Genomic DNA, 81,872 nt, shown 5'->3' with positions numbered 1-81,872 from the left:
TGGTATCAACAAACTTGGCACACTATTGAGTTCTCAAACAACAGACACACCCGGCACCACCACAACCATTTTATCGGCCGTGGATCGCTCCGGAGCAACTTTTCAAACTTACCCGCTGGTCTCACTCTTGTCAAACCGGCGTCCGCGACCTTCATCAGCCTGAGGCTTTCGTGTCGGTTTTTTCGGTCTGACTCCGTGGAGCAGCGCGGAAATAAACTCTACCACCACTTTGCCGGGATGGCCAACCAAGCCCCAAGCAGTCCCGTGCGCCCCCACGCCGACGGCAGCAAAAAGCCCGGAACCTCAAGGGATTCCGGGCTTTTTGCCGTGCTCTTACGAGAGCCGGTTCACACCATGCGGTCAGCCGGCCGCCGGCGGAACGGGCTTGAAGTACGCCGCACCCAGAGGCGGCAACGTTATGGTCAACGATGCCGGCTGGCCATCAAGCCCTTCGTCCAGGGCAATCAGCTCACCGCCATTCAGGACACCTGAACCGCCATAGGCTGCAGCATCGGTGTTGAGCACTTCGGTCCAGGCCCCTGCAGCGGGAACGCCGAGAACATAACCCACATGCGGACCGCCAGAGAAGTTGATGGCGCACACCAAGGGATTGCCGTCCTTGTCCCAGCGGACAAACGTCAGGACATTGCGGTCAGCATCCCCACCGTTGATCCACTGGAAACCACCGGGCTCGTTATCCCGCGCGTAGAGGGCCGGCGTCGAGCTGTAGATCTCGTTGAGGTCCTTGGTGAGGAGCTGCATTCCGCGGTGCGCCGGAATCTCGGCCAAGTACCAGTCCAGTCCGTGCTGCTCGGACCATTCAGCCTCTTGGCCGAATTCGGTGCCCATGAAAATGAGCTGCTTGCCCGGGTGCGCCCACTGGTAGGCAAAGAAGGCGCGCAGGTTGGCCAGCTGCTGCCAGCGGTCCCCCGGCATCTTCCGGAGCATGGAGCCCTTGCCGTGCACTACTTCGTCGTGGCTGATGGGAAGCAGAAAGTTCTCGGTGAACGCGTAGACCATGGAGAACGTCACCGTACCGTGGTGCCACTTCCGGTTGACCGGTTCCTCGGAGGCGTACTTGAGGGAGTCGTGCATCCACCCCATGTTCCACTTGAGCCCGAAGCCGAGGCCGCCGTGGCTTGTGGGGGCGGTGACGCCGGGGAAAGCTGTGGACTCTTCGGCGATCATCACCGCGCCGGGGTGGGTCTTGTAGACGGTGGCGTTGACTTCCTGAAGGAAGGAAATGGCTTCCAGGTTCTCGCGTCCGCCAAAGCGGTTGGGCGACCACTGCCCCTCTTCGCGTGAGTAGTCCAGGTACAGCATCGAGGCCACCGCATCAACCCGGAGTCCGTCGATGTGGAACTCATCAAGCCAGTACAGCGCGTTGGACACCAGGAAGTTCCGGACCTCGGTGCGGCCAAAGTCGAAGATCAGCGTTCCCCAATCGGGGTGCTCGCCCAGGTTCGGGTCGGCGTGCTCGTACAGGGGTTCGCCGTCGAACTGGGCCAGCGCCCAGGCATCCTTGGGGAAGTGCGCCGGGACCCAGTCCAGCAGCACACCGATTCCGGCCTGGTGCAGGGAATCAACCAGGAACCGGAATTCGTCCGGATGGCCAAAGCGCGACGTCGGCGCAAAGTAGGACGTCACCTGGTAGCCCCAGGAGCCGCCGAAGGGATGTTCGGCCACGGGCATGAACTCAACGTGCGTGAAGCCCAGCCATTTGACGTAGTCCACCAGCTCCTTGGCGAGCTCGCGGTAGCCCAGGCCAAGGCGCCAGGATCCGAGGTGGACTTCGTAGGCGCTCATCGGCGAATTGTGCGGGTCACGCTGCGCGCGTGCCTCCATCCATTCGGCGTCCTTGAACGCGTACGACGGCTCCACCACCCTGGACGCCGTCAGCGGCGGGACTTCGGTGCCGAACGCCAGGGGGTCGGCCTTTTCGACCCAGTAGCCGCCCTTGGTCTTGATCTCGAATTTATAGCACGCCCCTGCTAAAACACCGGGCAGGAAGACTTCCCACACGCCTGAGGATCCCAGCGAGCGGAGCGAGTTTTCGCGGCCGTCCCAGGCGTTGAAGTCGCCCTTGACCCGGACCGCCTGCGCGTTCGGCGCCCAGACGGCAAAGGAGACGCCGTCAACATCGCCGAGGGAGGACTTGTAGTGCTGGACGTGCGCGCCCAGGACTTCCCACAGCTTCTCGTGCCGGCCCTCGCCGATCAGGTGCAGGTCCACTTCACCCACGGTGGGCAGGTAGCGGTAGGGCTCATCCACGGTCAGCGGCGCGGCACCAGGATAGGTGACCTCCAGTCGGTAATCGGGCACGTGGCCGGCCTGCAGCGGCTCCAGGACTGCCACCCAGACACCGCTGGCCTCGTGGGTCATGGGCACTGCACCAACGGCAGTCACCACGCTCACGGACTCCGCGAGGTGCTTGACGGTCCGGACAGTCACATGGCCGTGGTCGTCCAGGTGGGCACCGAGCACCGAGTGGGGCGCGTGGTGTTCGCCGTTCGCCACGCGGGCCAAGGTTTCCGGGTCCACGTGTAGAGGCACACGGAGCCGGTCTGTACGTGCTGAACCTGTCATTTTGATACCTTCCGATGCTGCCCTGGCCTGATCGCCGGAGCCTTTAACGCTGAGGAGCCGCCTGGAGGCATTCGTTGGAATGACCAGCCAGTCAGGTCTGTTCCGCAATTCATAAACGACTTCGTAAAGGGCCTTGTCCAGCCACAATGCCACAAAGAGCGGTGAACTCCGGTCGATTGTGCCGGGTGTGACTGCGGCATAGCCGGCAAGGAACGCGTCCGCGCAATCATCGACCCAGGACGCCGGAACGCGGGCACCCTGATATTCGCGTTCTGCCGCGCCTGCCGCGTAGTCGAAGGAACGCAGCATCCCCACCACGTCCCGGAGCGGAACATCGGGGCAGTTGCGTTCGGCGATGGGCCGCAGTGGCTCACCTTCAAAATCAAGGATGGCCCACCGGCCGGGCTGCCCGCCGTGGCCGGGGACCTGAAGGATCTGGCCGAGGTGGAGATCGCCGTGGATCCGCTGCAGCGGCCCTGCCGGCACGCCGTCGAGCTCGCCAAGAAGCGCCTGTAGCGCGTCGTCGTAAGGCCCGACGGCGGCACCGGCTTCCGCCCATGCCTGCCGGACCCGCTGGGCTACTCCGGGCGCAATAAGCTGACCCGGGGCCGGTTCAACCGCTATGCCGAGGGCTTCCGCCAGCCGGCGGTGGACCGTGGCCGTGGCAGCACCCAGGGCATGCGCCTCGCCGGTGAAATCGGCGCCGGTGCGCGCGGCATCCACGGCAAGGCGCCAGGCATCACGGCCGCCGGCGAGGAATTCGTGGGCTACGGCAAGCTCGCCCTGCGATGGCGCCTGTGCCGGGAGCCCGGAGGACGCCGGCGCTTGCCATTCCCCGCGGACCCACCCCAGCGTGGCCGGAACCTCGAAGGTGCCTTGGGCCGTCAGCGCCGCCCCCACCTCGACCTCAGGGTTGATCCCTTCAGAGAGGACCCGGAAGAATTTCACGATGGCCGCGGACTCGCCGTCGTCAACAATGACCGAACTGTTGGACTGCTCGCCGGACAGGACTTTGACGACTCCATGGGCGGTGGGCAGGCGGTGCTCCGACCGAGTGCGGTGGCCCGTCGCCGAACCCGTACTCGAGCCTGCTTCGGACCGGACCAGTTCCAGCCAGGAGGACACAAAGGAAGGATCGTGCACGGCGTCGTAGATCCAGGCCATGCCGGCCTCGGGAGCCTGGCCGACCAGTGCCCGCTCCGCTCCGGCGAGCGGACTGTCCCGGTAACTCAGCGGGACCTGGACCACGTCAGTCCGGAGTCCGCCGTCGGCCGTCCGGGAGGAAACAGCCAGCACGAATATCTCCAGCCGCGCCTGCCCGGCGGCATCCTCGAGGCTAAGGCTGCCTGCCTGCTCCAGCGAAAAGTCGGCTGTCTTCACGGGGAACCATCGCTGGCGTGGAAGCCATTCCCGAAGGACGGCGCTCAGTGTGGCTGTGAGGGTGGGCTGGGCCATGTCAGTTCTCGATGGACAGGATGGGCAGTGCCTGCGTGTACGGGGAGGCCGGGTTGGACGTCGCCGAGCGGACCCGCAGCCAGAAGAAATCATGGCTTCCCAGGGTCAGCGTCAGTGATCCGTCGTCGTCGATCCCGGGGAACGGCTGCCCCCCGAACACATCGCGCAGCCCGCGGCCGGCAAACTGGGGAATCCGCAGTTTTGCCGCGACGGGGTGCTGCGAAAGGTTGAAGGCGCACAGAATGGACTGGCCGGGCAGCCCCGCAGTGTTGTCATCCGAAAGTTCCCGGAGATAAGCCACCACGGCGTCGTGGTCGGCTTCGACATGTTTGAACGCGCCCAGCCCGAAGGCAGGGTGGTTCTTGCGGACGCTGAGGATCTGCCGGGTCCAGCGGAGCAGGGAACCGGAGTGGGCGGCCTCGGCTTCCACATTGGCCATGCCGTAGTTGTACACCAGCGACTGGATGACCGGCAGGTAGAGCTTGCCGGGATCAGCGTTGGAGAATCCTGCGTTCCGGTCCGGGTTCCACTGCATGGGGGTGCGCACGGCATCGCGGTCATCGAGCCAGATATTGTCCCCCATTCCGATCTCGTCCCCGTAGTACAGGAACGGGCTGCCAGGCAGCGAAAGCAGCAGGGCATTGATCAGTTCGATCTCGGCCCGGGAGTTATCCAGCAACGGTGCAAGGCGGCGCCGGATCCCGATATTGGCGCGCATCCGGGGGTCCGGCGCATACCAGCCCAGCATCGCCGCACGTTCGTCGGCCGTGACCATCTCCAGCGTCAGTTCATCGTGGTTGCGCAGGAAGGTCCCCCACTGCGCCCCTTCGGGGATCTCCGGCGTGTCATGCATGGTCTCGATGATCGGAGCGGCCTTCTGGTCGCGCAGGGCGTAGTAGAGGCGCGGCATGATGGGGAAGTGGAAGGCCATGTGGCATTCGGGCTCTTCCGCTGTTCCGAAGTACTCCACCACCTCGTTGGGCGGCTGGTTGGCCTCGGCGATGATGACGCGGCCCGGGTAGCCTTCATCCACCATGGCCCGCAGCTTGCGCAGGAAGTCATGGGTGGCCGGCAGGTTTTCGCAGTTGGTCCCCTCCTCCTCGAAGAGGTACGGGATGGCGTCCGCCCGGAAACCATCGATGCCCTGGTCCAGCCAGAAACGGACCACATCAAAGAGCGCTTCGATGACCTTGGGGTTTTCAAAGTTCAAGTCAGGCTGGTGGCTGAAGAAGCGGTGCCAGAAGAACTGCCGGCGGATGGGGTCGAAGGTCCAGTTGGACTCCTCCGTGTCCACGAAGATGATGCGGGCGTCCTGGTATTTCTCGTCCGTGTCGCTCCACACGTAAAAGTCGCCGAAGGGACCGTCCGGGTCCTTGCGCGATTCCTGGAACCAGGGGTGCTGGTCCGAGGTGTGGTTCAGCGGCAGGTCAATGATGACCCGGACGCCGCGGGCATGGGACTCGGCCACCAGCCGCTTGAAGTCGCTGATGGTGCCGAACTCATCCAGGACGGAGTTGTAGTCCGAAATGTCGTAGCCGCCGTCGCGCAGCGGCGACTGGAAGAACGGCGGCAGCCACAGGCAGTCCACGCCAAGCCACTGCAGGTAGTCCAGCCGGTCGATCAGGCCGGAGAAGTCGCCCGAACCGTCGCCGTTCGCGTCTGCGAAGGCCCGCACCAGCACCTCATAGAAGACGGCCTTCCGATACCAGAGCGGATCGTGGGACAGGCCAGGGGCGTTTAGCTCAAATGTGCTCTTGGGGGTGAAATGCTGGCTGGAACTCTGCGGATTAAAGCTCACTGATGCAATCTCCTCACGCTCAGGATGTGTGCGGGTTCGACGTGCGCGTCCAGGCGGACGTAGTTGGATTCGCCCCATTCCCAGGATTCGCCGGAAATGAGGTCATCCACCCGGAACCCGCCGTTGGGCGACAGGTCCTCGGGGTCAAGTTCCAGGGCAGCCAGGTCCAGTGAAATGGTGCTCTCCCTGATGCCGTGCGGATCAACGTTGACCACCACAATGATGGTGTCCTTGGTGCCGTCCGGCAGGGTCTTGTGCTTGGAGTACACCACGGTGGCGTCGTCGGTACTGAGGTGGACCGTGAGGTTCTGCAGGTCCAGCAGCGCCGGATGGTTGTGCCTGATCGCGTTGAGCCTGGTCAGGTACGGCGCCAGGGTCCTGCCCGAGGCCGCGGCAGCGTCCCAGTCACGGGCTTTGTATTCGAATTTCTCGTTGTCGATGTACTCTTCCGCGCCGGGGCGGGCAACATGCTCATAGAGTTCGTAGCCGGCATAAACGCCCCACAAGGGGCTGGCGGTGGCGGCCAATGCGGCGCGGATCTTGAACGCCGCCGGACCGCCGAACTGCAGGTATTCCGTGAGGATGTCCGGCGTGTTGACAAAAAAGTTGGGCCGGAAGTAGGCCGGCGACTCGTGGCTGACTTCCGTGAAGTAGGTTTCCAGTTCCTTCTTGGTGTTCCGCCACGTGAAGTAGGTGTAGGACTGCTGGAAGCCCGCCCGGCCCAAGGCGTGCATCATGGCAGGGCGCGTGAACGCTTCCGCGAGAAACACCACGCCAGGGGTCTTTCTGTTGACCTGGCCAATGAGCCACTCCCAGAACCACACCGGCTTGGTGTGCGGATTATCCACCCGGAAGATCTTCACGCCATGGCTGACCCACAGCAGCACGACCCGCAGGATTTCCTTCGCAAGACCTTCTGGATCATTGTCAAAATTGAGCGGAAAAATATCCTGGTATTTCTTGGGCGGGTTTTCTGCGTACGCGATACTGCCGTCCACCCGGGTTGTGAACCATTCCGGGTTGGACTGTACCCAGGGGTGGTCCGGCGCGGCCTGCAGCGCCAGGTCCAGGGCGACTTCCAGGCCCAGTTCGTTGGCGCGGGCCACAAAAGCATCGAAGTCCTCGAACGTGCCCAGCTCAGGGTGTATGGCGTCGTGGCCGCCCTCCTTGGCGCCGATGGCCCAGGGCGAGCCGGGATCGTGCGGGCCGGCAATCAGCGTGTTGTTGGGGCCCTTGCGGTGCTGGACGCCAATGGGATGGATCGGCGGCATGTAGAGCACGTCGAAGCCCATTTCCGCCACCGCGTCCAGCCGCTTCGCTGCGGTCCGGAAATTCCCGGACGTCCACGCCCCGGTGATGGCGTCCCTGACGGCGCCTTCGGACCGAGGGAAGAACTCATACCAGGCTCCGCGGCCCGCGAGATCGCGCTCCACCAGCAGCGGGAACGTCTCGGAAACGGTGACCAGTTCGCGGATCGGCTGGCGGTCCACCACGGCGGCCACGTCCGCGCCGAAGCCGGCTGCCAGACGTTCCTCATCGGTGAGGGACCCGTTTGCCAGAATGGAAGACGCCATGCGCAGGGTGCGCCGGTCCGACGCATTGCGGGAGGCGTCGGCGGCCGCTTCTGACAGCAGCGCTGAGCCTTCGGCGAGCATCAGCTCCACGTCGATGCCTGCCGCCACCTTGACCTCGGCGTTGTGGTGCCAGGTTCCGTAGCGGTCGTGCCAGGCCTCAATGAGAAAGGTCCAGTTTCCAACGTCCGACGGCGTGAGGATGCCCTCCCAGCGGTCCGTGCCGAGGCCGCGTTCCCCCTTGGGCGGCGCCAGCCTGACGCGCTGGCGTTCCTTCCCCCGGGGATCCAAGAGGACCGCGCTGACACCCAGCTGGTCATGCCCCTCCCGGAAAGCGGTGGCGCCCACCACAATTCCTTCCCCCGGCAATGCCTTGGCAGGATACTTTCCACCTTCCACCACAGGCTGCACGGCAGTGATCGGAAACCGGCCAAATATTAGCCCGTCGGTGATTTTGCCTTTCGGCTTTTTCTTTGAGGCGGCAAGGGTTGCTGAGTTAGTCGTCACAGGCTCGACGTTAGCGAGAAATGGTCCAGATTGCTAAGCCTGCGGTGCTTTTTGTCGCCGCGATTCGACTTATCCGCCACGCCAACTGTCATTTACCTAAAAGAAAGCCAAAGCGGTTCCGGACGTTGATGTTGTCGGTTAGTGTGGCGCAGGTGAAGGCAATCCGCAGATTTACCGTCAGAACAGTCCTCCCGGAACCCATCAGGCCGCTGGCCCGATTGGCCACCAACCTGCGCTGGTCCTGGCACCGGCCCACCCGTGAACTTTTCGCAGCCCTGAACCCCCGCATCTGGGAGGAATCCGGCCAGGATCCCATCAGTTTCCTAGGCCGGGTCAGCCGCGAAGAGTTCCAGCGCCTCGCCGCCGACCAGTCGGTGGTGAACCAGGTCCGGGCCGCCGCCGAGGACCTTGACCGGTATCTTGAGCAGCCCCGCTGGTACCAGGGCCTGGGCGAGGATTCCCCCGCCGCCATCGCGTACTTCTCCCCCGAATTTGGCATCACCGAAGTCCTGCCGCAGTACTCCGGCGGCCTGGGCATCCTGGCCGGCGACCACCTCAAGGCCGCCTCGGACCTCGGCGTGCCCCTGATCGGCGTGGGCCTGCTGTACCAGGCCGGCTACTTCCAGCAGTCCCTCTCCCGCGACGCATGGCAGCAGGAAACCTATCCGGTACTAGACCCGGACGGTCTCCCCCTCACACTCCTCCGTGAGCCGTCCGCCGACGGCAACGGCCGGCCCCTGCAGATCTCGCTCCCGCTCCCCAACGGGCGCCGGCTGCTGGCACACATCTGGCGTGCCGACGTCGGACGCGTTCCCCTCCTGTTGCTGGACTCCAACGTTCCCGGCAACGACGACGCCGCCCGCGGCATCACAGACCGTCTCTACGGCGGCGGCGGCGACCACCGGCTCCAGCAGGAGCTCCTGCTGGGCATGGGCGGAGTCAAGGCGCTGCGCGCCTACCAGCAGCTGACCGGAACCGCGGCGCCCGAGGTGTTCCACACCAATGAGGGCCACGCCGGCTTCCTCGGTATTGAGCGCATCCAGGAACTGATGGCCGGCGACGCGGCCCTCAGCTTCGACGAAGCCCTCGCCGCTGGCCGGGCGTCAACGGTCTTCACCACCCACACTCCCGTTCCGGCTGGCATCGACCGTTTCGAGATCTCCCAGATCCACCACTTCTTCCAGGCGGGGCTTGCGCCCGCGGTACCAGTGGACCGGATCCTGGAACTGGGCCGGGAAAACTACGCCGCCGGCAATCCGTCAGTCTTTAACATGGCCGTGATGGGGCTGCGGCTGGCACAGCGGGCCAACGGCGTCGCCAAGCTGCACGGCGAGGTATCCCGCGGGATGTTCTCGGCCCTATGGCCCGGGTTCGACCACTCCGAGGTGCCCATCACGTCCGTTACCAACGGCGTGCATGTACCCACCTGGGTGGACGGACGCATCTCCCGGCTCGCGCGGGAACAGTTCGGCACCGAGGCCGAAGCCATGGGCCGCTGGGACCTTGCCTACAACGTCAGCGATGCGGACGTCTGGGCGCTGCGCCGTGAAATGCGCACAGCACTGGTGGAGGACGTACGCCGCCGGCTCCGGGCCGCGTGGAAGAAGCGCGGCGCCGCCGACGCCGCGCTTGGCTGGACCGACAGCGTCCTGGACCCCGATGTGCTGACCATCGGCTTCGCCCGGCGCGTCCCCACGTACAAGCGCCTGACGCTGATGCTTCGCGAGCCGGACCGGCTCAAGGCGTTGCTGCTGCATCCGAAGCACCCGATCCAACTGGTGATCGCCGGAAAGTCCCACCCGGCAGATGATGCCGGGAAGAAGATGATCCAGGATCTGGTCCGCTTCACCGACGACCCCGAGGTCCGCCACCGCATCGCCTTCCTGCCGAACTACGACATCGCAATGGCCAGAACGCTCTTCCCGGGCTGCGACGTGTGGCTCAACAACCCGCTCCGCCCCCTGGAGGCGTGCGGCACGTCGGGCATGAAGGCCGCCATCAACGGTTCGCTGAACCTTTCGGTGATGGACGGCTGGTGGGATGAAATGTACGACGGCGAGAACGGCTGGGCGATCCCCACCGCCAACAATGACGCGTCCCCCGAAGAGCGGGACGACATCGAGGCGGCGGCGCTGTACGAACTCCTGGAGACGCAGGTGGCGCCGCGCTTCTACGGGAACACGGTGTCGGACAGTGCAGGTGCTGCCGGACCATCCACCACTGGCACGGAGAAAGTCCCCACGCACTGGGTGTCAATGATCAAGCACACGCTGTCCCATCTGGGCCCGGCCGTTTCCGCCGAGCGCATGCTGCACGACTACGTCAACCTGCTGTACCGCCCCGCAGCCGAGGCCGGACGCAGGGCCGTTGCCGACTCCTTCGCCCAGGCCCGTATCCTGGCTGCATGGACGGCCAAGGTGCGTTCCGCGTGGCCGCTGCTGCACGTCGAACATGTGGACTCCGTGGGAGTTTCCGAGGATCCGCAGATCGGGGACACCCTGCAGGTGAACGCCTACATCGCGCTGAACACCCTGTCGCCGGAGGATGTTTCAGTGGAGGTGGCCTATGGGCGCGCCGAGGAAAGCGACACCCTGGCAGACGTCACGTTGATGGAGTTGAGCTCGAAAGAGGACCTGGGCGACGGGCGCCACCTGTTCAGCGGCTCCCTGCTTATTGACCGATCAGGTCCGTTCGGCTACACCGTCCGCGTCCTGCCCCGGCACGAGGCACTGGCTTCCAAAGCCGAGCTGGGGCTGATCGTCAACGCCTGATCCCGGCCGTTATATCTAGAGGAGCACTGCCGTGACCGCCAGGTCACGTCCGGCGTAGCTCTCGGCGTCCTGGAGGATCTCGCAGATGATCCCGAAGGTCCGGTCCCCGCGGAACGCTGCGGCCACTTGCCAGAGGATGGTGACCGGGGCACTCCCGTCTTCGCCGATGCTGTCCGCGAAATCGTGCAGGGAATCGTTCAGGGCATCCATGTTCACGCCGTAGTGCTCAGGGAAGGCGAGCACTACGCCGAAGGTTTCCAGGACCGCCCTATTGCTGTCGGCAGCGGGGACCACCAGGCTGCGGCGGCCGGCGTCGGCTATCTGTTCCTGCAGTTCTTCGATGGTCCACGTATCGGCGGAGTAGATTTTCATGACGGTGTTCAGCTGCCTTCTGTGATGTATTTGAACGAGTCGTAATGGTCCGGGGTGTAGTACTTCTCGCCCTCGGAGCCAGTGACGATGCGGCGGGCTCCCCTGTCCGATTCACCCGGGGTAGGCACGGTGTACTCGCGGTAGTAGCCTGAATCCTGCCGCGGGAGAATGCGCTCAAAGTTGCCGAACGTCTTGTTGTCCTGGCTGTAGCGGTAGGGGCCGCCGGCGCGGATCGCCGCGAGCGTGGTGCGAGCTTCGGCCGGCAGCTGGGATTCCTTGATTGCGGGCAGGCCGGACGGGTTGGCGGGTACTACCGCCGGGGCTGGAAGCTCCGCAGGACCGGGAACGGGAGCCCCTGGGACGGGGGCCGCGCTGGAACTTGCTGCCGGCGTCGTACTTCCCGTCAGCGTCTCAAGGAGCCCGGTGCCGCCGAAAGCGAACACCGCAATGGCCAGCAGTCCGGTCAGCAGCAGGGCAACAACGGAGCGGTTGCGCAATTTTCGTCCCCTCCGCAGTTACGTGCGGTAAATGTTGATCGAGTTTGCTTCGATGATGTCAATCTCGCCCGAGGCCACCCGGCTGCCCTGGCGAAGCTCGTGCAGCGGCGAGGTGGTCAGCCGCAGCTCAAACATCCTGCGCGGCGTTCCGTCGTCGTTCGTGAGTTCCGGGAGTGTGATGTTCACGTCGGAGCCGCTGCCGTTGACCACTACGAGGCCCGCCAGCGTGCCGTCGTCCGAGCCGAGCAGCAGCTGCATCACCCGGTGCCGGGGATCATTCCACTGGTCCATAGACATGGGCTGTCCGGAGTGATCAAACCAGTAGAGATAGGACTGCTCGTCCCGCGCCGGAAAATCATGGGGCTGGCTTGCCAGGAACTCCTTGCGCAGCCGGACGTAGCGCTTGGTGCTGCGGAGCATCTCTGCGGATTCCGGGGTGCGCGTCCAGTCGAGCCAGGCCAAGGGGTTGTCCTGGCAGTAGGCGTTGTTGTTTCCCTGCTGCGTGCGTGCCAGCTCGTCACCGGCAGTGATCATGGGCACGCCGAGCGAAATCATCAGGGAGGCCATCAGGTTCCGGCGGGACTGCGCCCGCTGCGCCAGGATATTCTCGTCCTCGCTCCGGCCTTCAAAGCCGTGATTGTAGCTGCGGTTGTCACCGTGCCCGTCCCGGTTCTGCTCGCCGTTGGCTTCGTTGTGTTTGCGGTCATAGGACACAAGGTCGTTCAGAGTGAAGCCGTCGTGTGCCGTGATGAGGTTGACCGAGGCCAGCCTGGACCGGCCTGACGCCTCAAAAAGCCCCGCAGATCCGGACAGTGCATCCGCCAGCCGAGCCACGGACCCGCCCTGCCCGCCGGCTTCGATGGCCGCCCGGCCGGCAAGCCAGAAGGAGCGGACGCCGTCCCGGAAGTGGTCGTTCCAGTCAACCCAGCCGCCCGGGAACCGGCCTGTCTGCCAGCCGCCGTAGCCGACGTCCCAGGGCTCGGCGATCAGTTTCACCTCGGACAGCACGGGATCGGCAGCCACCGCCACCAGGAAGGGGTGCCGGCGATCAAATTCGTTGTCCGCGTTCCGGCAGAGCGTCACTGCCAGGTCGAAGCGGAAGCCGTCGATGTGGAACTCGTTCACCCAGTACCGGAGGGAGTCCAGCACCAGCTGGACCACCCGGGGCTGGCCGAAATTCATGCTGTTGCCGCACCCGGTGGTGTCGATGTACTTCCCGTGGACATCCGTTCGGTAATACGTGTCCTCGCCGAGTCCGCGGAAGCTGATGGCCTGGCCGTCCGGGCCGCCCTCGGCGGTGTGGTTGTAGACCACGTCGAGAATCACTTCAAGACCCGCCGTGTGGAGGAGCTTGACCATACCCTTGAACTCGTCCTGAACGGCGTGCGGACCGGCGTCCTGCGCAGCCTGCGTGGCGTAGGCCGCGTGCGGTGCGAAAAACGCGGCCGTGTTGTAGCCCCAGTAGTTGGTCAGGCCGAGGTTCTGCAGGTGCAGCTCATCGATGTGGAAGTGCACCGGGAGCAGTTGGACAGAGGTGATGCCCAGGCTCTTGAAATGCTCAATGACGGCCGGATGGGCCATTCCGGCGTAGGTTCCGCGCAGTTCCTCGGGGACATCGGGGTGGAGCATGCTCTGGCCGCGGACGTGGGCCTCGTAGATGATGGTGTTCCGCCACTGCGTCCGGGGCCGTTCGTCATCGCCCCAGTCAAAATCGCCGGCCATCCGGACGCTCGTCAGGAACCCTTCCCGCTGGTCCACCGCCCGGCCGTAAGGATCGAGCAGAAGAGGCTGCCCGCCGTCGTCGTCCAGATCCATAACGGGGACCGCCAGTGGCAGCGTCTCTGCCTTGGGCGTGGCGCGAAACCCGTACAGCGACCCGTACGGGAAATCTTCAACAATTCCGTGGTGCACGCCATGGGTGACGTTGGGCAAGGTCTGCAGATGCCAATCACCACCGGCGGCCTTATAGGCAATCTCAAGGTTCTCGACGGCCGGAGCGTACACGGCCACGTTTGCACTGGACTGCACGCCGTAATCCGCTCCCGAACCCGGGCGCGGGACGCTGACACCGAGCGGATATGACGAAGAGGCATCCTGGGTGGAAGCGGTGTCGAAAAGCGGCATGACCATCACGTCAATGGTAGCGGCCAGCGGCTGTTGAACTGCACTAGTGCTTTTTATGACGCCGTGCGGACCCACCTACTCCAACGCTCTCTCACCTTTCGCAACTTAAGCAGAAACGCTCTCTCACCAGGTGAGAGAGCGTTTCTGTTTTAAGTTGCAGGAACTGCGAGAGCGTTTCTGTTGAATCCACCAAAGGTGAGAGAGCAGCACGAAAACGCCCACGCCGCCAGGGAGACGGTGGGGAGGACTACTTGACGCCGCGCTGCCTGGAGATTTCGTACAGCGAGATGCCAACGGCCATGGACGCGTTCAGCGATTCCATGGCGGAGTTGATCGGGATGGAGACGATCTGGTCGCAGTTTTCGCGGACCAGGCGGCTCAGGCCCTTGCCCTCGGAACCGACCACAATGCACACGGGCTCCGTGGCCAGGGTGAGGTCAGGCAGCGAAACGTCGCCGTCGCCGTCGAGCCCCAGGACGAAGATGCCCATGTTCTTGAACTGCTTCAGGGCACTGTTCAGGTTGGCGGCACGTGCCACCGGAACCCTAACGGCCGCGCCGGCGCTAGTCTTCCAGGCGGATGCCGTGACGCCCACGGAGCGGCGTTCCGGGACGATGACGCCGTGGCCGCTGAAGGCCGAGACGGAGCGGATGATGGCACCGAGGTTGCGCGGATCCGTGATGCCGTCCAGGGCAACAAACAGCGGCGCGTTGGCTACGTGGCCCTTCTTCCAGCGGTCCACGGTTTCCTCGGCCAGATCATACGCATCCTGGTACTCGTAGGGCGGGATCTGCAGGACCAGGCCCTGGTGCACGGCGTCTTCCGTCATGCGGTCCAGTTCGGTCTTGCCGGTCTCGAGCAGCGGGATGCCGCGTTCGGCGGCGATCTTCAGCGACTCCTTGACGCGGTCATCCATTTCAATCCGGATGGCGATGTGCAGGGCCTTCGCGGGGATCCCGGCGCGGAGGGCTTCAACTACGGAGTTACGGCCGGTGACGACTTCCTCGGTGGCGCGGCCCTTGGGGCCCGATCGGGAGGCACCGGCGCTGCGCGCGCCCGTGCCACGCTTGGCGGCCGAACGTTCGGCAAGCTGCTTGCTCTTGTGCGCCTTGTGGTACGGGCGGTCCTCCGCCTTGGGCGTGGGACCCTTGCCTTCCAGGGCCTTGCGGCCATGGCCACCGGTTCCGATGGTTGGCCCCTTCTTTGCTTTGACCGACCGGCGACCGTTGTTGGCCATGATTTTCCACCCTTGATTGTTTGACTGAATCTGCTTACCAGTCTACTGAATCAAGTAAAATCGCCGGTTCAGTCCCGTTGCAGGCTCCACGTAGCACCATCTGGGCCATCTTCGACGACGACGCCGGCCGCCTTCAGTGTGTCCCGGATGGCGTCGGAGGCAGCCCAGTCCTTGGCCGCCCGGGCCTGGGCGCGGGCAGCGAGTTGGGCTTCCACCAGGACGTCGAGGGCAGCCGATTCCCGGGCGTCCGCCGCCGGGCCAGAAGCCACTGCGTTCAGGCCCAGGACGCGCAACATGTCATGAACGCTGTGCAGCGCCTGCTGTGCGTCCTCCAGCCGCCCCTCCGTCAGGGCCGAATTTCCGGACCGAACCGTTTCGTGGACAACGGCGAGGGCCTGCGGCACGTTGAGATCGTCATCCATGGCCCGCTCGAACGCCTCGGGAACCTTGCCGTACGTGAAGAAGCCATAGTTCCCGCCGGCGGAGAGTGCACCAACGGCGCGGCTGATAAAACCGTCGATGCGTTCGACGGCGGCGGCGGCCTCTTCCAGCGACGTGGGGCGGTAGTCCAGCACTGAGCGGTAGTGGGCCTGTCCGAGGTAGTAGCGGACCACCCGCGGCGACGCGAGGTCCAGCATCTCCGAAGGGCTGATGGTGTTGCCGATGGACTTGGACATTTTTTCGCCCTGGTAGGTCACCATGCCGTTGTGCATCCAGAAGTTGGCGAAGCCGTGCCCAGCGGCCTGGGACTGGGCCATCTCGTTTTCGTGGTGCGGGAAGCGCAAGTCCAGTCCGCCGCCGTGGATATCAAATTCGGTGCCGAGGTACTTGGTGACCATGGCGGAGCATTCCAGGTGCCAGCCCGGGCGGCCGGCGCCCCAGGGCGAGGCCCAGCTCGCCGTCGTCGGCTCTCCTTCTTTGGAGCCCTTCCACAGCGCAAAGTCGCGAGGGTCTTTCTTGCCTCGGGGATCCGCGTCCGGGGCACCCTGCATGTCGTCAATGTTCTGGCGCGTCAGTGACCCGTACTTGTCCCAGGACCGTACGTCGAAGTAAACATCCCCGGAGTCGTCCAGCGCGGGGTAGGAGTGGCCCCGGTCGATCAGCTGCTGGATCAGCGCATGCATTTCGGGGATATGGCCGGTTGCCCGGGGCTCATAGGTGGGCCGGGAAACGCCGAGCGTGTCGTAGGCCTGCAGGAACGCCTGCTCGTAGCGGTAAGCCAGCGCCCACCATTCTTCCTCGCGGACGGTGTCCGGTCCGGCTTCGAAGTCCGGGCTGAACGACTCGGCAGACTTGGCGAGGATCTTGTCATCGATGTCCGTGACGTTGCGGACCACGGTGACCCGCAGCCCCTTGTACTCGAGCCAGCGGGTGAGCTGGTCAAAGGCGATCGCCGAGCGGATGTGGCCCACGTGCGGCATGCCCTGCACGGTGGCTCCGCAGTAGTACAGGCTCGCTTTTCCCGGGACGAGGGGAACGAAGTCACGGACTTCGGCGGAAGCGGTGTCATAGAAGCGGAGAGTCACCGCTCCAGATTAGCGGAAAAGGCCTGCGTGGCGGCCCCCGCGCGATATCCGGCCTGAACAGCTCGCAGTTGAATCAACGCGGATAGACCAAAGCGGTGGCGACGGCGGAAATGCCCTCGCCCCTGCCGGTGAAACCCAGTCCGTCGCTGGTGGTGGCGGTAACACTGATCGGAGCCCCGGCCGCTTCGCTCAGCACACGTTGGGATTCTTCCCGCCTCGGGCCGAATTTGGGCCGGGTAGCCACGAACTGCACCGCCACGTTGCCGATCTCAAAGCCGGCAGCACGGACAATCCTCGCCGCCTCGGCCAGCAGCGTGATGCCGGAGGCGCCGGCGAACTCCGGGCGGTCGGTGCCGAAGTGCGTGCCGAGGTCCCCGATGCCGGCGGCCGAGAACAGGGCGTCGGCGGCGGCATGGGCCACGGGGTCACCGTCCGAATGCCCGGCCAGTCCGCGCTCGCCTTCCCAGAACAGCCCGCCCAGCCAGAGCGGACGGGGGAGGTCATCGGAGGCGTAGGCGTGGACATCCAGGCCGATACCCGTGCGCGGCAGGATCATCTTGGCTTCACTCACGATTAACCTTCCACCCAGCGGATGCCCAACGGGCCCTCCAGCAGCCCTTCGGCAATGATCAGGTCCAGCGGCGTGGTGATTTTCAATGACTGGGTGGAGCCATGCACTGCATGTACCGGAACTCCCAGCAGTTCAACCAGCATGGCGTCGTCCGTGACCGCGGCAGCCTGCTTCTCGTCAAAGCCCGCCGCCGCCTGATGGGCCTGGATCAGTGTGGACAGCCGGAACCCTTGGGGCGTCTGGACCGAACGGAGCTCATCCCGCGGTGCTGTCCCCGTCACGAGTTCCGGGGCGATCCTGCTGTCGTCACCGCTCGTCGGGGTAACCATCTTCACCGTATCCACCACCGGTACCGCCGGAATCACGGCAACGGCGCCGGCAGCCAGGGAATCAACAACGCGGTGGAAGACGTACTCGGGCGTCAGCGCCCTGGCGGCGTCGTGGACCAGTACGGCTTCGGTGCCGTCCAGCAAGGCGGCCAACGCTGACCGGACGGACGCGGCACGGGTGGCGCCGCCGTCGACTGTGGTCAGCAGGGGAAGCGGGCTCTCCGGGTTGCCGTCGTGCCCCGCCCGGAGTTCCTCGGCGAAGGCCGCGCACAACTCCTGCAGGACGGTATCGCCGGGCGGCAGGGCCACACAGATCTGGCGTGCGACGCCCGCGGCGGCGACGCCCCGGAGGGCATGGGTGAGGATGGCGTCACTCCCCAGCGGCACCCGCGCCTTGGGCATGCCGTAACCCAGCCGTTCGCCGGAACCGGCAGCCACTATGACGACCGCGGTGACGGGGCGGGGAAGTCCGTTGTTCATACTGTCCAGCCTACGTCCCCGCCTGCCCGGCCTGCCGAATCCCACCCACGCGACGCGCCTGCCGCAGCCGAGGCGTGGTCCGAAAAAGGGCAAAAAGAAACCCCGGAAGCACTCGCGTACCCCCGGGGTTCAATTCTTAGGAAGCCAGGACCTCGTCGAGAACGCTTGCCGCCTTCTCTTCGTCGGTCTTTTCGGCCAGAGCAAGTTCTGAAATCAGAATCTGCCGGGCCTTGGCCAGCATGCGCTTCTCACCTGCGGAAAGGCCCCGATCGTGATCACGGCGCCAAAGGTCGCGAACAACCTCTGCTACCTTGATGACGTCACCGGAAGCAAGCTTCTCCAGATTTGCCTTGTATCTGCGCGACCAGTTGGTGGGTTCTTCAGTGAACTCGGCCCGCAGCACATCGAATACGTGCTCCAGACCTTCCTTGCCCACTACGTCACGAACCCCAACAAGGTCAACGTTCTCTGCTGGAACTTCAATGGTCAGATCACCCTGAGCCACCTTGAGCTTGAGATACATTTTCTCTTCGCCCTTGACAGTGCGCATCTTGATTTCTTCAATTTTTGCAGCACCGTGGTGAGGGTAAACTACTGTCTCGCCGACCTCAAATACCATGTGGACATTCCCCTTTCCCGCAGATCAGTTTATCACGATTCGGGCATATGACTGGCCCCGAACCGGTCCCGAAACCCCGGAAATACGCGGAAAATGGGCAGAATAGACCCCCCTGGACCCCTTGACGGATGCAGATAATAGTGCATGTGCGGCCTGCTGCCAAGGGCAACGTGACCGTGCGGAATCCTCGTTTGGCCCGGTTTGCCGTTAGGCTATGGCTGAATAATGTTTCAAGACTCTCGAGGAGTACGTGACGTGCGTTTCACTGCGATGAACCGGGCCCAGGGCGGCAAACTGGCACTGGCGGCAGGATCCCTGGCCCTCGTCCTGGCGACGATGACCGGCTGTGGCTACATCAACCCCCAGCAGACTTCTCACCAGTACGCGGCGTCGGACGGTATCCGCGCCGACCTGGGTCCGCTGCAGCTGCGCAACATGCTGATTGTCTCCGCCGGCGAAGACAAGCCCGGCCGCCTGCTCGGCGCCGTTTACAACTCCTCATCAAAGGACGTCAAGCTCACGGTCAACGGTGCCGAGGGTTCGCAGACGCAGGTGCCGGTGAAAGCGAACTCCTACACCCTGCTCAACGACTCCGCGGATGAAGCCATCCTCAGCACCAGCGGCGGCATCGCCGGTTCGCTTGTGGACGTCAAGGTCACTGAAGACGGCACCAACGTGACGAAGACTGTCCGGATCCCCGTCCTGGATGCTTCGCTCGCGGAGTATAAGGAGTACCTGCCGGCCGGCAGCGAACCGACCGGATCCGCCACACCCAGCCCGTCGCAGTCGGCCACCAGCACAGGTGCGGCCCACTAAGCAGCAACAACAAAGCACAAAAGGAGGGGCTCCCCCGCGGGGGAGCCCCTCCTTTTGTGCACTTGAAGCCTCCTGCGCGTGATGCCTTGTGTGCCTTACCGGCGGGGAAGCCTACGGCTCGAACTTGTAGCCCAGGCCTCGGACGGTTACCAGGTAGCGGGGCACGGAGGGGTCGGGCTCGATCTTGCCGCGCAGGCGCTTGACGTGCACGTCAAGGGTCTTGGTATCCCCCACATAGTCCGAGCCCCAGACCCGGTCGATCAGCTGGCCGCGGGTCAGCACGCGGCCGGAGTTGCGCAACAGCATTTCCAGCAGCTCGAATTCCTTCAGCGGCAGGAGGACCTGCTGGCCATCCACGCTGACCACATGGCGTTCGATGTCCATCCGGACAGGGCCGGCCTGCACTGTGGCCGAGATCAGTTCTTCAGGTTCACCCTGCCGGCGGAGCACGGCCCGAACGCGGGCTACCAGCTCGCGGGAGGAGTAGGGCTTGGTGACGTAGTCGTCGGCTCCCAGCTCCAAGCCAACCACCTTGTCTATTTCGGAGTCCTTGGCCGTCAGCATGATGACCGGAACGCTGGAGCGCTGCCGCAACTGGCGGCAGACCTCGGTGCCTGACAGGCCGGGGAGCTGCAGATCCAGCAGCACCAGATCCGCGCCATTTCGGTCGAATTCGGTGATGGCGTCCAAGCCGTTGTCTACCACCTCAACCTCGAACCCCTCCTTGCCCAACAAATAGGACAACGGATCACTGAAAGATTCTTCGTCTTCAACAATCAAAATCCTGCTCAAGCGCTGGCTCCTTGCTCATGTACGCCGCGTTCTTTGTCACGCTCGGGTACGGCTCGTTGTTTGACACCTGCAGTATCCGGCTCGTCCTGGCTTTCCATCTCGGGCAGCCGCAGGGTGAAAGTGGAACCCTGGCCGGGCCGTGACCACAATGTCACTTCACCGCCGTGGTTCGAGGCAACGTGTTTGACGATACTCAGGCCCAGGCCCGTTCCGCCCGTGTGGCGCGAACGCGCCGCATCCACCCGATAGAAGCGCTCAAACACCCGCTCCTGGTCCTCCGGGGTCAGGCCCTCGCCCTGGTCCGTGACAGAAACGGCGATCAGCCCCTCCTTGGACCGGACGCCCACGCCTACCCTGGTGTTTTCCGGGGAGTAGCGGATGGCGTTGTCGATCAGGTTACGCAGTGCTGTCACCAGCAGGTCCCGGTCACCAAAGACGGTGGCTTCCACCCGGTCGCCCACCACGATCCGGATGTTCTTGCTTTCAGCGGGGAGCTGGGACCGGTCCACTGCCTCGGTGATGACCGCGTTGATGTCCACGGCCTTGCCCTCTTGGGAGACGCTGGCACCCTGGAGGCGCGAAAGTTCGATAATGTCCTGGACCAGGGCGGCCAGCCGGCCTGATTCCTTGTGCATCCGCTTGGCGAACCGGCGAACCGCTTGTTCGTCGTCGGCTGAGGACTCCAGCGCCTCGGCCAGCAGGGAAATTGCGCCCACCGGGGTCTTCAGCTCGTGGGACACGTTGGCCACGAAGTCGTTGCGGATCTCTTCGGTGCGGGTGATTTCGGTGCGGTCGTCAGCCAGCAGCACGATATATTCCTCGCCGAGCATGGCCGCCCGGACCTGCACGATGATAGTTCCCTGGCCCAGCGGACCGCGCTGCAGCTCCAGCCGTTTCTCCAGAATCACGCCGTCGCGGCGCACGCCGGCCGTCATGTCCAGCAGTTCCTTGTGGACCACCGTATGGCCACGGACCAGACCGTACGCATAAGCTGCCGGGCTGGCGCGCACCACCCCGTCCACCGCGTCAACCACCACAAAAGCCCGTCCGACTACGGCCAGCACTTCCGCGGCGCCGGCCGGCAAAGCGGGTTCGTCCATGTCGACGTCAACAAGCTTGCGCTGCTTTTCACTGATCCTGAAAGCGAGCACGCCAAAGGTACCGAGCGACAGGCCGACCAGGCCGGCGATGACACCGGTGAGCATAGGATCCACGACTCCAGCTTAGGCCGTGGTTCCCGCCCAGACGGTGCGTCATGGGCCATTACGGGGACGGTTCAGCTAACGTTCATCTACAACCGACTAATCGTTTACCGCACGCTGACATAGTTGTACGTTGGAGTGCCGAATGGCGACATGAGTTCCGTCTGCCACCTGAGGGGCGGAGTTCCAAAGAAAGGACGCCCACGTGCGTAAGGTTTTTCAGGAAGAGTTGACCCAGGTGGGTGAGCAGCTGGTGGAGATTTCGAAGCTGGTCAGCGAAGCAATGGGGAAGGCCGCTACGTCGTTCCAGATTGCCGACGTTGATCTGGCTGAGGACGTCATTGCCGCGGACGCCCGCATCGACTTTTTGCAGACCAGCCTCGATGAGCGCGCCATCGATATCCTTGCCCTGCAGGGGCCGGTGGCCAGCGATCTGCGGATGATCGTGGGCTCCCTGCGCATGAGCGCTTCCCTGGAGCGGATGGGAGACTTGGCCCGCCACCTCGCCCAGCTGGCCCGGCTGCGCTTCCCGTCCACTGTGATTCCTGCGTCCATGACGGACACGTTCAACAAAATGGCCGAGCAGGACCAACTGATCGCGGACAAGCTCGTCGAGCTGCTGGAAACCCGGGACCTGGAAGTGGCCCGCGACATCCTCAAGGCCAACAGCACCATCGACGATCTTCATCTGAGCGTCTTCAAGGCGATCGCCGCCCCGGACTGGGCCGAGTCCCCCGCCACCACCGTGGATGTGGCCCTGGCCAGCCGCTACTTCGAACGGTTCGCCGACCACGGCGTGTCCGTGGCCCGCAAGGTCACGTACCTCGTCACCGGCGAATGGCAGCCGCAGGGCTTCTAGCCGCTCCCCTTACATGTACGACGGCGGGCCGGTCACCTGAGGTGACCGGCCCGCCGTCGTTCGTTTAGCTACCTTATTACTTGCCCTGGTTGGCCACTGCCAGGATGGCCTCCGCGGCGGCCGCCGGATCCAGGTAGGTGCCGCCCGGCTTGATCGGCTGGAAGTCCTCGTCCAGGTCGTAGACCAGCGGGATGCCCGTGGGGATGTTCAGGCCGGCGATGGCGTCGTCGCTGATGCCATCCAGGTGCTTGACCAGGGCGCGCAGCGAGTTGCCGTGGGCGGTGACCAGGACGGTCTTGCCGGCTTTGAGGTCGTCTTTGATGTCCGATTCCCAGTAAGGAAGCAGGCGGACCAGGACATCCTTGAGGCACTCGGTGCGGGGAAGTGCGTCGCCGAGGTCCGCGTAACGGGGGTCGTGGGCCTGGGAGAACTTGGAGTCGTCGGCCAGGCGCGGCGGCGGGGTGTCGTAGGACCGGCGCCATTCCATGAACTGCTCCTCGCCGTATTCGGCCAGGGTCTGTGCCTTGTCCTTGCCCTGCAGGGCACCGTAATGGCGTTCGTTCAGGCGCCAGTCCCGCTTGACGGGGATCCAGCCGCGGTCGGCCTTGTCCAGGGAAATGTTGGCCGTGTTGATGGCCCGCTTCAGGAGCGACGTGTAGAGGACATCCGGGAGAAGATCGTTCTCAACCAGGAGCTCGCCGCCGCGTGCTGCTTCCTCGCGGCCCTGGTCGTTGAGGTCAACGTCCACCCAGCCGGTGAATAGGTTTTTGGCGTTCCATTCGCTGTGGCCGTGGCGCAGCAGAATCAGCTTGTAAGTCATGATTTTTATCCTAGCCGAGGCACGGCGGCACCCGCCTTGCGTTACAAGGGGCGACACTTCTCAAGGAATCGGAAGGCAGCGGAAGGATCGCAGGGATAGGGTGGTGCGGTGGTGCAAAAAGCGGAACGGGTGGCGAACGCCCAGATCTCGGGCAGGACCGCTGGCGCGCAGGGCAGACCCGCCAGGCCAGGCAGGCCCGTTGGAAACGTCACCCGGGGCACCACCAATCCCAACCGCATGCGCCGCGTGGACCGCTGGCTCACCGGCCCCCAGGCCTGGCGCCTGCGCGCTGCCGAAGACCCTCTCGTGGTTGACCTGGGCTACGGCGCAACGCCGGCCACCGCCGTCGAACTCTTTGAACGCCTCCGCGCCGTCCGGCCGGACGTGCGGGTGTGTGGAATCGAAATCGAGCCGGAGCGCGTCCGGGTGGCCAAAGCGCTGGAGAGGCCGGGACTGAGCTTTCAGGTAGGCGGTTTCGAGTTGCCACTGTCCGGGCGTCCGGTGCTGGTCCGCGGCTTCAACGTCCTGCGGCAGTACGAAGAGGCCGATGTGGCGGGGATCTGGCGGCTGGTCCAGGGACGGCTCGCCCCCGACGGTCTCTTTATCGACGGGACGTGCGATGAGATCGGGCGGCGGGTGACGTGGGTTGCCCTCGATGCCGAGCGGCCGTTGTCACTGAGCATGTCCGTGCGGTTCGGCAGCTTTGACCTGCCGTCGGAAATTGCCGAGCGGCTGCCGAAGGCACTGATCCACCGCAACGTTCCGGGCGAGCCTGTCCACCGGCTGATGCAGGCCATGGACCGGGCCTGGCTGGAGTCGGCGCCGCTGGCCTCGTTCGGCAACAGGCAGCGCTGGCACGCCATGTGCACGGCACTGCTCGACGGCGGGTGGCCGGTTCAGGACGGGCCGTCGCGGTGGCGCCTGGGCGAACTGACCGTGGCCTGGGAAGCTGTGGCGCCGTCAGTTTAGTGTGGGCCCACGCCGGCAGGGTTCCCTGAGCGAGCCTGCGAGCTGAGGGGCCGGTGGGGGTCACCAGCCGCCGTAGGGCCCCGTATTGCGGCTGCCGCCGCGTCCGGCGTCCTTGACCGCTGGCCGGACGTCTGCGAGGTAAATGGACGCTGCCACCACGGCGGCGAGCCCAAAGAGGCCAAGCGTGCCGAAGATTCCGCCGCTGCTGAAGAGCGAGATGACGCCGATCAGGGTGGCTCCGCCGGTCAGGGCGAGCCAGAAGGTTTTGCTTCGTTTGCCGGTGGCCTCAAAGGCGGCGGGCTTGTGCCTGACGCAGTCCAGCAGAGCCCACACCTCAAGTCCGAGTGCCACCAGGGCAAGGATAAAAAACACTGCCAGCTCTACAGGCCGAATTATCAGTTCACCGTCCACCGTCCAAGCCTAGCGGCCCAGCGAGTCGAGCGCCTGCTTCAAATCGGCCCAGAGGTCCTCAATGTTTTCAATGCCGACGCTCAGGCGCACCAGGTTGTCAGGGACACTTAGCGGCTCAGCCGTGTGGCGGCGACGCCGTTCGATCAGCGATTCCACCCCGCCCAGGGATGTCGCCGGGAGCCAGAGCTGCAGGGCGCGGACCAGTTTGTCCGCGGCGTCCGCTCCGCTCAGACCGGCCACCGGCGCGATCTGGATGCAGACGATCGAGCCGAATGCCGTCATCTGGGTCTTGGCCCGTTCGTGGCCGGGGTCCGTGGGAAGGCCCGGGAACCGGATGCTTTCGATCAGGGGGTGCGTGCTGAGGCGTTCGGCCAGGACCGCGGCGGATGCCTGCGACCTTTCCACACGCAGGGCAAGGGTCCGGAGGCCGCGCAGTGCCAGCCATGCCTCGAATGGCCCGGCAATGCCTCCGTGGATGATCCGGTGGTGCAGCAGCGCTGCCCGGATGTCCGGGTTGGAAGTCACCAAGGCGCCGAGGACGACGTCGGAATGTCCGGCCAGGTATTTGGTCACCGAGTGAAGGACGACGTCGGAACCCAGGCTCAGCGGCTGCTGGACCAGTGGCGTGGAGAACGTATTGTCCGTCACCACAATGGCGCCCACGTGATGGGCCGCCGCAGTGAGTTCTCGGATATCGGCGATGCCCAGCATGGGGTTGGTGGGGCTCTCAAGCCACAGCATCCCGGCCGCCTTGGCGTCCGGGCCCCGCGGGGCGAGCTGTGCTTTGACCGCGTCTGTGTCCGCGATATCCACAGTCCGCAGTTCCAGGAAGCCCTTCTGCGCCAGCTCCGTGGCCATCACCAGCGAGCCCGCGTAGCTGTGCGACGGCATCACCAGGACGCCTCCAGCGGGCAGCAGGGACAGTGCCGAACTGACGGCTGCAAGTCCGGACGCGTAAAGCAGGCCGGGCAGTTCAGATCCTTCAAGCTGGCCCAGGGCCTCCTCAAAGGGATCCCAGGTGGGGTTGGAATAGCGGCCGTAGCCCCGGTCCCCGTCGCCGAGCGCTCCCGTGCCGAAGTACGTCGAGGACAGCACGATGGGCGGGTTGACGGGCTCGTCCCGCTCACGTGGCGGCCGGCCGGCGGCAACCACCACGGTTTCGGCCGACAGGGACGCTGCGTACTGTTCCGAGAGACTCATGGAGAAAGCGTACTTGGACGTGCGGGGGCGCCCGAAGTCGGTAGGCTTGAGCAGTGACCACCAACAGCCCTGGACTTTTCATCGCCTTCGAGGGCGGCGACGGCGCCGGCAAGTCCACCCAGGCTGCCCGGCTTGCCGAGACCCTGGAAACACGTGGCCTGACGGTCCTGAGGACCCGCGAACCCGGCGGGACGCCCATTGGCGAAAAACTGCGTTCCCTGGTCCTGGACCACGGCCACGGCCACATCGACGCCCACACCGAGGCCCTCATTTTTGCCGCCTCGCGCGCAGCCCATGCCAGCCAGGTCATCCGCCCGGCACTGGAACGCGGCAACGTCGTCCTCACCGACCGCTACATTGATTCCTCGGTGGCGTACCAGGGGGCCGGCCGGGATCTTGGCACCGACGCCGTCCGTTCGCTGAACGAATGGGCCACGTCTGGGCTGCAGCCGGATCTCACCGTGTTGTTGGACGTGGATCCCGCTGACGGCCGCCGCCGCCGCACCGCCGGCCACGCCGCCGAAGACCGCCTTGAGTCAGAGGCCGATGAGTTCCATTCAACAATCCGCGGGGCGTTCCTCGAGCTGGCCGCCGGCCGGCCGGAGACATACCTGGTCCTGCCGGCTGACCTACCCGTCAATGACCTGGCCGCGCGGATCCTCGCCCGGGTGGATGCCCTGCTCGCGTCTGCAGGCCGGGGCGCCGCATGACTGTCTGGGACGACCTTCAGGGCCAGCCCGCCGTCGTCGAACAGCTCCGCCAGGCCACGCTGGGCGAGGGACTGACCCATGCCTGGCTCTTCACGGGCCCGCCCGGCTCCGGGCGTTCCAACGCCGCGAAGGCCTTCGCGGCCGCCCTCAACTGCGACCAGGACGACGTGGCCAGGCGCGGCTGCGGCGAGTGTCCCGCCTGCCTGACCATCCTGGGCGAGACCCATTCCGACGTGACGTTCGTCAGGACCGAGAAGGTCACCATCACCATCGATGAAGCCCGCGACCTGGTATCGAAGGCGGGCAACCGGCCGTCGTCCGGGCGCTGGCGGATCATTGTGGTGGAAGACGCCGACCGCATGGCCGAGCGGACCACCAACGTGCTGCTGAAGGCCATCGAGGAACCCACGCCGCGGACCATCTGGATGCTTTGTGCGCCGTCGCCCGCTGACGTCCTGGTGACCATCCGGTCGCGCTGCCGGGCCGTGGCCCTGCGGCTGCCGCCGGCCGCCGACGTCGCCGCTTTGCTGGTGAAGCGCGATGGAGTGGACCCGGCGCTCGCCGAACGCGCGGCCCGCGCGGCGCAAAGCCACGTGGGAATCGCCCGCCGGCTGGCGCGGGACCCTGAGGCGAGGGAACGCCGGCTAGAAACCGTGAGGTTCCCGCTGGGTCTGCGCGGCGTGACCGCGGCGGTGATGATGGCGGACAAGCTGGTGAAGATCGCCACCGCGGAAGCCAACAGTTCCAATGAAGAGCGCGACGCCGCCGAGAAGGCTGCGCTGCTGGCCACCCTGGGTGCCCCGGAGTCAGGGACGCTCCCGCCGACCATGCGCAGCCAGGTCAGGCAGCTTGAAGACGACCAGAAACGACGGGCAAAGCGATCCATCACGGACTCCCTGGACCGGACGCTGACGGACCTCCTCTCGTTCTACCGGGATGTGCTGATCATCCAGCTCGGGAACGCCGTGGAGCTGGTGAACGTTGAGCTCAGGGGCGAGCTGGAGGAATTCGCCGCCCGGTCTGCCCCGGAGACCACCCTCGCCCGCATGGACGCCATCAACAAAGCCCGCCAACGCATCACCACCACCAACGTTGCACCGCTGTTGACCATTGAGTCCATGGCAGCCAGCCTGATCTAGCAACTACTAGGAGACCGCTCGATGACTGCACGCCCCCTGCCCGCACGCTCCCGATCCCTGGTGATTGGGCTGCGGGCTGCCGGCGCCCTGATCCTGGCCCTGACGCTGGCCTCGTGCAGCCTATTTGGCGGGGACACCCCGGACGCGGCCCCCGCTACGGCAAAGGCAGACCCTTCCATCGTGGCGTCCGCGCCCGCTGGCTTGGACACCTTCTACGCCCAGGAGGTGGTGTGGGAGTCTTGCGAAAACGGCTTCCAGTGCGCCAAGGTCACCGTGCCCATGGACTATGCGAAGCCGGACGGCGACACGATCCAGATAGCTGCGCTGCGGGCCCCCAGCACCGGCAAGAAAACCGGGAGCCTGCTGGTCAACCCGGGTGGTCCGGGCGGGTCCGGCTACGACTTCGTCAAGGATGCGGCCGGAACGCACTTCTCGCAGTCCGTCCGCGCCAGCTACGACCTGGTGGGCTTTGACCCGCGGGGCGTCAAGCGCTCCGCCCCTGTCACGTGCCTGACCGATGCCGAACGGGACGCGTCGCGGGCAAAGGTCTATGCCCTGGAGACCGACGCCGGGCTTGCCACCGCGTTGGCCGACAACAAGGCCATCGCAGCGCAGTGCGCCGAACAGACCGGTCCTGTACTGGGCCACATCGATACGGTGAGTGCGGCCAAGGACCTGGATATCCTGCGGGCCGTGCTCAACGACGCGAAGCTCAACTACCTGGGGTACTCCTACGGCACTTTCCTTGGTTCCACCTACGCCTCGCTGTTCCCGGACAATGTGGGCCGCATGGTCCTTGATGGTGCCCTGGATCCGTCCATCAGTAACGAGGAGCTGACCAGCGGCCAGGCCGTGGCCTTCGAAAAAGCCATCAGGGCCTATGTGGCCAGTTGCCAGCAGGAATCCTCGTGTCCGCTCAGCGGGAATGTGGACAGCGGAGTCCAACAGATCCGCGACATCATCAACGCAGTCCAGGAGACGCCCCGCTTGGCCAAGGACGGCCGCCTGGTGAACGCCACGATGTTCGTCAGCGGTCTCATCACTCCGCTGTACAACGACCAGAGCTGGCCCGCCCTGACCCAGGCCCTTGAGGCCGCGATGACGGGTGACGTGAGCCTGATGCTCCGACTGGCGGACCTCGGCGCGGACCGCGGCACCGATGGGAAGTACACGTCCAACTCCACCTTCGCCTTCAGCGCCATCAACTGCCTGGACTACCCCATGGTGTCCGACACTGCCGCCATGCGTGCGGAACAGCAGCGGCTTATGCAGGAATCCCCCACACTGGGCTACTTCTTCGCCTACGGCGGCACCAACTGCGCAGACTGGCCGTACAAAAACGTGCGCACCCCGGCCCCGGTGGAATACACCGGTGAAGCCCCGATCGTGGTTGTCGGAACCACCGGCGACCCTGCCACCCCCGTGGAATGGGCCGCATCCCTGCGCAAACAGCTAGGCAACGCCTCCCTGCTGACCTGGGAGGGAGAGGGCCACACCGCCTACGGCCGGGCCAACAGCTGCCTCGAAGACGCCGTGGACAAGTATCTTGTGGAGGGGACGGTTCCTGCCGACAACACGGTCTGCTGAGGTGTTTGGGACGCCCATTTTGACCCGGGTGCAGGGATTCTATTACAGTTGACTCTTGCATGAACCGCCCGGTTACCCGGGAGATTTTGTGCGGTGCTTCCTTAGCTCAGTTGGTAGAGCGTTTCACTCGTAATGAAAAGGTCATCAGTTCGATTCTGATAGGAAGCTCGGGACAAACCCCCTAGAAACCACGGTTTTTAGGGGGTTTTTCGCTGGTTAAGCCCAAACCGTCTACCGTCAACCGGACTCTCGTGAAGAACCTGCTGGGCAGGAATCGCACGACGTTGCCCCCGGATCTCGAGCGAACGGACACTTGAGGCCCACCGGTTTGGGGCCCCGACTGTACGTTCGCGCCGGAAACCGGTGTTTAGCTGGCCGGTCCGGCCACTCAAGGACTGGCCTTGCCGTGCTGGCCGCCTCGTTCTGGGGCACGGTAAGCATCACCGGCGAAGCTTCCGCGGGACCGCCGCATTGGGCTGAGCCGCCCACCCGATTCCAGTCCAGGTCGGCTTCCTTCTCAGCGAGGACCTGACCCGTTGCAGACAGCGCTTTTGCGGTCACGTGATCCGGGGAGCTCATGCTGACGGTGAACCGCCAAGTATCGGCGTCGATCCTTTCAGCGTAAAACGGGGCCATGGTCGGCTGGGTTTCCGGTGTGGGCGGGGCTGAGGCATCCAGCGGCGTTGTCACGACAATGCGCGGTGCTGCTGACCCAAGCTCCGGGCGCAGCTCCGAACATGCGCCATCGGCGCACAGCTGCACGGTATCAACCCGCGAAAGATCCCCCGCCAGTTCAACAGAGACGGAGTTGACCCACCCGATGGCTGGACAGGCGGTTGAGCAGCCGGCCACTGGAATGCAGACTGCCAATATCAGAACCGCCGGCCGGACAAGGAGCCCCCACACTCTTCTCAAGCGGCCAGTCTAGGCTGCGCGAAGTGCAGCCTTCGCTCCCCCTATGATGGCGTGCATGGATGACAAGGCGCTGGCGGCTATCGCGTTCGAACTGTACGCTCTGCCTTTCGAAGAATTTGTGGCTGCCCGGACGGCCGCAGCCAAGGACGCCGTCGGTTCCGGGAAGGAGCTCCTGGCCGAGGTCAAGGCCTTGCCAAAACCGTCAGTGGCAGCCTGGACCGTCAACATGCTGGCCATCCATGAGCCAGGAGTGCTCGCGCAGCTTGCCGAGCTCGGCCAACGGATGCGGTCGGCCCAGGCATCCCTCGACGCCGCCGCCCTGAGGGAACTGGCGCGGGAGCGCCGCACCCTGCTCGGAACCGCCGTCGATACCGCCCGCTCCGTTGCCGAGCGCCAGGGGCGCAGCATCAGCGACACCATCGCGGCCGACGTCGAGCGGACCCTGCAGGCGATGACCGCCGACGAAGGTGCCACCGCCGCTGTCCAAAGCGGACTGCTGGTCCAGGCACTGTCCGCCGACGGCGTGGACACTGTTGATCTCGATGGGGCCGTAGCGGTGCCCGGGGCAGTGCCGTCGCCGCGCGCCACACCACAAGTCACTCCCAAGCAGCCACCGGCCGAGGCACCCGGGCACGAAGAACGGACGACGGCGGAACGCGGCACCCGCAAACCCGCGGACGAGCCGCGCCTCAAGGCTGTCCGGGAAACTCCGCGACCGGCGTCCCCTTCGGCCCTGGAGAAAGCCAACGCCGCCTTGGCCGAGGCCACTGGGGCTGAGGAGGAGTCCGCCCGGCTGGCCGCGGACCGGCAAAGGCAGCTGGCGGACACGGAGGCTGAAGTCGCGGACCTCACCCGTGAAACACGCGAGCTCCGCGACCGGCTCAAAGCCGCGGAGGAGCAGCTGGAAAGTGCCAGGAAAAGCCTGGGCACGGCGGCGGCCGAGGCCAAGCAGGCGGCGCGGGCAGCAGACAAGGCCAAGCGTTCGGCCATGCTCGCGCAGGAGCGGGTGCTCCGCCTGGGCAACACGCGGAACTGATGAACGGTTATTGTCAGACCCCGGTTGCAGACTGGATTTATGGAAAACCAACTTACCCAGGAATTTCACGTCACGTACTTCGACGCCGATTGCGGCCGGATCAGCACTGAAAGCTTCGATTCCCTGAAGCAAGCCGAGCGTTTCGCCAGCCGGAATTGCGTCGGCGAGGAATCGTGGGCCGTCATCGACGCTGTTGCCATGGGGCAGGCCCGGATCGCCGCCTGAGGCTCAGCCCGAAATACTTTCGGGCTGTCCGCCGGCGGCGGCATCTTCGGCGAGCCGGCGTTCGGCGTCGGCCACCTGCTCAAACACTGATTGCGCGCGGCGGCGCACCGAAGCCGCCCCCACCGGGACGGGACCGACGGCGAGCCGCAGCATGGCGGCAGCCTCGGCAGTGGTGGCCAGCGAGTTGCCCGCCTTCGACAACGACCGGTGCACACCTGCCAAGTCCCCGGGAATGTCCAGCCCCTCGCTGGGCGAACGTCGCTGGGACTCGACGCAAACAACACGGACACGTTCCAGGAGCCCCGCCAGCTCGTTGGCTACTTCCACGAGTTCGGCATAAAGCTGCTCGTCTTCGACACCTTCGAGGACTTGGTGATAGCGGTCCAGGCCCCGGTGGAAACGATCGTGGGCTCGGCGCCAAAGGCCCTTCCCCAGCTCAGCATCGTCCTTGCGCCCTTGGCGGGCGGCAGTAAAGAATCCCACGCAGGAACCTAGAGGTACTGGCCGGGGCCGTGGTCCGGGTCATCCGGCTGGCCAGACGGTACCGGACCGGAACCCTGGCCGGCGGCGGCCCTCTGCGGCTCGCCGTTCTCCCCGATAACCACACCAGGGGCGATCATGGTGCCCGGCGGAAGCTGCTTGAGGTGCAGCTGGGTGGCGGCCTGCTCCCGTGCGGCGTGCTGGGCTGCGATGGCCGTCTGGATGCCGTGGAAGAGGCCTTCCAGCCACCCCACCAGCTGCGCCTGGGCGATCCGAAGCTCGGCGTCCGACGGCGTGGCGTTCTCCGGGAAGGGCAGGCTGATCCGTTCCAGCTCTTCAACGAGCTCCGGGGCCAGCCCGTCCTGCAGCTCCTTGATGGATCGCTCGTGGATTTCGGCGAGGCGTTCGCGCGCGGCGTCGTCCAGCGGAGCTGACTTAACCTCCGCCAAGAGCTGCCGGATCATGGTGCCGATCCGCATCACTTTCGCGGGCTCGTCCACGAGGTCCTGCAGGTTGCTGCCCGTGGCCTTGCCGCCGAGTGACGTGCTTGTAGCCGCCGGGCCGGTGCTGGCCGGGCCAGCAGCGCCAGAGCCGGCGCCGGATCCAGCCGGGCTGGCCGCAGCCGGCATGGCCGGTTCGCCGTTGTCGAGGGTCCTGCCCTCAACGGGGACATCATCAGGCTGAGTGTCTGTCGGATCGCTCATGCGTTCATACTCTCACGAGCGGAGGACGGGCCGTCCAGTCGATGAAGCAGCCCAGTCGATGAAGCCGACCAGCCGATGAAGGCTGGCCGGCCGTCAGCGTCAGCAGCACCGGCCCTGCGGGTTGGAGTCCTGGCGGTCCGTCCGGTCCCGCCAGAACTCGCGTTCCGTCAGAGGGGGCTCCCCGTGTCCGGCAGCGTGGTGGTGCTCCAGGTACTTGGCGTACGCATCAGCACCGAGCACGCCGCCGAGGTACCGGGCGAAACCCCGGAGCCCTGTAGCCACCGCGGCCAGACCGGGGCTCATTTGTGGTGACCCGCCCTTTCAAACCGCAGCTCGGCCGGCAGCTTGTTCCACTCGGCCAGCAGCTCACGTTCCGCGGGTGTGGGGATCAGCCCGGCGGGCGCGAAGACCTTCGACGGCCGGGCCTCATCCTCGTTGTCAACGTTCGGGATCCCCGCGGAATGGTTGCGGAAGGCCTGAATGGTGGCCATCACCGCCATGGCGATGACGATGATGCTCAGCACCACAAAGATGACGGACAGCCAGCCCTGGATCGCGGTGTTGCGCACCACGGCTTCCATGGCCGCCACGCTCTTGGCAGAGCCGAACTCCGTCTTGCCGTCCGCGAGTGCCTTGCTGAAGGCCGCATTGTTGGCGAAGTAGCCGACGGCGGGCGTTGAGGAGAAGATCTTCTGGTAACTCGCCGTGATGGTCACCACCGCCGCGAAGGCCAGTGGCACCGCAACGATCCAGAGGTACTTGAAGCTCCCCCGCTTGGCGACGATGGCCAGGCACACGGACAGCGCGATGGCGGCCAGCAGCTGGTTGGCGATGCCGAACAGCGGGAACAGCGTGTTGATGCCGCCCAGCGGATCAGTCACGCCCATGAGCAGCACGGCACCCCAGGCGCCCACCATAACGGCGGTGCACAGCCAGGCTCCCGGCCGCCACGAGGCTTCCTTGAACTTCGGGACGAAGTTGCCGATGGAGTCCTGCAGCATAAAGCGCGCAACGCGGGTGCCGGCGTCAACTGCGGTGAGGATAAACAGCGCCTCGAACATGATGGCGAAGTGGTACCAGAACGCCATCAGGGCCGTCCCGCCGATGAACTGCTGCATGATGTGGGCGAGGCCGACGGCAAGCGTGGGCGCACCGCCGGTCCGGGACACAATACTTTGCTCGCCGACGTTGGCTGCCGTCTCCGCGAGCATGGCCGGGTTGACGTTGACTCCGGCGAGGCCAAGGCTGTTGACCCAGGCCGCCGCTGTTTCCACCGTGCCGCCGGTCAGGGCCGCCGGCGCGTTCATGGCGAAGTAGAGCCCGCGGTCAATGGAGATGGCCGCGACCAGCGCCATGATGGCCACAAACGACTCCATCAGCATGCCGCCGTAGCCGATGAAACGGGTCTGGCGTTCCTTCTCGATCAGTTTCGGGGTTGTGCCCGAGGAGATCAGGGCGTGGAAGCCGGATAGCGCCCCGCAGGCAATGGTGACAAACAGGAACGGGAACAAGGCACCGGGGAAGACCGGCCCGTTGTCCCGGCTGGCGAACTCGCTGAAGGCCGGGACAGTGATTTCCGGGCGGACCACGATGATGGCCAGCGCGAGCATCACGATCACGCCGATCTTCATAAACGTGGAGAGGTAATCGCGGGGAGCCAATAGCAGCCAGACCGGAAGGATGGCGGCGATGAAGCCATAAACAATGAGGCCCCAGGCAATGGTCACCTTGTCCAGGGTGAATAACGCGGTACCCCATTCGGTCTCCGCCACCAGGCCGCCGCCGATGATGGCGGCCATCAGGAGCACAAAGCCGATCAGGGAGACTTCCATGATCTTGCCCGGCCGGATGTAGCGCAGGTAGACGCCCATAAACAGCGCAATCGGGATGGTCATACCCACCGAGAACACACCCCACGGGCTTTCGCCCAGGGCATTGACGACGACGAGCGCAAGGATCGCCACGATGATCACCATGATGAGCAGCGTGGCGATCAGTGCTGCCGTGCCGCCGATGACGCCCAATTCCTCGCGGGCCATCTGGCCCAGGGAACGGCCGCCGCGGCGCATGGAGAAGAACATCACCAGGTAGTCCTGGACGGCGCCTGCGAGCACAACTCCGATGATGATCCAGATAGTGCCGGGGAGGTAGCCCATCTGGGCCGCGATGATCGGCCCGACCAGCGGGCCGGCGCCGGCGATGGCGGCGAAATGGTGGCCGAACAGCACGTTGCCGTCCGTGCGGACATAGTCCTTGCCGTCAGCCTTGTATTCCGCCGGCGTGGCGCGGCGGTCATTCGGCTTGGTGATGAAGCGTTCGATCACTTTGGAGTAGAAGCGGTAACCGATCAGGTAGGTACAGACCGAGGCAAAAACGAACCAGATCGCGTTGACGGTTTCGCCCCGGACGATGGCCAGCATGAACCAGGCGAAGCCGCCGAGCAGTGCGATGGCTGCCCACAGGGCGATCTTGGCCGGGGTCCATTGTTCGTCGTCAGCCTCGCGGACGGCCTCATCCACGGCCGTTGGCGGAAGCTTCGGATCGTCGGTCAACGGGCCGCCTCCTTGCGCTGCACTTACCGGTTCGTCAGGCCTGCTGGCCATGTCTCCTCCTTGAGATTTGGTGCTTCAGTGAGATGCCCAAAGGCACCCTACCAACGCCGACGCGGCATTGTGCCCGCGCCGCCTGCCAATGCGGTGAACGGCGGGCGGGAGGCGCCGAGCGCAAAAAAACCCCCGTCCAGGGTTTCCTGGACGGAGGCCTTCGTGACTAATCCCGAGCGGGAGCCGTGGCTACGTGTGCGCGTAAGTGAGGCAATCCGCGTTGTCAGCGCCGGGGCCCACGTGGACTTCCGGGGCGTTGCACATCAGGTGGTCGTTGTGGACGCACTCGGCGCGCTGGCATGCTCCGACATCTGCCAGGACCTTGGGCAGCCCGCCGTGCGTCCCAGTGTCGATGAACGTGGCGCAGCTGGCGTGGTCTTTGCTCCCGCCAACCGTGATGGCGTGGGCCGTACAGCCTTCGTGGTCATTAAACGAGCAACGGGTAACACTGCAATCGGCAACATGTGTTGTCATAAGAGGTCCCTCCGTACCTCGGCCGTCCGGGACGGACAGCGTCCTAAGCCCCACGGTAGGCCTGTTGGGCCCAATCAAAAAGACCCAACTGTGTGACCTAATTCCGGCCCTACCCCACTCCGCTGCCCAGCTCCCCACCCGCCCAGCTGCCGCGGCAGACCGCTCAGGTCCCCACCTCCCGGCGGGAACCCGGAAGCCTCGCCCGGGTAAACAGCCACGCCAGGGCCGCACCGGTGAGCGGCACCGCGATCAGCAGCGCCACGAGCTGGAGCCAGGGAACGACGGCGGTCCGCGCCATCCCGGTTGCGGTCACCAGCAGCACGGCGGGCACTATCCCGGCAACACTTCCCAGCACAGTTCCGAGACCTGCCGTCATCAGCGCCTGCGAACCTGCGAGCGCCTTCCGCAAGCGCGGGGCCGCACCCACCCCGGCTAGGGTCACGTGGTCTTTCCGTGAGTCCGCCATGGACAGTCCCGTGGTGATGCCCGCCGCGCTGAGCGTGATCAGCGCCCCCAGACCCACGATGGACCAGAGGATCAGAGATGCGTCCCGCTCGGCGCCGGGCTCGACATGCATTGACCCGTAGCGGCCCGCGTAGATGCCGGCGAGGGCGGCAGACACTTTATCCATCTGGGCGGCATCCGGGTAGGCGCTGAGCTGGACCAGCAGGGAGCCTTCTTCCACTCGCATCCCGGCGGCGGCCGCAGCCTCAGGGGACACGACTCCGTAGTATGGCACATTGACGGCCGGTTCCAGCACTGCCGCGGCAACTTCCGTCCGCCCCGTCTCCTGGTACCCCTGGAAGGCGCCTGTGGCGGGATCGCCGGGCGCGGGCTTGCGCACGTCCTGCGCCACCAAGGCCGCATGCCCGTCGCGGACGAACACGGGGTTGGTCACCACCATTCCTCCGGCCGCCAGCACGTCGCGTGCTTCCGCCGTCGGCGCCGTTCCAAACAGCCTTGCGACATCCCCCGCGGTTCCGACGACGATCGGGTCGGCACGTCCCCAGGACTCATACGGACGCATCGGTCCCTGGCAGCGCCAGTCCTCCGGATCGACGACACGCCCGCCGGCGGTCACGGGACACGCGTTGCCTTCCGGCGTCGCCAGCGAGTATTGCAGGCAGCTCGATGTCGGCGTCTGGGCGGGCGACGCGTCAACCAGTTCGGGCCGTGTTTCGCAGTTCCAGGTGGCGGCTGTGCGCAGCACACTGGTCCATTCGACGGTGTCCAGGGCGCCAGTCAGGGCGGACACCACAGTAGTGGGTTCAATCCGTAACGGGTCCGGCATAGTGCCGTCAGCCAGTGGGGTTTGCCCCACGGACAACGGCAGGACCGCTTGGTTCTGCAACGCGGACCAGTAGTGGTTTTGCTGCTCGTTCGCCTGCTGGCTGGCCGCCAGGACCATGCCGGCACTGGCCAGGGTGGCGGCCGCGAGGACGGCGGCAACCGCCGGAACCGTCCGGCTGCGGTTGCGGGAAGAGTCCCGGGCGGCCATGCGTGCGGCTAGCGGAAGCCGCCACGCCCGCTTGGCAAGGAAAGCCACCACCTCGCCGGTCAGCAGGCCCAGGGACGTAACGCCAAGTACCGCGCCTCCCAGCAGGAACCAGGCAATGACCGGCGTCCTTGAGGTGAACACGTCAGGGTCTTCGCTGCTGACGGCAAGCCACGTGCCGGCCGCGAGTGCCGCGGCGGCCACGCCCAACAGGACAGCACCCACCACCGTGGACGCCCTGCCGGCCGGCGCCGGTGCCCGCCCCGATTTGAGCGCGCCCAGAACGGCCTGCCGCGCCACCTGCCGCGCCGGGGCCAAGGCAGCCAGCAGACACGCAACATAGCCCATGACCATCACCAGGACCGTCAGCAGCGCGTCCGGATGGAAGCCCGGGAATCGGACTGACCCGTTCAGGCGCGCAACGATCACCACCCCTGCGGCTGCGGCCAGCCCCACAGCGGCGCCGGCTGCCACGCCAATGCCGCCGAGCCACAGGCCGGCCGCCATAACCACCGAGCGGATGGTGGGGCTTTCGGCCCCCGTCGCGGCCAGCAGGGCCAGTTCCCGGACCTGCCCCTTGGCGCCCACGGCAAACGCGGCTCCCGCCAGCAGCCCCACCTCCAACAGTGCCAGAGCACCCAGCAGCGCCCCTGCCGCATAGGCGGCGAGCGGCAACGACGCGCTGGACAAGGTTCCTGCGCCTTCCGGCCCGCGCTCCCCTTGGGGCGGCGGATTCAGCACCACGGACCTGGACAGCACCGTGACCCCCACGGCGTTGGCCGCAAGGACCTGGCTCCAGGTCGCCGGCTCCGAGCCCACGAGGTAATACATGGTGGACTTGATGGCCGACGCGGTTGGCTCGCGGACAGCGGAGTCCGGCGGAAGAGGAACGCCCACCCTGCCCTGGCCGGGCTTGAGGTAGACGATGGAGTTGCTGTCCGAATAGCCCGCATCGCGGAGCGTTCCGACCGCAACGAAGGTCCCTGCCGACGTCGCCAGTTCCTGCCCCAGCCCCAGCCCGAACCGCTCCAGCAGCCCCGGCGACACGAGCATCTCGGCATCATTCCCGGGCACCCTGCCGTCCAGCAGGGTGTATTTTCCGGCAAATGCCGGGGCCATGGCGTCCACTGCCCGGCCCACCACACGCACGTCCGCCGCACCCGACTCGGCGGTGAGGTCAAGGGTGGATTCTGTCAGCACGTCGTAGCCGGCCGGAATCGCGTCCTGCGGATCAGTCGGCGTGAAGTCCGGGTTGCTGTCCCAGTCGCTCGTGGTTATCTGCAGCTCCTCGACCGGGTGCTGGACCATGACTCCATTTGCCATGGCCATGGGCCGGAACCGCGCCTGAGTGGTGCCGAGCTGGTACTGCACGCGTTCGGCTGCGGTCTCCTGGGTGCTCTGGACGAGGGTAGCCGCCCCGGTCATTGCGGCCACGGGGAGCATGATCAGCAGGATGATCAGAAGGGAACGCTCTTTGTGGCGGCGGATATCGCGCCGCGCCATCCGCACGGCGACGCGGAAAGCCTGCCGGCGTCCGCCGGGCGCCGGCGCGAGGGTGAGTGCCATGTCAGTTGCCGGCCTGCGCGAGGAGCATGGCGGGATCGTGCATGGCCGCTGCCTGGTCCACGATCCGGCCGTCCCGGAGGAACACCACCCGGTCAGCCCACGCGGCATGCCGGGCCTCATGGGTCACCAGCATCACGGCCGCACCGGCATCCGCACGCCCGCGGAGCACTTCCATCACGCCGTGGCCGGTGGTGGAATCCAGGGCTCCCGTGGGTTCGTCGGCCAGGATCAGCCGGCGGTCGCCCACGATGGCCCGCGCAATTGCCACCCGCTGCTGCTGTCCACCGGACATCTGGTCCATAAAGCGGTCCGCGAGTTCCGGGATCCCCACCTGCCGCAGCGCATCCAGCGCCTGGCGTTGCGCCTTCCGGGTGCCCGTCCCGTCCAGCTCCAGCGGCAGCGCCACATTTTCGGCCGCGGTCAGCGTGGGGACAAGGTTGAAGTCCTGGAAGACGTAGCCGACGGCGCGGCGGCGCAACCGGGCTAGTTCGTTAAGTCCCAGCCCGCCCAGTGGCGTTGATTCCACAAAGACACCGCCCGACGTCGGCCGGTCAAGTCCCCCGGCCAGCGCCAGGAGGGAGGATTTCCCGGAACCTGACGGACCCATCACGGCGACGAACTCGCCGGCCCTGATACTGAGGTCAACCTCGCGCAAGGCGGCGACCGCCGTCGCGCCTTCACCGAACGTCCTGCTGACCTTGGCGAGTTCCAGGACCTGCTGCGGCCCTTGGACGCTCATCGGCGGTTATCCGCGATGAGCGGGGCAGCCTCTTCCACAGTGACCCCGTTGGACGATTTGCGTGGTGTTGCCTGGCCAGCGGTCTGCGCCTGCTGCAGCATCCGAGCCTCGCAAAGATCCAGCCACCGGACCTCCGCTTCCGTTTGGAAGATCAGCGAATCCAGCACCAGCAGCCAGGCGGTATCCGCCGCCCGCTGGTTGGCGGCCGTATCGCGGCGGGCCTTGGTGTAATCCTGCAGCGCCCGGATGGACGCCACCCGCTGGGCCTGGATGATGGCCTGCACATCCACACCGGGCAGCGTGACCGCGAGCGCCAGTTTGATGGCCAGCTCGTTCCGGGGCGGATTAGCGCGCTCCACGGGGGCGGCAAACCAGTTCTGCACTTCCGCCTTGCCCGCGTGGGTGATGCTGTAGACCACATGGCCTTCGCCGTCACTGCCGTCATTGCTGACCAGACCGTCGCGTTCCAGCCTGTCCAGCGTGGTGTACACCTGCCCAATGTTCAGGGGCCAGGTGGACCCGGTGCGGTTTTCGAACTCAACCCTGAGCTGGTAGCCGTAACGCGGCTGGTCCTGCAGCAGGGCGAGGAGGCTATGGCGGATGGACATGATGCTCCTAGCGGTGGCGTCAGCGTCGGTATGCACGGACCCCCAAGACCCGTGCATACCGCGTATAGAGTGATGCTAACCCAGTCCGCAACGCAAAGCAATACTCAGTATCTACCCGGCCTACGTGACCAGCAGGATCTTGCCCACATGGTCGCCGCTGTCGAAGTACCGGTGCGCGGCCGCAGCCTGGTCCAGCGGGAAGGTCTTGGCCACCAGCGGACGGATCCGGCCGTCGGTGATGAGGGGCCACACGGATTCGCGCACTGCGTTCATAATGGCGCCCTTTTCCGCCACCGGGCGCGGCCTCAGTGCCGTGGCAACCACTGCCGCGCGCTTCCGCAGGAGCTGGCCAAGATCCAGCTCACCCTTGGCCCCGCCCTGCAGGCCGATGACAACGAGCCGGCCATAGTCAGCGAGCGCATCAACGTTCTGCGCCAGGTACATGGCACCCACGACGTCGAGGATCACGTCGGCACCCTTGCCGCCGTTCTGCCGCCGGAGGCTTTCCGGAAAGTCCTCTTCGGTGTAGTTGATGGCGATGTCCGCGCCCAGGAACGCCTTCGCGGTCCCCACCTTTTCCGCCGTCCCCGCGGTGGTGGCCACCTTGGCACCGAACGCCTTGGCCATTTGGATGGCCATGGTACCGATCCCGCCGGTGGCACCGTGGATCAGGACAGTCTCGCCCGCCTGCAGCTGCGCCGTCATGATCAGGTTGGAGTAGACCGTGGCTGCGACTTCCGGCAGCGACGCAGCAGTGACCACATCAACGCCGTCGGGAATCCGCAGGACCTGCTCCGCCGGCACCGCAACCTGCTCCGCGTAGCCTCCGCCGGCCAGCAGCGCCACCACTTTGTCACCCACGGAGAACGCTTTGGTGACGCCAGGGCCGAAGCCGGCGATCCGCCCGGAGACTTCCAGCCCGGGGATCTCGGACGCGCCGGGCGGGGGCGGATAGAAGCCCCTGCGCTGCTGCACGTCTGCCCGGTTCAGACCGGCGGCGACGACGTCGATCAAGACCTCGCCGTGACCGGGTACCGGAGCGTCCACGTCGCGGACTTCCAGCACTTCCGGACCACCGGGTTCGGCAATGTAGACGGCTTTCATGGAGAACTCCCGTTTTCTAGCTGATTCGTGCCCCAGAACCAGTGTGCACCGGACGCACGGCAGACTCTGTTTTGTTGCAGCCAACTGCCTATGAAACACTACTCGTTAGGGAAGGTTGTCCGAGCGGCCGAAGGAGCTAGTCTTGAAAACTAGTGTGCGGTAACCCCGTACCAAGAGTTCGAATCTCTTACCTTCCGCGAATGAACCCCGGTACGCCAGATGATGGCGGGCCGGGGCTTCTTCGTTTAACCGGCTCATGGGTCGCCACACCGAACCCATTGAAACTGTCGGAGCCCGGACATAGGGTCGGTTCTGTTGCCACCCATCGACAGACAGAGCCCACCATGCCTTCACCCGAGATCACCCCCGGCGCACCCTGCTGGATCGACCTCATGACGTCAGACATCGCCACAGCCCGCCAGTTCTACGGCGAACTCTTCGGCTGGGAATACGAGACCGGAGACGAGGAGAAGTACGGCGGTTACACCACCGCGCGGAAGAACGGCAAGACCGTGGCCGGGCTGATGCAGAAGAAACGAAGACCAGGCAGGCATGCCTGACGTCTGGTCCACGTACCTCCGCTCGGACGACGCCGAGGCCACCGCGTCCGCCGTCGCGGCCAACGGCGGCCAGGTTTACATGCCGCCCATGGATGTTCCGGAACAGGGCCACATGGCCATCTTCGGCGACGCAGCCGGCACGGCAATCGGCGTGTGGCAACCGCGCGAGATGAAGGGGTATGAGCTCGTAGCCGAGCCCGGCGCCGCCGCATGGCACGAGCTCCACACCAAGGACTACGACGCCGCCGTGAAGTTCTACCAGGACGTGTTTGGCTGGGACACGGATGTCATGAGCGATACGCCGGACTTCCGGTACACCACCCTGGGCGCCGGGGACTCCGCCAAGGCGGGCATCATGGACGCCTCCGGGTATCTGCCGGTTGACGTTCCGTCCAATTGGCAGATCTACTTCAACGTCGAAGACGCGGACGCTTCGATTGAGAAGGCCGATTCGCTCGGTGCCACCGTCATAGACGGGCCGGAGGACTCTCCGTTCGGCCGCCTCGCCTCGCTGGCCGACCCCACGGGAGCGATGTTCAAGATCATCGGATAAGTAAATTCCCTTGAAGAAATACCGGCCGGCAGCTTCCATTAAAGCTACCGGCCGGTATTGTTTTGCCCCACGGACGTTTCACCAAATGCACTCACCATCAACCTTGCGTTCATTCGGCGCTGCTTTGCTGTGCCGGACACCACCTGATCAAACGTGGAGTCCGGCCACTGTCCGTCGGTACAAACCGGACACACTCCATCGAACCCCTACCGGGACACCCCAATGAAAGTAGAGCGGATGCACCATTCACCGTGGAAATTAGCGTTCGGAACAGCGTTGTCTGCGGGGCTTATCGCAGCTCCGTTGTCAGCGGTCCCCGCCTTCGCCGTCGACGCAGCTCCGGCCGCGGCCGGCACTTCACCCGTTGTCATCAACGAGGCCTATTTGAGCGGCGGCAGCTCCGGCGCAGCGTACAAGAGTAAGTTCGTTGAGCTCTACAACACCTCCGACGCCGCGGTCTCCCTCGACGGCTGGTCCGTCCAGTACCGTTCAGGCACGGGAACTGCGGCGCCCACCAGCGTGGCTGCCCTCACCGGTTCCATCCCTGCCAAGGGCCACTACCTGGTCCAGGGCGGCAGCAACAACGGTGGGGTTGAAGGTGCAGAGCTGCCGACTCCGGATTTCGTGGCGACCTCCCTGAACTTCAGCGGCTCCGCCGGAACCATCGTCCTGGCGAAGCAGGCCACCGCCGCCACCCTCACCACCGGCTCGGTTATTGAACCGGCCGGCGTGGCAGACCTCCTCGGCTACGGTTCGTCCAACACCTTTGAAACGCAGGCCGCCGTACTTCCCGCCGGCAACGCCGATGTCAAGAGCCTGAACCGCAGCGCCGGGACGGACAGCAACAGCAACCGGGCAGACTTCACGTTGAACCCCGCCATCACGCCGACGGCGGCGGGCGGCACCGTGGATCCGGATCCGACACCGGACCCCGATCCAACGCCGGACCCGGTCCCCGGCACCGGCACCAAAACCATTGCCGAAATCCAGGGCACCGGAACGGCCAGTCCGCTGGCCGGCACTGCCGTGACAACGCGCGGCAAAGTCACTGCCGCCTTTCCCACCGGCGGTTTCGCCGGCTACTACGTCCAGACCCCCGGAACCGGTGGCCACCTCACCCCGGCCAGCCACACAGCGTCGGACGCTGTTTTTGTCTACTCGCCTGCCACCGCAGGCTCCGTGCAGATCGGCGACTTCGTGGAAGTCACCGGGAAGGTTTCCGAGTTCTTCGGCATGACCCAGGTCAGCGTGGCTGACGTCGCCGGGCTGACCAAGCTCGCCGACGCCGCCCCCGAAGTGAAGGCCACCGCCTTCACGCTCCCGGCGGCCGAGACCTTCCGCGAGGCACTCGAGGGCATGCTGCTGGCACCGCAAGGGCCGATCACCGTCACCGACAACTACTCCCTGAACCAGTACGGCGAAATCGGCCTCTCGGGCGGTACCACACCGCTGGTGCAGCCCACCGCCGTCGCGCGTTACGGCTCGGCCGGATACCAGGCCGCCGTGGCGGACATCGCAACCCGCGGCATCAAACTCGACGACGGCGCCAGCACGAATTTCTTGAAGGACGCCACCAGCAAAGCCCAGGTACTGCCATACCTGACCGCCACGGACCCGGTCCGGGTGGGCTCGCCGGTGACGTTCGCTACCAACGTGGTGCTCAGCTACGCCAATAACGCCTGGAAGTTCCAGCCGCTGACCCACCTCACCGAGGCCAACAAGGGCACTGTCCAGCCGGCCAGCTTCGGCGCCACCCGGACGGCGGCTCCCGCCGCCGTCGGAGGTAACCTGAAGATCGCTTCCTTCAACGTGCTGAACTACTTCCCCACCACGGGCGACACCCTCACGGGATGCACGTACTACAAGGACCGCGACGGCAACCCCATCACGGTCCAGGGCGGCTGCAACGCCCGCGGCGCAGCCAACGCGGAGAACTTCCTCCGCCAGCAGGACAAGATCGTGGCCGCGATCTCCAAGACCGGCGCCGATGTGGTGTCCCTCATGGAAATTGAAAACTCCGCCCAGTTCGGCAAGGACCGCGACGATGCCCTGGCCAAACTGGTGGACGCCCTCAACATCGCGACTCCCGGCATTTGGGACTTCGTGCGCACGCCCGCCAACGCTCCCCCGCTGGCTGACGAGGACATGATCCGCACCGCGTTCATTTTCAAGAAGGCCGTGGCCGAACCGATGGGCGAGTCCATCATCCACAACGACACTGTCGCCTTCGCCAACGCCCGCAAGCCGCTGGCCCAGGTATTCAAGCCGGTGGGCGCCGGGGACGATAAGAAGTTCATCGCCATCGCCAACCACTTCAAGTCCAAGGGTTCGGCTGCAACGCCGGATGACACGGACAAGGGCCAAGGAGCCTCGAACCTGGCGCGCACGGCCCAGGCCAAATCGTTGCTGGACTTCGCCACCGGTCTGCAGGCAACGAAGGGCGCGGACAAGGTTTTCCTGATCGGCGACTTCAACTCCTACGCCCAGGAAGACCCGATGAATGTCTTCACGGACGCCGGCTATGTCAACCAGGACGGCAAAGCGAAGAACACCGACGGCTCCGCGAAGCACTCTTACCTTTTCGGCGGCCTGGTGGGTTCGCTGGACCACATCCTGGCCTCCCCGGGCGCTGATGCAGTGGTCAGCGGCGCGGACATCTGGAACATCAACTCCGTAGAGTCCGTGGCGCTGGAGTACAGCAGGTATAACAACAATGTGACCAACTACTATGCGCCGGACCAGTACCGTGCCAGCGACCACGATCCCGTGGTGGTGGGGCTGGACCTGCCTGCCGGCCCGGTCACGCCGGCCAGCGTTGAGCTAAACTTCCTGGGCATCAACGATTTCCACGGCCGCATCGACACCAACACGGTGCTGTTCGCCGGCACCATCGAGAAGCTGCGCGCCGCCGCACCCGGGGCCACGGCCTTCCTGTCCGCGGGCGACAACATCGGGGCATCACTGTTCGCTTCGGCTGTTGCCAAGGACCAGCCCACCATCGATGTGCTGAACGCGCTGGAGCTGGACGCTTCCGCCGTGGGCAACCACGAGTTCGACGGCGGCTGGGCGGACCTGCGCGACCGCGTCATTGCGGGCGGCACCAACGCCACGTTCCCGATGCTCGGGGCGAACGTTTACAAGAAGGGAACCACCGAACCGGTCCTGCCGGAATACACGGTGCTGGACATGGACGGCGTAAAGGTTGCCGTCATCGGCACGGTCACCCAGGAAGTCCCGTCCCTGGTGACACCCGCCGGCATCGCCGATCTTGAATTCGGCGATCCGGTGGACGCCATCAACCGCGTGGCAGCCAAGATCACGGCGGAGAAGCTCGCCGACGTGATCGTCGCAGAAAACCACGACGGCGCGGGGTCAGGGACGCCGGACGGCCCCACCCTCGAGCAGGAAGTTGCAGCGGGCGGCCCGTTCGCGAAGCTGGTCACCGAAACCTCGGCCGACGTGGACGCCATCTTCACCGGCCACACACACAAGGAATACGCCTGGGACGCACCGGTCCCCGGGGCCGACGGCAAGACCCGTCCGATTGTCCAGACCGGCAATTACGGCGAGAACATCGGGCAGATCCAGCTCACGGTGGACACGGCCACCAAGGAAGTGACCGCTTCGAAGGCCGGGAACGTCAAGCGGACCACGGATGCCGCCGCCGGCCTGGTGGCCGGCTACCCGCGGGTGGCAGCGGTTGATGCGATTGTTCAGAAGGTCCTTGCCGACGCAGCCGCGATCGGCAACCAGCCGGTTGGTGCGCTGACCGCTGATATCACCACAGCATTCACACCCGACCCCGCAGGCGGGCCGGCCAAGCGCGATGACCGTGCCAGCGAATCGACGCTGGGCAATATGGTGGCCGACTCACTGTTGGAGTCGCTCCAGCCTGCCGAGCTGGGCGGCGCGGAAATCGGCGTCGTCAATCCCGGCGGCCTCCGCAACGAGCTGTACTACGCCCCGGACGGCACCATCACCTACGCGGAGGCCAACTCGGTCCTACCGTTTGTGAACAACCTGTGGACCACGTCCCTGACCGGTGCGCAGTTCAAGGCACTCCTGGAGCAGCAGTGGCAAACGAACGCCGACGGCACGGTCCCCAGCCGCGCCTACCAGCAGCTGGGCCTGTCCAGGAACGTCAACTACACCTACGACGCAACGCGTGCCGCCGGTGACCGGATCACCTCCATCCGGGTGGCCGGTGCCCTGATCGATCCGGCGAAGTCATACCGGATCGGGACGTTCAGCTTCCTGGCTACCGGTGGCGACAACTTCCGGGTGTTCAAGGACGGAACCGGCACCAAGGATTCAGGGCTGGTGGACCGGGACGCCTGGATCACGTACCTGCAGGCGCACAATCCCGTGTCGCCGGACTTCGCCCGGCGGACGGTGGCCGTAGTGAACACCACGGCAGCGGAGGCCAAGGGCGGGGACGTCATCACCCTGGCGGTTTCCAAACTGGACCTCACCTCGCTGGGCAGCCCGGTGAATACCTCCTTGGCTGCGGTGTTCACGGACAGCGCCGGGACCGTGACGGGCCTTGGCACGGTGCCGGTTTCGGCCGGCGCCGCCGCCGTGAATCTCGCCGTTCCCGCCGGCGCCGCTGAGGGATCCGGCACTTTGGTTCTCACGGCTGCCGAGTCCGGCACCGTGGTGAAGGCTGCCGTCCAGGTCGCTGCCAACGTACCCGTTCCACCGGTCTGCACTGCACCAGTACCGCCCACCAAGTGGTACGACATCCTGGGCTGGATCCGCTACGGCATTGCGTGGATCCAGTACCAGCAGTGCCTGCGCGGCTAGCACTAATCTCGAGCGCCTGACGGCGGGCCAGCTTTAAACAGAGGTGCCCCTCCCCGACTGAATCAGTTGGGGAGGGGCACTTTCTTACTCTCGAGTTTTTGGTCCAGATAATCGGCTTTTCCGAGCGCTCAGGGGCCGTTACCTGGACAAAAACTCAGGGAACGTGAGGACGAATATTTCGACTCAGTGTCCGAGGATCGCCTGCGCGATTTCGTCGGCGTCGCGGAGCGTCCGCTGCCCGCTGGCGTATGTGGGTCCGCCCGGCTGTATCGCCTCGGCGGCGATGGCCGTGCCCCACTGCGTTGCCGAAAGCTGCAGGCCCAGCACATAGAGACCGTCCGTGACCGAGCCGTTGGCCGCCACCGGCCGGTACGGGTGCGGCGCAACGTCGAGTCCCGTGGCCTGCACCGGCGCACCTTCCACCGTCATCATCAGCCGGGGCCGCACCATCCCGTCGGCGAGGAGCTGTTCCAGGAGGGGTGAGTCGTTGGCTGACACGCGGTTGGCCGGCGCGAGGGCCTCCACCATGGTCTTCGCCACCACCGGCAAACCGTTCACCCAGGGTGAGACGGCGGTAAAGCGGCCTGCCCGTCGGTCCACGCTGAACCGGGGGTCGGGCCCCACAAAACTGACCACGCCGGCGCGCGCCAGGGCAGCCAGCTGTTCAGCGCGCAGCGCAGGCGGCCCGCTGGCCAGGCCCTCCACAAACGACTCAAACCAGCCACGGAGGCCGGCCACCCAAGACTGATCGGTGATGCCGCCGTCGGCCACTGCCGTTTTCAGTACCGCACGCCCGTGATGCAGGGCGCCGATGGCCATCTTCACCGGATCCTCCTCGCCCAGTGCGGAGCGGCGGGCGTCATCGAGCAGATACTCGACGACGGCGGCGTCCAGTTCAGCGCGCGACACGAAGGACCTGCCCGCCAGGGGAGACGCGAGGCCCCGCAGATCCAGCCGGTGCCGCGGCCCGACGTGCACGGCAAGGACGCTCTCCACCGCGGCTTCCCAGTTGGCTGCGCTGTGGGCATGCGGCCGCAACGCCTCATCCAGCGCGGCCAGGAACGCGGCGGCGTCGGGGACGGCCGCCGGCTGCGAGCGCACCAGGGTGGAGTAGTAGGCCCAGAGGGTGTCGCGGTGCAGCAGGGGCCAGAGATCGTGGTCGAAACCCGGGCGGATCCCGGTGGCCGCGAACCGCCCCAGCGCGGCATCGGTCAGGTACCGCAGGGTGACCGACGCCGGGTAGTAGCCGGCCAGCGCGGCCTTGGCACGGTACGGGGTGCCACGGCGGGAGGCGGCAATGATGATCGGCTCGTGGCCGGAAGGCTGATACTCAAGCCGGGTTCCGGCGTCGATAAATTTTCCGCCGCGGCCCTCCGTGAGCTGGCCCATCGCGTCGAAGAAGTTCAGCCCCATCCCCCGGACCAGGACCGGTTCGCCGGCCGGAATCGCGGCCCAGTCGACGTCCGCCGGGACGGCCGGCGGCAAGTACCTCAGGCCCAGCTGTCCGGCCGACGCCTGGAGTTCCCGCTGCTCAGGGTTCAGCCGGGACGGAAGGTGCCCCAAGGCCAGGACCACGGAATCGACGGTGAGTGAACCGCCGCCGGCGAGTCCGACGTCGAACGTTCTGGTGCTTGGTGTTGTCTCGCCCGTGGTGCCGTCCCCCGGAGTGCCGTCCCCTGCGGTGGCCTCCCCCGGCGTCCCCGCTGTTCCGTCGCCTGACGGGCGCACCGACACGGCGGTCGTTTCGTGAAAACTGACGGTGACGCCGTCGGGCAGTTTTGCCGACAGCTCGTCCATCGTGCAGCGCAGGTAGCGGCCGTACAGTGCCCGGCTGGGGAAGTCCCGCGATCCCAAGGCAGCCAGCTCGGACCGCTCGTCCGGCGTCAGGGCCGGCATCGGATCACGCTGCTGCCGGGCCCGCCAACGTTCGAACGTGGTGCCCGCGACCGGCGGCGCCAGCCGGGGGTCCTCAGGGATGACCGTGGGATAGAAGGACTGGGTGTTCATGAGGTACAGCCGGGACTGGCCGGGCTGCCACACGTGCCCCGGACCCGCCGGATAGGGGTCGATGACGTCGATATGGAGGGATGCGGGGCCGGGGTGGACAGCAGCGTAGGCGGCGGCGTGTGCGAGCAGGCGCTCCAGCACACTGGTTCCCCGGGGTCCGGCGCCGATGATGGCTGTCCGGATGCTCTTCGATTTACCCACGGCATCCAGAGTATCGGCATGCGCCCCCGGCACTTGACTTGCTTGCGGCGCGAAAATGTTGTTTGGATGGGGCGCATGACCATCACTGCAGCTGATCAAGCGCCCGGTTCATCGTCCGCCCCCGAACCCACTGATGAGAACGTCTGGCTGGAGGAAATCTACGGCGAGGCGCCGCTGGCCTGGGTCCGCGAACAGAACGCGCGCACAGAGGACCGTCTGGAGGACGCCGATTACGCGGGCCTGGAAGGAAGCATCCTGGAGGTGCTGGACTCCACGGACCGGATCGCCATGGTGGGCAAGCGCGGCGAGTGGTACTACAACTTCTGGAAGGACCAGGCGAACCCGAAGGGGCTGTGGCGCCGCACCACTTGGGAAAGCTACCTGACGGACTCCCCCGACTGGGATGTCCTGCTGGATGTGGATGCCCTCGCCGCCACCGAAGGTGAGGAGTGGGTGTTCCACGGTGCCACGTTCCTGCGCCCCGCCGCCGGCGAACCGTACCGCCTCGCGCTGCTGGCGCTCTCCCCCGACGGCGGCGACGCCCACCGCTACCGCGAGTTCGACGTCGGGACCCGCACTTTTGTTGAACCGGCCGACGGCGGTTTTGACCTGCCGACGGCGAAGGGGAACGTCTCATGGCTGGACGCGGACACGCTGCTGGTCGCCTCCACGGCCGGGAACCTGCCGCGGACCGCCTCCTCCTACGCCCGGACGGCCGTCACCCTGCGACGCGGCGAAGCCCTGGCCTCGGCTGCCCGGCTTTTTGAGGTGCCGGAGGACCACATGATGGCCATTGCGGTTCACGACTCCACCCCCGGCTTCGAGCGCACGTTCGCCGTGGACTACATCGACTTCTACAACCGCAGCACCTTCATCCGCTGGGAGGACGCCTGGCTCGAGATCGACGCGCCGACAGATGTGAACCTCAGCGCGCACCGCGAGTGGCTCCTGCTCCGGCCGCAACAGGACTGGTCACTGGACGGCACCACCTACCCCGCCGGTTCGCTGCTCGCGGCGAAGTTCGAGGACTACCTTGCCGGAGCGCGCGATCTCCTGGTGCTTTTCGCCCCGGACGCGCACACGTCACTGCAGTCGTGGAGCTGGACCCGGAATTTCCTGCTGCTGAACCTTTTGCGGGACGTCTCATCCGAAATCCGAGTGCTGGATCCCTCCGTACCCGGCGCCGCGGCCGACGGCGGCGCGACCGGCGGCGGTGCCTGGGCTTCGTCGCTTCTGGATGCTTGCCCGCCGCTGCACGACGTCAACGCCTACGCGGTGGACGATGAAGACGAAGGACCGGCCGACGGCGGTGCCGGCGACGATTTCTGGCTGGTCGCCACCGGTTTCACCACCCCCAGCACACTGATGCGCGGAACGCTGGAGCGCGCTGGTTCCGGGAGCAGTGGTGAGGTGACCCCTGGTGTGGTGACCGCCGGCGTGGTGAGCCGTCACGCGGAAGTGAAGGCGTCGCCGTCGTTCTTTGATGACGACCAGTACGAGGTGCAGCAGCACTTCGCCGTGTCCGCGGACGGCACGCGGGTCCCCTACTTCCAGGTGGCCTCGCGGGATCTGGTCCGGGACGGGCAGAACCCCACGCAGCTCTCCGGCTACGGCGGCTTTGAAGTTTCCCGGACCCCTGCGTACAGCGGAACCGTCGGCCGGGCTTGGCTGGAGCGGCGGACCGCAACCTCCTGCGGGGCGGGCGAGGCGCCGCACTCCCGCGGCGGTGTCTACGTGGTGGCCAACATCCGGGGCGGCGGCGAGTACGGGCCGTCCTGGCACCGGGCCGCGCTCAAGGAAAACCGCCACCGCGCCTTCGAGGATTTCGCGGCCGTGGCGCAGCACCTCATCCACCGCGGCGTCACTTCGCGCGAGCGGCTTGGCTGCGTGGGCGGGTCCAACGGCGGGCTGCTGGTGGGCAACATGCTCACGCGTTACCCGGAGCTTTTCGGGGCCGTTTCCTGCGGCGTTCCGCTGCTGGACATGCGGCGCTACACCAGGCTCTCCGCCGGGCACTCCTGGATCGCCGAATACGGCGACCCGGACGTGGCGGCGGAATGGGAGTACATCAGGACCTTCTCGCCGTACCACCTGCTCAAGGACGGCGTGGAGTACCCGGAAACATTCATCTGGACGGCCACATCGGATGACAGGGTGGGACCGGTCCAGGCCCGCAAGATGGCTGCCCGGATGCAGGCGATGGGCATCCCGAATGTCTGGTTCCACGAGGCGCTGGAAGGCGGTCACGCCGGAGCTTCGGACAACCGGCAGGCCGCCGCTCTGCAGGCCCGCAGCCAGCACTTCCTGTGGCGGACGCTGGCAGGCGGATGAGCGTAGCGGCCGGAGTGGACATCCGGCGGGCCACACCGGCGTACGCCGTCGAACTGGCCGAAGTCCACACCCAGTGCTGGCAGCAGACCTACCGTGGCTTGATGTCGGACGCCTTCCTGGCTGCCCTGAAACCGGCCGACCGGCTGGCGATGTGGTGTCAGCTGCTGCTTGCCCCAGAGCCGGCCGCGTGGGTTGCGTACGTGGACGGCTCAGTGGTGGGGTTCTCCGCAACCCGCGCAGTGCCGCATGGGGACCTTGCTGAGGACCTGCCCGCTCCTGGGAGCCTGGAGCTGTGGGGGCTCTATCTGCTGAAGTCCCATCAGGGCCTCGGTCTGGGACGCAGGCTGCTTGAGGCCGCACTCGGTACAGGGCCCGCCAGTCTCTGGGTGGCCGCAGGCAATGCCAAGGCCATCGGATTCTACGAACGGCTGGGCTTCTCTCCTGACGGGGCCGAGGACCGCGTGGCCGAGTGGGAAGACCTTCACGAAATCAGGATGATTCGCTCCTAGTGATCCGCTTCTGGCGCAGGTATTTGCGCCGGGCACGGCGACCCCGGACGTTGTGTGCCGGGGCTGAGACATGCGTTCGGTGGCCGTTTTGCACTGCGTGCCCCGTTCTGCGTATCCTTGGTGGGCTAGTAATAGCCATTGGAGACGTGCCAGAGCGGCCGAATGGGCTTCACTGCTAATGAAGTGTGGGGCACAACTCCACCGGGGGTTCAAATCCCCCCGTCTCCGCGTTTGGCCCCGGTCCTGGACCGGGGCCTTTTGCGTTCCCTGGGCTGACGGTCCGGGGTGCGGACGCACGAGGCTTCACCGGGGCCGGCGGTGGCAGGATGGTGGAATGGCAGCGCGCAACGCCCCAGGGACGGAAACCAGTTCAAGCCAGGCGTGGAATCCCCGCCTGGCGCTACTGGTGGCCGCCACGTTCTTTATGGAGTTCCTGGACGGCACCATCCTCACCACCGCGATCCCCAACATCGCCAGCGACTTTGGCGTTCCAGCCGCCGACGTAAACATCACCATGACGGCCTACCTCATGACCGTGGCCATGGGCATCCCGCTCAGCGGCTGGCTTGCCGAAAGGGTCGGGGCACGCAAAGTATTCTGCGTCGCGATTGCCCTCTTCACGCTCGCTTCATTGGCCTGCGCCGTCAGCCCTGACCTGACCGCGCTGACGCTGAGCCGGATCCTGCAGGGTGCGGGCGGGGCCATGATGGTCCCTGTCGGCACCCTCCTGGTACTGCGCGGCACACCCAAATCGGAGCTCCTGCGCGCCACGGCCTTCCTGGTGTGGCCCGCGCTGCTGGCGCCCGTCCTGGCGCCGCTGGTGGGCGGCGCCTTGACCACCTACCTGTCATGGCACTGGATCTTCCTCATCAATCTCCCACTGGGCGCGGCCGCTTTCTTCGCCGCACTCAGCCTGGTTCCAGCCGGCGCAGGAGACAGCACTCGCCGGCTGGACTGGCTGGGCCTGGTCCTCACCACCATCGGCGTGGGCGACCTGGTGGTTGGCCTGGAGCTGGCCACCGCCAACCCCGACGGTCCATGGGCGGCATTGAGCGCCGCTACAGGGGTATGCGCCCTCGCGGCCGCCGTGTTGTGGATGAGGCGGGCCAAAAACCCGCTGTTCGACCTCAGTGTTTTTTCCACCCGGACATTCCGGGCCATGGCCACGGGCGGGTTTGCCTACCGCCTGACCATTTCGTCGGTGCCGTTCCTCCTGCCGCTCATGTTCCAGACCGGCTTCGGCTGGTCACCGCTGCACGCAGGAATCATGGTGGCGGCCGTGTTCATCGGCAACATTGGCATCAAGCCGGCCACCACACCATTGATCCGACGTTTCGGTTTCCGGGCCATGCTGGTCTTCGGCTCCCTGGCCTCGGCGGTGACCTTCGCCCTGTGCGCCCTGCTCACTCCGGACACACCCCAGGCCCTGACCTTCGCGTTGCTGATCTGCAGCGGGGCTTTCCGCTCCATCGGCTTCTCCGCCTATGCGTCGGTGCAGTACGCGGACATCGCACCCGCCCAGCTGACATCCGCCAATTCCGTGTCGGCGACCCTGGTGCAGCTCGCCGCAGGCGCCGGCATCGCCGTTGGCGCTCTGCTGATCCGGATTTTCGACGGCGTGGCGGCATTCCCCGCCGATCACGCCGGACCCTTCCGCGGAGCCTTTCTCACCATGGCCGTCCTGATGCTCTTCAGTACGGCGGACAGCCTGTCACTGCACCGGCAGGCCGGCGCCGAGGTCAGCCGGCCTGGCGGTCCGAAAGCCAACCAATCCGGCGATCCAAAAATCAGCCGGCTTGGGCAAGCACGAGCGGAAGAACAGCCCCCGCCCCCGCCTGGCGCAAGGCACGTCCAGCCACGGTAACGGTCCACCGGCTGTCCACTAGGTCATCGATCAGCATCACTCCCTGGCCGCGAAGTGACGCCATGGCAGCGTTCAACTCCGGACCCACCACCACACGGTCCCAAACGCCGGCCAGCCGGTACGCGCTGTTGCCGCCGCGGCTTCCCGTGGGCCCGCCGTGGCCCAGTGCCAGCTCGCCGAGGTAAGGGATCCTGCCGATTTCCGAAATTCCCTGGGCAAGGGACCGGACCAGCTCCGGTTTGCTGCGGGAGGGCATGCTGACGATCGCGGCAGGCCGTCCTGCACCGCTCCAGCCCGGGTTCCGGCCGTCACCGGTAGCCCATTCCCGCAGGACCTGGACACAGGCCTGCAGCATGGCAGGATCCACCGGACGGTCCGCGGCGCCGGCCGCGAAGAGTTCCCGCAGCGCCCCGCCCCAGCCGAGATCAGTGAGTCTTGCCAGCACGCGGCCGTCCGCCAGTCCTTCGTCAGGCTTGATCTTGCCCTTAACCGGAACGCCCAGGCGGTCCATGCCGCTGGGCCACTGCAGCCGTGCCTCCAGGACACCGCCGGCGCGGGTGAGGGTCTGACCCGCCGCTGCCGTGGCATCCGCGGCTATGTCCGCGCGGAACCAGCGGCCTGCGCAGTTATCGCACCGCCCGCAGGGGTGCGCTGTCTCGTCGTCGAGGACCGAGGTGATGTACTCCATCCGGCAACCCGCGGTGTCCTGATAGATCACCATGGAGTCCTGCTCGTCCACCCTGGCCTCCGCGATCCGGCGGTAGCGCTCGGCGTCGTAGATCCAGAGCTGGCCGGTGGAACGCCACCCGCCGCCGACACGTTCGACGGCGCCATCCACGGCCAGGACCTTCAGCAGCAGCTCCAGCGGGGTGCGGCGGAGGTCAACCCGGGCCTCCAAGGCAACCGTTGACACGGCAGTGCCGGCCTCAGCCAACGCCGTCAGCACCGCTGTGGCTTTCTCCTCCGATGGCATGGAAGCGGTGGCGAAGTACTGCCAGATATCCCGGTCTTCAGAACCCGGCAGCAACAGGACATCTGCGTTCGCCGCGCCACGGCCCGCGCGGCCCACCTGCTGGTAGTACGCCACCGGGGAGGACGGTGCCCCAAGGTGGACCACAAAGCCAAGGTCCGGTTTGTCGAAGCCCATGCCGAGCGCCGAGGTGGCCACCAGTGCCTTGACCTGGTTGTTTTTGAGCATCTGCTCTGCGCGCTCCCGGTCCGCGGGATCAGTCCTGCCGGTGTAGGCCTGCACTGTGTGCCCGGCTTCGGCGAGAAGCCGGGCAGTGTCCTCCGCGGCGGAGACCGTGAGCGTGTAGATGATGCCGCTGCCGGGCAGATCGGCCAAGTGCGTCAGGAGCCAGCCCAGCCGTTCGCGGGAATTCGGCAGGGTCAGAACACCCAGCCGCAGGGAATCCCGGCCAAGGGTGCCGCGGATGGTGAGGACACCCGCGCCCAGCTGTTCCTCGATGTCGTGGACCACGCGCGAGTTGGCCGTGGCGGTGGTGGCCAGGACAGGTACGGACTCCGGCAGCTGCGTGATGAGGTCCGCGATCCTGCGGTAATCCGGCCGGAAGTCGTGGCCCCAGTCGGAAATACAGTGGGCCTCGTCAATAACCAGCAGGCCCGTCCGCCGGATGAGCTCCGGCAGCTGGTTCTCGCGGAACGAAGGGTTGGTGAGCCGTTCCGGCGAAACCAGCAGCACGTCGACTTCATCGGCGGCGAGCTGTTCCCGGACGGTGTCCCATTCAAGCTGGTTCGCCGAGTTGATGGCTACGGCACGCACTCCGGCGCGGGCAGCAGCAGCCACCTGGTCCCGCATCAGGGCGAGCAACGGCGAAACGATCAAGGTAGGGCCGGCCCCGCGGCGCCGGAGCAGCAGGGACGCCACAAAGTACACCGCCGATTTTCCCCAGCCGGTGCGCTGGACCACCAAGGCCCGCCGGCCGCCGTCGACCAGCGCTTCAATCGCCTCAAACTGTCCGTCATGGAAATCCGCCGACGGATGCCCCACGAGTTCGCGGAGAACCTCCAACGCCTGGCTTTTTGTAGCGGACGGTGAGTCAGGGGAAGCGGAAAGAAGGGCGGCGTTCTGGGTATCGACCATTGATTCAGTATCCCAGCCCCCACCGACACCCATAAAGCCGGGACCTCCGTATGTGGACAACCGGGAAGGTCCGCGGGTCCACGTAAGATCCGCGGGTCCACGTAAGATAAGACCCGTGACTAGCGAACAGACAAAGACTTTCGACCTCTCGGCATCCTTCAAGGCCTACGACGTCCGGGGCATCGTGGGCGAATCCATCACCGCTGAAATCGTCGAAGCCGTGGGCGCTGCGTTCGTCGACGTCCTGGAACTGGAGGGCCAGACGGTCCTGATAGGCGGCGACATGCGCCCCTCTTCCCCCGAGTTCGCCAAGGCTTTCGCTGACGGCGCGGCCACCCGCGGTGCCGACGTCAAGCTCCTTGACCTGATCTCCACGGATGAGCTCTACTACGCCTGCGGTTCCCTCAATGCCGCCGGCGCCACGTTCACCGCCAGCCACAACCCTGCCGAATACAACGGCATCAAAATGTCGAAGGCCGGCGCGCAGCCCATCTCCTCCGAATCAGGCCTCAAAGAGATCCAGGCCCTCGCCGAGCAGTACCTCAACGGAGGCTCTATCCCGGCGGCCCCCGTCCGCGGCCTGATCGGCGTCCACGACGTCCTCAAGGACTACTCCGAGTACCTCCGCCAGTTGGTGGACCTCTCCGGATCCCGGCCGCTCAAGGTAGTGGTGGACGCCGGCAACGGCATGGCCGGCCTCACCACCCCGGCGGTACTCGGCGACGCCCTCCTGCCCAAGCTGCCGTTCGAGATCATCCCCCTCTACTTCGAGCTGGACGGCTCCTTCCCGAACCACCCGGCCAACCCTCTCGAGCCGGAGAACCTCCGCGACCTGCAGGCCGCCGTCGTTGAGCACGGCGCCGATATCGGCCTGGCATTCGACGGCGACGCCGACCGCTGCTTCGTCATCGACGAAAAGGGTGAGCCCGTGTCGCCGTCGGCCATCACCGGCATGGTGGCCCGCCGCGAAATTGCCCGCGCCCAGGCGCAGGGCGAGGCAACGCCCACCGTCATCCACAATCTACTCACCTCCCGTGCAGTGCCGGAACTGGTAGTGCACGACGGCGGCCGCGCCGTCCGCACGCGGGTGGGCCACTCGTTCATCAAGGCAGTCATGGCCGAGGAAGGTGCCGTGTTCGGCGGCGAGCACTCTGCCCACTTCTACTTCCGCGACTTCTGGAACGCAGACACCGGGATGCTCGCAGCAATGCACGTGCTCGCTGCCCTCGGCGAGCAGGACGGACCGCTGTCCGAGCTCGGCCGCGAGTACGAGCCGTATGTCTCCTCCGGTGAGATCAACTCCGAAATCGAGGACAAGGCCGGCGCCGTTGAGCGCGTCCGCACCGACTTCGCCGCCGAGGACATCACTGTGGATACCATGGACGGCAGCACGTTCACGGCAAATGACGGCAGCTTCTGGTTCAACCTGCGCCCGTCCAACACGGAGCCTTTCCTTCGGCTGAACGTGGAGGCAACGGACCGGGCCATGATGGAAAGCGTCCGCGACCGCGTATTGTCCAATGTCCGGCGCTAAGCCGGAGCTGGCCCACGAAGCCACGGACGGCCCGGCTGCGGTGGCTTCGTGGCGGGACTCCGTTCCGGAGGCCTCAGCCACGGATCTGGAAAACCTGCTGGGCACAGGCGTCGGCGCGGCCCAGGAACAGCTCGAGCGAAACGGCGGCTTCCTGCCGTTCGCACTCGTGGTGGAGAACGACGGCGAAGTCCGCCTGGTGGCCGTCACACCGGCTGATGCCCAGGACGGCTCTGACGGTGACTTCGACGCGGACTCGATGATCAGCGACCTCACCGAACTGCTCCGGCAGAACCGTGCTGATTTCCGGGCGGCCGCCATTGTCTGCGACATCCTCTTGGTCGAGGAAGAAACAGATGCCATCCATGTAGCTGCTGAGCACCGCGACGGCTCCGTTTTCGCCGCGGTCCTCCCCTACGCCGCCAACACCGGGACCCACGAATGGGAGTTTGGCCAGCTCGCCGCTGACACCAGCGAACCCACCGTCTGGGTGGACTAGACCACACCCCGGTTGCCATGAAAATCAACGCCTTCGCAGACGTCAGCCTCCGGGCGCTAATGGTTCTGGCCGCCGCGCCTGGGGCCACCCTCCTCACCACGCAGAACATCGCCGATGCTGTGGGCACGCCGTACAACCACGTCAGCAAGGCGATGGCCAGGCTGCGGACCCTGGGCCTGATCGAGGTAGAACGTGGCAGGAGCGGAGGGTCCCGGCTGAGCCCGGCTGGCCGCCGGGCAACGGCGGGCCAGGTCCTGCGGGACCTGGACACCCGGACGGACGCCGCCGACTGTGTCGCTCCGGGCGGTGACTGCCCGCTGATCCATGAATGCAGGCTTCGTGCCGCGCTGGCCCGCGCCCGTGAAGCGTTTTACCGGGAACTTGATGCCGTGGTTGTGGCCGACCTTCCCGGCTCGCGGCAGATGGCACCCGTCTTCCAGATGATCGGCCTGCGCCCCGGCCTGTAGCCCGGAGCCGCGCCCACATCCCCGCCAATTTGATTCCAACTTCTACGAGGTGTAGAACTTGGGGTACGAATATACGCATTTCAAATGTAAGTATTCACATTGACCGGACGAAAGCCCGGTCCCTATCGCAGGAGTACACATGCTCTCGGACAAATCCCGCCCCGTCATTGAGGCCACGCTGCCGCTCGTCGGTTGGCGGATCGGCGCCATCACTCCCAAGTTCTATGCACGGCTGTTCGCTGCCCACCCGGAACTGCTGGATGGCCTGTTCAGCCGCTCCAACCAGCGCTCGGGCAACCAGCAGCAGGCGTTGGCCGGAAGCATCGCCGCTTTCGCCACGCACCTGGTCAACAACCCGGGCACGGTCCCCGAAACCGTGCTTTCCCGCATCGCCCACCGGCACGCATCGCTCGGCATCACTGAGCCCCAGTACCAGGTGGTCTACGAGCACCTCTTCGCGGCCATCGCGGAGGACTTGGCCGAAGTCATCACCCCGGAGATCGCCGAGGCCTGGACCGAGGTCTACTGGCTGATGGCCGATGCCCTGATCAAGATTGAAAAGGGCCTCTACGCCATCCAGGCGAACGACAAAATGTGGACCCCGTGGCGGGTCGCCGCCAAGACTTTTGCGGGCACCGGCGCCATGACCTTCACCCTTGAACCCGCGGACGACACCCCCGTCACCCCCGCGCTGCCCGGCCAGTACGTCAGCGTGAAGGTGCAACTCCCGGACGGGCTCCGCCAAGTCCGCCAGTACTCCCTGTCCGATGACGCAGGCACGGGCCGCACCTTCACCACCAAGCTGGACGACGACGGCGAGGTGTCCCCGGTGCTGCACCGCGGCGTCGGAGTCGGTGACATCCTGGAACTCTCCAACCCCTACGGCGAGATCACCCTCAAGGAAGGCGAGGGCCCGGTGGTCCTGGCCTCCGCCGGCATTGGCTGCACGCCGACCGCGTCCATCCTGCGCTCCCTCGCGGACGCCGGCTCGGACCGCCAGGTCCTGGTCCTGCACGCGGAAAGCGATCTGGAGTCCTGGGCGCTGCGCTCCCAGATGACGGACGACGTCGAACGCCTAGCGGGTGCCGACCTCCAGCTGTGGCTCGAGCAGCCCGAACCAGGCGCCAAGGCGGGCTTTATGTCCCTGCGCGAAGTGGACCTGCCGGCCAACGCGTCGTTGTACCTCTGCGGCCCGCTGCCGTTTATGAAGCACATCCGCAACGAGGCCATCAACGCTGGCATCCCGGCCACGAGGATCCACTACGAGGTGTTCGGACCGGACATCTGGCTGGCTAGCTAAAAGCATTCATCGATTGTTCCCACCTGGCCCTACTGACAGCTCAAAAGGGCAGGTACGGAGCAGTCGATGAGAAAACAACGGCGGTCCCGCACCTTTCTTGCAAAAGGTGCGGGACCGCCGTCGTTTTTATGGGAGCTTCCGGCTGGGCCCACGCTGCCGAGGGGCCCCACTCGAGCTTGCGAGATTGGGGAGGCAGTGGGGACTAGCCCAGGCGGGACTTCAGGCCGGCAAGCTCGGACTGCAGCGCCTCGGGGAGGGAATCGCCGAACCTGGCGTACCACTCCTCGATGGACGCGAGCTCGGTGGCCCACTCGGCCGGGTCAACGCGGACAGCTTCCTCGACCTGTGCGGGCGTCATGTCCAGGCCCTTGAGGTCGATGGATTCGCCGGTGGGAACAAAACCGATGGGGGTCTCGACGGCGTCTGCCTTGCCTTCCAGGCGCTCGATGGCCCACTTGAGGACGCGGGCGTTGTCGCCGAAGCCAGGCCAGGCGAAGCCACCCTCGACCGTGCGGCGGAACCAGTTAACCAGGAAGATCTTGGGCAGGCGCTCCGGGTTGCCCTTCGCGGACAGGTTCACCCAGTGATTCAGGTAGTCACCGGCGTCGTAGCCGATGAAGGGCAGCATGGCCATGGGGTCGCGGCGGACCACTCCCACCGCACCGGCCGCAGCAGCGGTGGTTTCTGAAGACAGGGTGGAACCCATGAAGATGCCGTTGGACCAGCTGCGGGACTGCGTGACCAGCGGGATGGTGGTCTTGCGGCGTCCGCCGAACAGGATGGCGGAGAGCTCCACACCCTCCGGGCTGTTGTACTCCTCCGCCAGCATGTCGATCTGGTCGATCGGCGTGCAGAAGCGGGAGTTCGGGTGGGCAGCGGGCACGTCCGAATCCGGCGTCCAGCTGTCACCGCGCCAGTCGGTAAGGTGCGCGGGCACTTCGTCCGTCATGCCCTCCCACCACACGCCGCCGTCGTCGGTCAGTGCAACGTTGGTGAAGATGCTGTTGCCCTTGGCAATGGCACGCATGGCGTTGGGGTTGGTGCCCCAGCCGGTGCCGGGAGCGACGCCGAAGAGGCCGGCCTCGGGGTTGACGGCGCGGAGCTCGCCTTCCTTGCCGAAGCGCATCCAGGTGATGTCGTCACCCAGTGTCTCCACCTTCCAGCCTTCGATGGTGGGATCGAGCAGCGCAAGGTTGGTCTTGCCGCAGGCGGACGGGAAGGCAGCCGAGACGTAGTACGTCTTCTGCTCCGGGGACGTCAGCTTCAGGATGAGCATGTGCTCAGCCAACCAGCCTTCGTCGCGGGCCATCACGGAGGCGATACGCAGGGCGTAGCACTTCTTGCCCAGCAGCGCGTTTCCGCCGTAGCCAGAGCCGTAGGACCAGATGGAGCGCTCCTCGGGGAAGTGCACGATCCACTTGTCCGGATTGCACGGCCACGGCACGTCGGCCTGGCCGGCCTCGAGCGGCGCACCCAGTGAGTGCAGGGCCGGGACGAAGAACGCGTTGGTCTCGGTGATGCGGTTCAGCACGTCGGTGCCGATGCGGGCCATGATGCGCATCGAGGCAACAACGTAGGCGCTGTCGGTGATCTCGACGCCGAACTTGGGATCCTCGGCATCCAGGTGGCCCATGACGAACGGGATCACGTACATGGTGCGGCCGCGCATGGAGCCGGCGAACAGTCCGCGCAGCTTCTGTTTCATCTCGGCCGGGGCCATCCAGTTGTTGGTGAAGCCGGCGTCGTGCTTCTTCTCGGAGCAGATGAAGGTCTGCTCTTCGACGCGTGCTACGTCCGCGGGATCAGAGAATGCAGCGAAAGAGTTGGGGAAGAGCTCCTGGTTCAGGCGCGTCAGCGTTCCTGCTGCGACGAGTTCATCCGTAAGACGCGTGTTTTCCTGTTCGGACCCGTCAACCCAGTGGATCCGGTCGGGCTGAGTGAGTTCAGCAACCTCTTCGACCCATGCCAGCAGGCCAGCATGCGTGGTGGGTGCTTTCTCAAGCAGCGGCAGTCGTGCGAGATCGCCCATTGCGGTTCCCTTCCTCGGGTTCATCGGTGTGGACTAAATGCTATTGGCCACCCAAGGGCCCCAAGCCGGGCCAACCGTGCACGTTCGTGAGCGCTAGAGACGAAAACCGCGCAAATTCAAGGAAACCGCGCATAAAAGGCTAACATTAAGTGACGAAGGTCACCTAGACCGGTCTAGTCAGGTAGATTACATGCTCCTCGATTTGGTACTCCGGGCCACCCTCGCGTAAAGTAATTCGAGGTTCGGGGAGCAAGAAACTCCGCGAAACACAAGATGCGCCCATAGCTCAGCTGGATAGAGCGTCTGTCTACGGAACAGAAGGCCGGGGGTTCGAATCCCTCTGGGCGCACAGAGAAAGGCCCGTATCGGTTCGCCGATGCGGGCCTTTTGTCATTAAGCGCAATGCCGCCAAACCCCGCGCTTCCCTTGGATTCGCGCGGGTGAGCCGGCCCTACATGGTCAAAAGTTACGCAGTTCTGTCGCCACCTAATTGACGACGGCGGCGCTCCCCGCCTCCCGCGAGGCGGGCGTAGGCTGGACGAATGACGCCTGAAACGCTGCAACGTGAATTCGATGTCATTGTGATCGGCGCCGGCGCCGTGGGGGAAAACGTCGCCGACCGCGTGGTCCAGGGCGGCCTAACGGCTGTCCTTGTTGAGGCCGAACTGGTTGGCGGCGAATGCTCCTACTGGGCCTGCATGCCCTCCAAAGCCCTGCTCCGCCCCGGCACCGCCCTGCACGGCGCACAGTCGGTACCCGGCGCAGTAGAAGCCGTCACCCTGACACTGGATGCAGCGGCAGTCCTTAAGCGCAGGGACTATTTCACCGCCAACTGGCAGGACGACAGCCAGGTGAAGTGGCTGGAGGACACTGGTATTGAGCTGATCCGTGGCCACGGCTGGATCACCGCGCCGCGCACCGTTGAAGTAGCCGGGCTGGACGGCAACACTTACGAGCTCGAGGCGCGTCACGCCGTCGTACTGGCCACCGGCTCCACACCAACCGCACCTCCCATCGACGGGCTGGCGGATCTGCAGGTCTGGGGCACCCGCGAAGCCACCTCGGCCAAGGAGGTGCCGGAGCGCCTGGCTGTGATCGGCGGGGGCGTAGCGGGCACCGAGTTGGCTCAGGCATTTGCACGCCTGGGCTCGGACGTGACGCTCGTGGCCAGGAGCAGACTGCTGGGCACGTTCCCTGCAGAGGCCACCAAAGTTGTGGCAGCGGGGCTGCGCGCGGACGGCGTGGCGGTCCGCCTCAACACGTCCACCGAAAGTGTCCGGGAAAACGACGACGGCACGTTCACCCTGACGCTGCAGGACCAATCGCCGGGCCGAACCACTGTCACTGCCGACAAGGTCCTCGTTTCAACAGGCCGGCATCCCGCCCTTGAAGGACTTGGGCTGGAAAGCCTGGGCTTCGAGGGACAGGACGGGGAGCCGCTGAAACTCACCACCGACTCCACTGGCCTAGTCCAGGGCGTCCGGCGCTCCCCGGGCGTCCCTGACACACTGGACGAGAAGAGCGAGGAGCCCTGGCTCTACGCTGTTGGTGACGCCGCCGGCAGGAACTTTTTCACGCACCAGGGCAAGTACGAGGCCCGCGCTACGGGCGACGCCATCGCGGCCCGCGCCAAGGGCGAGCTCCGCGGCGCCCCAAAGGCCTGGAGCCCGTACGCACAGACCGCCAACCAGCACGCCGTGCCCAACGTGGTGTTCACGGATCCCGAGCTGGCGGCCGTGGGGCGCACGGTGGAGCAGGCGAAACAGGACGGCTACAACGTGTCATCCGTGGAGCTGCCTATCCAGGTGTCGGGTTCGTCCCTGCACTCCGAACACTACGAAGGCTGGGCGCAATTGGTGGTGGACGAAGACCGGCGGGTCCTGCTGGGCGCCACTTTCGCCGGCCCGGACGTGGGTGAGCTGCTGCACGCCGCCACCATCGCCGTGGTGGGCGAGGTCCCGCTGGAGCGGCTGTGGCATGCGGTGCCGTCGTTTCCCACCGTCAGCGAGGTGTGGCTGCGGCTCCTGGAGAAGTACGGCTTGTAGGAGGGGCCGCAAGTGTCCGCTTGCCCCCTGCTATTTGAACTGACCGGTCAGTTCATTTAGGCTGGACGCGGACATACCCCGTCGAAAGGCCATTCTTGCTCTCCGTACAGCAGCTCCATATGAAAGGCCGGCGCGACGATTTGCTCCCGCCCACCTCTCTACGGGTCGGCCGGGGTGAGCTCCTCCTCGTCACCGGCGAACGCCAGGACCAGCGGACAGCCCTTGCCCTCACCATCAGCGGGCGCATGAAACCCACAGGCGGCCGGATCGCGTGGGACGCCAACGAACGCACCAAATCGCTCCGGCTCGCGAGCGCCATTGTTGATTCCCCCAACGTGAACGAACCCGAGCAGCACCTCAGCGTCCGCGACCTTGTCACCGAGGACCTCGCACTGATCCCGCGCCGCTACCGGGGCGCGCTGCTCAGCAAACCCTGGCTCAAAGTCAACAGTTTCGAGGACATCGCGGATCTGTGGACGGAACAGCTGGCGCCGGACCGGCGCATTGAACTGCTCACGGCCCTCGCCCTCGCCAACCCGCACACCGACCTCCTCGTGGTGGACTCCCCCGACAGACACGGTGCCCACGCTGCGGACTGGCTCCCGCGGCTTGAGGAGCTGGCGTACGACGACGGCCGGCCGCTCGCCGTCGTCGTCACCGTGACTGCCCTCCCGACAGGGTGGACGGGACCGGCGACAGTGATCGGCAACGCCGTCCCGGACGTCGACGAAGCGCCCGACGCGCCGGCCGTAACAGACAAAGAAACCGAATCTCTCTTACTCGAAACCGAGGATGCCAAGTGACCGTGCTGCGGCTGGCCCGTTCCGAACTCAAGCGGATGACCGGCGGGTTGCTGCCGAAGCTGACCATCCTGGCCCTGATCATGGTGCCGCTCCTGTACGGGGCCGTGTACTTGTACGCCAACTGGAATCCGTACGGGAACCTGAACCAGATCGAAGCCGCCCTGGTGGTCGAAGACACCGGCGCCACGTCCAGCGACGGCACCCAGCTCCAGGCAGGCAAGAAAGTGGCGGACGGACTACTGGATGGCAACGTCTTCAACTGGCAGTCGGTCCCCACGGCGGCTGAGGCCGATGCAGGGGTCAGCAGCGGCAAGTACGCGTTTGCGCTGAAGATCCCGGCAGAGTTCTCCACGAACCTGGTCTCGCCCGGCAGCTTCGATTCGGCCAGCCAGGCGATGCTGAACGTCACCACCAACGATGCCAACAACTACCTGCTGAGCACCATCGTGGACAAGCTGACCACCGCGGTGCACACAACCGTGGCCAAGGAAGTGGGCGAAGAGACAGCGAACCAGCTGCTCACCGGCTTCGGCACCATCCACGCCCAGATGCTCAAGGCCGCAGACGGCGCCGGGCAGCTGGCGGACGGCGTGGCCACCCTCCGCGACGGGACCGTCACCTTGCATGCCGGGACCAGCGAGCTCAGTGCAGGAGCGGCCGAGCTCTACAACGGGCAACTGAAATTGCGCGACGGCGCCAATCAGCTGACCGACGGCGCCGGGCAGCTCAGCGGCGGGCTCTCCGTCCTGAAGGACAAGACCGCCACCCTGCCCACCGACACCCAGACGCTGGCCAACGGCGCGGCCCAGGTGGCCGCGGGGAACGCGCAGCTGAACACCAAGGTCCAGGACGTTGTCACCCAGCTTGATGCCGCGGACCAGGGTCTCCGGACGCGCGTGATCGAATCGAATGCCCGCTTGGTCGCGTCCGAAGCGATCACCCAAGTGCAGGCCGACAAAATCCTGGCCGACTTCGATCTCGTGGCTGCCTCCAGCCCCGTGGCCGCAGCGAAGACGCGGATCCAGACCGACGCCGCCCAGATCCAGCAGCTCGCGGATGGCTCCGAAGCCGTGAGCGTCGGCGCAGCCCAGCTGGCAACGGCCACCCCTGCGCTGAAGGACGCCATTGTTCAGGCCTCCGGTGGCGCTGACCAGCTCCATACCGGGGCGGCCACGCTGGCCACCGGCCAGCAGTCTGCGCTGGACGGCGCCGGACGCCTCGCGGAGGGGGCGCAAACGCTCGACGCCGGCGCGGGGCAGCTTGAAGCGGGTACCGGCACGGCCGCTGACGGCTCACGGACGCTGGCCGACGAAATTGCCAAGGGAGCCGGACAAGTGCCCAACCCGGACGATTCGCAGAAGAGCAGCCTCTCAGAGGTGATGGCCGACCCGGTCGCGGTCAGCAATGTCTCCCAAGCAAAGGCGGATTCCTACGGCGCGGGGCTGGCACCGTTCTTCCTGACGCTCGCCTTGTGGATCGGCATCTTTATGCTGGTCCAGGCGATGCGGCCCATCACCCAGCGGGCCCTGGCGTCGAACGCCCCGGCCTGGAAAATCGCCGTCGGCGGCTGGCTTCCGTTCCTGGCCGTCTCAGTAGTACAGGCCAGCCTGCTGACCCTCGTGGTGAATCTGGCGCTGGGCCTCAACCCCGCGCATCCGGTGTTGATGTGGCTGTTTATGCTTGCCGCGGCCATGGCATTCAGTGCCATTATCCAAGGCATCGTGGCGCTGCTGGGGTCGCCTGGCAAGCTGGTGGTGCTGATCCTGCTGGTGCTTCAGCTGGTGTCCTCGGGCGGCACGTTCCCCTGGCAGACCACCCCGCAGCCACTCCACGTGGTCCACGAAATCCTGCCCATGGGCTACGTGGTCACGGGCATGCGGCACCTCATCTATGGCGCGGACCTGTCCATGATCGTGCCCACTGTCCTGGGGCTGCTCGGCTATACGTTGCTGGGCGCGGCGATGTCCACGTTTGCGGTCCGGAAGCACAAGTACTGGACCCTGAAAACGCTCAAGCCGGAGATCGCGGTATGAGCCAGCCCGTGCGCGGACCTGCCGTGCATGAGCCTGCCGCGCATGACCCGGCCATGCACGGTCCGGCCGAGAAGAAACTCCGCCCGGCCCGGACCAATGCCACCCGGCAGAAGCTCTTCGATGCGTGCATGGAGCTGATTGGCCAGCGTGGCGCAGCGGGTGTCACTGTGGACGAGATCGCCGCGGCAGCGGGCGTCTCCAAGGGCACTGTCTACTACAACTTCGGCAGCAAATCGGACCTGATCGCGCAGCTGCTGCGGCACGGCGTGGACATCCTGAAGGCGCGCCTGCTCAGCGAGGCCGGGCAGCCCGGGGCCGATCCGCTGGTGGCCATGGAGGCAATGATCGGCCAGGCCATGGATTTCATGGCCGATTACCCGTCCTTCGCCCGTTTGTGGGTGAGCGAAAACTGGCGGACTCCCAGCGAATGGCGGGACACGTTTGCTGTGCTTCGGTCTGAACTCCTGGCCGTCATCGGCGCGGCCATAGAGAACGTGGCTGCTGTCCATCCTGTAGACAGCACTGTCTCGCGGGGCAGCCTCGAAACGGCGATCTTTGGCGCCTGCTTTGTGGTGGGGCTGGACCGACAGACGTACAACCCCGAACGCACCCGTGACCAAAGCGTTGCAGCAATCATGGCAATCATGCGCGGCTATGTCGTGACGTAGCAGGGATGATTGAACACATGCGCCACATGGGTAACAGCGGGAAGTTCGCCTTGATCGCGGCCGTCGCCGCCTTGGGCATGCTGGTGCTCACCGCCATCACCCTAGACGAGGCCGTAATGGTCACATTCCTGGGCCTGGTTGCACTGGCCTACGTGGCGGCTCTGGCGGAGGTCCTGGCACGGGGGCGCAACTTTGCTTTGGTGGCCACCGCTGCGGGATCCAGCCTCACCATTGCCTTTTCCCTGGCCTTCGTCAGCACCTGGGAGCTGGCCTTCGCCGAGCAGTCGTCATTCTTCGGCACACCGCTCCCCACCGGGGATCCGGACAACTACTTCTTCTGGGGTGCCGCCTCCGCAGTGGCCACGCTAGCGGTCCTCTTCCTTAGCGCAGCCTGGCCCGCGGGAAGGCGGCCGGGCACTGCGAAACGGAAGCCCTCGCCTGCCAAGCGGCGGCCCGCGTCCAGTGCCGGGCGGCCTGCTGCGCGGCGCCCGGCAACCCGGGGCGCGGCAATCACTCAGCGCGCGTCAGGGCTCCGCGCGCCCGCCCGGATGCCTGCCTCAGCAGCCAAGCGGCCGTCGTCGTCCGCCTCCCCGGTCCGCAAGCCGGCACCCAAACCGGGCACCAAGACGGGCACCAAACCGGCGCCCCGCCGCTGACCCCGCCAGCCTCGGCCGGCGAGCACCGCCGTCGCCACCCCGCCCAGGAGGAGCAGCCCGCCAGCCAGTTCCGCCGGCGTCGGCACCTCCCCCAATGCCAGCCAGGCCGCGCTCATGCCCACCACGGGAACCAGCAGGGTAAAGGGCACCACGGCCGACGACGGGTAGCTGGCCAGGAGCCGGTTCCAGATCCCGTACCCCACCAGGGACGCGAAAATGGCCGTGTACAGCGCACTCAGGATCGTGGCCGGCTGGAGGTCTGCCAGCGTGCCGAACACCGCATCCGGGCCGTCCACCAGCAGCGACAGCGCGGCGAGGGGCAGCGGAACCACTGCGCCCGACCAGACCACCAGCCCCAGCCCGGAGGCGGTCTTAGCCTGACGCGCAATGACGTTGCCGGCAGCCCAGGACAGCGCGGCTCCCAGGACGATGATCAGCGGCAGCAGCGGAGCCACGGCACTGCGGCCGACTGCCACCACGGCCAGGCCCGCAACGCCGAGAACGACGCCGGCCAGTTGGCTCCGGCTGGGACGCTCGCGCAGGAACCCGGCAGCCAGGAGGACGGTGAGCAGTACCTGCGCCTGGAGGACCAGAGAGGCGAGGCCCGCCGGCATGCCCAGCGCCATGGCCAGATAGAGGAGACCGAACTGGCCCGCGCTCATAAAGGCGCCGACGCCGATGATCGCCTTCCAGCTGACGTCGGGCTTCCTGATGAAGAAGATGCAGGGGAAGACCACCAGAAGGAACCGCATCGCCACAAACAACAGCGGGGGAACCTCACGGCCGTTCGCATTCAGGCCGAAGTCGATGGCTACGAAGTTCAGGCCCCAGAGAACGGCGACCAGGGCAGCGAGGAGGGAGTGGCGGAGGTTCACGGTCCTACTCTGACAGAAGGGCTAATGAAGCACCAGCATTGAATTCTGCGTCTAATCATGTACTTTTGCTTCATGATTGAGATCGGTTCGCTCCGGGCCCTGGCGGCAATTGAACAACACGGTTCGGTCATAGCGGCGTCGGAGGTGATGGGCTTCAGTCCGTCCGCCGTCTCCCAGCAGATCAAGAAGCTTGAGAAGCAGACCGGGTTCCCCGTCCTGGAACGCCGCGGCCGCGGGGTGCTGCTGACCGAGCGGGGGCTCACCCTGGCAGCCTACGGCAGGCGCATCCTGTCGGAACTTGAGGAACTGGAATCCACCCTGTTGGCGGATCCGGCCAAACCCACCGGGCACCTCAGGGTTGTTTCCTTTTCCACGGCCTGCCGGGGCCTCGTGGGGCCGCTGCTGGGACGGCTAGCTTCATCCGGAGCGGACCTGGACATCAGCGTGCTGGCCGAGGACCCGCGGGAAGCCGTGGCGCGGGTGGCCAACGGGGAGGCGGACCTGGGTGTGGTCCACAACTGGAACTCCGTCCCGCTGGTGATACCGGAACACATGACGCTCGAGTGGCTGTGCGAGGACGTTGCGGACGTCCTGGTGCACCGCGACCATCCCTTGGCAGGACGCGGCCGGGTGGAACCGGCGGACCTGGTGGACGAACGCTGGATCAGCACGCCGCACGGAGCCATCTGCAACGAGGCGCTCCTGAGGATATTCGCCGATCTTGGCCGGGTGCCGGACATCAGGGTCTACGATCCTGACTTTGCAACCCACATCGCCTTGGTGGAGCAGGGAGCCGTCGTGGCGCTGGTCCCCCGCCTCGGCCGGCCCGCGCTGCCTGCGGACGTCGTCGGCCTGCCCCTGGTCAACCCCACGCAGGTCAGGCAGGTGGGCATCGTGTACCGCCGGACCATGGCGGCCAGCCCGGGCATCCAGCACGTCGCCGGACTGCTGCGGGAGGTCGCTGGGTCCCGTGGGGTCAGTGGGCTCGCGGGACCTTGAACTTGGTCAGCCGGGCGTCCTGCCCGTCCAGCTCGGCCCAGGATTTTTCCGTTTCCAGCACCGTGAGGGCGCTGGTGGGGTAGCGGGTGGCGGCGTCCATGTAGGCGTCGTGGTTCGAGTCGCGTGAGGCCAGGTGCATCGCGAGGTCCTGGACGCCCGGCATGTGCGAGATGAGCATCAGGGTGGTGACGGTGTCAGGCACATGGTTGACCACGGCGAGCATCCGCAGCGCAGAGGCGGCGTAGAGTCCGTCCTCAAGTTTCGGCGTCGGGGCCTTATCCCCCAGTTCAGAGCACACCCACGTGCAGGTCTGGCGGGTGCGCAGCGCACTGGAACACAGGATGAAGTCCGGGAGGACGCTGTGCTTGACCAGCCACTTGCCGGCCAGGGGCGCCTCGCGGTGTCCTCGTTCCTCCAGCGGCCGCTCATGATCCGCCACGCCGCCGGGCCAGTCGGCCTTGGCGTGCCGCATGATCACCAGGCGTTTGATGTGGTGGTCGCTCATCCCCCAAGCCTAGACCCGCAGGACCCACGGCGCCGCCCCGTCACGCCCAGCACGCTTCTGGGGGGCGAGAGAGTCTGGCCCCGCGGAATGCCGGGCCCAGCTGCGCAGCGGAAGCTCAAAGCCTGTTCCCCGTGACAAACCATGGCCACTCCGCCGTCGACCAATAGCCGCGGAGGCCAATCACTCACGAGCCCGGACGCACAAAAGCGGCATTTCGCGCTGAAGGGCGCTGCAGCGAAGCGGGCCATCCCGAAAGCGCCGTTGTTGCGCGGGGCCACGCCGCCCGGGTTCCCTGGACGAGCCTGCGAGGCTAGGGAGGCGGTGGGGAGGTACGGGCGCAGGCAGAGGGATCCTGCCGCGAAAGCGAAAGCGGCCGTCCCCACGGCGAAATGCCACTTTGGTGCGTCGCTGAAAGGCTAGATCGAGTATTCCGGAGCGGCCCAGACAATAACCTCGGGGTGCTCGTAGAAGCGGTAGCCCTGGCCGCGGACGGTGCGGACGGTGTTGGCGAGGCGGCCCAGCTTGGAGCGGAGGCGGCGGATGTGGACGTCGATGGTGCGCTCGTTGGGCACTTCCTCGGCGTTGCGCCACAGGCCCTCGAGCAGTTCATCGCGGCCAACGGTGCGGGTGCCGTTTTCCACCAGGTAGTTCAGGAGTTCAAATTCCTTGAAGGTCAGGTTCAGGGATTCGCCGTCCAGGTGGACTTCGCGGCGGGCAAGGTCGATCAGCACGCCGGACGGGCGCGGGTCCTGGGGCTGCTGCAGCCGCGCAGTCTCGGTGCGCTTCTGCGCGTTCACTGTGGGGTCACCGAAGGTGGAACGGACGACGTCGAGCGCGGAACCCGGGGTGCCGGCGGGGGCCACGGCCACGGCCGCGTAGCTTTCGGCACCGGTCACGAGTGACTGTGCGTAGGCGCGGATTTCCTGGGCAAGTTTGGCAATGGAGGTTCCGGCAGCTGCCGCGGTCTCCTCGTCGATGCCCATATAGAGGACAAATCCACGGGCCACGGTGTCGTTGGCGACTGGCCGCACGGCGTTTGGCCCCGCGATAACCGGAGTTGGCGCGGTCAGCGGCGCGGCTTCGGCAGGCTGGACAGCGCGGAGCTGGCCGTAGGTATTGGGGTTGTAGCCCTGGGGTGAGTAGCCGGGGGCAGGAAAGCTGGCGCTTGGGGCGGCCGGGGCGAATGCCGGTCGGGCACCGAACCCCTGGCGAAGGCCGGAAGCCTGGCCAACCTTGCCTGCGTTACGGACGGAGATGTGGACGTATCCGGATGCAACTGACATGAATGCTTACCTCAATGTGAATGGCCGTCATCGCGGCTCGAATGCTGGTTGTCCCCGCAATGAGATCTGGGGAGGGCGCCCTACGCTGGGCTGGGGGCGAATGCCTAAGAACTTCGTGGGGTCTAAAGGTCAGGCTTGCATTCGGCAACAGCGCATGTCGGCAGCAGCGGATGTGCTGGGCCAATATTCTGCGGCTGCAGGTGCTGTTGAGTTCTTGTTCACAATTGAAAGTGTGCAACGTAACAATGAAAACTTGCAAGTAACAATGGGGGCTTTGTTCCGCATACTGAGACAGAATGCGGTTTTGTGTTGCAGATCACCATTCTGAAATGGCGACAAAATGGGAGTTATTGTCCGCCAAGGGTGCGTAAATGGGCCATATTGGCGAACAATCTTCGCTCTTTCGCGATGCTAAGCCCTCGAAATTCACTGTGCCGTGACTTGCCGAAGTTGCTTGTTGCCTTTGCCGCCTGTCCAGCGGAAACGCCGCCGGCCCGCGCATTGTCGGCGTCCCGCTCGCCCACCCGGGACGGCTCCCCCATCCGCGCCCTGGTGGTTGACGACAAACCCAGCCTTTCCGAACTCATGAGCATGGGGCTGCGCATGGCCGGATGGTCCGTTTGCCGTGGCTTCGGATGGCCGGGAGGCCGTCAAGCACGCCAAGGAGTTCCGCCCGGACGTCCCGGTGCTGGACGTAATGCTGCCAGGGTTCAACGGCGTTGAGCTGCTGGGCAGGATCCGCGACTTCGCACCGGAGGTACCTGCGCTTTTCCTGACCGCCAAGGACGCCGTCCAGGACAGGATCGTGGGCCTGGCGGCCGGCGGGGACGAATACGTGACCAAGCCCTTCAGCGTGGAGGAGGTCCTGCTGCGGCTGCACAGGTGGACCTCACACAACTCGTGATCGAAACCGTCAGGGACGAGAAAGTCATCGCCCCGGACCACCACTGGCGCCTTGAACTGCCTGACGAGTTGAACTGCCTGACGAGCCGCTCGCCGTCACCGGTGATGCGACCCATCTGCGGCAGGTGCTGGTCAACCTTCTCTCCAACGCGCGCAAGCACACGCCGCCGGGAACCACCGTCGTCACCGCTGTCACGAAGTCTGCCGATGGCAACGCGGCGGTGACGGCAACGGACGACGGCGGCGGCATCCCTGCGGAGTTCGCGGACCATGCTTTCTCCCGGCTTGCCCGCGCAGACCCCGGCCCGCAAGGGCATGGCGCCGGCCTCGGGCGCCGCGGCGTCGGAAGGCACCACTGGCCCGGGCCTGTCCATTGTCCAGTCCAACACGAAGGCCCACGGCGGGAGCGTGGAAGTGACATCGCGGGCAGGTCGGACAGAGTTCGCCTTACTCCTCCCTACCGGCGCCGTGGCACGAACCGACGCCCGATCACAGCAAGGCGACACACCGTCGTCGTGATTTCTGTTACCAAAATGTGACTTAAGCTTCCGGCTCCTGTAGCGTCGAACAGGTGCGGATCCCGTTCGGGCCGCATATCCGGATGACGCCAAGCTCTGCCGCTTCCCGGATTCCGATTTCAGAGGCAGAGGCGGGGGACCCACCGTCCCGGGCACCAAGTGCCCTTTGGGGTTAAGCCAACACGTGGTTGTGCCGTGTGGCCGGATGCCCTCATCCGAACCCGACAGCTAACTCCGCAGGTGTGAGAGGCGATCCATCATGTCTGAATTCAAGGTACAAACGCGCCCGCAGGGCGACACAAAGTCCGATAGCCACCGTAAGCAAACCCGCTTCAGTGCGGCAATGTCCCCACTGTCCAAGGTGGCCCGGATTCCCTCCGTGGGCCAGCGCGCCGCGGTGTTTGCCACGGCGGGCGCCCTGCTGATCGGGGTCAGCGCCGCTGGACACGCTTCCGAGTCTGCATCGCTTGCGGCCAGCGCGGACCAGGCCGCCGAAGAAACCGGCGCCCAGTCGAAACTGAGCTTCGAAGCAGCCCAGATCCAGCCCCCGGCCACCCCGGAAGCTGCGCCAGCCGAAATCAACGTCGCGCCCCAGGCTGCCGCCCCGGCACCTGCCCCGGCCCCAGCTCCGGCTCCGGCTCCCGAGCCCGCCCCCGCACCTGTTGTGCCCGTCAACGACCCCGCCGGGGCACAAGCCTACGCCGCCAGCCAGCTGGCGACCTACGGCTGGTCCGCCGACCAGATGCAGTGCCTGCAGACGCTGTGGACCAAGGAATCCGACTGGTCCACCACGGCCACCAATGCCAGCAGCGGCGCGTACGGCATCGTCCAGTCGTTGCCCGCTGAAAAGATGGCGAGCGCCGGCGCGGACTACCTCACCAATTACCGCACGCAGATCAACTGGGGCCTGAACTACATCCAGGAGCGGTACCAGTCACCGTGCGGCGCGTTGAACTTCCACCTGTCGCACAACTGGTACTAGGCAAACTCCCCCGCGCCGGGGCATCCCGGCGCGGGGGTCAGGGGTTCCCTGCCCAGCGGCTCCGGGCCATACTTGGGCCATGAAATTCACCACCACCATCCTGGGCAGCGGCAACAAGGCGGGCATTGAGGTTCCGGAGGAGGTCATCTCGGCTCTCGGCGCAGGCAAGCGTCCGCCGGTTGTGGTGACCATCAACGGAAAGAGCTACCGGAGCAGCATCGCGGTCATGGGCGGACAGAACCTGATCGGGGTGAGCACCGCTAACCGGGAATTCACCGGAGTTGCCGCTGGCGACACCGTCGAGGTCGACGTGGAACTGGACACCCAGCCGCGCATCATCGAGGTCCCCGACGATCTGGCCGCCGCCCTGGCCGCCGAACCCGACGCGCAGGCGTTCTACGCCACGCTGAACTACAGTACGCAGCGCCGGTACGTGGAGCCAATCGGCGATGCCAAGACGGACGAAACCCGGGCCCGGCGGATCACGAAGATGGTCACCGCCCTCAAAGCCGGAAAGAAATGATCTGCCGTCCCCTGGCGTCCGTTTCCACGGAGACGCGCACAGCACTGTAGTCCGGGATGTGGAGCAGGCCTGCCGGCAAATCGCCCGTATTGGGACCCACGGCCACCGTCCGGATACCGGCGGCAACGCCTGCCGCGATTCCGGCGGGCGCGTCCTCGAACACCACGGCGTCCTCCAGCTTCACGCCCAGCAGCCCGGCTGCCATCAGATACCCTTCCGGGTGCGGCTTGCCTCGTGTGACCAAGTCCGCCGTCACGGCCGTGGCCGGCATGGCCAGTCCCGCGGCGTCCATGCGGATGTCCGCGAGGTCCTGTCCGCTGAAGTCACCAGCGCCACTGCCTGGGCGGGCAGGCTGCGGAGCAGCTCGGCAGCCCCCGGCAACGCGACGATACCGGCAGTCCGCACCCTTTCCATGTCGCCGAGTTCGGCAGTGAGCGCCACGACATCGGCCCCCGCCGGGGCGAACCTACGCACGGTGTCGGCAGCCTGGACGCCGTGCGAAGTGCGCAGGATTTCGGCGATGTCCAGACCGTACCGGACAGCGAATTCTCCCCAGACCTCCTCCACTACTGCCGTCGAGTCCACCAGCGTGCCGTCCATATCGAAATGGACGGCCCGGCAGGTCAGTGTTCGTGTAGCGGCAGGTGTTCGTGTGGCGGCAGGTGTGGGGATTTTCATGCTGCCTATTTTGCCTCAGGCGTCACGGCCCGGGATGTACTGCACGGCCCACTTGTTGCCGTCGGGATCGGCGAAATAGACGAAGTGCCCCCAGTCCTGCACGTCAATATCGCTGACCTCCACTCCGTTGCCCTTGAGGTGGTCGTGGGCAGCCTGGATGTCGCTGACCACCATCTGCAAGCTTGGGGCCGTACCCGAAGGGGCGTCATTGAGGCCCTCGCCAATACAAATGGAGCAGGCGGATCCCGGCGGGGTCAGCTGGACGAAGCGGATGCCATCCATGGGCCGCTCGTCGAAATCCGGGTTGAATCCAACTTTGTTGACGTAGAAATCCTTGGCTCGGTCCACGTCGGATACGGGCACAAAAACGAGTTCAAGTTTCCAGTCCATGCGCCACAGGCTAACGGCGGCGGCAGGAAAGCGGAAGACCTAAATTCTGGAGGAGCCCCGTACTAGCCGGCGATGCCGTACAGGCGGTCGCCGGCGTCGCCCAACCCGGGAACGATGTAGGACTTCTCGTCGAGCCGTTCGTCAATGGAGGCCAGCACGATGGTCACATTGGCCTCGGCAAGTTCCTCTTCGAGCTTGGCCAGGCCTTCCGGCGCGGCCAGGAGGCAAATGCACGTGACGTCGGAAGCCCCGCGTTTGAAGAGGAACTTGATGGCTTCGCGCAGGGTTCCGCCGGTAGCAAGCATGGGATCCAGCACAAAGATCTGCCGGTCCGTCAGGTCTTCCGGGAGTCGCTCCGCATAGGTGATGATGTCCAGGGTTTCCTCGTCGCGCGCCATGCCCAGGAAGCCCACCTCAGCGGTGGGGACCAGCTTGGTCATGCCCTCGAGCATGCCGAGTCCAGCACGCAGGATGGGGACCACCAGAGGCGTGGGCTTGGTGAAAGCTGTGCCCACTGTGGTGCTGACCGGGGTTTCGATGGTGACCGGCTGGGTGCGGACCTCACGGGTAGCCTCGTAGGCCAGGAGCGTCACTAGCTCTTCCGTCAGCTGCCGGAAGACCGGTGACGAAGTGTTCTTGTCCCGCAGGACGGTGAGCTTATGGGCGACCAGCGGGTGGTCCACAACGAGAGTGCGCATGCGTCAAAACTATCACCCGCACGGACGGCCTCCGGCCGGGAATCAGCTCGACTGTTCGTCCCGGAGGGCGGGGTGTTCGAACGTTGGCGCCGGCCCCGCATGCTCGCGTTTCCGCAGCAGATGGAACAGCCTGTGCGCCAGGATCACCATGCCCACCCAGGCAAGCCCCAGGAACCAGCCGGCCATCACGTCGGTCAACCAGTGGTGGCCTAGGAACACCCGGCTCAGGCCCATGGCGATGATGAAGATCACCCCGGCGATGATGGTCGTGATGCGCGCCCAGAGCAGCTCGAACTGGAGGCACATGACGTACACCAGCACACCGATCACCACCGTCGTGTTCAGGGTGTGGCCGCTGGGGAAGGACGGAGATGTCTCGTACGGCGGGACCGCTTCGGAGTGGTCCGGGCGGGTACGGCCCACCAGCCGCTTGCCGACGGTAGTTGCGAAAGTGGATACGGCGGCCGCGCCGCCCACCAGGATGAGGGGCCGCCAGGTCCGGCCCAGGAACGTGAGCCATGCGGTCAGGATGCTCGCCAGGATGGGCATGCCGATGCCCCCGCCGATGTTGGTGAACGCTGTTACCCCGGCATCCAGCGCGGGGTTCCGCAAGCCCTGGGACAGCTCCAGCGCGGGCAGGTCCAGTGCCGTCAAGCCCCTATCATTCACCACGTTGTTGTACACCTCGGCACCGAGCAGGGCCATGATGACCACCAACGCGCCGCCCACCAGCAACGTTATCCACAGCGCGGCGTATGGCTTGAACCATTGGCCGAGGCGGTCCCTGAGTCTGTCCACGTCCACGGTGCCTCCCCGGCGTCGATGCTTGCAAGGCTGGATATCCCTAGAAACTATCATTGAGCCATGGTCGCCGCAGAAACGAACCACCTCGAATGGATGGGTCTTGCCCTGGACGAAGCCCGGCGCGCGCTGGCCACCGAGGACGTGCCCATCGGCGCCGTGGTGATAGGGCCCGACGGCGCTGTGCTGGGTTCCGGACGGAACCAGCGGGAAGAGCTGGGAGACCCCACCGCCCACGCCGAGGTGGTGGCCATCCGCCAGGCGGCGGACCGGTTGCGTGCCTTGTCCAAGCTCGACGGCGGCACCGGGGACGGATGGCGGCTGGCGGACTGCACGCTCGTGGTGACACTGGAGCCGTGCGCCATGTGCGCCGGCGCGGTGGTGCTGGCCAGGATTCCCCGTGTGGTCTTCGGCGCCTGGGACGAGAAAGCCGGAGCGGCGGGCTCGGTGTTCGATGTCCTCCGCGAGCGCCGGCTCAACCACTGGGTTGAGGTGTACGGCGGCGTCAGGGAAGAGGAGTGCGGAGCGGTCCTCAGGGACTTTTTCGCAGCGCACCGCAGCCAGCTGTAACGGGTCGCAGGCCGGCTGTAACAGGTCACAGGCCGTCTGCGACGCCTCTCAGCCAGCGGCATTCAGGGCGTCGATCCTGTTCTGGCGCGAGGCCGGTGAGTCGAGGCTGAACGAGCGGAAGTCGCCCAGCCCGTCCCGGATCCAGGCCTCTACGTCGGCGATGCGCCGGGATACTGCGGGTGTGGCCCCGTCAAAGAGCCAATGGGCAATCCGTGATTTCCCGGGATCGTATTGCCACAGCCCGATGATCCGGCCGCGGTCGAAGATGGGGTGGTCCGGCAGGTCAGCCTGCAAAGCCAACGTGGAACCCAGGACGTTCTTGCCCTTGTCCTGGTCGGCAAACAGATCCCCTGAGTTCCTGCGGAGCAGGACCAACGAGTCCGTGCCGGCCAACAGCTGAATCTGTTCCTCCGCCGGCGCCTCGAACGACGCAAGGCGCCCGACGTCGTCGGGCAGCATCCACAGCACCTCAGCGTTCGCGGTGGGAATCTCTAACGCCCCAGTGGCGGCCAACGCCGCTTTGGTGTGGGCCAGGGTGAACCCGGTGAACCATTGCGACTGTTTGACCGTGGCACCTCCAGTCCAGCCGAGATAGCGCTCCAGCAGGAGGCTTCGGGCGGCGTCGTCGTCCATGGCGGTCGGCGGCAGCCCCCACAGCGTATAGGCGTAACGCTGCTGATCCAGCCGGCCGTTGGCGGGCACGCGCCGGATCCGGCCGTCCGTCTGGAGGAGGCCCAACGCCGTCGGCAACGTGGTAGCGGCGCCCTTCTTTTTGCCCTCTTCGCCGAGGTTCCGGACCGAATCGCCCAGCAGGTCCTTGAGCTGCTTGGGGTCCAGTGGGCTGCCGGCTTCGGCCAGGGCGTGGAGGACCTCCTCCTCCAGCAGCTTGATCTCGCCGCGCTGGACGCCCATTCTTGCCAACACTCGGAACGGTGCCACGGCGGCGTCCCGGCCGATCTGGAGACCCCACGCAAAGTCATCGCGCCCCAGCACATACGTACAGCCCCGGGCGGTGGGAAGCTCATGGATTTTCAGGGACAGGACGTCGGCATCAGCCTGCGCGCGGCTTGTGCCGGCGCGGGCAAAGAGCGTGAGGTACGGGTTGGCTCCGCCGACGGAACGTGCCCAGCCTGCTCTGGTGAACACGTCGGCGGCGTCCGCGCCCTGCAGTGTGCCGTCGAGGCCCTGCTTGTGCCAGGCCCATGCCCTGAGGAGTTCAGGGGTGAGCACCTGCGGATCCGGGGCTTCTTGGCTCAGCGCTTGTGGGATCAGTGCTTGTGGGATCAAGACGGTGGCGGAGGTCGGGTGCGTGGTCATGGCTTATTGTCCACTGGCCGTCCCCGCGGCGGTAGGCATCCCCTCGGCCGGGGTTTCTTCAGGAGGCGATTCTTCGGGAGGCGCTTCGTTGGCCGGCGCTTCTTCAGCGTGCACTTCTTTGGCGGGCGCACCAAGGATCTCCAGGACGTTCCGGGCGGTGGAGTCCCAGCCGGGCAACTGTTCCCGTGCAGCGAGGGCAGCCGCACGCCAGCCGGCGCGGAGAGTTCCGTCCAGCAGCCACTGCCGGATCACGGCAACGAGGACGTCCGGGCGGCTGTCTTCGCGTCCGCTGTCTTCAGTTCCGGCGAGTCCGACGGCGGCTCCCGGCACCGCATATGCCCCACCATCAGGCTCACCATCACGCTCGCCGTCCAGTCTTCCCGCAAGTCTTCCAGCGAGGCCCAACGCGTCCACGGCCCCGGTTCCCTCCCGCACGATGACGGGAATGCCTCGGGCCAGCGATTCCGTCACCACAAGTCCAAAGGCTTCGGCCCGGGACACAAGCACGCTCAGGTCCGTCCGATCCCATTCGTCCGCCAGAGCGGTCCCGACGAGTTGGCCGGTTACGCGCACCCTGCCCTCCAATCCATAGGAGGAAATGGCTGCCCGGACCTGTGCCGCGTAGGCGGGGTCGGCGTCGTCCGTTCCCACCAGAGACGCTGTCCAGGCGAGGTCCTGGAGCCTGGCCAGCGCGGCCACGGTCAGCAACTGGTCCTTGTTGGGCAGCAGCGCGGCCACCGCAATGATGTGGGGCGGGCCCGAACCTGACGCCACGGGTGCAGGGTCCGTGCCGGGCAGGGCAACCCGGCTGGCGGGGAGTCCGTGCTTTTCTGTCGCCGAGGCCGCTGCGGACGAACTGGTGCAGATCACTCCGGCGGCCGCGCGCAGTGCCCGCCCTTCGCCGTCGGCATGGCTGGGCGACGGCATGTGCTGCAGGACCCAGGTGTGTTGTCCGGCGGCCGCGGCGTACTCCAGTTCGTCAGGGGCCCCGCACGCAATCAGCCCGTCCACGAGGGTGACCGTTTCCGGGGTGATGTCCGCCCGCGGTTGGTCCGCCCCGGGGTCCCAGGCGCCCAGCAGGCCGCCCAGCCGCCGTCGTTCTTTAGCGCTGGCGTCAGGCCAGGAACCTTCCACCGCCAGTATCTCCACGGCAACCCCCAACGTTCGCAGGTCTTGGGTGAGCCGCGCGTTGTAGACGTTGCCGCCGGAGTTGTGGCGGATGTTGGCGGGGACCAGGAACCTGACCAGCATGGGATCAGGCGGACGGGTCGTAGGTGTAGGTGGCCCAAGCGTCCGGATTCTCACGCAGGGTGACGTCGATCCCCGCGAGCTCGCGGCCGTCGTCGTCATCCTTGAGCTTGGCTGCGACGGCGTGGACGATGTACTCGGCAAGTGCCTCGGTGGTGCTGAGCTTGCCTTCGAAGTCCGGGTGTTCGTCCAGGTTTTTGTAGTTGAGGCCGGACAGCACGTTCTCGATGATGCCGCCGGCAGCCCCGATGTCCAGGACGATCGAGTCCTGGTTCAGCGCACGACGGCGAAACGTCACCTCCGCCACGAACGTCGCCCCGTGGAGGGCCTGGGCCGGGCCAAATGCCTCCCGCGGGAGGCTGTGGGCGATCATAAAATGGCGTCGGACGGTCAGGCTGAACACGGGCTACTTCCTGTCTTTGGGGTCGGTACTGCGGTCGGTTCGTTCGGGGCTGTCAGCGTTGGGGTATTCGATCACATGGCACAGGGCTTCGAGCGTGCCGTCGGCGAGGTTCTGCACTACTGCCGGCAGGTCCGTGAACGGAGACGCGCCGGTGAGGAAGGCATCGAAGACCGGGTCCTTGAGGAGCTCAACAGCCAATTCGAGGCGCTCGGCCGTGGTCCGGCGGTGTCGCCGTGCCCGGGCAACGACCCCCACCTGGCTGGCCCGGATGGAGAGCCGGCGTGCGTGAAAGTCCTCACCGAGCGGCAGCGTGACCTTGCGGTTGGCGTACCAGGACATCTCGATGATCTCCCCCTCATCGCCGGCAAGCTGCAGGCTGCGTTCGAGGCCTTCCTGGGCCGCAGAGCAGTGGAACACGATGTCGCAGTCAGGTTTAGCATCATCCGGGTGGGCGAACTCCACGCCTAGCTTGTCCGCCAGGTGCGCACGTTCCGGGTCCAGGTCCACGAGCTGGAGGCGGGCCAGCGGGAAAGTGCGCAGGAGCGTGGCCACCATCCCGCCCACCAGACCGGCGCCGACCACGGCGATCCGGTCCCCCAGCCTCGGCCCGGCTTCCCAGAGGGCATTGATGGCGGTTTCCACAGTGCCGGTGAGGACGGCACGGCGGGCCGGAACGCCGTCGGGAATCCTGGTGAGGGCGTTAGTGGACATGACGTAGCGGTCCTGATGTGGATTGAGGCAGAAGACCTTCTGGCCCGCCCAGCCTTCGGGCCCCTCCTCCACGATTCCCACCGAGAGATAGCCGAATTTCACGGGCGACGGGAAGCTGCCTTCCTGGTGCGGCGCGCGCATCTCCTCAGCCACGCGGGGCGGGACGGAGCCAGTGTGGACAACAATTTCCGTGCCCTTGCTGATGCCTGAATACAGCGTGCGGACCAAAGCTTCGCCGGGCCCGGGGGCAGGCAGTGTCTCGCCCCTGAGCTCGCCATGCTCCGGGCCCGTAGTCCAGTACGCGGTCGCCTGTGCCTCTTTGCCTAAATTAGTCATCTTGCTTATGAATCTAGTCCGTTGGGGGCTCTCCGCGACACCCACCCGGCGCGAACGGATCCTTGCGGCATGGCGGGTTGGCGCGACCCCGCCCTGTCGTCACGTGGCGTTGGCGGTCAGACTGTGGTGTGGGCAGCTAGGGAGAAGCCCCAGTTCGGCTAGGGCATGTCTCCTAATTCCTTGAGCCAGATGGTGATGGCGCGGAGGACGACTCCGCCGCGGTAGGTCAGAGCGAGCTTGTCGTAGCGGGTGGCGAGGCCGCGCCATTGCTT

At 65.9% G+C, this 81,872-nt stretch carries 65 protein-coding genes, 4 tRNA genes, 4 pseudogenes and 1 riboswitch; of the genes and pseudogenes, 32 read left to right on the top strand and 41 right to left on the bottom strand.

The features are described 5' to 3' along the window. Positions 1 to 360: 360 nt before the first annotated feature. The 3 genes from ACZYZ4_RS14975 to ACZYZ4_RS14965 are packed head-to-tail and all read right to left on the bottom strand — an operon-like array spanning position 361 to position 7,917. On the bottom strand, positions 361 to 4,041 hold the full coding sequence (locus ACZYZ4_RS14975; protein ID WP_463862131.1) for a 1,4-alpha-glucan branching enzyme: 3,681 nt from the start codon (positions 4,039 to 4,041) through the stop codon (positions 361 to 363). A 1-nt stretch (position 4,042) separates the two neighbouring features. Beyond that, positions 4,043 to 5,839 carry a maltose alpha-D-glucosyltransferase gene (gene treS, locus ACZYZ4_RS14970; protein WP_463862129.1) on the bottom strand — a complete coding sequence of 599 codons (1,797 nt, stop codon included), beginning with the start codon at positions 5,837 to 5,839 and terminating at the stop codon, positions 4,043 to 4,045. Further along, positions 5,836 to 7,917: an alpha-1,4-glucan--maltose-1-phosphate maltosyltransferase gene (locus ACZYZ4_RS14965; protein WP_463862127.1), complete on the bottom strand. Its 2,082-nt coding sequence runs from the start codon at positions 7,915 to 7,917 to the stop codon at positions 5,836 to 5,838. The genes treS and ACZYZ4_RS14965 overlap by 4 nt, the downstream gene beginning before the upstream one ends. A gap of 152 nt (positions 7,918 to 8,069) precedes the next feature. On the opposite strand from ACZYZ4_RS14965, the gene glgP reads away from it, so the two are divergent. Then, on the top strand, positions 8,070 to 10,688 hold the full coding sequence (glgP, locus tag ACZYZ4_RS14960) for an alpha-glucan family phosphorylase (protein WP_463862125.1): 2,619 nt from the start codon (positions 8,070 to 8,072) through the stop codon (positions 10,686 to 10,688). Positions 10,689 to 10,703: 15 nt separating this feature from the next. Here the strand turns inward: glgP and ACZYZ4_RS14955 are convergent, their stop codons facing one another. From ACZYZ4_RS14955 to ACZYZ4_RS14920, 8 genes are all read right to left on the bottom strand, one after another. Continuing rightward, positions 10,704 to 11,060, bottom strand: a complete 357-nt coding sequence (locus tag ACZYZ4_RS14955) for a barstar family protein (RefSeq protein ID WP_463862123.1) — start codon at positions 11,058 to 11,060, stop codon at positions 10,704 to 10,706. 8 nt (positions 11,061 to 11,068) lie between these two features. Next, a complete protein-coding gene (locus ACZYZ4_RS14950; protein ID WP_463862121.1) occupies positions 11,069 to 11,557 on the bottom strand; it encodes a guanyl-specific ribonuclease in 489 nt (162 codons plus the stop codon). Between the two features lie 18 nt (positions 11,558 to 11,575). Continuing rightward, positions 11,576 to 13,687, bottom strand: coding sequence for a glycogen debranching protein GlgX (glgX, locus tag ACZYZ4_RS14945; protein WP_463862119.1), 2,112 nt, complete (start codon positions 13,685 to 13,687; stop codon positions 11,576 to 11,578). Positions 13,688 to 13,928: 241 nt separating this feature from the next. Further along, the gene (gene rlmB, locus ACZYZ4_RS14940) at positions 13,929 to 14,918 is read right to left on the bottom strand and encodes a 23S rRNA (guanosine(2251)-2'-O)-methyltransferase RlmB (RefSeq protein ID WP_463862117.1); all 990 of its coding nucleotides are present in this window, start codon (positions 14,916 to 14,918) and stop codon (positions 13,929 to 13,931) included. Between the two features lie 68 nt (positions 14,919 to 14,986). After that, positions 14,987 to 16,444 (bottom strand): cysteine--tRNA ligase, encoded by a 1,458-nt coding sequence (gene cysS / locus ACZYZ4_RS14935; protein WP_463862115.1) that lies wholly within the window; start codon positions 16,442 to 16,444, stop codon positions 14,987 to 14,989. A 73-nt stretch (positions 16,445 to 16,517) separates the two neighbouring features. Beyond that, positions 16,518 to 17,000: a 2-C-methyl-D-erythritol 2,4-cyclodiphosphate synthase gene (gene ispF / locus ACZYZ4_RS14930; RefSeq protein ID WP_463862141.1), complete on the bottom strand. Its 483-nt coding sequence runs from the start codon at positions 16,998 to 17,000 to the stop codon at positions 16,518 to 16,520. A 17-nt stretch (positions 17,001 to 17,017) separates the two neighbouring features. Further along, positions 17,018 to 17,824 carry a 2-C-methyl-D-erythritol 4-phosphate cytidylyltransferase gene (gene ispD / locus ACZYZ4_RS14925; RefSeq protein ID WP_463862113.1) on the bottom strand — a complete coding sequence of 269 codons (807 nt, stop codon included), beginning with the start codon at positions 17,822 to 17,824 and terminating at the stop codon, positions 17,018 to 17,020. Positions 17,825 to 17,960: 136 nt separating this feature from the next. Beyond that, positions 17,961 to 18,443: a CarD family transcriptional regulator gene (locus ACZYZ4_RS14920; RefSeq protein WP_026266570.1), complete on the bottom strand. Its 483-nt coding sequence runs from the start codon at positions 18,441 to 18,443 to the stop codon at positions 17,961 to 17,963. Positions 18,444 to 18,713: 270 nt separating this feature from the next. Here ACZYZ4_RS14920 and ACZYZ4_RS14915 point away from each other — a divergent pair, with 270 nt between their 5' ends. Then, positions 18,714 to 19,259, top strand: a complete 546-nt coding sequence (locus ACZYZ4_RS14915; RefSeq protein WP_463862139.1) for a hypothetical protein — start codon at positions 18,714 to 18,716, stop codon at positions 19,257 to 19,259. A 111-nt stretch (positions 19,260 to 19,370) separates the two neighbouring features. Here ACZYZ4_RS14915 and ACZYZ4_RS14910 read toward each other — a convergent pair whose 3' ends face one another. Both ACZYZ4_RS14910 and ACZYZ4_RS14905 read right to left on the bottom strand, forming a co-directional pair. Then, complete coding sequence (locus tag ACZYZ4_RS14910; RefSeq protein ID WP_354253015.1) at positions 19,371 to 20,051, bottom strand: response regulator; 681 nt, start codon at positions 20,049 to 20,051, stop codon at positions 19,371 to 19,373. Next, entirely contained in the window at positions 20,048 to 21,256 is a 1,209-nt protein-coding gene (locus ACZYZ4_RS14905) for a sensor histidine kinase (protein ID WP_463862137.1), read from the bottom strand. Before ACZYZ4_RS14905 ends, ACZYZ4_RS14910 begins: the two co-directional genes overlap by 4 nt. A gap of 202 nt (positions 21,257 to 21,458) precedes the next feature. Here ACZYZ4_RS14905 and phoU point away from each other — a divergent pair, with 202 nt between their 5' ends. Beyond that, positions 21,459 to 22,112, top strand: coding sequence for a phosphate signaling complex protein PhoU (phoU, locus tag ACZYZ4_RS14900; protein WP_463862112.1), 654 nt, complete (start codon positions 21,459 to 21,461; stop codon positions 22,110 to 22,112). 76 nt (positions 22,113 to 22,188) lie between these two features. Here phoU and ACZYZ4_RS14895 read toward each other — a convergent pair whose 3' ends face one another. Further along, positions 22,189 to 22,932 carry a phosphoglyceromutase gene (locus ACZYZ4_RS14895; protein ID WP_463862110.1) on the bottom strand — a complete coding sequence of 248 codons (744 nt, stop codon included), beginning with the start codon at positions 22,930 to 22,932 and terminating at the stop codon, positions 22,189 to 22,191. A 108-nt stretch (positions 22,933 to 23,040) separates the two neighbouring features. Between ACZYZ4_RS14895 and ACZYZ4_RS14890 the strand changes: the two genes are divergently transcribed. After that, complete coding sequence (locus tag ACZYZ4_RS14890; protein WP_463862108.1) at positions 23,041 to 23,901, top strand: class I SAM-dependent methyltransferase; 861 nt, start codon at positions 23,041 to 23,043, stop codon at positions 23,899 to 23,901. A 60-nt stretch (positions 23,902 to 23,961) separates the two neighbouring features. On the opposite strand, the gene ACZYZ4_RS14885 is transcribed toward ACZYZ4_RS14890, so the two are convergent. Next, complete coding sequence (locus ACZYZ4_RS14885; RefSeq protein ID WP_463862106.1) at positions 23,962 to 24,312, bottom strand: DUF2516 family protein; 351 nt, start codon at positions 24,310 to 24,312, stop codon at positions 23,962 to 23,964. A 9-nt stretch (positions 24,313 to 24,321) separates the two neighbouring features. Further along, the gene (locus ACZYZ4_RS14880; protein WP_463862105.1) at positions 24,322 to 25,512 is read right to left on the bottom strand and encodes a trans-sulfuration enzyme family protein; all 1,191 of its coding nucleotides are present in this window, start codon (positions 25,510 to 25,512) and stop codon (positions 24,322 to 24,324) included. A 53-nt stretch (positions 25,513 to 25,565) separates the two neighbouring features. On the opposite strand from ACZYZ4_RS14880, the gene tmk reads away from it, so the two are divergent. The 6 genes from tmk to ACZYZ4_RS14850 all read left to right on the top strand — a co-directional run bounded on the left by tmk (position 25,566) and on the right by ACZYZ4_RS14850 (position 31,124). Further along, positions 25,566 to 26,222 (top strand): dTMP kinase, encoded by a 657-nt coding sequence (tmk, locus tag ACZYZ4_RS14875; RefSeq protein WP_463862103.1) that lies wholly within the window; start codon positions 25,566 to 25,568, stop codon positions 26,220 to 26,222. Continuing rightward, on the top strand, positions 26,219 to 27,361 hold the full coding sequence (locus ACZYZ4_RS14870; RefSeq protein WP_463862101.1) for a DNA polymerase III subunit delta': 1,143 nt from the start codon (positions 26,219 to 26,221) through the stop codon (positions 27,359 to 27,361). The genes tmk and ACZYZ4_RS14870 overlap by 4 nt, the downstream gene beginning before the upstream one ends. Positions 27,362 to 27,382: 21 nt before the next feature. Continuing rightward, entirely contained in the window at positions 27,383 to 28,948 is a 1,566-nt protein-coding gene (locus tag ACZYZ4_RS14865) for an alpha/beta hydrolase (protein WP_463862099.1), read from the top strand. 95 nt (positions 28,949 to 29,043) lie between these two features. Then, positions 29,044 to 29,116, top strand: a tRNA-Thr gene (locus ACZYZ4_RS14860). An 802-nt stretch (positions 29,117 to 29,918) separates the two neighbouring features. After that, the gene (locus tag ACZYZ4_RS14855) at positions 29,919 to 30,899 is read left to right on the top strand and encodes a hypothetical protein (protein ID WP_463862097.1); all 981 of its coding nucleotides are present in this window, start codon (positions 29,919 to 29,921) and stop codon (positions 30,897 to 30,899) included. Positions 30,900 to 30,938: 39 nt separating this feature from the next. Next, positions 30,939 to 31,124: a hypothetical protein gene (locus tag ACZYZ4_RS14850; protein ID WP_463862095.1), complete on the top strand. Its 186-nt coding sequence runs from the start codon at positions 30,939 to 30,941 to the stop codon at positions 31,122 to 31,124. Between the two features lie 3 nt (positions 31,125 to 31,127). Here ACZYZ4_RS14850 and ACZYZ4_RS14845 read toward each other — a convergent pair whose 3' ends face one another. The 9 genes from ACZYZ4_RS14845 to ACZYZ4_RS14805 form a co-directional block, all read right to left on the bottom strand. Next, positions 31,128 to 31,607 (bottom strand): hypothetical protein, encoded by a 480-nt coding sequence (locus ACZYZ4_RS14845; protein ID WP_463862093.1) that lies wholly within the window; start codon positions 31,605 to 31,607, stop codon positions 31,128 to 31,130. Positions 31,608 to 31,615: 8 nt separating this feature from the next. Next, positions 31,616 to 32,308, bottom strand: a complete 693-nt coding sequence (locus tag ACZYZ4_RS14840) for a bacterial proteasome activator family protein (protein WP_463862091.1) — start codon at positions 32,306 to 32,308, stop codon at positions 31,616 to 31,618. Positions 32,309 to 32,407: 99 nt separating this feature from the next. Then, positions 32,408 to 32,611: a YbdD/YjiX family protein gene (locus ACZYZ4_RS14835; protein ID WP_254752449.1), complete on the bottom strand. Its 204-nt coding sequence runs from the start codon at positions 32,609 to 32,611 to the stop codon at positions 32,408 to 32,410. Then, complete coding sequence (locus ACZYZ4_RS14830; RefSeq protein ID WP_463862089.1) at positions 32,608 to 34,911, bottom strand: carbon starvation CstA family protein; 2,304 nt, start codon at positions 34,909 to 34,911, stop codon at positions 32,608 to 32,610. The genes ACZYZ4_RS14835 and ACZYZ4_RS14830 overlap by 4 nt, the downstream gene beginning before the upstream one ends. A 189-nt stretch (positions 34,912 to 35,100) precedes the next feature. After that, positions 35,101 to 35,385 carry a DUF1540 domain-containing protein gene (locus tag ACZYZ4_RS14825; RefSeq protein WP_463862087.1) on the bottom strand — a complete coding sequence of 95 codons (285 nt, stop codon included), beginning with the start codon at positions 35,383 to 35,385 and terminating at the stop codon, positions 35,101 to 35,103. 163 nt (positions 35,386 to 35,548) lie between these two features. Further along, entirely contained in the window at positions 35,549 to 38,446 is a 2,898-nt protein-coding gene (locus ACZYZ4_RS14820; RefSeq protein ID WP_463862085.1) for an ABC transporter permease family protein, read from the bottom strand. Position 38,447: 1 nt separating this feature from the next. Then, positions 38,448 to 39,185: an ABC transporter ATP-binding protein gene (locus ACZYZ4_RS14815; RefSeq protein ID WP_463862083.1), complete on the bottom strand. Its 738-nt coding sequence runs from the start codon at positions 39,183 to 39,185 to the stop codon at positions 38,448 to 38,450. Continuing rightward, entirely contained in the window at positions 39,182 to 39,793 is a 612-nt protein-coding gene (locus ACZYZ4_RS14810) for a PadR family transcriptional regulator (protein WP_463862081.1), read from the bottom strand. Before ACZYZ4_RS14810 ends, ACZYZ4_RS14815 begins: the two co-directional genes overlap by 4 nt. Before the next feature lie 120 nt (positions 39,794 to 39,913). Further along, the gene (locus tag ACZYZ4_RS14805; protein WP_463862079.1) at positions 39,914 to 40,897 is read right to left on the bottom strand and encodes an NAD(P)H-quinone oxidoreductase; all 984 of its coding nucleotides are present in this window, start codon (positions 40,895 to 40,897) and stop codon (positions 39,914 to 39,916) included. A 109-nt stretch (positions 40,898 to 41,006) separates the two neighbouring features. Between ACZYZ4_RS14805 and ACZYZ4_RS14800 the strand changes: the two genes are divergently transcribed. From ACZYZ4_RS14800 to ACZYZ4_RS14790, 3 genes and pseudogenes are all read left to right on the top strand, one after another. Next, positions 41,007 to 41,094 (top strand) — tRNA-Ser (locus ACZYZ4_RS14800). Between the two features lie 147 nt (positions 41,095 to 41,241). Beyond that, positions 41,242 to 42,010 (top strand): annotated as a pseudogene (locus ACZYZ4_RS14795) (VOC family protein). Between the two features lie 237 nt (positions 42,011 to 42,247). After that, positions 42,248 to 46,813: an ExeM/NucH family extracellular endonuclease gene (locus ACZYZ4_RS14790; protein WP_463862135.1), complete on the top strand. Its 4,566-nt coding sequence runs from the start codon at positions 42,248 to 42,250 to the stop codon at positions 46,811 to 46,813. A 183-nt stretch (positions 46,814 to 46,996) separates the two neighbouring features. On the opposite strand, the gene ACZYZ4_RS14785 is transcribed toward ACZYZ4_RS14790, so the two are convergent. Continuing rightward, positions 46,997 to 49,021, bottom strand: a complete 2,025-nt coding sequence (locus ACZYZ4_RS14785) for an FAD/NAD(P)-binding protein (RefSeq protein WP_463862077.1) — start codon at positions 49,019 to 49,021, stop codon at positions 46,997 to 46,999. 75 nt (positions 49,022 to 49,096) lie between these two features. On the opposite strand from ACZYZ4_RS14785, the gene ACZYZ4_RS14780 reads away from it, so the two are divergent. From ACZYZ4_RS14780 to ACZYZ4_RS14765, 4 genes are all read left to right on the top strand, one after another. Next, positions 49,097 to 51,352, top strand: a complete 2,256-nt coding sequence (locus ACZYZ4_RS14780; protein WP_463862075.1) for a prolyl oligopeptidase family serine peptidase — start codon at positions 49,097 to 49,099, stop codon at positions 51,350 to 51,352. Then, positions 51,349 to 51,861, top strand: coding sequence for a GNAT family N-acetyltransferase (locus tag ACZYZ4_RS14775; RefSeq protein ID WP_463862073.1), 513 nt, complete (start codon positions 51,349 to 51,351; stop codon positions 51,859 to 51,861). The genes ACZYZ4_RS14780 and ACZYZ4_RS14775 overlap by 4 nt, the downstream gene beginning before the upstream one ends. Positions 51,862 to 52,001: 140 nt before the next feature. Continuing rightward, a tRNA-Ser gene (locus ACZYZ4_RS14770) sits at positions 52,002 to 52,089 on the top strand. Between the two features lie 106 nt (positions 52,090 to 52,195). Continuing rightward, positions 52,196 to 53,725, top strand: coding sequence for an MFS transporter (locus tag ACZYZ4_RS14765; RefSeq protein WP_463862071.1), 1,530 nt, complete (start codon positions 52,196 to 52,198; stop codon positions 53,723 to 53,725). On the opposite strand, the gene ACZYZ4_RS14760 is transcribed toward ACZYZ4_RS14765, so the two are convergent. After that, on the bottom strand, positions 53,649 to 55,829 hold the full coding sequence (locus ACZYZ4_RS14760; RefSeq protein WP_463862069.1) for a RecQ family ATP-dependent DNA helicase: 2,181 nt from the start codon (positions 55,827 to 55,829) through the stop codon (positions 53,649 to 53,651). The genes ACZYZ4_RS14765 and ACZYZ4_RS14760 overlap by 77 nt on opposite strands. Before the next feature lie 115 nt (positions 55,830 to 55,944). Between ACZYZ4_RS14760 and ACZYZ4_RS14755 the strand changes: the two genes are divergently transcribed. The 4 genes from ACZYZ4_RS14755 to ACZYZ4_RS14740 all read left to right on the top strand — a co-directional run bounded on the left by ACZYZ4_RS14755 (position 55,945) and on the right by ACZYZ4_RS14740 (position 59,626). Further along, positions 55,945 to 57,363 (top strand): phosphomannomutase/phosphoglucomutase, encoded by a 1,419-nt coding sequence (locus tag ACZYZ4_RS14755; RefSeq protein ID WP_463862067.1) that lies wholly within the window; start codon positions 55,945 to 55,947, stop codon positions 57,361 to 57,363. Further along, positions 57,350 to 57,859, top strand: coding sequence for a hypothetical protein (locus tag ACZYZ4_RS14750; RefSeq protein WP_463862065.1), 510 nt, complete (start codon positions 57,350 to 57,352; stop codon positions 57,857 to 57,859). Before ACZYZ4_RS14755 ends, ACZYZ4_RS14750 begins: the two co-directional genes overlap by 14 nt. 17 nt (positions 57,860 to 57,876) lie before the next feature. Then, complete coding sequence (locus ACZYZ4_RS14745; protein ID WP_463862063.1) at positions 57,877 to 58,326, top strand: RrF2 family transcriptional regulator; 450 nt, start codon at positions 57,877 to 57,879, stop codon at positions 58,324 to 58,326. 139 nt (positions 58,327 to 58,465) lie between these two features. Then, complete coding sequence (locus ACZYZ4_RS14740) at positions 58,466 to 59,626, top strand: globin domain-containing protein (protein ID WP_463862061.1); 1,161 nt, start codon at positions 58,466 to 58,468, stop codon at positions 59,624 to 59,626. A 202-nt stretch (positions 59,627 to 59,828) separates the two neighbouring features. On the opposite strand, the gene ACZYZ4_RS14735 is transcribed toward ACZYZ4_RS14740, so the two are convergent. Beyond that, complete coding sequence (locus ACZYZ4_RS14735; protein ID WP_463862059.1) at positions 59,829 to 61,655, bottom strand: phosphoenolpyruvate carboxykinase (GTP); 1,827 nt, start codon at positions 61,653 to 61,655, stop codon at positions 59,829 to 59,831. A gap of 275 nt (positions 61,656 to 61,930) precedes the next feature. On the opposite strand from ACZYZ4_RS14735, the gene ACZYZ4_RS14730 reads away from it, so the two are divergent. The 5 genes from ACZYZ4_RS14730 (at position 61,931) to ACZYZ4_RS14710 (ending at position 67,204) form a co-directional block, all read left to right on the top strand. Then, positions 61,931 to 62,004 (top strand) — tRNA-Arg (locus tag ACZYZ4_RS14730). Positions 62,005 to 62,197: 193 nt separating this feature from the next. Next, positions 62,198 to 63,700, top strand: coding sequence for a dihydrolipoyl dehydrogenase family protein (locus ACZYZ4_RS14725; protein WP_463862057.1), 1,503 nt, complete (start codon positions 62,198 to 62,200; stop codon positions 63,698 to 63,700). 95 nt (positions 63,701 to 63,795) lie between these two features. After that, the gene (locus ACZYZ4_RS14720; protein ID WP_463862055.1) at positions 63,796 to 64,503 is read left to right on the top strand and encodes an ABC transporter ATP-binding protein; all 708 of its coding nucleotides are present in this window, start codon (positions 63,796 to 63,798) and stop codon (positions 64,501 to 64,503) included. Then, on the top strand, positions 64,500 to 66,536 hold the full coding sequence (locus ACZYZ4_RS14715; RefSeq protein WP_463862053.1) for a YhgE/Pip family protein: 2,037 nt from the start codon (positions 64,500 to 64,502) through the stop codon (positions 66,534 to 66,536). The genes ACZYZ4_RS14720 and ACZYZ4_RS14715 overlap by 4 nt, the downstream gene beginning before the upstream one ends. Positions 66,537 to 66,589: 53 nt before the next feature. Next, positions 66,590 to 67,204, top strand: a complete 615-nt coding sequence (locus tag ACZYZ4_RS14710) for a TetR/AcrR family transcriptional regulator (RefSeq protein ID WP_463862133.1) — start codon at positions 66,590 to 66,592, stop codon at positions 67,202 to 67,204. A 514-nt stretch (positions 67,205 to 67,718) separates the two neighbouring features. Here the strand turns inward: ACZYZ4_RS14710 and ACZYZ4_RS14705 are convergent. After that, the gene (locus tag ACZYZ4_RS14705; RefSeq protein ID WP_463862051.1) at positions 67,719 to 68,735 is read right to left on the bottom strand and encodes an EamA family transporter; all 1,017 of its coding nucleotides are present in this window, start codon (positions 68,733 to 68,735) and stop codon (positions 67,719 to 67,721) included. A gap of 72 nt (positions 68,736 to 68,807) precedes the next feature. Between ACZYZ4_RS14705 and ACZYZ4_RS14700 the strand changes: the two genes are divergently transcribed. Beyond that, on the top strand, positions 68,808 to 69,734 hold the full coding sequence (locus ACZYZ4_RS14700; RefSeq protein ID WP_463862049.1) for a LysR family transcriptional regulator: 927 nt from the start codon (positions 68,808 to 68,810) through the stop codon (positions 69,732 to 69,734). Here ACZYZ4_RS14700 and ACZYZ4_RS14695 read toward each other — a convergent pair. Next, entirely contained in the window at positions 69,712 to 70,239 is a 528-nt protein-coding gene (locus ACZYZ4_RS14695) for a SixA phosphatase family protein (RefSeq protein ID WP_463862047.1), read from the bottom strand. The genes ACZYZ4_RS14700 and ACZYZ4_RS14695 overlap by 23 nt on opposite strands. A 416-nt stretch (positions 70,240 to 70,655) precedes the next feature. Continuing rightward, positions 70,656 to 71,522, bottom strand: coding sequence for a winged helix-turn-helix domain-containing protein (locus ACZYZ4_RS14690; RefSeq protein WP_463862045.1), 867 nt, complete (start codon positions 71,520 to 71,522; stop codon positions 70,656 to 70,658). Positions 71,523 to 72,023: 501 nt separating this feature from the next. Here ACZYZ4_RS14690 and ACZYZ4_RS14685 point away from each other — a divergent pair. From ACZYZ4_RS14685 to ACZYZ4_RS14670, 4 genes and pseudogenes are all read left to right on the top strand, one after another. After that, a pseudogene (locus tag ACZYZ4_RS14685) lies at positions 72,024 to 72,405 on the top strand (response regulator); the annotation flags it as partial. Further along, positions 72,381 to 72,944: pseudogene (locus ACZYZ4_RS14680) on the top strand (sensor histidine kinase); the annotation flags it as partial. The pseudogenes ACZYZ4_RS14685 and ACZYZ4_RS14680, both read left to right, overlap by 25 nt. Before the next feature lie 100 nt (positions 72,945 to 73,044). Beyond that, positions 73,045 to 73,197: riboswitch (cyclic di-AMP (ydaO/yuaA leader) on the top strand. A gap of 5 nt (positions 73,198 to 73,202) precedes the next feature. After that, entirely contained in the window at positions 73,203 to 73,925 is a 723-nt protein-coding gene (locus tag ACZYZ4_RS14675; RefSeq protein ID WP_463862043.1) for an aggregation-promoting factor C-terminal-like domain-containing protein, read from the top strand. A 79-nt stretch (positions 73,926 to 74,004) separates the two neighbouring features. Further along, a complete protein-coding gene (locus ACZYZ4_RS14670; protein ID WP_463862041.1) occupies positions 74,005 to 74,448 on the top strand; it encodes a DUF1905 domain-containing protein in 444 nt (147 codons plus the stop codon). Here ACZYZ4_RS14670 and ACZYZ4_RS14665 read toward each other — a convergent pair. The 5 genes from ACZYZ4_RS14665 to ACZYZ4_RS14645 all read right to left on the bottom strand — a co-directional run bounded on the left by ACZYZ4_RS14665 (position 74,429) and on the right by ACZYZ4_RS14645 (position 77,018). Beyond that, on the bottom strand, positions 74,429 to 74,740 hold the full coding sequence (locus ACZYZ4_RS14665; protein WP_463862039.1) for an HAD-IA family hydrolase: 312 nt from the start codon (positions 74,738 to 74,740) through the stop codon (positions 74,429 to 74,431). The two genes, ACZYZ4_RS14670 and ACZYZ4_RS14665, sit on opposite strands and share 20 nt — an antisense overlap. After that, positions 74,701 to 75,126 (bottom strand): HAD family hydrolase, encoded by a 426-nt coding sequence (locus ACZYZ4_RS14660; protein ID WP_463862038.1) that lies wholly within the window; start codon positions 75,124 to 75,126, stop codon positions 74,701 to 74,703. The genes ACZYZ4_RS14665 and ACZYZ4_RS14660 overlap by 40 nt, the downstream gene beginning before the upstream one ends. Before the next feature lie 15 nt (positions 75,127 to 75,141). Then, the gene (locus tag ACZYZ4_RS14655; protein WP_463862036.1) at positions 75,142 to 75,516 is read right to left on the bottom strand and encodes a VOC family protein; all 375 of its coding nucleotides are present in this window, start codon (positions 75,514 to 75,516) and stop codon (positions 75,142 to 75,144) included. A 62-nt stretch (positions 75,517 to 75,578) separates the two neighbouring features. Continuing rightward, complete coding sequence (upp, locus tag ACZYZ4_RS14650; RefSeq protein ID WP_463862034.1) at positions 75,579 to 76,214, bottom strand: uracil phosphoribosyltransferase; 636 nt, start codon at positions 76,212 to 76,214, stop codon at positions 75,579 to 75,581. 42 nt (positions 76,215 to 76,256) lie between these two features. Beyond that, on the bottom strand, positions 76,257 to 77,018 hold the full coding sequence (locus ACZYZ4_RS14645) for a phosphatase PAP2 family protein (RefSeq protein ID WP_463862032.1): 762 nt from the start codon (positions 77,016 to 77,018) through the stop codon (positions 76,257 to 76,259). A gap of 60 nt (positions 77,019 to 77,078) precedes the next feature. Here ACZYZ4_RS14645 and tadA point away from each other — a divergent pair, with 60 nt between their 5' ends. Beyond that, positions 77,079 to 77,585 (top strand): tRNA adenosine(34) deaminase TadA, encoded by a 507-nt coding sequence (gene tadA / locus ACZYZ4_RS14640; RefSeq protein WP_463862030.1) that lies wholly within the window; start codon positions 77,079 to 77,081, stop codon positions 77,583 to 77,585. Between the two features lie 48 nt (positions 77,586 to 77,633). On the opposite strand, the gene ACZYZ4_RS14635 is transcribed toward tadA, so the two are convergent. The 5 genes and pseudogenes from ACZYZ4_RS14635 to ACZYZ4_RS14615 form a co-directional block, all read right to left on the bottom strand. Beyond that, positions 77,634 to 78,902: a DNA glycosylase AlkZ-like family protein gene (locus ACZYZ4_RS14635; RefSeq protein ID WP_463862029.1), complete on the bottom strand. Its 1,269-nt coding sequence runs from the start codon at positions 78,900 to 78,902 to the stop codon at positions 77,634 to 77,636. A 3-nt stretch (positions 78,903 to 78,905) separates the two neighbouring features. Further along, on the bottom strand, positions 78,906 to 80,153 hold the full coding sequence (locus ACZYZ4_RS14630; RefSeq protein WP_463862027.1) for a glycosyltransferase family 4 protein: 1,248 nt from the start codon (positions 80,151 to 80,153) through the stop codon (positions 78,906 to 78,908). Between the two features lie 4 nt (positions 80,154 to 80,157). Next, positions 80,158 to 80,553: a 6-pyruvoyl trahydropterin synthase family protein gene (locus tag ACZYZ4_RS14625; RefSeq protein ID WP_463862025.1), complete on the bottom strand. Its 396-nt coding sequence runs from the start codon at positions 80,551 to 80,553 to the stop codon at positions 80,158 to 80,160. A 3-nt stretch (positions 80,554 to 80,556) separates the two neighbouring features. Then, a complete protein-coding gene (locus ACZYZ4_RS14620; RefSeq protein WP_463862023.1) occupies positions 80,557 to 81,600 on the bottom strand; it encodes a zinc-dependent alcohol dehydrogenase in 1,044 nt (347 codons plus the stop codon). Positions 81,601 to 81,758: 158 nt separating this feature from the next. Continuing rightward, positions 81,759 to 81,872 (bottom strand): annotated as a pseudogene (locus tag ACZYZ4_RS14615) (IS5/IS1182 family transposase); the annotation flags it as partial.

It is taken from the genome of Pseudarthrobacter adonitolis (assembly GCF_055412845.1).
This window is presented reverse-complemented; position numbering and strand designations above follow the sequence as displayed.

Coding starts and splice junctions, on each gene's coding strand:
- ACZYZ4_RS14975 (WP_463862131.1), bottom strand. CDS start 4,041: ATGGCCCAGCCCACCCTCACAGCCACACTGAGCGCCGTCCTTCGGGAA.
- ACZYZ4_RS14955 (WP_463862123.1), bottom strand. CDS start 11,060: ATGAAAATCTACTCCGCCGATACGTGGACCATCGAAGAACTGCAGGAA.
- glgX (WP_463862119.1), bottom strand. CDS start 13,687: ATGGTCATGCCGCTTTTCGACACCGCTTCCACCCAGGATGCCTCTTCG.
- rlmB (WP_463862117.1), bottom strand. CDS start 14,918: ATGGCCAACAACGGTCGCCGGTCGGTCAAAGCAAAGAAGGGGCCAACC.
- ispF (WP_463862141.1), bottom strand. CDS start 17,000: ATGATCCTGCCGCGCACGGGTATCGGCCTGGATGTCCACGCCTACGCC.
- ispD (WP_463862113.1), bottom strand. CDS start 17,824: ATGAACAACGGACTTCCCCGCCCCGTCACCGCGGTCGTCATAGTGGCT.
- ACZYZ4_RS14920 (WP_026266570.1), bottom strand. CDS start 18,443: ATGGTATTTGAGGTCGGCGAGACAGTAGTTTACCCTCACCACGGTGCT.
- ACZYZ4_RS14915 (WP_463862139.1), top strand. CDS start 18,714: ATGAACCGGGCCCAGGGCGGCAAACTGGCACTGGCGGCAGGATCCCTG.
- ACZYZ4_RS14905 (WP_463862137.1), bottom strand. CDS start 21,256: ATGCTCACCGGTGTCATCGCCGGCCTGGTCGGCCTGTCGCTCGGTACC.
- ACZYZ4_RS14895 (WP_463862110.1), bottom strand. CDS start 22,932: ATGACTTACAAGCTGATTCTGCTGCGCCACGGCCACAGCGAATGGAAC.
- ACZYZ4_RS14880 (WP_463862105.1), bottom strand. CDS start 25,512: ATGAGTCTCTCGGAACAGTACGCAGCGTCCCTGTCGGCCGAAACCGTG.
- ACZYZ4_RS14870 (WP_463862101.1), top strand. CDS start 26,219: ATGACTGTCTGGGACGACCTTCAGGGCCAGCCCGCCGTCGTCGAACAG.
- ACZYZ4_RS14865 (WP_463862099.1), top strand. CDS start 27,383: ATGACTGCACGCCCCCTGCCCGCACGCTCCCGATCCCTGGTGATTGGG.
- ACZYZ4_RS14855 (WP_463862097.1), top strand. CDS start 29,919: ATGGATGACAAGGCGCTGGCGGCTATCGCGTTCGAACTGTACGCTCTG.
- ACZYZ4_RS14850 (WP_463862095.1), top strand. CDS start 30,939: ATGGAAAACCAACTTACCCAGGAATTTCACGTCACGTACTTCGACGCC.
- ACZYZ4_RS14840 (WP_463862091.1), bottom strand. CDS start 32,308: ATGAGCGATCCGACAGACACTCAGCCTGATGATGTCCCCGTTGAGGGC.
- ACZYZ4_RS14835 (WP_254752449.1), bottom strand. CDS start 32,611: ATGAGCCCCGGTCTGGCCGCGGTGGCTACAGGGCTCCGGGGTTTCGCC.
- ACZYZ4_RS14830 (WP_463862089.1), bottom strand. CDS start 34,911: ATGGCCAGCAGGCCTGACGAACCGGTAAGTGCAGCGCAAGGAGGCGGC.
- ACZYZ4_RS14825 (WP_463862087.1), bottom strand. CDS start 35,385: ATGACAACACATGTTGCCGATTGCAGTGTTACCCGTTGCTCGTTTAAT.
- ACZYZ4_RS14820 (WP_463862085.1), bottom strand. CDS start 38,446: ATGGCACTCACCCTCGCGCCGGCGCCCGGCGGACGCCGGCAGGCTTTC.
- ACZYZ4_RS14815 (WP_463862083.1), bottom strand. CDS start 39,185: ATGAGCGTCCAAGGGCCGCAGCAGGTCCTGGAACTCGCCAAGGTCAGC.
- ACZYZ4_RS14810 (WP_463862081.1), bottom strand. CDS start 39,793: ATGTCCATCCGCCATAGCCTCCTCGCCCTGCTGCAGGACCAGCCGCGT.
- ACZYZ4_RS14805 (WP_463862079.1), bottom strand. CDS start 40,897: ATGAAAGCCGTCTACATTGCCGAACCCGGTGGTCCGGAAGTGCTGGAA.
- ACZYZ4_RS14790 (WP_463862135.1), top strand. CDS start 42,248: ATGCACCATTCACCGTGGAAATTAGCGTTCGGAACAGCGTTGTCTGCG.
- ACZYZ4_RS14780 (WP_463862075.1), top strand. CDS start 49,097: ATGACCATCACTGCAGCTGATCAAGCGCCCGGTTCATCGTCCGCCCCC.
- ACZYZ4_RS14775 (WP_463862073.1), top strand. CDS start 51,349: ATGAGCGTAGCGGCCGGAGTGGACATCCGGCGGGCCACACCGGCGTAC.
- ACZYZ4_RS14765 (WP_463862071.1), top strand. CDS start 52,196: ATGGCAGCGCGCAACGCCCCAGGGACGGAAACCAGTTCAAGCCAGGCG.
- ACZYZ4_RS14760 (WP_463862069.1), bottom strand. CDS start 55,829: ATGGTCGATACCCAGAACGCCGCCCTTCTTTCCGCTTCCCCTGACTCA.
- ACZYZ4_RS14750 (WP_463862065.1), top strand. CDS start 57,350: ATGTCCGGCGCTAAGCCGGAGCTGGCCCACGAAGCCACGGACGGCCCG.
- ACZYZ4_RS14745 (WP_463862063.1), top strand. CDS start 57,877: ATGAAAATCAACGCCTTCGCAGACGTCAGCCTCCGGGCGCTAATGGTT.
- ACZYZ4_RS14740 (WP_463862061.1), top strand. CDS start 58,466: ATGCTCTCGGACAAATCCCGCCCCGTCATTGAGGCCACGCTGCCGCTC.
- ACZYZ4_RS14735 (WP_463862059.1), bottom strand. CDS start 61,655: ATGGGCGATCTCGCACGACTGCCGCTGCTTGAGAAAGCACCCACCACG.
- ACZYZ4_RS14725 (WP_463862057.1), top strand. CDS start 62,198: ATGACGCCTGAAACGCTGCAACGTGAATTCGATGTCATTGTGATCGGC.
- ACZYZ4_RS14710 (WP_463862133.1), top strand. CDS start 66,590: ATGCACGGTCCGGCCGAGAAGAAACTCCGCCCGGCCCGGACCAATGCC.
- ACZYZ4_RS14700 (WP_463862049.1), top strand. CDS start 68,808: ATGATTGAGATCGGTTCGCTCCGGGCCCTGGCGGCAATTGAACAACAC.
- ACZYZ4_RS14695 (WP_463862047.1), bottom strand. CDS start 70,239: ATGAGCGACCACCACATCAAACGCCTGGTGATCATGCGGCACGCCAAG.
- ACZYZ4_RS14690 (WP_463862045.1), bottom strand. CDS start 71,522: ATGTCAGTTGCATCCGGATACGTCCACATCTCCGTCCGTAACGCAGGC.
- ACZYZ4_RS14675 (WP_463862043.1), top strand. CDS start 73,203: ATGTCTGAATTCAAGGTACAAACGCGCCCGCAGGGCGACACAAAGTCC.
- ACZYZ4_RS14670 (WP_463862041.1), top strand. CDS start 74,005: ATGAAATTCACCACCACCATCCTGGGCAGCGGCAACAAGGCGGGCATT.
- ACZYZ4_RS14665 (WP_463862039.1), bottom strand. CDS start 74,740: ATGGACGCCGCGGGACTGGCCATGCCGGCCACGGCCGTGACGGCGGAC.
- ACZYZ4_RS14660 (WP_463862038.1), bottom strand. CDS start 75,126: ATGAAAATCCCCACACCTGCCGCCACACGAACACCTGCCGCTACACGA.
- ACZYZ4_RS14655 (WP_463862036.1), bottom strand. CDS start 75,516: ATGGACTGGAAACTTGAACTCGTTTTTGTGCCCGTATCCGACGTGGAC.
- upp (WP_463862034.1), bottom strand. CDS start 76,214: ATGCGCACTCTCGTTGTGGACCACCCGCTGGTCGCCCATAAGCTCACC.
- tadA (WP_463862030.1), top strand. CDS start 77,079: ATGGTCGCCGCAGAAACGAACCACCTCGAATGGATGGGTCTTGCCCTG.
- ACZYZ4_RS14635 (WP_463862029.1), bottom strand. CDS start 78,902: ATGACCACGCACCCGACCTCCGCCACCGTCTTGATCCCACAAGCACTG.
- ACZYZ4_RS14630 (WP_463862027.1), bottom strand. CDS start 80,153: ATGCTGGTCAGGTTCCTGGTCCCCGCCAACATCCGCCACAACTCCGGC.
- ACZYZ4_RS14620 (WP_463862023.1), bottom strand. CDS start 81,600: ATGACTAATTTAGGCAAAGAGGCACAGGCGACCGCGTACTGGACTACG.